Origin of the sequence: Methyloterricola oryzae (assembly GCF_000934725.1) — a bacterium.
GTDB classification, from domain to species: Bacteria; Pseudomonadota; Gammaproteobacteria; order Methylococcales; family Methylococcaceae; genus Methyloterricola; species Methyloterricola oryzae.
The window spans coordinates 171520-286862 of record NZ_JYNS01000002.1 but is presented as its reverse complement, the minus strand read 5'-3'; the positions used below and the strand labels follow the sequence as shown (position 1 = coordinate 286862).

The following is a 115343-nucleotide window of genomic DNA, read 5'->3' as shown; positions in this document are numbered from 1 at the left end:
CCGGTGAACAGACGTCGCATCATCACCCCTACTCCCTTGCACTGGCGCACCGCACGCGTGCGCCGCTGTCGTCTGGAATGGCGCCCGCCGGACGGCCGGCGCCTTGGCTCAGGCTTGCGCCTTGAGGGCGTCCTCCACCTTGCGGTGGATGCCGCCGAAACTGCCGTTGCTCATGAAGATCAGATGATCGCCGGGCCGGCATTCCCCGGTCAGCCACTGCACGATCTCGTCCAGGGAACGCATGATGCCCACGTTCGCGTAACCATCCACCGCAGCCTCCGCGTCCCAGCCCAGGTCGGGCGACTGGTAGATGATGGCCTGGTCGGCGGCATGCAGCGAGGCAGGCAGGGCCTCCGCGTGCACGCCCATGCGCATGGTGTTCGAGCGCGGTTCCAGCACCGCGATGATGCGCTGCTTCTCCACCTTGGCGCGCAGGCCGCCCAGTGTGGTGGCGATCGCCGTCGGATGATGGGCGAAATCGTCGTAGAGGGTGATGCCATTGACGCAGGCCCGCACTTCCAGGCGGCGTTTCACATTGCGGAAACTACCCAGTGCAGCCAGGGCTTGTGCCGCCTCCACGCCCGCGTGGCTTGCCGCCGCAATGGCCGCCAGGGCGTTGCGCACATTGTGCTGGCCGGTGAGTCCCCAGGCCACGGTGCCACAGGCGCTGCCCTCGTGCAGCACCTGGAATTCGCTGCCATCCGGCTTGATCAGGCGCGCCTGCCATTCCCCCTGCCCCTGTTCCGCCAGCGCAGTGCGCTCCACCTTGGTCCAGCAACCCATGCGCAGGGTCTCGGCGAGGTTCTCGTCATCCGCCGGCGCGATGATCAAGCCGTTGCCCGGAATCATGCGCACCAGGTGGTGAAACTGGCGCTGGATGGACAGCAGGTCGGGAAAGATGTCCGCGTGGTCGTACTCCAGATTGTTGAGGATGACTGTGCGCGGACGGTAGTGAAGAAACTTGGAGCGCTTGTCGAAGAAGGCGGTGTCGTATTCGTCCGCCTCGATGACGAAATACGGCGAGCGTCCCAAGCGCGCCGACACGCTGAAATTGATGGGAATGCCGCCAATCAGGTAGCCCGGCCGCAAGCCTGCCTGGTCGAGTATCCACGCCAGCATGCTGGCCGTCGTGGTCTTGCCGTGGGTGCCCGCCACCGCCAGGACCCACCGGTCCTTCAGGACTGCCTCGTAGAGCCAGCGCGCGCCGGAGGTGTAGGCCAGCCCCATGTTGAGCACTTCCTCCACTTCCGGATTGCCGCGCGAAAGCGCATTGCCGATGATCACGAGGTCGGGACGGGATTCCAGGTTTTCCGCGCGGTAGCCCTCGAACAACTGGATACCCTGCTCCTGCAGTTGAGTGCTCATGGGGGGATACACGTTCTGGTCGGACCCCGTAACCTTGTGGCCCAGTTCGCGGGCCATCAAGGCCAACCCACCCATGAAGGTCCCGCAAATGCCCTGTATGTGAATGTGCACGTCTGTCGTCACCTCGTGTAATTTATTGCTGTTGACTGTGTCTGGCATGGGCATTGACATCCTATTTGGCCTCTTCCTCTTTGGCAGCCTCTTCGCCTTCCGCGGGCTTGTCCGCTTCCGCTTCGCCTTCTTTCGCATCACCCGGTTCCTGAGCCGGTTTCTCGGCGGCCGCCCCTTTGGCCCCCGCCTGTTCGAGCAGGGAAGCAACCCGGCCATTGCGCGACTTGTTGGCCTTGTCCAGGGCCGTCGCGCCGCCCTTGTCGGCGGCGTTCAGGTTGACGCCGGCGGCGATGAGCGCCTTTACCACACCCTCGAATCCATTGCTCGCCGCATCCATCAGTGCCGTAACGCCACGCGCATCCGCGGCATTGGGGTCGGCGCCGAAAACCAGGAGTTTGCGCACGATGCGCACATTACCGGCGAAGGCGGCGGCCATCAGCGGCGTCCTTTCTGTCGCGTTCTTGGCGTTGACGTCCGCCCCCTGCGCCAGCAGGGCGTCCACCCGCTCCACTTGCCCGGCCGCCGCCGCCGCAAACAGCTCCGTGCCACCCGCCGCGGGAGCCGCCTCCTCCGCACCGGCCGGCCATGACAGGCCCAAGCAAGCCGCCAGGAAAATCCGCCTTAGCATATCATTTCCGTCCATACGCTCCCCGTGCGGCGCATAGCCAGCCGCGCGCGCTTGCGATTACACTATCCCCGTTCCACGCCATCTCCGTTGCTCCTGACCATGAACAAGAAATACTCCATCGAAGTCGACGCGACCACCAGCTTTCTGGAGGCCCAGTCCGAACCCGAGGCCGACCGGTACGTTTTCGCCTATACCATCACCATCCGCAACAACGGCCAGCAGCCGGCAAAGCTGCTCAACCGCCACTGGATCATCACCGACGCCAACGGCAAGGTCCAGGAAGTGCGGGGCGAGGGCGTGGTGGGCGAGCAGCCTTATCTATCCCCCGGCGAGTTTTTCCGCTACACCAGCGCAGCCATGATCGAGACGCCGGTGGGCACCATGCGCGGCGAGTACGACATGGTCTCCGACGAGGGCGAGCGATTCGAAGCCGCGATTCCCGCCTTCACCCTCGCGGTGCCCCGCACGCTGCACTGAATGGCCGATTACGCCATCGGCGACGTGCAAGGCTGCTTCGCTGAACTGCAATGCCTGCTGGAGCGCATCGCGTTCGACCCGGCCCGTGACCGCCTCTGGTTCACCGGCGATCTGGTCAACCGCGGGCCGCAATCCCTGGAGACCCTGCGTTTCATCAAGCAACTGGGCGAAGCCGCCGTCTCCGTGCTGGGCAACCACGACCTGCATCTGCTGGCGGTGGCCTGCGGCGTCTCGCGCACCAAGCGCAAGGACACCTTCGAAGCACTGCTGGCCGCGCCGGACCGGGACGAACTTCTGGAATGGCTCCGGCGGCTTCCCTTGATGCGGGCTGCAGACGGATTTTACCTGATTCACGCCGGCCTGCCGCCCCAGTGGGACACGGACAAGGCCCTCAGCCTGGCCCATGAAGTCGAAGCCGTGCTGCAGGGCGCGCATTGGCGGGATTTCCTGGCTCGGATGTACGGCAATGAACCCGACACCTGGTCCGAACACCTGAGCGGCTGGGATCGCCTGCGCTTCATCACCAACTGCTTCACCCGCATGCGCTACTGCGACGCCCACGGCGCCCTGAACTTCCATGAGAAAGGCCGCCCCAGCTCGCAAGCGGCCGGACTGATGCCCTGGTTCCAGGTGCCGGGACGCAAAAGCGAGGGTTCACGCGTCCTGTTCGGCCACTGGTCCACCCTGGGATTTTACGAGCAGAGCGCCTGCATCGGCCTGGACACCGGATGCCTGTGGGGCGGCGAACTTACCGCGCTGCGCCTGGAGCCGAATTCGACGCAGCGCATCTCCGTGAGTTGCCGCGGCCACGCCCGGCCAGGCGCCTAGCCCCCACCCTCGTCCGATCCTCCAGGCCGCGGGCCCCGCACAGAGACTTTCCCGGCCCCGGCACCTCTTGAAATTCGCCGCTTCACCCCCATAAGGATAAGTGGAATCGACCAGCAGCACGCTGAAGGAGGTGCATCATGTTAGGCAATCTAACAAATCTTGAAAGCAGCCTGTTCGATCAGTTCAGGCGCATGGAAGAGGAGATGGACGAGATCTTTGGCCGGCTCCCCGGCATCCGTTCCGCAGCACGGGGCAGTTTCCCTCCGGTCAACGTCGGAGTGACGCCGGAGAAAGTCGATGTCTATCTGTTCAGCCCCGGCTTGGAGACTGACTCACTGGATGTCTCCATCCAGCAGAACGTCCTCACCGTGGCGGGTCAACGCAAGGCAACAGCGGCGGAAAATGCCAAGTTCTACCGCCGTGAGCGCTTTGCCGGTGAGTTCCGGCGCGTCATTACCCTGCCGGACGATATCGATCCGGAGCAGGTGACGGCCCAATACACCGACGGCGTGCTCCATGTCGCCGTGCAGCGCCGCGAATCGTCCAAACCCAGACAAATCCAGATCCAGTAAGGACTGAGGAGGTGCGTCATGACCGAGAGCAAAGACATCGCCGAAACCCCCAAGAAGGCCGTGGCCGAAGCCCGCGAGAAACCCATGGTGCTGCAGCCTCCCGTGGACATCTGCGAGGATGCGGACGGCATTACCCTGGTGGCCGACATGCCGGGCGTGTCCCGCGAGCGGCTGAGCATTCAGGTGGACAAGGACACCCTCTCCATCGAGGGCGAAGCTAGGATCGACATGCCGGAAGGCATGAAGCCGCTCTACGCGGATATCCGCTCGACTCGCTACCGCCGCAGCTTCGCTCTCAGCAGCGAACTGGACGCGGACAACATCGAGGCCTCACTCAAGGACGGCGTGCTCAGCCTGCGCATCCATAAACGGCCCGAGTCGCGCCCGCGCAAGATCGAGGTCGCCGTCCACTGACGCCCGGCGCCTCTCAGGCTCTTCGACAGCCCCCCGCTGATCGCGGGGGGTTGCATTTCAGAATTCGCTACGCGAGCAATACATCCCCATCCCGACGAACCTGCCGAAGCAAGCCTCGCGGCGAGGAGACCGCTGAGCCCGTAGTCAGTTACCCGTCAGTACCATAATCCGCCGACGCGCCACCTGGGCGCGCGCCTGACTGGTCCGAGGCGTAGCGGCAGGAGGTCGACCAGATCGCGCAGGGAGAGCTCGGGCCGGTAGACTTCGACCATCGAGTGGATGCGCGCGATGCGTTCGGATGTCTCCGGGTGGGTGCGCAGCAGGGATGGCACGGGCACGCGCCGGCCGGGCAGAAAAATGCGTTCGAAGAAGCCCGCGCCCTGGTATTCGATTTTATTGAGTGCCGAGATATAAGCCCCCGGATCACCGGTCAGGCGCACCGCCTCCAGATCCGCATCGAACTCCCGCGTCCTGGACAACGCCATCTGCAGCAGACCGCTCAGGCTGGGCGCCGCCATCAAAATCAGGATCAACAGCCAGGGAACCGCCATGCCTTGCAGGAAAAACACCGGCAGGCTCACCAGCAGCAGGATCTGCCCCACCCAGGAAAACGCCTGGGTCAGACGGCTCACCACGTCCGCCAGCCCCATGACCGTCAGGTCGCGGTTACGGATATGCCCAATTTCATGGCCGAGCACGCCGGCCAATTCGCACCTGTTGAGGCTGCGCAGCAGTCCATCGGTCAAACCGATGACCGGGCGGCCGTCAACATTCAGGGCGAAGGCATTCAACATCGAACTGGGCACGTAGAACAGTCTCGGCAGCGCGGGCAATTCGGCGCGTTCAGCCAACTGGCGCACGGTGCCATAAAGTCCGGGGGCCTCGGCGGGCATCAGGGGCGTCGCGCGATACATGCGCAGGACGATCAAGGGCCCCAGACGCCGGCCAGCCAGGAAGGAGATCAGACCGAGCATCAGTGCCCAGACAATGCCGGCGAGACCTGCAATCACAAATCCCAGCAAAGCCAGGAATCCCAGCAGCCCGGCGGCGAGCAGCACGGTCTGGGTCAGGTTGGAAAGCCTGTGGCTGCGCAGGGCTTCAGGCTTGAGGCGCACGGATCTGAACATACTGGTCATCCCCGCTTATCTCCCGCCAAAGATGCGGCGAGTCCTCCTAAGCGCTCGGGAGTCGCGCGCGCAGGGCGCGCATCTCCGTCTCCAGCCCCTGAATCCGTTCCAGCAGTTGCAGCACCAGGGCCAGACCATGAGGCTCCAGTTCGAAATCCCGCCGCAGACGGCAGGCCCTTTGCAAAACGAACAAGCGATCGGCGCTGAAACGCCAGGGTGTGACCGCGAGGTTCACCGGCGCCACCAGGCCTTCGTCCACCCAGTCACGCAGTTCCCCGGCCGTCAAACCGGCCAGTTCTGCCAGTTCCTCCAGGGAAAACTCGTAATGCTCATGCAGCCAGAAGGCTTCGGAAAGTCCGCTCGGCATGATTCATCTCCGCTGAAAATGCTCCCTCGGATTGAACTTGGAATGCTCCGCCCAGTTCTGCAGGAGCGCCTTTTCCTTCTCGCTCACCGCAGCGGGCACGACGATCTGCGTGATCGCATAAAGACTCCCGGCACCGGAATGGGGCCGCGGAAGGCCGCGGTCGCCGATGCGCAACTGCTGCCCCGCGCGCGTGCCGGGGGGCACCTTGAGACGCACGGCGCCGCCCAGGGTCGGCACCTCCACGGTGGTTCCGAGGATCGCTTCCCAGGGAGCCAGGGGCAGATCGATGTAAAGGTCGTGGCCGCTCACCCGGAACAGGGGATGGGGCGCAAGACTGATGGTGATGTACAAATTTCCGTCAGGCCCACCGTTGCTGCCCTTGCCACCCTTGCCGGACAGGCGCAGCCGCTGGCCCTCGGTGGCCCCCTTGGGTATCCGCGCCTTCACGGTCTTCGGGCGATGGTGGACTGCGCCGCGCTCGTCTCGCTCCGACACGTTGAGGTTCAAGGTCAACTCTGTCCCGGCGTAGGCGTCCTCCAGGGAAATACGCGCGTTGAATTCGTAATCCTGACCGGGCATGGGCACCTTGCTTCTGGAGCGCGAATCGCGGGCATTGCGCCCGGTGAAAGAGGCGAACAGATCCGCCAGGTCCAGATCCTCGAAGGTGAAGGGCGCATCGGAGAAACGCTTTTCCCAATCCGGCGGCGGCTTGAAATCCTGACCGGGCTGATAGCTGCCCAACTGGTCGTAGGCAGCACGCTTCTCCGGATCCTTCAAGGTCTCGTAGGCTTCCGCGACCTCCTTGAAGCGCTCCTCGGCATTCCTTTCCTTCGAGACATCCGGGTGAAACTTGCGCGCAAGCCTGCGGTAGGCCTTCTTGATCTCCTCGGCCGAGGCCTTCCGGTCCACGCCCATGATCTTGTAATAGTCTTTGTACTTCATCGGCCGCCCACGAACCCCCACGCCAGACGAATCAGAGTTCCTGATCTGGATATAAGCGCTGACTGCGCGAATCTCAAGTGCGGGAAGCCCGGCCGCTGCGGGAATGATGCATATCAGCCCAGACGGCCGTCACCAGCGCGCCGCCCGGGCTATCATCGAGCGAATGCAAGGGTGTCGCCTGCCCAGGAGCCGCGGTAAGTCCCCGTCACTCCATGCTGGCTTTCAGGATCTTCTCGAAGGCTTCGGCGTAACCCTGAATGCGCTCCGCCTGATCCAGGCCGTTGATGATGCGGCGCGCATTGCGATAGTCACACTTGGCGTCGGTGATGTAATCGGACAGCTTCTTGCCGGTAAAGGCGCCGTTGCGCATGCCATAGGACATGATGCGGTAGGCGATGTCCGGGACCAAGGCGTTGTCGGGCTTGTCCACCAGATTGTCCTCCGGTGCCAGCCCCAATGCCTTGCTCAGCCGGGCATAGTTGGCGAGGCCCGTGATCTGGACATAGCCGCGCCCGCGGTATTTCCAGCCGTCCCCCGGCTGCTTGTTGCCGAGGCCGGCGCCCAATTTGGTATTGGCCTCGTACTTGTCGAAATAGGACCGATTGCCGCGCTCCACGATAGGTCGCCAGGTATCCGCACACTCGTGCTTCACTGTCGCCAGCATGTAAGCGGCCCACTGCAGGCTGGTGATCTGCGCGTCCGCCTCGAGTTGGCGGCCCAACAACTCGATCCCTGTCACCGTCTCCTGCTTCATGCGTCCAAAAGCCTGGCGGTAACCGTCAAAGAACTTGGCATGATTGACCGGCATAGCGAACCTCCACGTAATTGAATTCCATGTGTGCAGCCAGGAGGAACTCTAAAGGCGAGACCCGGGACTTGGCAAGACCTGGGTCACAGGTTTTCTGAGCGCATTGCGGCCCTGACGGAAGCCTTCGACCCGACTGGCGTAAACACGGCAGCAATGCCCTGCGCCCAAGCGGCGGATTCAGCTTGCCTTACTTGCATCCAGCGCGGCCTGCAGCTTGGCTTCGTCATCGTGGGACAAGGAAGTCTGGATCACTTTGCCCCCCGCACCCCGCAGTTCCTCCAGGACCTTGTCGACGGTGGCCTTCCTGACCAGCACGAACAGGGCGGACGAACCTGGCATCAGGGTTTTGGCAAGTTCCTTCATGAAGTTGTCGTTGATACCGACATCGCTCAAGGTTCCCGAAATAGCCCCGGCTCCTGCGCCTACGGCGGCACCCAGGAGGGGGTTCATGAAGATCAGACCGATCAGGGCGCCCCAGAAGCCACCGCCGATCGCGCCGGCCGAGGTAAGGTCGAAAACCTGATTCAGCTTGACCTTGCCGTCGGCCTGCCTGATGGCCACCACCGCATCCTCGAGGTCGACCAGGTACTCCCGCTGCATCTTCAGGAACTTGAGGCGCACTTCCTCGGCCTGGTAGGGTTGATCGTAGGCAATCACGATAAGCTCACTCATGTTTCCTTACCTCTCTCTGATTGATTTTGTTGCTTGCGTTTCAGACACCTGACTGAATCCGGCCCGCCTACTGGCTGCCGACTGGGGGCCAAGCCGCGGTTTGGCCCAAGCGATTATACGGACGGTCCATTGGCCCGCGCCAGCGCGCTCACAGGGCTTGCACTTCTGCAAGTTCGAAGATTCCGGCTATAGTAGGGCGTCCACACCGCCGCCTGCGCAGGGAATCGACACTGCATCCCGCTCATGGGCGGTAATCCCTATCCAACAACTTCAAAAATCGACGCCATGCGCGTATTGCACGCCGCCCTGATCCTATTGCTCACCGCGAGTCTCGCCGGGATTGCCCGCGCCGCCGATAGCTTCATCGTACTTTCCTATCACGAGGTCGAGGATGTGGTCCCCAAGGAAGAAACGCTGGGGCGCACCGTGGTCAGCCACGACAATCTCAAGGCTCAGTTCGCCTGGCTCAAACAGAATGGCTACCACGTCATAAGCGTGCAAAACCTGCTCGACGCCAAGGCGGGCAAGGGAAAATTGCCGGAGAAGGCGGTGCTGCTCACCTTCGACGATGGCGACGTCAGCTTCTATACCAAGGTTTTCCCCTTGCTCAAGCAGTACCGCTATCCGGCCATGATCGCCCTGGTCACCAGTTGGATGGACATTCCCCCGGGCCAGTCCTTCGTTTACGACGAGGGCGAGGAACCCTGGAAGCGAGAGCGCTTTTTGAGCTGGGCCCAGGTCAAGGAATTGGTGCAATCAGGCCTCGTCGAAGTGGCTTCCCACACCCATGCGATGCATAAGGGCCTGGTCGGCAATCCGCAGGGCAATACCCAGCCCGCCGCCGTGACCCGGCAGTACGACGCGACCCGCCACGCCTACGAGGACGAGAAAGCCTACCTGCAGCGCGTGCGCCAGGATCTGCACGACAGCGCCAAGGACATCCAGCAGCATCTCGGTGTCCGACCACGCGCCGTGGTCTGGCCCTATGGCGAGTTCAACCAGGCCCTGATGGAAAGCGCCAAGGGCGAAGGCATGGTGCTGGGCTTCCAGCTCGGGGACAGCCGCAACACGCTCAATGATCTGAGCGCCATCAAGCGCCTGCTGGTAGCGGAGAATCCGGATATCGAGCAATACGCCAATGTCGTGACGACAATGCGCGCCGGCCGGCCGGTGCGGGTGATGCACGTGGACCTGGATTATATCTACGATCCAGACCCCGCTCAGACCGAGAAGAATCTGGGCTTGCTGCTGGATCGCATGCACAAGATCCACCCCAACACGGTCTACCTGCAGGCCTTCGCCGACCCGGACGGTGACGGCAACGCCGATGCCCTGTACTTTCCCAACCGGCACCTGCCCATGCGCGCCGACTTGTTCAACCGCGCCGCCTGGCAGATCAAGACGCGCCTGAGGGTCCGGGTCTATGCCTGGATGCCGGTGCTGGCCTTTCAGGTCAAGGCCCCACCTGACTGGCGGGTGCAGGAGTGGAAGGACGGCAAGCCGCAGCCGGGCAGTCATATCTACCAGCGGCTCTCGCCATTTCATCCGCAAGCGCGCCGTGTGATTGGCGAGATATACGAAGACCTGGCCAAGCATGCCCATTTCGGCGGGTTGTTGTTCCACGATGACGCCATCCTGTCGGACTTCGAGGACGTGAGCCCCGCCGGCATGACGGCTTTGAAGCAAGCCGGGCTGCCACGGGATTTCGAGACCCTGCACGGTACCGCCGCCATGCGCATGCAATGGGCGCAGTTCAAGACCAAGGCCCTGGACGACTTCACGCTGGAGTTGGCCAACAAAGTGCGCTACTGGCGTCCGGACCTGCGCACGGCGCGCAACCTGTATGCCCTGCCCCTGCTCAAACCCTACTCCGAAGAATGGTACGCGCAGAACTTCGATTCAGCCCTCAAGACCTACGATTACGTGGCCATCGAGGCGATGCCGCTGATGGAGGAAGCAGCCAACCCGGACGCCTGGCTGACGGAGCTGGTGCTGAAGGCGGCGTTGCACCCGGAGGGCTTGGCCAAAACCGTGTTCGAGCTCCAGGGCGTGGACTGGCGGAATCACAGCGACATTCCCATGGACCTGTTTGCCGGACAATGGCGTCGAGTGGAGGAACTGGGGGGTCGGCACATCGGCTATTACCCGGACAACGTGTTCCGCGATCAACCCAAGGCCGGCGTGCTGAAAGACCTGTTTGCCCTACCGGTCATGCCGTAGCCGGCCCCCACCGGTTAGTGCGGCATGTGAGCTCGCCTGCAAGGAGCTGAAGTCTGCGTGGCATGCCAACCACCAGATTACCCCTGACCCAAGCGTCTGACCGCGCTGTCTGGGTCACGGTCATTCAGGCGTCAACCGGCCCAGAAGCGAGCGACGCCAGATAGCACCATCGCGCCCGCGCTCCTCTGGTGCCGTGAATTCATAGCGGTAGATGCTCAAGCGGAGATGGCGCGGCGGCGCGCCGGGAAACGGATTGTCCGCAAGCAGGCCGATCACCGGCGCGGAACCCGCCTTCAATCGCTGCAGGAAATTTGCGAGCCATTCACTGCGGCGGGGATCGCCCAGGGCGGCGAACCACATCTGCCAGTCCAGCCGCGGCTGGTGGGGGATATTCCAGGCCAGCGGCCGCGCCGGGTCGCCTGGCTTGTAGGGAAATGCGTAAGGCAGCCAGTCGATCCCGTCTCGGGAACCCTCCACGATGATCTCGCGGCGCTCCGTCGTCATGACGGCGAACGGCCCATAGCCGTTGACCATGCCCCAATTGGAGGCCAGGCGGGCGAGTGCGTAGAGGGGTTGAACCGGCGGGCGCCGGTTGATGTCCATCCATAGCCTGAGGGCGCAGACAGTCAGGATCAAGGCCGCCAGCGTGCCGATCAGATAAGTGGCGAGCCGTCCCGGAGCATCTGTTGAACCTGCGTGAGCTTCAGAAATCCTGGCTCCCAGAGGGCGGCGAAGATTGCCGTCATCGAGCAGGAATACGCACAGAGCGATGGTCAGCAGGTTGAAGAAGGTGTAATTGCCGGTGAGGATGATGGCCCCTTGCAGGGCCACGAAACACACCGCCGCCACCAGCCTCCCCCGGCGTCCGCAGAACACCAGGAATGGCACGGCCAGTTCGATGACGAACACGGCGACCGTAGCCGCCTGCAGCCAGGCTGCAGGCGCATGGTGGGCATACCAGGCCAGGGGGCTGGGCAGGGGCTGGGTTTCGAAGTGGTAGTTCAGGGCGGTCAGGTTGCGCCAGGTGGGGTCGCCACTGGCCAGCTTGACCACGCCTCCCATGAACATGAAGCGGAACAGCAGCCAGCGATACAGCCAGACCGCGATAGACGGCGCGAGGCGCAGGAACAGGGCAAGAAAGCCGGACTCCAGCAGCAGCATGTCCCATTGGAAGGACGTGAAGTCCTGCCCCACCGATACCAGCGAGAGATAGAGCCCGTAGCAGAGCAGCAGCGCCACGCGCTCGAACACATTCAGCAGCAGGGCCAGGGCCGCCGCCATGCCGACATAGCATGCATCCATCAGCAGGTCGTCGGATACGCCCAGCCAGAACAGCGTGGGCAATTCGAGCCAGGCCGCCCCGCCCCAGCGCGCCCTGGCGGCATCCAGGAACTCGGCCGCCGGCAGGATGCCTTCGGCGCCGATCAGGCCGTTAATCTGAGCAGAGAGGGATGCGAAAGCGGCGAAATAGATCAGCGCCAGCAGGCGCAGAAAGATCCACGCAGCGAGTGGCCCGGTCATGGCGATGCGCTTGCCCCAGGCATCGGGCCGTGTTTCAGGAAGGCACGTCCACGCAGAAGCGCTGGATCAGTCGGCTCAGCAGATCCACGGTCGGCGCGATGCGGTCCAGGCTGAGGAACTCGTCCGGCTGATGGGCCTGTTCGATGTCGCCCGGCCCCCACACCACGGTCTCCGTGCCCAGCAGCGACAGGAACGGGGCTTCGGTGCCAAAAGCCACGGAGCCCGCCGCCTGGCCGGTCAATTCCTCGAAGCTGCGCACCAGAGTCGCGTCAGCCGGCGTCTCGAAGGGCGGCAGCCCCTCGAAAAGCGGCGATACCTCCAGGCGCAACCCGGGATACTCCGCCACGACCCGCGCCAGGCGCTCGGCCATGGCATCGCGCAGTGCCTGCGGCTGCATGCCCGGCAGCGGGCGGATGTCGATCTGGGTCTCGCAATGGGCGCAAATCCGGTTGGGATTGTCGCCGCCGTGGATGGAGCCGAGGTTTAAGGTGGGCACCGGGATATGAAACTGTGGATTGCGGTAACGCGCCTGCAACTCCTGCCTCCAGGCAAGCAACTCCCGGAGAGCTGCCTGCATGCCTTCGATGGCATTGGCGCCCAGGGAAGGGTCGCTGGAATGGCCGGCGTGCCCGAAAATACGGATGCTCTCCATCATCACACCCTTGTGCATGCGCACCGGCCGCATCCCGGTGGGCTCGCCGATCACAGCGTAGCGACCGGGCCTGAGTTGGCTGGCCAGCAACGACCGGGCGCCGGACATGGAACTTTCCTCGTCGGCGGTGGCCAGTAGGGTCAACGGATGGCGCAACGCCTTGGCCTCGAAACGGCGCGCCGCCGCGATGGCCACGGCGAAAAAGGCCTTCATGTCGCAACTGCCAAGACCGTACAAGCGCCCATCGCGTTCCAGGCCGGCGAAGGGGTCCATGGACCAGGCGCCCTCGTCGAAGGGCACCGTGTCGCTGTGACCCGCGAGGACCAGGCCTTCTCCGGCTTCACCTGTTCCGCCCAACCGGGCCAGCAGGTTGGCCTTGTTCTGGGAAACCGGCAGCACCTCCACGGCAAATCCCAGGGACTCCAGCCATCCTGCCAGAAGGTGGATAACCTCAAGATTGCTCTGGTCCATCCGCGGGTCGGTGCAACTGACGGAGGGCCGTGCGATGAGGGCGCGGATCATGGGGATGACTTCAGGTACGAGCGGGGACATCAAGACTCCGTGACGAGCTGGGATAAGGTTTGATTTAGTCACCAGCGGGGGGCAGCGTCAACTCAGTATTCGAACTGATAGATCACACCCACACTGCTGCTGGCGCCGCCGGTGGAGCCGGTCGCCGATCCGGTGCCTACGCTGGCTTCCAGCTTAAGACCCCGGGTGACGTCGATCTGCACCGTGCCCTGGGTGGAATTGAGCGAGGCGCCCTGCTTGGCGCCCACGTAGACGCCAGGCGCCACGTAGCGCCCGCCCTCCAGGGTGGGACCCTTGCCGCCGCCCCCAAACGACAGACGGTCGAGCCCCAGCCGTTCGCGCACGCCCCCCAGGGCATCGCCGCCGATGGGGGTGAGGCCGGCGAGCGAGGCCAGGGCGGCGCCAATCTGCACCAATTCGAAGGGGCTCAGACTGGACGAGCCGCGCCCGAACAGCAATTGCGCCAGCACCTCATCCTGAGGCAGCGAAGGGCTGCTGCTCAGGCTGATCTTCGGTTTCTGCGCCGTGCCCGTCACCTCGAGTTTGGCGGTGACATTGCCATTGGCGGATTCCGCGAGGAAGTTGAGGCTGGGATCGGTGATGCGGCCGCCATCGAATCCGACCACCCCGCGGCTGAAGTTCAAGGTCTGCCCCGCCAGACTGAACTGTCCGCGGCGCATGAAGAACCCGCCCTCCGGTTGCAGGTTCTGCAAGCTACCGAGCAGCCGTACCCTGCCCCCGAGTTCCGCATCGAGGCCGCGTCCACGCACGAAGACAGCGGAAGGCGCTGCCACCTTGAGATCCAGCGCGAGGTCTAGCTCCTTTTCTGGGGTAGGCGGCTGTGGCTCGGTACCTGCTTCGCGCACATTGAGCACGGCGATGTTGGCAGGCATCCGCTCCGGGATGCGAATCTCGGCGCGGTTGATCTTCAGATTACCGCTGGCCGTCAGTTTCTCGTTCAAGCGTCCCTTGAGCTCGACATCCGCATCGAGATTGGCCTCCAGGCGTTCACTCGAGAGCAACGTGGCCTTGCGTGCCGCAATACGGATATCCAGCGGCATGCCGGCATCATTCCACCCCAGGGTTCCCTGCGCGGAAAGGCTGCCGGTGCCCGCCCTACCCTGCAGCCGAACCAGACGCAGATTGTCGCCCTCCGCCTGCGCCAGTCCGTTCAGTCCGAGCAGATGCATACCCTGAACATAATCCTGCCATTCGCCCTGCTCCAGGGCGATGCGCCCGTTGATGCGGGGTTCGGACAAGGAGCCTGCCACACTGCCATCCAGCGCGAGGCGGCCACGGGCGCGGCGGCCGCCAGCGGCCAGCAACGGCTCCAGCAGTTTGAGATCGGCCTGACCGCCTCCCTTCAGTGCAAACTGGCCCTGCGCGGACAGGGGCGCAATTCCCTCAACCTTCAGGTTCAGCCCGGAACCTGCCGTAAGGCCTGCGTCAAGGTCGGCATGAACCCCATCCAACCTGGCCGAGGCGCGCAATTTCGCGGCTGGCAATCCGCCCACGGTCCCGCTGCGCGCGCGCAATCCATCCGCATTCAACGCGATCTCGCCGCGAAGTGCGGAAACCGGCCCGACCAAGTGCACATTCCCCGCGATCGAGCCGTCCAGCAGCAGGCCCGGTTGCACCGCCGCAGCCAAGGAAGCCGGCAGCCCGCTCAGGTTCGCTGCCACGTCCAGGCTGGGCGCAAAACGCCCCCGCACATCCAGTTCACCGGTGCGCAAGCCCAGTCGCAGTTGGTCCACACCGAACGCTTCGCCAAAACGGAGACGCACCGGCTGTAGCAGCTTGAGCGTCTCCTTCTTCCAAGTCGTATTCATCTCATCGAGCGTCAGCACGGACCCCGGCAGGTCCAGTCGGCCCTTGCTGGCCAGGGTCAGGTCGCTCCCGGCCAGCCCCTGGGCGCCGCCCTGCAAGGTAAAGTCCAATGCGTCGAGCGCGCCGGAAGCCTTCAATTGGGCATGGCCCTGAGTTTCTTTCCACGTCCAGCCATCGAGGTTCACCGTGCCGTCCAGCAGCGGCCGCCGGCACAGGGGATCGAAGGCGCTCACGTCCGCCTGCAGGGCTTGGCCGGACAGCCCGTCCATCAGGCTCAAGCCAAAGCTTTCGACCACCATTCGCGCCTGCTGCCTGCCGCCTGTTTCCCGCGTCGACAGCGCGGCAGAGAGACTGCCGGCCAGCGGCTTTCCCACTAGCGGCGCGAGATCAGACAAGCGCTCGAAGGCGAGATCGAGGTTCCCGGTCGGAAATGCCGCGCCTTTGGCCAGGCTCATTGCACCGCCTGCGCGCAGGCTCCGCCAGCGGGCGCGCTCGACCGACAGACGCCAGCCAGCCGTGCCGTTCTGCAGTCGGGTCAATAGGTTCAGGTCCGATCCTGCGAGTGCGCCGTTCGCATTCAGCACGAATTCGGGCTGCGAAGGCAGGCCACTGGATTCAAGCTTGAGCGCAAGCGGCCCCTTGGGCAGGTTTCGCACCGCCAGTTCCCCGTTCGCGTCCAGCCTGGCGGCGAAGGACTTGAGCGGCCCGCTCAGCGCGCCCTTCGCCGTCATGTGCCCCGAAAGATCCGGCGCGAGCTGCTTTAAGTCGGACAGCGCGAGCGTCCAGGCGAAGTCCATCAGATCACGTGCAAGCCCTCCTGCCGCTTCGAATCGCAGTGACCGCCCGTCCATACGGAGACGCTCCAGCTTGATGTCGTCTCCCTTGAGCGTCATCGCTCCCTCCAGGCGGCCGGCCTCACCCACCAAACCCGGCAGAGGCCCTTGGCCTTCCGTGATGGCTACCGCCCCGTCCACCGACAGGCCAAACGTCTGGTCGCGCCAATCGAAGCGGCCGGACAGGTTTGAGCGCCCTTTCAGGCTCAGGCCGGTCAGTTCGGCCAGGGGAGCCAGCTCGGGCAGTTGCAGGCTCACCTCACCGGACAGCGGTCCGAATCCCGCGAGGCGGCCCCGCGCTTGGACCAACGGATGCCGCAGGCTGAAATTAACGGTTTGCGCACGGAAATCCGCGTCCCCCGCCAGCAGCCATGGCGATTCTGCGATGCGCTCAGGGCTGGCAATGGGCAGGCGCAGGCCCTCCGCGCGCCCGTCCACATGCAACTGGCCGGCATCGCCATGCCAGTCCAGATTGAGTTCGTGTAGGCTCGTTGCTCCTGCATCCAATCCCCGCAGCAGGAAATGGCCGTTGGCGGTCATGGCCTGAAATGGCCCAACGATGGAAGCCTGCAGCGAGGCGGCCTGCCAGGCGACGCCGTCCACGGGCTGCATGGCGGGCGTCGTGCCGCTGGCGCTGAGGTCGGCCGCCCCTGCAATCAGATTCACCGTGCCATCCAGTTTCAGCCGGGCCGGACCCGCCGTCAGGCTGGTGAAGACGGCTACTGCATCCCGCGGACCCTGGAGGCGCGCATTGAGGGCCAGAGGACCGATGGCTTCGAGACCGACTAGAGAGGCGATCATGCCTTCCGGCCGTTCCTGCGCCCGCACCGTCGCCCGAATTCCGTCCGCGTCCACCTGCGCCGCCAGCAAATACAGGTCCTGGCCTTCCAGTTCCTGGAGGCGCGCCTCACCCTGGCCCTGTTCCAGGCTATCAAGCCGCAAACCTGCGTGCAGGCTGAATGTCCTGCCGGCGCTGCCGGCAATCCCGGCGGCCAGTTCCAGCCGTCCCACGTCCAGTTTTTCCAATTCGACCCTCACAGGCAGGCCGCTCACCGGCTCATTCGTCTGCGGCGTCTCCTCCTGCGCCGGCAACCGCGCCAACACCAGGCGCTCGGCGGCCAGGCGGTCCACGCGGACGGTGCTCGACAGGAGGGCGAGCGGCGACCATTGTAGTGACAGGTTCTCCACGACCAGCCAAGACCCCTGCGCATCGCCGATGGTCAGCCTGTGTGCCCTCAAGGAAACCGGCAGGCGCCCCGACAATCCTTCAATGGCCACCGTTCCATCGGTTACGCTCGACACGGTAGCTATCAGCCATTGCCGCCCCGGTCCGGTGTTCGCCGCCAGTAGCAGCGTCGCTAGCAGGACCAAAGGCGCCGCCAGCAGCACCAGGAACCAGCGCCAGAGCCTCGGGCGAACGGCCATCAGAAGGCCTGCCCTACGCCGATGTACAGCTCGAACGCGCTGCCGCCGGGTAATTTGTTCAGCGGCATGGCCACATCCAGCCGGATAGGACCGAAGGATGTGTAATAGCGCGCGCCCAAACCGGCGCCAAAGCGCCAGGTGCCGCTGAAAGGCGAGCCGCCGGCATTCACCTGACCCGCATCGACGAACGCCACCGCGCCATAGTCATCCAGGATGCGCTGGCGGAACTCCACCGTGGCGGCGGCGATGTTGGTGCCACCCATGGGCCGGTCTTTGCGGAATTGCGGACCGATGGACTGGAACTTGAAGCCACGTACCGTGGCGCTGCCGCCGCCGTAGAAGCGCTTGTTGGGCGGCAGGTCGAACTGCCCCGCGCCCTCCACGTCGCCCACCAGGCCGCGCAAGGCGAGGACACTGCGGCCGGGGTCGGCCAGGTCCAGGTAGGCGGAGCCCGAGGCCTGCAGAATCACGAAGGGCGACGTGCTGCTGCCCGCCAGAGGCTGCATAGGCGTAATCGCAGCCGTCGCGCGCAGGCCCCGCGTCGGTTCCAGCAAGCTGTCGCTGCTGTCGTACTTGAGCGTGAGCGGCAGACCCAGCAACGTGTAATTCCGCGTCACGCCCTCCTGGGTGATACGGGCCTGCTCGCCGGAAAGGCCAAAACTGTAGCTCCAATAGTCGAAGAACTTGCGGCTAAGTTGCAGGCTGCTGGATATCGATTTTTCGTCGTAGGAAATCAGGCTCTGCTTGAGTGCGCCGAGGTCCGCCTGCAAAGACTGGTCGCGCAACAGGAAGTCAGGCTTGAGAAAGTTGGCGGCCAGACTGTAACCGATGCCGGTGGTGCTGGAGCCGCCCAACTGCGATACCCCGGCGATGAGGCTGAGCCGCTCTGCCTGCCCCAGCAGGTTGTAATGCCGCCAGGTGCCGGACAGGCTGCCGCCCAGGTCCGTGGAATAGGCCGCGTTGGCGCTGACGGAATGCGGTTTGCGCTCTTTGACCTCGAAAGTCAGCGGCAGTCGGCCCTGCGCATCGAGTTGCCCGGACGGTGCCGCCCGCACCGAGGCAAACACGCTAAGGGAGAACAGGTCCTCCCGCGCCTTTTCGATAGCGCGCGGGTCGAACAACTGGCCCGGATGAACCATCAGGCGGCGGCGCAGGAAGGGTTCCTCCACCTGTTCCAATCCCTTGAACCCGATCGTCCCCAGTTCGACCCGCGGCCCCGCGTCGACCTTGAAATACACGTCCAGGGCCTTGGCCGGACGGTCGAGCACGGCATCTGGCTCGGCGACCTTAGCCAAGGCATAGCCCGCGTCCTGCAGGGCCTGCAAGAGCTTTTCCTTAGCTGCCAGAACCTTGGGCGCCAAAGCCGGCTCGCCTGCGTGTATCCCCAATTCCTCACGCACCTGGCTTGGCACGCTGCCTTGAATATCGATGTCTCGCAAGCGGAACAATGGGCCCAGCCGCACGGATACGGCCACCTTGACCGGCTGGGCGGGGTGGCTGGCAAGGATGTCGGGCAGGTCGGGGTCATCCAGGGTATGGCCATCCATCAGCATCAGGATCGAGCCACCGTAATAGCCGAAGCTGCGCAGCGCCGTCTGGAAGCGCTGCAGGTCCTCCCGCGAGCGCGCCATCAGACCAAAAGGCCCTACCGGTGCCTTTTGTTGCAATTCCATCAAGACGGAGGAATCGCGCAGGGCTTGATCGAGTTCGGCCTGTCCCGTGGGAACAATCCCGACCTCGTATGGCTGCGGGTCCGAAGCCTTGGCGCCATACCCGAAACAGACCAGGAGAATGGGCAGAATGATCCGGTAAACTTTGCGAATCTGCCTAGCCAGAGACACGCCGCTGTTCCAGGTCATCGTTGGCCGCTCGAAGGGCTATGTCGGCTGGGCTTACATCCTCTGAACGAGCGCCCGATCGCAAGGGATCAGGCCAGCGCCTGACCCAGGGGCGCTCTTCAGAACATCGGAACCCCCAAGGCCAAAAGAGCAGCTCTAGTGGGGCATGCCGGAGGTGACGTAAACGGGTTTCTCCCGCAAGGCAGGGTCGAAGTGGCGGCGGCGGTCGCCATTGCGTATGCGCTTTTCAGCGCCACCGAATTCCCGGCTGGTGCGAGAGTAGTAGTCGCGCCGGTCCGTGTGACGCCGGTCGTCGAAGTGCTCGTACCAACACTGGCAATAGGTGCGGTCACAGTGCGGCAGCGGCACGATGGGCGCCAATCGGCATAGATAACGGGTGGAGGGCAACTGCCGGACAGCCGCGCATGCCAGCGATTCATCGTAATTGATGGTCACACAGCGAAAAGGCAAACGCCGCCGACTGCTTCTGGCCAAGCGCCTAGCCCTGGCTTCTCGGTAGAAATACCGCACAATCCACACCGACAACAGGAAGATAAGCGTCAGTATGATCGGACCGATCATGAAAAATCCCTCTTCGTTCTCTGAAGTCACTGGGATTCTACGCATTATGCGTCCGAAGACCAAGTCTTCGCCGTCAATTGGCGTCATCTCACCGCTAGGGACTTTCCCTACCTCACCTTACAACCCACTTCACTTTGCACTGGAAGCACATGCCGCCCCTGGCAGATGGTTGGTTTTCAAGTTGAGATCGCGTGACTAAACCGAGAATGCACTACTTCGAAACATGCTGCCCATTGCTGGACCCACAGTGATTCCCTCGCAAGGCCTGGTTTCTTTTATTTCAATAAGATATACCATGGCACAGATCTGGCTTAATTATATGAGCAAAACCTGAATGAGTTGCGGACGGCCGGCTAGGAACTCTACCCGACCCGGCGTTGGCAGGCCCGGACAAATTCCCATCCAGCGTTTGTCGGTAAAGGCAGGTGAGCTTGATAGCGCGAATCAAGCCGTGTCGGGGTATGGCGACACTATAACCTGCCGATGGTATTCGTCCTGGCAATTAGCGTCAAGCTGTGGTCCAATCAGGCTAGCAATAAACTCAACATAAATTGCGGACCAATAATAATGACAGGCAGTCAACATGTTCACACACACGGGGGTGTACGCCATGAGACGAAATTTTTCTTATTTTCCACTACCTTCCAGACACTTGTCGAAAAAACCAGCCAAGCGGAAGACGGCTTCTGCGGTAATTGATCTGGTGTCGCGGATTTTGAAGACTTCCATGAAGGATGCCATGGCGCACTGGCGCGCCTGACACAAAGCACCGCATCCATCGACGCGCGTATCCGCGCGCGGTGAAAACGACGGCAACTTAGCCAGCCCGTCCTCCGCGAGGACACCTTGGCGCTGGAGACTCGACCTCAGCGCAGACAGCCGGCGAGTTCGGTGAGCATGCGCTCAGCGACGTTCGGCTCCTCGCTTATGTAGTGCCGCGCCGTGGCTTGCCGGCGTAGCCAGGTGTACTGGCGTTTGGCAAATTGGCGCGTGGCGATGATGCCGCGTTGAATCATGGCTGGGTATTCGACCTGCCCGTTGAGGTAGGACCAGACCTGCCTGTAGCCCACCGCACGGATGGACGGCATGGATTCGTCCAGATCGCCACGCCGATACAAGCGCTCCACTTCCTCGACCAATCCACCCTCCAGCATGCCTTGAAACCGCTGCGCGATGCGCTGATGCAGCAGCTCGCGACTGGAAGGCGCCAGAACAAGACGAATGAAGTCAACGGGCGGAGGCACTTGTGCGGCCTGCTCACACAGGCTGGAGATCGGAACGCCGCTCACCCTGTAGACTTCCAAGGCCCTCTGAATGCGCTGCGGATCGTTGGGGTGAATGCGCGCCGCCGCTTTCGGATCCACCTCAGCCAAAATCTGGTGCATGCGCTGCCAGCCCATATGGCGGGCTTCCTCGTCGATCTGCCGGCGGATATCGGGATCGGCTTCCGGCAAGTCGGCGAGGCCGTTGAACAAGGCGTTGAAATAAAGCATGGTGCCGCCGGCGAGCACCGGCACTCTTCCCCGCCCCGCAATCTCGCCGATCAGTTCCAGGGCGCGCGCTCGGAACTGGCCGGTGGAGAAGGCTTCGGCGGGATCGAGGATGTCCAGTAAATGGTGGGGGACGCCCTGCCTCTCGTCCACACTGGGCTTGGCCGTGCCAATGTCCATGCCACGGTATACGAGGCCGGAATCCACGCTGATCACTTCCCCATCCAGTGCACGGCACAGCCGAATGGCGGCAGCGGTCTTGCCGGAAGCCGTCGGCCCCATGAGGGCCAGGGCTTTTGGAATGGAAGGGCTATTCATCGCCCGCGCAGGAAGAAACGATCCAGATCCTTGGTGGACAGCTCGACCCATGTAGGTCGGCCATGGTTGCACTGGCCGCTGTTCTCGGTTTGCTCCATTTCCCGCAGCAGCGCATTCATCTCTGGCACCGTCAGGCGCCGATGGGCTCGCACCGAGCCATGACAAGCCATGCTGGCCAGAACTGCTTGGGCAGCCTGCTCAAGTTGCAGGCTGTGCCCGTGGGTCGACAACTCCGCCAGGACATCCCGCAACAAGGCCTCGGCGTCACTGCTGCCGAGCAGTGCGGGTACTGCCCGCACCAATACCGCATCCACGCCCGAGCGCGTGACGCTCAGCCCAAGCCGGGCCAAATCGCCGCCGTGCTGTTCCGCCAGGTCTGCCTCAGCCTCGCTGAGTTTAACGTTCAGCGGCAACAACAAGGGCTGGCTGACCACATCGCCGCCGGCGTGCTGCCGCTTGAGCTTTTCGTAGGTCACGCGCTCATGGGCGGCATGGGCATCCACCAGGACCAGACCCGTACGGGTCTCGGCCAGGATGTAGATATTGTGCACATGGGCGATGGCGAAGCCCAGCGGGGGAAAGGACGCTTCCGTCTCGGCCGGCGCATTTCGCGGCATTTCCGCTGGACGGTAGAGATGCTCCAGAGCCACCTGGGGCTCCAGCACATGCAAGGGGAGCGAGGATTGCAGCGGCGGGCGGGAAGATCCCGCCGCGACGGGCCTCGATGCCAGTTCCTGAGGCTCGGGAAACGTGGGTTGCGGCACCGAGTCCGGTGATGCCGAAAGGCCAGCGCGACTCTCCGGCTTCACGCCGGCCAGTGCGCGCCCCAGGGCGCCAAACAGGAAGTCATGCACCAGGCGGCCGTCGCGGAAGCGCACCTCCAGCTTCGCAGGATGGGCGTTGACGTCCACCAGGGCCGGGTCCATATCCAGGTAGAGAACGTACACCGGTTGACGCCCGTGATACAACACATCGTGGTAGGCTTGGCGCACCGCATGAGTTACCAGGCGATCCCGCACCAGGCGGCGGTTGACATAAAAGAACTGCTGATCGGCCTGGGCCCTGGAAAACGTGGGTAGCCCCACCCAACCATGCAGGCGCAGCCCCGCCGATGCATAATCGACCGTCAAGGCGTTTTCCAGAAAGGCCTCCCCGCACACCAGGGCCAGGCGCTCGTTCTGCTCCGCAACTCCCTCGGCCGGGCGCAATTTCAGCACCTCCCGCTGATTGTGGCGCAATTGAAAGCCGATATCGAAACGGCTCAGGGCCATACGGCGCAACAGCGTGTCCACATGGCCGAACTCGGTCTTGTCGGTGCGCAGGAACTTGCGCCGCGCCGGGGTGTTATAGAACAGGTCGCGCACTTCAACGCTGGTGCCCTTAGGGTGGGCCGCGGGCTCGATCTGGAAGTCGCTCTCGCTGCCGTCGGCGAGGATGCGCCAGGCTGTCTCCGCCTCCGGCACCCGCGTCGTCAGGCTGAGCCGTGCGATGGAACTGATGCTAGGCAGGGCTTCGCCGCGAAATCCCATACTGGACACCCTTTCCAGGTCGTCCAGGCTGGCGATCTTGCTGGTGGCATGGCGCGACAGGGCCAGCGGCAGTTCATCCTTATGAATGCCGCAGCCATCATCCCGTATCCGGATCAAGCGCAGCCCGCCCATTTCCACATCCACCTCGACGGATCGGGCGCCGGCGTCAAAGGCGTTTTCCAACAACTCCTTGACGACAGAAGCTGGGCGCTCCACCACCTCGCCGGCGGCGATCTGGTTGACCAGTTGCGGGGGTAATAGGCGTATTGGCATGCGGCGCTCCGACAGGGCTGCATTCTACCAGACCCATGGCGGCTCGAAGGGAAAGGGCTGCGCTTGGATTTTGCCCCAGTCTCGGGGATGAAAGTTGCTGAAGCCGGCGACGCTCAGTCTTGCGCCACCAGTATGTCTGCGGATGTGGCGGCCTCCTGCTGCGTGCCCTGGGACGGGGCATGCGGGCCTCGATCGGCGAAATAGGCGCGTATCCCGCGAAATACCGCCCGCGCGACCCGCTCCTGGTATTTCGTGCTGAGCAGGTTTTTCTCTTCGTCCGGATTGGAGATGAAAGCCGTTTCCACCAGCAGCGATGGCACGTCCGGCGATTTCAGCACCACGAAGCCGGCTTTCTGGACTTCACGGTGATGAAGCTCGTGCCCCTTCCCGAGTTCGTCCAGAATGTGCGCGGCGGCATGATCGCTGTCCTCGATGGCCGCATTCTGGGACAGATCCAACAGCACGGACGCCAGTACCTTGCCCTTGTCGCGCAACTGCACGCCGCCCACCAGATCCGCGCTATTTTCCCGATCAGCCAGCCAGCGCGCCGCGACGCTGCTGGCGCCGTTGTTGGAAAGCGTGAAAACAGACGAGCCTTTGGCTTCGGCATTGATATAGGCATCGGCATGCAGGGACACGAACAGGTCGGCGTGTTCGCGGCGGCTGATGTCGGCGCGCTCTGCCAACTGCACGAACTGGTCGGATTGCCGCGTGAGCACGGCGCGCATGCCCGGCTCCGCGCGGACCATCGCCTCCAGCTTGCGGGCGATGGCCAGCACCACATCCTTCTCACGGGTCCCTGCCGGCCCGATGGCGCCCGTGTCCTTCCCGCCGTGACCGGCGTCGATGACGATGATGCGTTCCTGGGAACGGGACTTGCGCGCAGCCGCCGTGACCTTCTTGGCATCCGCCTTGGAATCCGTCTTTGGGGCAACCCGCTCGCTGGCTGCGGCGGCCCGCGATGGCCCGGTCTCTACCCGGGGCGAGCCTGTCGGCCTGGCCGCGGCCGCGTTACCATCTTCGGCCAACTGGATGACCCATTGCTGGCCCTGATGGGCCGGAAAACAATGCGCACTCACCTGCTTCTTGAGGTCAATCCGCAGGGTCATGCCGTGCCCATCCGCAGAGGCCTTTATGCCTTCAACCAGGGGATGGGACGCCGGGGGCTGTTTCAATGTGGCGGCCATCTGCGTGTCGCGCAAGCGGAACACCAGTCGGCGGTGGTTTGGATCCAGACTCAAGGATGATTCGGCGGGGGCGGAAAGATCCAGCAACAGGCGCGCGTGCCGGTCCGCAGTCGCGAGACTGATGGATTTAAGCTGACTGGCGGCTGCGGCATCTGCAACCAGCAGCGACAGCAGAAAAACAAGGCGACTTGCAATATTCAACATAACCGTCCGACGACCGCCTCGCGGGCCCATGACCTTAACGCAGCAAGCGGAATGGCCGCAAGCTTTTTCTTATTAAAATGTCGCGAAGCGACTTCATGTCCCCCGCGCATGTCCGCACAGGGAGCCGGCCTGAACGCCAACGCGGTCTGTGCTGCAGTGTCGCGTGGCGCCCCGGCCGCTTACGCGTCCATCATCGCCCTCAGTACAGCCTCGCCGCAGGGGGTTGAGGCCAGGGCCGAAAGCTGGCGTGATGTTCCGTGTACGAGCAAGGATAGATCAAGATCGGCAACTGGCAACAGGCCGGCGCCGCGCTCGGGCCACTCGACAAAGCAAATGGCATCGGGTCGGAAGAAATCCCGGATGCCCATCCACTCCAACTCCTCCGGATCGGCCAGCCGGTACAGGTCGAAATGAAAGAACGTCGCTTCCCCGATCCGGTATTCCTCCACCAGGGTATACGTGGGGCTTTTTACGGCGCCGGTGTATCCGCCGGCGCGCAGTGCGCCGCGCACCAGGGTAGTCTTGCCGGCTCCCAAATCGCCGTGCAGGAACACCACGCAGCCCGGGATCAGGGCGTCAAACAAGCGCCCGCCGAAAGCCAAGGTTTCCGCCTCGTCCGCCAGCAGCCGCTTCATGGATTGACCAGACGCCGCAGATGCGGAAAAAGATCCGAGGCCAGCAAACCGCGCTCGCCGCCCTCGGCGGCCGCCAGGTCTGCCGCCGCCGCATGCGCCACGACACCCATTTCTGCAGCCGTCTGCACACTCACTCCCTGGGCAATGAGGCCAGCGATGACGCCCGTCAGCACATCGCCCATGCCGCCCGAAGCCATGCCGGGGTTACCGAGCCGGCAGATGCGGGGCACGTCATCCCCACCGCGCACAAGGCTGCCGGCTCCCTTCAGCACCAGGACACCGCCGTATCGCTCCTGCAGACTCGCGGCGGCGGCGAAACGGTCGCGCTGAACCTCCCCCGAAGCGACTCCCAACAGGCGACCCGCCTCGCCCGGATGGGGCGTCAGCACCCAGTCATCCCGCCGGCGCGGATCGGCCGCCAGCAGATTGAGTCCGTCGGCATCCACCACCAGAGGCAGGGCAGAGTCGATTACGGCCCTGAATAGATCCCGTGCCCATGGGGATTGCCCGAGTCCCGGGCCGACCGCCACCACGCTGGCCGAGCGCAGCAGACCGTCCAGTTCCGCCGCCGATTCCACACCACGGCACATGAGTTCCGGGCGGGTCAGATTCAAGACCGAGGCATGCTGGGGCCGGGTGGCGATGGACACCAGTCCGGCGCCCACCCGCGCCGCTGCTTCCGCCGCCATGCGGGCCGCGCCAGCAAACCCGCAGTCGCCGCCCACCACCAGCACATGGCCGCAGTGGCCCTTGTGGGCGGTTCGGCTACGCGTAGGCAAATCCAGCGGCGGGCACGGAAGCAATTCCGCCGAAGCCTTCTGAGAATGCTGCACCGCCACCGGCGTATCCAGATCGGCGAAACGCAGCTCCCCGCAACAATCCGGGCCCTCGCCGGTGAACAGGCCCTGCTTGAGGCCGATGAAACTCACAGTGACCTGAGCGCGCACGGCCGCGCCCAGGATCGCGCCGGTGTCCGCATGGAGCCCCGAGGGAATATCCAGGGCCAGCACGCCGCCCGCAAAGCGGTTGATCGCACCGATCACCTGTTCGTAGACGCCGCTGACCGGGCGGTCCAGCCCGGTGCCCAGAAGCCCGTCCACCAGTACCTCGGCACCTTCGAAACCTTCCGGGATGAAATCCAGCACCGGACCATCCGCCTGGCGGTAATCCTGCCAGGCTTTCAGCGCATCGCCGCGCAAGTGTGCCGGGTCGGCGACCGGATAGACCCGCACGTCCATGCCCTCGGCCCTGGCCAGGCGCGCCAGCACATAGCCATCGCCGCCGTTGTTGCCGCTCCCGCACAGAACCGATACGGTGCGCGCGCCCGGCCAGCGCTGGCGGAGTACGTCCAGTGCCGCCGCGCCAGCCCGGCACATCAGCTCGTAACCTGGAATACCGATGGTTTCGATGGCGAAACGGTCCATCGCACGGACCTGCTCGGCCCGGAACAGATGCCGCGGCAAACTCGGATTGTCGTGGGTAGTCATTGGACGCTAAGCTAGTTTTACGCGGCGCGACTCGTGCGCCGGCCCTATCAGGTGCCCATTGTCGCCAAACCCCACACCGACGCCAAGCTCCGGATCTGAAGCGGAACCCGCATTGCCCGACACGGTCACCCTCGCCCGCCACATCAAGGCCTGGGGAAGGGAACTCGGCTTTCAGGCCCTGGGCATCACGGACATCGACCTCAGCGAGGCGGAGGGCCAACTGCAGGCTTGGCTGGACGACGGCTTCCACGGCGAGATGGACTATATGGCGCGTCATGGCAGCAAACGCAGCCGGCCGCAGGAACTGGTGCCAGGCACGCTGCGGGTCATCAGCGCGCGCATGGACTACCTGCCAGAACCTCGGGAAAGCCTGCGCGAGCGCCTGGAAGACCCCGCAGCGGCGTATATTTCGCGCTATGCCCTGGGCCGGGACTACCACAAGCTCATGCGAGCGCGCCTGCAGCAACTGGCCACGCGCATCGAAGCGGCGGTGGGGCCATTCGGCTATCGGGTCTTCACCGACAGTGCGCCGGTGTTGGAAAAGGCGCTCGCCGAAAAAGCCGGGCTGGGCTGGATCGGCAAGCATTCCAACCTGATCGACCGGAAGGCGGGCTCTTGGTTCTTCCTGGGCGAGATCTATACCGACCTGCCCCTGCCGGTGGACACGCCATTGCCCAATCATTGCGGCAGTTGCAAGGCCTGCATCGACGTCTGCCCCACCCGGGCCATCGTCGCACCTTACCGGGTCGACGCGCGCCTTTGCATCTCCTACCTGACCATCGAACTCAAGGGTCCCATCCCGCTGGAACTGCGACCGGCCATGGGCAACCGTATCTTTGGCTGCGACGATTGCCAAATGGTCTGCCCTTGGAACCGTTACGCGCACTTGACCGCTGAAGGCGATTTCGCGCCCCGCCATGGACTCGATACCGCCGCCTTGCTGGACCTGTTCGCCTGGGACGAAGACAGCTTCAACCGCCGGACGGAAGGCTCGGCCATCCGCCGCATCGGCTACGAGCGCTGGCTGCGCAATATCGCCGTGGCACTCGGCAACGCGCCAACGTCGGGCCTGGTCATAGCGGCCCTGCAGGCCCGAGCCAGCCATCCCTCCGAACTGGTGCGCGAGCACGTGTGCTGGGCGTTGACGCGCCATGGGAATTGATTGCGGAGCCGATTTTCGCCGGCGGCGCACCGCAACATTTCGGCTTTACGGGTATGACTATTTTACGTATCGCTGGTGAATTCCACCCAGACTGGCGGGTTCCGATTTCAGAGAATCTCTCCCGAGCGCACCGCAGCGCTCGCACAATGTCAGTCAAAAGGAGAATCCCATGCACCGTCTACACAAGAACAACCTAGCAAAATTTCTGATCGCTATCCTGGCAGCCACTGCACTCAGCAGCCCCGTGTCTGCACAAACTGCACCCGATATCGCCGTAGGATTTGAAGCAGAACCCAACCCGTTGTTTACCCCTTACGATGCCAAGACCTACCCCGGAATCAACTGCGAAGCCCAAGCTACCGCTCAGGATGCCGATTTTTCCAACGTCGGCTTCGACATGTTCAACATCGCCACCGCGAAACGCTCGGTTGTCTGCCCCATCGTTCGCGACAACACCTCCAACCTGGATGGCACCTTCTCGGTGCGCGTGCACGTCAATAACGCAGCCAACAAGACCTTGACCTGTACGCTGTACAGCAATAGCCAGTATGCCGTGCCCATAGATTCCAATCAGGCATCGACTTCAGCGACAGGCGATCAGACTCTCTTTCTGGACGTGGATCTCAGTGAGGAAGGCGGTTACTACGGCATCAATTGTTCGCTACCGAGCGGCACCGCGATCCGGAGCTACGAAGTACGGGAGTACCTGGATACGGACAATCGCAGTTAAGTTAAGTTATGTTAGGTACGGTTGGTAGCCGCATATTGACGCCAGGCCGACAGCAAGGAGTCCGGCTTCATGTCCGCAGGCTCGGGCATGCAGCCGGACTTGCACTGGTCCGGTTTCAATCACGCGCCGCGTCAATGGTCATGCCCGGCGTGGCAATCCACGCGCGTATGCCCGTTGGCCTTGGTGATATCGCAGTAGAGAAGATCCGGTTCGCAGCCCTCGCATTCCAATTGCAGGGTGGAATGGGCGATGCTGTAGCGCTCCCCCATGAAGTTGTTCACCCGCCGCTGGATGAGGACTCCCTGGCTTATCGGTATGTCGTCGGTGACGATATGCGCTGACAGCATGCGCAGGCTCTTGGAGATGCTCCACACGTGCAGGTCGTGGACTCCGCGCACCCCTTCGATCTGCATCAGGTCGCGCACCACCTGGCTCATGTCGATGTCGCGCGGCGTGCTTTCCAGCAGGATCTCCACGGTTTCCCGCAGGATGGTCCAGGCATTCCAGACGATCAGCAAGCCGATGAGGACGCTGGCCAAGGGATCGAACCAGTTGATGCCTGTCAGCCAGATGGCGACACCGGCAGCGACCGCGCCCACGCTGGAAAACAGATCCCCCATCAGATGCACGAAGGCGCTGCGCAGGTTGAGGTCATGCTCACTGCCATGACTCACCAGCCAGGCGGTCAAGCCATTTACCACGAAAGCGGCGGCACCCACCGTCATCAGGATATCCTCCGCCACCGGCGGCGGTTCCAGCAACCGCCGGTAGGATTCATAGAAGATGCCGATGGCGATCACCACCAGGGTGCTGGAATTGACCATCGCCGCCAGGATGCCAGCCCGGTGATAACCATAGGTCTTGCCCGCATGCGAGGGTTGGTCGGCGAGGCGCAACGCCCACCAGCTCAGCGCCAGCGCCAGCACGTCGGTCAGGTTGTGGGCGGCATCCGTCAGCAGCGCCAGACTGTTGGCATAGATGCCGGCGATCGCTTCAAAAACGACGAATGCCAGGGTGACCAGCAGCGACAGGGCGAGCCGCGCACGCGAATTACCGTTCCCGGCGGCATCATGTTGGTGTGAGTGGGACAAAGGGCCTCGTGTTCAAACCGGCAAGGTGCAATTGGGGCAGCGCTTGGCCTTCAGTGCAATGACGGAAGCGCAATGGGGACACTCGGTGGTGGTCGGGTCGGCCGGAGGGGCTTCCTTCTTGAGCTTGTTCAAGGCACGCACTAGGAGGAACACGGCAAAGGCGACGATCAGAAAACTGATCACGGAATTGGCGAATAGCCCGTAATTGATGGTGACCGCGCCCGCCTTCTTCGCCTCGGCCAGAGCAGCATAGGGGCCCGGCGTCGCGCCTTCCTTGAGGACGAGGTAAAGATTGGAAAAATCCACGTTGCCCAGCAGCATGCCGATGGGCGGCATCAGCACATCGTCTACCAGCGACTTGACGATGCCGCCGAAGGAAGCGCCGATGATGATACCGACGGCCATGTCCACCACATTGCCGCGCATCGCGAACTCTTTGAAGTCTTTCAGCATTTGCGTTGCCCTCTTTATTGTTATTACGCTGCGGCACCCGGGATCCAACAGCCGCGATTCACATGCTAAGGTCTACCGGGCCTCGGGGCAAGCCACCGTTCACGGCCTTTGCAAGCGGCCCGAATTGGCATACGCTAAAGGCCCTCATCCCTCGCCTCGCTCCCTGCTGGAGCATCATCATGAACACGCGTACGCTTTTATTCCCCATATTTCTGATTTCCTCTGCCTGGCAGCCTGCGGCACAGGCCGAGAGCATGCTGGAATTCCTCATGCAGGAATCCGCCGGCTCTAGCGGCACCACCCAGCCGGTGATGATCAAGAACGGCATGCTGCTGGTAAAGGGCGCCGGCGGCGACAAGCACCTTGACCTGCTTTACAGCCGCAGCCAGCAACGCTTGAGCATCATCGATCACCGGCGCAAGACCATCATGCCGGTAGACGAACAGCAGGTTAAAAAAATCTCGCGCCAAACGGAGGACTTCATGCCCTTGCTGCAGGGCCTTGGAGCACAGGCCGCTAAACTCAAGCCCGAACAGCGCGCCAAATGGGAACAGATGCTGGGCGGCAAGATCTCCCTGGATCACCTGGCCGATACGGCAAAGCCACCCAAACCGACCAATATCGTCCGCACCGGGATCGACAAGCAGGTTGCCGGCGTCCAGTGCGAGGAAATGAGCGTGGTGCAGGGCAAGAAAACAATGGCGGAAGTTTGTGTGGCGCCGCCGGAAAAACTCAATCTGACCAAGGACGATTACGCCACCATCCGTTCCCTGTTTGATTTCTCCGGCAATCTGGCCGCCAAGACCCACGGTTTCGCGGAGCACTTCGGCATCAAGATTCCCCATTTGAACGTCAAGGAAATCGGCGGTGTGCCCGTGGAAATGCGCGATCTCTCGGGCTCGCGGCAGGGCAGCCTGACTCTCAACCGCGTCGTCACCTCGTCCGTGTCAGACGACCTGATGAAAGAACCGACCGGCTATAAGACCGAATCGCTCTCCCTCTGGAAATAGGCGCCCGGTCCCGGGCGCCGCCATTCCCCTCAGGGGCGGATGCCAATATCCACGTAGTTGTGATGCCCCTCGCCGGTGTAGATCTGGCGGGGGCGGGCTATCTTCATGCCCGGGTCCTCGATCATCTCCTTCCAGTGGGCGATCCAGCCGGGCAGGCGCCCCAGCGCGAACATCACCGTGAACATGTTGGTGGGAATGCGCATGGCGCGGTAGATGATGCCCGAGTAGAAGTCCACGTTGGGGTAGAGCTTGCGCTCGATGAAATAGGGATCGGTGAGGGCGGCTTCCTCCAGACCCTTGGCGATTTCCAGGATAGGGTCGTTGATCCCCAGGTGGTCCAGCACCTTGTCGCAGTATTTCTTGATGATCTGCGCGCGCGGATCGTAGTTCTTGTAGACGCGGTGCCCGAAGCCCATGAGCTTGAAAGGGTCCGACTTGTCCTTGGCCTTGTCGATGAATTTCTTGTAGCTGCCGCCGTCCTTGTTGATGGCCTCCAGCATCTCAATCACCGCCTGGTTGGCGCCGCCATGCAAGGGTCCCCACAGGGCGCAGATGCCGGCGGAAATGGCGGCGAACAGATTGGCCTTGGAGGAACCCACCATGCGCACGGTGGAGGTCGAGCAATTCTGCTCGTGGTCCGCATGGAGGATGAACAGCACGTCCAGGGCCTTCCGAATCACCTCGTCCGCCACATAGGGCTGGATCGGGGTGGTGAACATCATGTGCATGAAGTTGGACAGGTAATCCAGTTCCGGCTTGGTGTAGACGAACGCTCGGCCTACTGAGCGCTTGTAGGCGAATGCCGCCAGGACCCGAACCTTGGACAGCAGGCGCGTGATGGTCTCGTCCCGCTCCTCGTCGGTCTGGTCGGGCTTCAGCAACTGCGGGTGATACACCGAGAGGGAGCACACCATGGCGGAGAGTATGGCCATGGGATGGGCATGGCCCGGGTACGAGGTGAAGAAGCTCTTCATGTCCTCGTGTATCAGGGAGTGATAGGTGATCTTGTCCTTGAAGCGCTGATATTCCTCCTGGCTCGGCAGATGGCCGTAGATCAGCAGATAGGACACTTCCATGAAGGTCGACTTCTCGCACAACTCGGCGATATCAATGCCCCGGTAGCGTAGGATGCCGGCATCGCCATCGATGTAGGTGATGGACGAGAGACAGGAGCCGGTGTTGGCGTAGCTGGGGTCTAGCGTGATGTAGCCTGTCTCGGCCCGAAGGCGCGTGACATCCATGGCCTTCTCGCCTTCGGTGCCCTCGATGAGGGGAACTTCATAGGTCTTGTTGTTGAGTTCGAGTTTGGCGGTACTCATGGCAATGTTTTCGCTGATCCTTGATGGGGTTCTGGTAAAGTAGGCGGCCGTTCGCCAGTTGTCTGGCACGCGGCTGAAGAGACTCCCAGGGCCCAGGAAGGTGCCGGCTTATGCTGTGCCGGTTCTATTCAGCATTTCCCCTGGACGACGTGTCCGATTATACCGAACTCGCCCCCGCTGTCCTGTACACAAGGCGCAGAATGCATAAACAATCTATTGTCCATGAGCAGGCAATCGCCAGCATGGCGGGCCGCATCGAGCGGCTTCCGGTGTGCGGCTTCCACCGCCGTTTCATTTCCCTCATCGCCCTGGGCGGCTGGTTCGACTTCTACGACATTTTCATGATGGCCTACATCGGCGCGGCCATGCAGAACTCCGGGTTCCTGACCCGCGACGAGTTCACCCTGACCATTTCCGCCGGTTTCCTGGGCATGTTCCTGGGCACCATCGTATTCGGCATGGGCAGCGACCGATTCGGCCGCCGCACCGCCTTCCTGTTCATGCTGCTGATCTATTCGCTGTTCACCCTGCTGGGCGCCTTTGCCGAAAACGCCTGGCAGCTGATCGTCCTGCGCGCCCTGGCCGGGCTCGGCATCGGCGCGGAACTGACGGTGATCGACACCTATGTCTCGGAAATGGTTCCCAGCCGCGTGCGCGGCCGCTATGTGGCCATCACCCAGGTGGTGGGGTTCACGGCGATTCCAGTGGTGGCCCTAGCGGCCAAGCTGCTGGTGCCCACCCACTGGCTGCTGGAGGGCTGGCGCTGGGTCATGCTCATGGGCGCTGGTGGCGCGCTGTTCGTCTGGTATCTTCGCCGCAAGCTCCCGGAGTCGCCACGCTGGCTGGAGATCGCCGGCCGCCACCCGCAAGCGGAGGCCGTGATGAGCGCCATCGAGGATCAGGTCCGCCACAGCACCCGCGCGGAGCTGCCAGCCGTGCCCGCGATTGCCGTCACGACCGGGGCCAAGGCCTCGCTGCGGGAACTCTGGCAACCGCAATACCGTGGCCGTACCCTGCTGCTGGCCGTCTTCCATCTGCTGCAGACCATAGGCATCTACGGTTTCGCCAACTGGGCGCCCACCTTTCTGCTGGCCCAGGGCAAGAGCCTGGGCGAGTCCCTGGAATACGGCTTCCTCATCGCCCTGGTCAGCCCCGTGGGCCCCTTGCTATGCGTCCTGAGCACCGAACTGTTCGAGCGCAAATGGGCCATCGTGGTCCTGGCCACGCTCATGGCCGCGAGCGGCATGCTCTTCCCCTTTGCCGACACCGCCTGGCAGATTGTCGCCACCGGCGCGGTGCTGACCCTGTTCACCTACTGGTTCTCGGCGGTGCTGCACGCCTACCAGGCGGAGCTCTTTCCCACCCGGGTGAGGGCGACTGGCGTCGGTTTCACTTACAGCATCAGCCGCCTCAGCGTGATCTTGTCGACCCCCATCATCGGCCTGCTGCTGGCCCACGGGGTGCTCCCGGTGTTCCTGTTCATGGGCGCGGCCATGCTTGGCGTCGCCCTGCTCATCGCCGCTTTCGGGCCCCGGACCAATGCGCTGTGCTTGGAAGAAGTTTCGCGCTGATGCCGTCCTTGAGCGTCTCCTCGCGGGCAAAGCCATGAAAGATTGGCGTTCTGCGGGTAGAATGTTGCGCTTTCCGATGCAGCCAACCCGGGCCACACGCCCCCGCAGCGAAAGCAACCCATGGTCGAAATCCTGATTCTCTACTACAGCCGCTACGGCTCCACCACCGAAATGGCCAATCTCGTGGCCCGCGGCGTCGAGGAAGTGCCGGGCGCGACGGCCAAGATCCGCACCGTGCCCGAAATCTCCACCGTGACCGAGGCGACGGCCGAACCCGTGCCGGAAACCGGCGCGCCCTACGCCACCCTGGACGATCTGAAAAACTGCGACGGCCTGGCCATGGGCAGCCCGACCCATTTCGGCAACATGGCCGCGCCCATGAAATACTTCCTGGACAACACCAGCGCCCTCTGGTTTTCCGGCGATCTGGCGGGCAAGCCGGCGGGTGTCTTTACCTCCACCTCATCCATGCACGGCGGCCAGGAAGCCACCCTGCTGACCATGCTGCTGCCCCTGCTGCATCACGGCATGATCCTGGTGGGCATTCCCAGCCAGGAATCGGCCCTGAGCAAGACCACCTCGGGCGGCACGCCCTACGGCCCCAGCCGGCACACCGGCGGCAAGGAAGGCATCACCGAGGACGAGAACAAACTGTGCCGCGCCTTCGGCGCCCGCTTGGCAAAGGTGGCCCTGGCGCTGAAGAACGCCAAGCTGTGACCTTCGCTGCACGCCACGCCGCGGCTGCAGCCCTGTGCGGCTATTTCGCCCTGCTGATCCTCTGGGTGGTCTGGGCCACGCTGCTGGCGCCGCTCCATCACGCCCCCACCGCCCTGGTGCTCAGCGTAGGCACCCTGCCCCTGCTGCCCTGGCTGCGCGGCTTGCTCTACGACCGGCGCAGCTCCTATGTGTGGCTGGGACTGTTCAGCCTCGGCTATTTCATACACGGCATAGGCGCCGCGACTGATGCCGGCAACCGCGCTCCGGCCCTGCTGGAAGTGGGCTTCAGCCTGCTCCTGTTCGGCGCCTGCCTGCTGCGTTTGAAACACTAGAGCCATGTCCCGGCAAGTTCCCCTGCCCTTCGCCTTCAACGCCGAACTGGGTTTCGAGCAGTTCCATTCCGGCGGCAACGAAGAAACCGTGGCCCATTTGCGCCGGCTCGCGGCCAGCCCCGATGAACCCTTACTCTACCTCTGGGGCGGCGAAAGTTCGGGCAAGTCGCATCTTTTACAAGCCTGCTGCCGGGAAGCCCATGCCGCCGGGCTGGCCGTGTCCTACTTGCCCCTGGCCCTGCTCATAGAATACGGCAGCGAGGTACTGGAAGGGCTGGAGCAACAGGATCTGGTCTGCCTGGACGACATCGACCTTCTGGCCGGCCAGCCGCCCTGGGAGCAGGCCTTGTTCCGCCTGTTCAATCGCCTGCGCGATGGCGGGCACCGGCTGATGGTTTCGGCCGGTGTGCCGCCCGCCGAGCTTTCCATCGCCCTGCCGGACCTGAAGACCCGCCTGAGTTGGGGGCTGACCTTGATGCTCAGACCTCTGGAGGACGAGGACCGGCTCGCGGCCCTGTCGCTACAGGCGCGCAGCCTGGGCCTGGACCTGCCGCCCTCGGTCGGACGTTTCCTGCTCGCCCATTACCGGCGCGACCTGGCGAGCCTTCGGCAGTTGCTGGAGCGCCTGGATCAGGCCAGCCTGGCCGCCAAGCGCAAGCTCACCATCCCGTTTCTGAAAACCTATCTGGAAGAATCCTCATGAAAGTACTCGTCATCGGCACCGGCGCCATCGGCAGCTTCTACGGCTCCCTCCTGGCCAAGCAAGGCGCGGAAGTCTCGGTGTTGGCGCGCAGCGATTATGAGCATGTGAAGGAACACGGCATTCACATCGAAAGCAAGCTGGGCAACTACGAGTTCCGGCCGCACCAGGTAGTGCGCTCCGCCCGGGAGTTGTTCGGCAAGCCCGACTACGTGCTGCTCTGCATCAAGGTGGTGGAAGGCGCCGACCGCACGGAGATCCTGCGCGACGCCATCGGCCCGGGCACCGCCATCGTACTCATCTCCAACGGCATCGACATCGAGGCGGAGGTCGCCTCAGCCTATCCCGACAACGAACTCATCAGCGGTCTGGCCTTCATCTGCGTCACCCGCACCGCTCCGGGCCGCATCTGGCACCAGGCTTACGGCAAGCTGGCGCTGGGCAGCTATCCGTCGGGCACCTCGGATAAAACCAAGCGGCTGGCCTCGCTGTTCGACACCAGCGGCATCAATTGCGTCGCCACCGAAGACATCGCCACCGCGCGTTGGCAGAAATGCGTGTGGAATGCCGCCTTCAGTCCGCTCTCGGTGTTGTCCGGCGGGCTGCCCACCAGCGACATCCTCACCACCCAGGAGCCATTCGTGCGCGCCATCATGGCGGAAATCTGCGCCATTGCGGCGGCAGCCGGCCACAAGCTGTCCGACGACATCATCGAGCTCAATGTGTCCAGCACCCACAAGATGCCGCCCTACAAGACCAGCATGCTGCTGGACTACGAGGCCGGCCGCCCCATGGAAACCGAGGCGATCCTGGGCAATGCGGTGCGCTACGGCCAGCGCCTGGGCGTCGCGATCCCGCACTTGGAATCGCTCTATGCGCTGATGAAACTGCGCGAACTGCAATTGCAGGCCGCCTGAACGAAGTCAGTGCCGGAGCTTCCCGAAAAACTAAGCTGATGGCGCAGCCAGCGATTTGCGCCTGAACACATACACCGCCGAGCCCAACTCCGGCGGCAGCACCAAGGCGCTGAGCGCCGTGTCCAGTTCCAGGCTGAATTCACGCTGAGCCCCGTAGGCTTTCCAGTCGCCCGCCGCGGTCCGGTAGCAACTGCCGATCATGATGTACAACTCCACGCTGGCGGTCTGGAAGATATGGCGTTCGAAGCGGTTGGCCGCCGGCGGCCATGAGCAAATCACCACCCGCGGCTTGAAGCGGCGCAGGGCCTCGCTGGCCTCCAGCTTCAGAACCGATGCCGGATAGTCGATGCGGTGTCCCCAACTGTGATCGTCGGTGGCGGTGACGCTGACGCCCGCATCCGAGAGAAACCGCGCCAAGGTGCCGTCTCCGGCGCCTATCTCCAGACATGTTCGCCCGCCGATCAGGCTCGCCAGCCGCTGGACCAGTTCGCGCGAATAGAAGCAGTAGATGCCCTTGCTTTCCACCAGCGGCATCAGCAGATCCCGCTGCCGGATGCAGGGCCACAGCAGGCGGAACCAGCGCAGGGACACCGGCTTGCGCTCAAAGGCACGCCGAAAGAGCAGCCACTGCGCCAGGGTCCCGCTGACCAGGCCGAAGCGCAGCCGCCGCCCCTGGCCACCTGCCGCAGCCGCCAGCGAGTAACTCTTGAAGAGCAGGCCGAACATGCGTTTTCGCACCAAAGCCCGGGAATCGCCGGCCCGCCCGCGCCGGTCTTTGGGCGGACTCCCGGCCATAAGTCCGGATTCCGAGGTAATCCGGGCATGCAACTGCTTGAAATCGCGCTTGGCGACGATCGCGGCGAATTCGGCTTCCACCGCATCCCATTCCGCGGGAAAGCGCGAACGCAGTTCGGCCAAGCTGGGCTTGGTCCCTAACCAGCTTTGCACGGAGGCGTCCTTGCGCCGGTTCATGGCGACAGTACCCTGAAAGGATTGCGCGCCGTCACAAGATGACGCAGGCCGTTCTGTACGACCTTGGCCAATCGTTTTGGAACGAACCGGCGACAGAAAGCGAGCCCCAATTGCCAACGGAAACGCCGCGTTGCAGCGTCCAGGGAGCGGTAGCCGCACCACACGCGACGCCAGTGCGCCTGCACGCTGACTTCGCCGCCCAGGTCACGGACCTGCTCCAGATGGATCTGCACCGCTTCCACCGCCAAGGCGGCGTGGCCGCCCGCCAGGCTGTCGATGGACTGGTGCAAGCTCACGATGAGGGGGTCAAGTCCCCAGTGCTCCAGTTCATCCGCCAGGAAGCGGTATTGCGCGCCGAGCCCGCTGAGTTCTATGGCCAGGTTCAGCCCCAGGGTTTCCGGCAGCCAGCGCTCGGGAAAGCAGGCGATGGCGAGCAAATAGGCCGGCAGGTCGAAAGCCGCATCCAGAAAGCCCGCGTCCTCAGCAAAGGCCGCCTCCCGCACCTCGGGCAACTCGATGCCACACTGCCGCAGCAGTCGGCGATAGACGTTGGGGTGGTTCCATTCAACCTGGCCCGCGCCCAGTTCATCGGCATAGATCCGCAGCAGCAGCCGTTGCAGACGCCGGTCCTGCTGGCCGGCGGCGCAGGCCCGCTGCAGCCAGGCGCCATCGACGAGGATGGCCGGGGCGAACTGGCGAATGCCGAATTCGTATTCCTCCCGCCGCAATCGGGCCTGGCCCCGAAAGGGCTTGTAGCGGGCGACTTCCTGGGCATGGACACGATTCACCCAGTCCTGCAGACCTTGCGGGCTGTAATCAAAGTAAGCTTCCCGCAGCCTGCCTCTGCGACCGATGCGTCGTTGCGCGCGGCGCAGGACGCCTTCGGCATAAATGCCAGCCGCCTCCGCCGCATCGGGAACGCGATGTGGGTTGAGCAGCCGATGAAACAGTTCCCGGGTTTCAAGAGCGGTGCACGCACCGCCTGGCGTCCTCGAGTCCGTGGTCTTCAGGCTCACCCTGCCGCCGACCACGGGTCGATCGCCGCGCGGCTTTCCCGTCTCCCGGTCTGCCCGCGGTTCATCCTGCCGCGGCTGCTCCAGCCAGGCACCGATGAGCGCCAGTTCCTCGCGGCTGAAGATGCCGAACATGGGACCTCCAAACCCTGTCAGGCGGTCGAAAGGACGCTCCCCGGCCGGACCCGACACATAGGTCGAAGCGGCAAAAGCGCGCAGGAAACCCTCCGCATCGAAAGGCTCCTCAGCAAACCAGGCATCCAGGGTCTTGCCGCCGACACTGGCCTGGCCGTGATAACCTCGGGCGTAGTTAGCCTTGGCTCTTAGCAAATCGGCCACCCGTTCCTGGAGCGAGACCGGATGCAGGGCCATGGCTTGCAAGGCCGCGAGATACGTCGCCTCCTGGCTTTGATAGCAGCGATATCCGGCGCTCACGCGCCGCCAAATCTGTCCTGCATGCGGTGAAGGTGCCAGACACGCGCGCAGTGCCTGATCGGCAGCCTCTGCCAGTGTCCCGAGCCTTCGGCTCCTTTCTTCCGGGGCCAGCCCTACCAGCCGCCAGGGCGAGACACTGCCGGTATAGGCCAGGGTAAAGCCCAGCACTTCCGGAAAACAGTCACCACTCAGCCAGCCCAGCTCCAGGCGCAGACTGGCCAAGGCCAGGGCTTGCTTACCCACGCGAGGGTCGTAGGCAAACTGACGGGACGCCACCGGCGGCAACAAACAGCCATGCCGTGCCAACATGCCGCGATAGGCAGCCGCAGGGCTGGCGGCCTCGTCCGCCCCCAGCAGTTCAAGATAGCCGCCGAACAATCGGACGACCTCCGGCCTGTGGGCATTGTCGGCACGCGCCAAACCTTGCAGCCAAGCCCCTTCCGTAAGTCCCAGTGGTGCGTGGAAAGCCAGCAGGGCCGGATCATCGGGCGGCTCAGCGCAGGCGAAGGCGCGGGCTGAAACGGCTTGCCATAACCTGTCGGGATCGGGCGGGAAACCAGCCAGTTCTGACTCGTCCGCCACAGGAATCCGCCACTCCCGCGCATGCGGCTGCCAGCCGCCCTGCACACACCGGAGGAAGCGATCCCGCTCATCCACGGGCGCGCCTGGATTGGCGATGGTCGCTCCGTTCACAGCACCCCCGGCTTGGCAATCAGATGATCTCCGATCACCAGCACATCCAGCCCGCTGGTCATGAAGACGCTCACCGCATCCTCAACCGAGTGGACGATGGGCTTGCCCATGACATTGAAGCTGGTGTTCAGCAGCAGGGGCACGCCGCTCTCGTGGTAAAAGGCTTCGGTCAGGCGATGGAACCGGGGATTGCGCGCCTGCGTCACCGATTGCAAGCGGCCCGTGCCGTCCACGTGCACCACCGCCGGCACCCGCCGCGCGGCCTCATCGCGGAAGCGCAGGGTGCGCTCCATGTAGGGCGACTCCTGGTAGTGCTCGAAATACTCCGGCCCGTGCTCGTGCAGAATGGAGGGCGCGAAGGGACGGTACTCCTCGCGGAACTTGACCAGGGCATTGATGCGATCCTTCATGCCAGGCTCGCGCGGGTCTGCGAGAATGGAGCGGTTCCCCAAAGCCCTGGGGCCGAATTCGGCCCGGCCCTGCACCCAGGCGACCAACCTGCCCTGAGCGAGCAGGCGCGCCGTTTCCTCGCATACGGTTTCGGGCAGGTGGCGGCAATCCAGGCCGGACCCAAACCGCGCCAGCCGCCGCAAAGCCTCTTCCGACAATTCCGAACCCAGGTAAGGCGACAAACTTTCACGCCCGGGTGGAATTTCGCCATGATCCTCGCGCCAGGCCAGCCAGGCCGCCCCCAAAGCCGTGCCATCATCAGCCGGCGCCGGCGGCACATAGACCTCGCGAAAGGGCGTGCTTTGCGCGATCTGTCCATTACAGGAGGAATTCAAGGCGCAGCCTCCGGCCAGGGCCAGGCGCTCCATGCCCGTCGATCGGGCCAGATTGCCCAGGAGTTGCATCATGATTTCCGTGAAGAAATATTGCCCGGTGAAGGCCAGGTCGGCCACGGCCTCGGCAGGCTCACCCGGCAACCGCCGATGGGCCTCGAGGGCGTTCAGCGCATCAAACAGGGTGGCATCCACATAATCGAGTTCCAATCCGCTGACCCTAAGCACGCTGCGGAGCAATGCCAAGACCTCTTCATCCAGCGCCCCGTAGGGCGCTAGCCCCATGACCTTCCATTCTTCGCCCTTGAGCCAGTCAAAGCCGCACAACTCCGTGAGCTTCATGTAGAGCAGGCCCAGGCTGGCCAATCCCCGCACCTTGGGTAGACGTTGCAGATGTCCGTCACGGTAGGTAAAGAAAGCCAGCGAGCCGCGCTCCCCGTAGGAATCCACCACCGCGCAAGCACAGGCTTCGAAAGGCGAGGCATACACCGCGCTGGCTGCGTGCGCCGCATGATGATCGTAGTCGCGATATTCGACCCGGCAGTCGGGAGCAACTTCCTTTACCATCCGCGCCAAGTTAAGCCCGGTGCGCCCGATGGCGCTGCGGTTGGCGGCCATCATGTGGTGCAGCTGATAATTGGCGAGGGGCGAACGCAATCGCTTGATGCCGGGGCGCAAAAGCCCCCGTGCCGAAAGTACCCCGAGCCGACTCACCAACCGCTCATAGAGCGGACGCCTGGCCAACCAATTGCTGGCGACCACCAGGCGCTGCGCGCCGGAACAATACGTCGCCAGCAATTCAGGCAGTCGGTACAGATTGTCGGGCTCGCAGTTGAGCGCGCGCTTGTATTGCAGATACCGTTCCGTCGCCTCGGCAAATAGAACCCTGCCGTCCTGGTCGACGATTGCCATAGCCGGATCATGATAGGTGACCCCCAGGCCGATATAAAAGGTTTTCGCCATGCCGAATCGTCGGATAATGCGCTAATGTCCGCTGTCTATTGCGGGTCCGGATCAATAAAAACTAAAACAGCCATGGCCAGCGTAATCACTTTACCTCTGCCCTCGGGCCTGCAAGACCAGTTGCGGCCGCTTCTGCCGATCGCCGTCAGCATGGCACTGCCCGCCGCCAACCTGGTCTTCCTCGCCACGGGACCGCACGCCTGGGACGTAGCCCTGATTTGGACGCTGCCGGTCTGGCTGCTCATCTACGCCGACCTTAAAGGCCCCGCGGCGAAAAGCGAGCCCATGGATAGCGCGGGCCGCTGGTTCGACCCCAGCCTGTATCTGCTGTTCTGCCTGCAACTGGCCAACATCCTGCTGATGCTATTGATGGCAAGCCGCCTCAGCTGGTCGAGTTGGACAGACTTCCTGACCTCCGCCTGCAACATCGCCGCGATGCGCATTATGACAGGGACCAATTCCTGTTGTTCCGGCATTGCCCTCGCCCACGAACTGATACACCGCCGCGCCGTTCATCGACGCTGGATGGGCAGGATACTGCTGTGGACGGTCTGCTACGACCATTTTATGGTGGAACACCTGCTCGGCCATCATCGCCGCGCCAGCACCCCGGATGACCCGGCCACAGCCCGCTTCGGCGAGAGCTACCGCGCGTTCTGGCGCCGCAGCCTCCCGCAACAGTTCAGCAGCGCCTGGCGGCTGGAGAGCCGCCGCATCAGATGCCTGGACGCAGGATTGTGGCACCACCGAGTCCTGCAGGGCCTGCTGATCCAAGCCGTGCTGCTGGTGACCATCGCCTATGGCTTCGGCTTGGTCGCCCTGCTGATGTTTCTCTACCAGGCGCTGGTGGCGGTACACCTGCTGGAGACGGTGAACTACTTCCAGCATTGGGGCCTGACCCGGGGCGGGCGGTATTTCTCGGGTGCCGACGCCTGGAGCACCGATGCCTGGATGACCACGCATGCCTTCGTCGGCCTGTCTCGCCATGCCGATCATCATGCCCATGCGACCAAGCCGTTCCAACAGTTGCGCTTCCACACGGACAGCCCCAGGCTGCCTCACGGCTACTTCGTCATGGCGGTCACGGTGAAGCTGTTCAACAAACACTACCGCCGCATGGCTGAACAGGAGTTGCGGCGGCGCGCGCTGGGCCCGCACCGTGTGGACGGGGCTTGCCTGATCGATGCGTCTTCGTCAAACTTCGCAGCTTAGGCGCCTTCTGGAGACCCGAGCCATGTCCCTGATCACCCGACTGCATCATGCTTCCGTCATCATCTCCGAGATGCAGCCGGCCCGGAATTTTTACGAGGGCGTACTGGGGCTCACGCCCAGCGACAAGCGGCCTGTGCTGCCCTACGGCGGGGTGTGGTATGAGATTGGCGCCAACCAGATCCACCTGCTTCAGGTTCCTAACCCCGATGCCGGATCCAAGCGCCCGGAGCACGGCGGCGTGGACCGCCATGTGGCATTGGTGGTGGACGATTTCGACCAGTTGATGGAGCGCCTCGACAAGGCGGGAGTGCCGTATTCGGTGAGCAAGTCCGGGCGCCGCGCCCTGTTCTGCCGTGATCCCGACGGCAATGCGGTGGAATTGATCGGCTTCGACATCTGAGCGGAAAACGCCAGTGGGACCCTACTCCACCCTGGAAACCATCGCCATCGCCGGCATCGCCGTGCTGATAGTGCTTTGGTTCCGGCCGGGCATCAAGGCCTCCCTGGCCCGCAGCCGCCAGAGCCAAGCGCGCTGGGGTGATGTCGTGCTCCCCTTGGGCCTGGTGGTCCTGTTCGTCATCTTTCTCATCGTCATCAGTTGACATGACCGTGCACGACCAAGAAGAAGAATTCGACGACTACGCCGAGCGTCCCAGCAAATCCCAGATCAAACGTGAATGCCACGCCCTGGAAGAGTTGGGCGAGGAACTCGCGGCCCTGTCGGCCGAGAAGCTCAGCCGCTTCGATCTGTCGCCGGAGCTGCGCGAGGCCATCCGCCAGGTGCAGACCATCACCAGCCACGGCGCGCTCAAGCGCCAGCGAAAATTCGTTGGGAAGCTCCTGCGCGAAACGGACGCCGAGCCCATCCGCCAGCAATTGGCCAGCCTGTCGGTGCAGAGCGCGCAAGCGGTGCATGCCTTGCACCGTGTCGAGCAGTGGCGCGACCGCTTGCTTGCAGGCGATGACCACGACGTCAATGCCTGCATGGAACTGCACCCGGAGGCCGACCGCCAGAAGCTTCGGCAACTGGTGCGGGACGCCCGGCGCGAACGAGCGGCCGAGGCGCCGCCGCGCTCCGCGCGCTTGCTGTTCAAATACCTGCGCGAACTCATGGTCGAGCAAGCCGAGGACGCGCAGGAGGAAGAAACGTGACGCCCCTGGGGCCTGCCCTCGCAGTGTCCTGCCTGACAATTTGCCTCGCTTCCTGCAGCACGGTCGTCCCTGGCGCCCCAGCCCGACTGCCCGATACCGGGGAACCGGCCCTGCATGCCGTGCACGAGCAAGAACTCCGCGCCGTGATGGCACAGATGAACAGCCTGATGTTCGACACCCTGCGCACGGAGTTGGAAATTGACAAGGAACGCCGGCAGCGGGCCCGGCAGATCGCGGATGCGGCCCGCGAACTGTCCAAGGCGGTGGACGGCATACCCGCCACCCTGCCTCGGCTAGGCCTGAGCGAAGCGGAGCAGGTGAGCTTCAGAGCCCTGGCCCATCGCCTGGACGACCAGGCACAAGGGCTCGAGCAACTTTCCCGCAGCAATCAAATCGATTCCATCGAACCGGCCTTGCAGCAGATGACCCTGACTTGCAACGCCTGTCATCAACTCTTCCGCAAGCTCGACCATCACGGCAAGAAGCCATGAATCTTCGGGCTGGAAGCCTCCTCACGTTTTTGCTGGCTTTGGCAACTTTCAAGCCGGCGGCTGCCGACGACGAAGAGCTCAAGGCGCTGGTCAAGGAACTGGCCGGTCAGGTCAAGCAATTGACCAGCCGGGTGAGCGAACTGGAGCAGAAGCTGTCCCAAGCGCAAGCCGCCAAAAGCCCCCCCTCCCCGCCTACGGTTCCGGCGCAACAGACAAATGCCGCTTCAGCGCTCGCGTCGAAGCCTGCATCTGCTTCGCCAAGTCCAATGCCCTTCGCCAAAGCGGCCGGCCCCTTACCGACCATGCCCCCGGGCATCACTGGCTCCGCCCTGGGCACCACCCAGGACAACGTGGACCTGCGCAGGGCGGTTACCGTCGGCGATGTCAAAGGCTCCTTCAAGATCCCAGGCACCGAAACCTCCCTGGCCATCGGCGGCTACGCCAAGCTGGATGCGATCTACAACAGCATCAGCAGCGGCATCAACAATTTCACCGACCTGCTGCTGGTGCCCAGCGCCATACCCGTGGGTGAGGCACGGCAAGGCGAACACAGCCAGGTCAACTTCACCGCCCGCGAAAGCCGCTTCTGGCTGAAAAGCTTCACGCCCACCGCCTGGGGCGAACTGAACACCTTCCTGGAGATGGATTTCTACGCCTTCCAGTCGCCCGGCGACGAGCGCGCCACCAACTCCCACGCGCCACGCCTGCGCCACGCCTATGGCTCCCTGGGACATTTGCTGGCCGGCCAGACCTGGTCCACCTTCATGAACGTCGCGGCCCTGCCGGAAACCAACGACCACGGCGGCCCGGTGGGACAGATATTCGTGCGCCAGGCCCTGATCCGCTGGAGTCAGCCCTTCGACGCGGGTGGCGTGCCGCTGGAATTCCAGGCGGCCTTGGAATCCCCCGAAACCACCTTGACCTTGCCGGACGGTAACCGCCTGACCACCGACGACGACCGCGCGCCGGACATCGTGGGCCGGGTGAACTACACACCCACCTGGGGATCGCTATCCGCCGCCGGCATGGCGCGTCTGATCCGTAATTCCCAGAACACCGCTGACAACGAGTCCTCGCGCTGGGGCGGCGCGGTTAGCCTGGCCGGACGCGTCAAGACCTTCGACCTGGACAATATCCGCTTCATGCTGAATTACGGCAATGTGCTGGGACGCTATACCACCTATGACATCTTCAACGACGGCGCGCTGGAACCCAACGGCACGGTGGCTCTGTTCGATGTGTTCGCCGCCTTTATCTCCTACCAGCATTGGTGGAACGCCAACTGGCGCTCCACCGTGGCCTACGGCTTCGCCCAAGCCGACAACCCGGCCTTCGTGGCGGGAACCGCCAATCGCCAGGCGCAAAGCGTGCATGTCAACCTGCTGTGGAGTCCTTTGCTGCAGACCACCATTGGGCTGGAATACATCTATGCCCGCCGCGAGCTGGAGAGCGGGGAATCCGGCGATTTGCAGCGCGTGCAATTTTCCACACGCTTTAATTTCTGACCCAGGTCAATCCCTTGTGATTCGCGGCTCCTAGGGTCCTGAAAGTCCCGGGCGCGCGGTCAGGCGGCTGTGCTAGCATTGCTCTTATAAGAACCATTGACCCACGGGAGGGGGTGAACCATGAAAGCCGCGAATGCTCGTGTGTTCCGCAACTACTACCGGCAGCGCACCGCTAACCAGTGGCACAAGATCGAAGCCGAGGTCGGCACCCCGGACGCCATCCGGCCGTTCATCGCCGGCAACTGGAAGATGAACATGATCCCCAAGTCGGGCATCGCCCTGGCCGCCCGCATCTTCGACCAGTGCCGGGGAATCAAGGATGTGGATATCGGCCTCGCGCCGCCTTTTACCGGCCTGTCCATCCTGGGCGAATACATTAAACCCGATTTCCTGCGCTCCGAGTATGGCTTGGGCCGCAACGTGTTCCTGCTGGCCCAGGACACCTTTTTTGAGTACAAGGGCGCCTTCACCGGAGAAATCTCACCGGAGATGCTGAGCGCCATCGGCGTCGACCGGGTGATCATCGGCCATTCCGACCGTCGCGCAAACCTGGGCAAGTATTTCGGTTTCGGCTCCAGCGTTGCCCGTCGCCTGACCACCAGTTTTCTCGCGCATGAACTGGAAGAACAGAAGGCCGCCAAAACTCGCGACGAGCAGGTCATCGCGGCGCTGGAGCATCTGGTCGGCGTCAAACCCGAAATTCTGGCGGGCATGGCGCGTTTCCTGGAGGATGAACTGAAGGAGCGCGCGGGCGAGAGCGACGAGGCGATCCACCGCAAAGTGAAAGCGGCGCTCGCTCAGGGACTGCAAGTGATCCTTTGTTGCGGGGAAAATTGGGAAGCGCGGGCTGCCCATGAAACCTTCCACTTGCTGGACCGGCAGATCCGCATCGCGCTTGAAGGCGTGTCCCCACGCACCATCAAGGAAGTGGTGATTGCTTATGAGCCGGTCTGGGCGGTGGGCGAAGGAGCCGAACCGGCAACGCCGGCACAGATCAGCGAAGTGCACGACTTCCTGCGCAACCTCATCATGGACCTGTATGGCGAACAGACCGCCGCCAGTATCCGGATCCTCTACGGCGGCAATGTCAAGCCCGACAATGTCATCGAGATCATGATGCTTTCCGGGGTCGACGGCGTGCTGGTGGGAGGAGCGAGCCTTCGGGCCAAGGACTTCTCGCAGATCATCCGCTTTGGCCTGGACTAAAAGAACAAAACCCGCCGCAACGCTTCAAGCGCGACGGCGGGTAACGACTATTTCCGAAATGGTGCGAAGGGCCGTCGTGCTCAGCGCCGGTAGTAATTGAGCACCTTGGCGACGTAATCCTGCGTTTCGGCAATCGGGGGAATCTGATAACCGAACTTCTTCACCGTGTTCTCGCCGGAGTTGTAGGCGGCCACCGCCAGGCGCACATCGGAGAACATGTCCAGCAGTTCGCTGAGGTAGCGCGCCCCACCTTCGATATTCTCAGCCGGATCAAAGCGATCCCTCACGCCAAAGCGTTCGGCCGTGGCTGGCATCAACTGCATCAATCCGGCGGCTCCCTTGTTGGAAACGGCCCCCGGATTGTAGGCGGATTCCGCCCGGATCACCGCATGCAGCAAGGCCGGATCCAGATCGTAGCGGTCGGCGGTTTCCTCGATCAGGGGCGAATACGCGAGCCGTCCCCGCTCGGAGGCGCGACTGAACGAGAAATTCCTCGATAGGGGAGCGGGTTGACTGCGACGAGCCAGCATGACCGAAACCGGAGTGCGTATGATGAGCTTGAAGCCACGGTGCTTGGGTTTGTCGGTGTAGACCACGTGCCCGCTGCCATCGACGAACTTGTAAACATCCGCCGACGCCAGTCCGCTCAGGCCCAAGGCCGTCACCAAAATAGAAATAGTCAGCAAGAATCGCATGTTATGCCTTTCTGATCACTTCATGATCCTTACGCGCAGGCTCACTGGAAGTGTTGCACGCTTCAGGAATTTTGCAAAATTCGGAACGGACTCAAACCTCGGACGTCAGAACACGGCTGGCGGCAAGTCGCGCTCGTTCCCTGGCTTCATGGGTATCGGCACCCAAGGCCAGGGCTACACCCATGCGGCGCTTGACGAAGGCTTCCGGCTTGCCGAACAGGCGCACCTCGGTTTCGGGGACCGACAACGCCTGCTCCAAATCGGTGTAAGCGATGCCTACCGCATCCAGACCGCCATAGATCACGGCGCTGGCGCCGGGACCGCGCAAAACGGTTGAAACCGGCAGCCCCAGAATGGCGCGGGCATGCAGCTCGAACTCGCTCTGGTTCTGGGTGATCATGGTGACCATGCCCGTGTCGTGGGGCCTGGGACTCACCTCGCTGAACCAGACCTGATCGCCCTGAACAAACAATTCCACGCCGAACAGGCCGCGCCCGCCCAAACTGGCCGTCACCGCGCCGGCTATGTGCTTTGCTTCTTCCCAGGCCTTGGCCGACATAGCCTGAGGCTGCCAGCTCTCCACGTAATCGCCGCTCTCCTGGCGGTGGCCCACCGGTTCGCAGAAGTTGGTTTCGATTTCGCCCGCCGCATTAAGGGTACGTACCGTCAGCAAGGTGATCTCAAACTCGAAATTCACTTTGCCTTCCACGATCACTTTGCCGTGCTTGACCCGTCCACCTTCCTGGGCGTGGTTCCAGGCGCGCTCCAGATCGGAGCTGGAGCGCAGCATGGATTGGCCCTTGCCGGAAGAGGACATTACAGGCTTGACGAAACACGGGTACCCGATGGATTCGGCAGCCGCCTCGAACGATTCAAAGGAATCGGCAAAGGCATAGGGCGAGGTCGGCAGCCCCAATTCCTCGGCGGCCAACCGGCGAATGCCCTCGCGGTTCATGGTCAGTTGCACCGCACGTGCCGTGGGGATGACTTCCGCCAGTCCTTCCTGCTCGATTGCGGCCAAAGCATCCGTGGCGATGGCTTCGATTTCCGGAACGATGAAATGGGGTCGCTCGCTTTCCACCAACCGCCGAATTGCCAGCGGGTCGGTCATGTCCAGAACATGGGCACGATGAGCCACCTGTTGGGCCGGGGCGTGGGCATACCGATCCGCCGCGATCACTTCCACGCCATAGCGTTGCAGGGCGATCACGACTTCCTTGCCTAGTTCGCCGCTGCCGAGCAGCAGCACGCGCGTCGCGCCGGCGCTCAAGGGGGTACCGATTTTCATCAAGTCTCCAGCAAATCAGCAATTGTATTGCACGGGGTGAGCCACGCTCGGACACCTAAAAGAGAACACTCGCCTTCATGCTCTGCGAAGGAACCAGAAAAAACCGCCTTCGCTCCCAGGCTCCGCTTGGGAGCGGCGAGCCCGGCGCTCCGCGCCAGCATTTGGACGCAGAGCGTCGAGCCAAGGGTTCCAACGCAGAGCATTGGAACCAGACAAAAGTACTCGCTCCCATGCTCTGCGTGGGAGCGGTAAGCCCGGCGCTCCGCGCCAACGGACGGACGCGGAGCGTTCCGTTTAAGGTTCCCACGCAGAGCGTGGGAACCAGAAGCACACCGAGCATGGAAACCCGAACGCAAGACTACTTTCCAGCACGCGCGGCCCAGGCATCCGCCAGGCGCTTGGCGGACACAGGATACGGCGTTTTCAAAGCCTGCGCGAACAGGGAAACACGTAGCTCCTCCAGCATCCAGCGGAAGGGGTCGCGTTCCGGCGCGATGCGCGCCCGTTTCTGCTCTACCTCCTGCCAATATTTCTGCCACAGGGGCGCGATTTCCGCCAACTGACGCTGGTCGCGGCCCGGGTCTTGCGCGGACTTTTCCAGCCGATATTGCAGAGCCTTGAGATAACGCGGCAGTTCTTTCAGGGCCGGATACGGCGTCACCGCCACAAAACCGGCAAAAACCAGCCGCGACAACTGCTGGCGCATGTCCTCCGCCGAAGGCCCCGGCCGGTTCTTCAGCTTGGCCGCCACATCGTGAGCGAGCGCGAGAATGTCACCCGCTAGTTTGCCCGCCGCATTTCCCACGGGTACCACCTCACTGCGTCCTTCCGCCAGGCGCTTCTCGAAGGCGGCGGAACTGCGGATATCCGGCTGCCCGTCCAGGTACAATGCCGCCATGATGCGGTCCAGCACATCCTCGCGCAGATCGCGTCCCGGCTTAAATTCGGGATAAATGTAAGGATGCGGCGGCAGTTGCCGGTACGCCAGCTCAGCCTGAGGATTCAGAGGCAGATTCTTGCGCAGGTACTTGAGTTCCTTGCTCATGGCCAGGCGGAACAGACGCACCAGTCCCCGCTCCTGGCTGGCGGCAGCCGCCTCCGGGGTGTCGAATACACGCAGTCCCACCGTCTCGCCTTCGTCCACCAGGGCCGGAAACCCGAACACCTGGCCCGACTGGAAGCGCTCCGGCATGTCCCCGAAGGCCCAGTCGCGGCATCCGGTAAACGACAGTTCCTCCTTCGCCAGCACTTGGAAGTTCTGCACGGCTTCCTGCCCGCGCTGTTTCTTCAGGGCCTCCAAATCTCGGGAGCGCGCCACCACCACCTTGCTCTCGTCCACCAGGGCGAAGTTCATGCGCAAATGCAGCGGGATGCCTTCCTCGCTCCACTCCTGCTGCGCCACGGTGAAACCGCCCAGTCGCCGCAAGGCCGCGCTGAGCTGTTCGGTCAGCTTGCCCCGACCAAAATCCAGTTGCGGCAGCGCGCGCTCGGCATAATCAGGGGCCGGGACGAAATGCCGCCGCGTTGCCTTGGGCAGGTTCTTGATCAAGGCCACCAGTTTTTCCTTGATGAGCCCCGGCACCAGCCATTGAAACGGCTCTGACGGCAACTGGTTCAACAGATGGATGGGAATGATGGCGGTGACGCCGTCGTCCTCGTGGCCCGGCTCGAAGCGGTATTCAAGGGTCAGGCGGATGTCACCAATGGCCAACTCGTCCGGGAAGTTCTGGTCATGCAGTGCCTCGTCGGACTTGCGGGTGATGTCCTCGCGGGTCATCTTCAGCAGGCTCGGATTGCCGCGCTCAGCCTTTTTGCGCCAGGCCTCGAAGGTGACGCCGCTCACCACCTCGGTCGGAATGCGCTCATCGTAGAACTGATAGATCCATTCCTCGTCCGCCACCAGGTCCACGCGCCGGCCCTTCTGCTGCAGGTAGTCGGCTTCGGCCAGCAATTCCCGGTTATGAATGAAAAACGGCGCCTTGCTGTCGTATTCCTGCTGCACCAGGGCGTGGCGAATGAACAGATCGCGCGCCATGACCGGGTCGATGTTCTCCAGCGGCACGCGCCGGCCTGCCAGCACCGTGAGGCTGAACAAGGTAAGCCGCTCCAAGATCGCGGCACGGCCCGCCTTCTTCTCCCAGTGAGGCTCGTAATAATGGCTCTTGACCATGTGGGCGCAGCAGCGCTCGATCCATTCCGGCTCGATCTTGGCGACGGTGCGGGCGAAGACCTTGGTGGTCTCCACCGTCTCCGCCGAGAGGATCCATTTCGGCCTGGGCTTGAACAGCGCCGAGCCGGGCCAGATCTGGCACTTGATCCCACGCGCGCCGAGGTACTCCGAGCCTTCCTGCTTGCAACTTACATTGGCCATCAACCCGGTCAGCAAGGGCCGGTGAATTTCGCCGTACTCGGATTCCGCCTGGTTGAAGCGCAGGGTAAGCTCGCCCTTGGCGGTCTGCAGGATTTGTTGGTGGATGTCCTCCCACTCGCGCATGCGCAGATAGGACAGGAAACTGGATTGGCACCATTGCCGCAGCTTGCTGTTGGACAGGTGCTTCTTCTGCTCCTGATAAGCGCGCCATAGCTTCAAATAGCTCAGGAAATCCGAATTCTCGTCCTTGAACGGCGCGTGCTTCTGATCCGCCACCTGGGCCTTGTCGGACGGGCGTTCGCGGGGGTCCTGAAGGCTCAGTGCCGACACGATGATGGCTACCTCGGTCAGGCTGTTTTCATCCGATGCCGCCAGCAGGATGCGGCCCAGCCTCGGGTCCACCGGCAGCTTGGCTAGGCGCTTGCCGATCTCGGTGAGCCGGCGCTTGTCGTCGATGGCGTTGAGTTCCTGCAGGGTGCGGACACCGTCGCGCACCATGCGCTCGTCCGGGCGCTCTAGGAAGGGGAAATCCGACAGATCGCCCAGGCCCAGGGCCTTCATCTGCAGGATGACGGCGGCCAGGTTGGTGCGCAGGATTTCCGGATCGGTGAACTCGGTACGCCGGTAGAAATCCGCCTCCGAATAAAGCCGGATGCAGATGCCGGGGCCGATACGGCCGCAACGCCCGGCCCGCTGGTTGGCGCTGGCCTGGGAAATATTCTCGATGGGCAGGCGCTGCAGCTTGCTGCGATGGCTGTAGCGGCTGATGCGCGCGTGGCCGGCATCGATCACCGCGCGGATGCCCGGCACCGTCAGCGAGGTTTCCGCCACGTTGGTGGCCAGCACGATGCGGCGCTTCTGGTGGGTGCGGAAGACCCGGTCCTGCTCCGCCACCGACAGGCGCGAATACAGGGGCAGGATCTCGCAATCCGCCGGATGGTGCTTGCGCAGAGATTCGGCGGTCTCGCGGATGTCGCGCTCACCGATGAGGAAGATCAGGATATCGCCCTTGGTGTCGCGATAAAGTTCGTCCACCGCCGCGAGAATGCCGCGCTGCAGTTCGTCCCCCGTCTCGTCCTCGGCATCGCCGTCCACCTGCATGGGACGGTAACGGACCTCCACCGGATAGGTGCGGCCCGAGACATTAATGATGGGCGCGTCGTTGAAGTGGCGCGAGAAGCGCTCCGGGTCGATGGTGGCCGAGGTGACGATGAGCTTGAAATCGGGCCGGCGCGGCAGCAGCCACTTCATGTAGCCCAGCAGGAAATCGATGTTGAGGCTGCGCTCGTGGGCCTCGTCGATGATCAGGGTGTCGTACTGGTCGAGAAAGCGGTCGTTCTGGGTTTCCGCCAGCAAAATGCCGTCGGTCATCAGCTTGATGAGGCTGTCGGGGCTGGTGTGGTCGTGGAAACGGACCTTGTAGCCCACCGCCTTGCCGATGGCCTGCCCCAATTCTTCCGCGATGCGCGTCGCCACGCTGCGGGCGGCGATGCGCCGCGGCTGGGTGTGACCGATGTAACCCGAAACGCCCCTGCCCGCCTCCAGGCAGATCTTCGGCAACTGGGTGGTTTTTCCGGAGCCGGTTTCCCCGCAAACGATCACCACCTGGTTATGCAGGATGGCTTCGAGGATATCGTCCTTCTTGCCGGAGACCGGCAGATCCATCGGATACTCCAGCTTCGGGATACTGGCTTGGCGCGTCATTCGCGCGGCGCTGGATTCCTCGATGCGGCTGACCAGTTCGGACAGGCCACCCGGTTGCTTGCCGGATTTCTGGTCGGCGCGCATGCGATCCAGGCTCCGCCTGAAGCGGTGCTGGTCCTTGCGCAGGCAATCGGCGAGGCGTTTTTCAAGGGATTGGAGATCGTGCATGATATGGATGAGAATGACGACGCAGAGCGTCACATTACAAGGTTCCCACGCGGAGCGTGGGAACCAGAAAGCTTATATCCTGGCTCCCATGCTCTGCGTGGGAGCCATAGGACAGTACTCGCTCCCATGCTCCGCGTGGGAGCGGCGAACTTGGCGCTCCGCGCCAGCGTAAGGACGCGGAGCGTCCAGTCCAGGGTTCCAACACGAGCAACGAACCCAGAAAGCTAATATCCTGGCTCCCATGCTCAGCGTGGGAGCCAAAAGTTGGCGCCCTGCGTCCTCAACGCACAAATCGAATCTCCACGCCCACATCGGCGCGCTCCCACGCCCTATCCGCCGTAACGACTGCCCGCCCCGATTGGAGTCCCAAAGCAAGACAAGCGCGGTCACCGAGCGAGAGCCCGAGCCCCTTGCACTTAAGCCATAAGGCTGCGGCCAGTTCGCCCTGTTCCTCGTCGAACGGCCGGAAGGATAGCCCTAAGGCTTCCACTTCCTGTCGCATGCCTTCGATCTCCACGCCATAAGCCAAGCATTTCTGAATTACCTCGGACCAGTTGACCGAAGACATCAAGGCGCCCGACAAAATCCCTTCAACAGCTTCTGCTCCAGGCTCGCCCTTGAGGAAGGCCAGCAAGGCAGAAGCGTCCAGAACATGGCTCACGTCGATGCATCCTCATCGACTTCGTCGCGCCTGTCCTTAATTAGTTCTTCTGCCAGGCTGAGTTCAGACGGTAGATGGGAAAATCGGGCTTTCAGGCGCCGCTTAACAGCATCCGCTTTTTCCAGCACCAGACTATCGTTTTCCACGCGGGCGATGAGTAGCTCGCCAGGCTGCAGATTCATCGCCTTGCGCATCTGCGCGGGAATGACCAAGCGGCCTTGTGGACCCACTTGCACTTCGGCTTGCAGAGTCATTTCGCTACCCATCGAGAAAGTGGCATCAATTCACAAGTATGCCACATCTTTCACGGCAATCCCTTTTGGACAAGGGATGCCTCAAGACACTTGGCGGACGCAGAGCATTGGAACCAGAAAGCCTAACTCCTGGCTCCCATGCTCCGCGTGGGAGCCATAACCCGGCGCTCTGCGCCAACAAAACCAAGATTAGACGTGGAGCGTCAATTCAAAGGTTCCAACGCAGAGCATTGGAACCAGAAAGCTCATGTCCTAGCTCCCATGCTCTGCGTGGGAGCCAAAAGTCGGCGCTCTGCGTGGGAACCAGATAATACCAACCCTCACTGCAACAAGCGCCGGCGCAGGCGGAACATGGCGAGGGCGGTGCAGATCACGGCGAATCCTGCCGGCACGCCAAGGTGCGGCAACAAGGACCATTCCCACTGCCCGGAAACCAAGGGGCGTATCACGGCGACCACATGGCTAAGCGGCAGGCAGGCACTGCCGATGCGAATGGGTTCCGGTAGTGCATTCACGGGGAAGAACACGCCGCTCAAGAGCACCATGGGCGTAACGACCAGGGTGATGTAATACACGAAGAAGTCGTAACTGCGGGCGAAGGATGTCACCAGCAGCGCCATGCTGCCGAAGCAGAACCCGCTCAGGCAGGCTACCGGGAGCACCCACAGCGCCTCCCAACCGGCGGCCAGACCGAAGGCCGAGGTGACGAGCAGGATCAGGCCTGCGCTGATCAGGCTCTTGGTGCTCATCCAGAGTATCTCGCCCATCACCACGTCCGAGATGCTCAGAGGCGCGGCGAGCATGCCGTCCCAGGTCTTCAGCACTTCCATCCGCGTATATGCCAGGTAGAGTCCCTCAAACGTAGCCGAGTTCATGGAACTGGTGGCGAGAATGCCAGCGGTGAGGAAGGCGATATAAGGCACGCCCTGCACCTCGCCGACAAAACTGCCCAAGCCGTAACCCAGTGCAAACAAATAGAACAGCGGCTCGGCAAAGCCCCCCAGCAAGGCGGTCCTGGCGGACTTGCGCCACACCAGGGCATTGCGCCGCCAAACGGCCAGCCAGCGCTTCAGCCAGTCAGGCATCACGCAGCTCGCGGCCAGTCATCTTGAGAAACACGTCTTCCAGATTGGCGGGCCGGTAGGAATAGCGCAAAGACGGCCAACCATCCAGGGATTGCACCAAGGCCTGGAGATCCGCTCCGTAATAAAAGCCCGTCTCCCCCACCTGTTCACAGCGAATAGGACCATTCAAGGGATTGGCGCGCTGCCAGGCTGTCAGGTCCGGCCCAAACACCTCCAGCACATGCGGCTCGATGCGCTCCCGCACCAGGGTTTCGGGGGGCTTATCCGCCAGAATCCGGCCATGGTCCATGAGGATAATGCGCCCACACAGCCGTTCCGCTTCGTCCATGTAGTGGGTGGTGAGGATGATGGTCAGGCCGTCCTTCTGCAACTGCCGCAGCAATTGCCAGATGTTCTGGCGAATCTGCGGGTCCAGCCCCGTGCTCGGTTCATCCAGAATCAGCAGCTCGGGCCGGTTTATCAATGCCCTGGCAATGGAAAGCCGCCGGCGCATGCCTCCCGAAAGCTGGCTGATACGGCAATCGGCCTTCTCTTCCAGCGCGGCGAAGGCCAGCAATTCCGGAATCCGCCCTTCCACGTCTCTGCGTCCAAGCCCGAAATAGCGGCCGTAGACACGCAGGTTCTCAACAACGCTGAAGTCCGGGTCCAGATTATCCGCTTGCGGCACCACGCCGATACGTGCGCGCATCGCGCGTGCCTGGGCAGGTATGGAATGGCCTAAGACGGTCAACGTGCCGGAAGAACAGGGCGTGCTACCCACCAACATGCGCAGCGTGGTCGTCTTGCCCGCGCCGTTGGGGCCGAGGATGCCGCAGAACTCACCCGGCTCGATCCGGAAGGAAATGTCGTCCACCACCCGCTGCTTGCCAAAGCTCTTGCACAGGCGTTCGGCATGGACGATGGCAGAGGGTGTGGTGCGCACAGCGAGAGGAAGGTCTACCGGTTGAGGGGATGCGGGCGATGAGCCCTTGCAGTTGCATCAGGTGATGGCTGGGCATTATACACAATGGCGAAAAGGCTGATCGCCTCCGCGCGCGCCATCCACCCCGTTCCTCGAAGCGGTGCCGGCAGCCCCCGGATTCAGAGCAAGGCGCGACCGCCCACCACCAACAGCCCAGCCATGGAAGAAACCCAAACCGTCAATGGCAAACGCCCGTCCCGCCTCAGGACGAACTCCACCGCGTAGAGCAGAATCACCGACTGCAGAACCACAAAATCCATATGCGTCTTGCGCACCACCGGCAGGTACGCCGACATCAGCAGCACGATCATGACCAAGAAGTCTGACGGGGTCAGCTTGAAGCTCTCGTTGCTGGAATTGTAAACGCCCACAGCTATGACTATGGCCAGGGCGATGAAGAAGAACTTGAATATCTGGCGAAAATTGCTGATGAAGTCCGGCGCATGCGAATTCAGGCTGTATACGATGAGAATGGCGCAGGTATAGATCGTCAGCCGCTGCATCATGGATGAATAGGGCAAGCGAAACGCGCGGAAGACCAAGCCCACCAGGATGATGAACAAGGCCATGGTGCCCATGTCCAGCGTCGGCTTGCGCATGATCATGCCTCCCGCCACAAACAGCGCCACGATCATCCCGGAAACCGTCCAATTGGCGGCCCGTTCCAGCCAACGCTGGCGGCGGATGCTTTCTATACCCCGCGTAATGAGGGAAATCCTGGCAGCATCGCCTTTATCTAGATGCCATCCCGCAAGCCCGGCCACGGGGAAAAAGAGCACCAAAACGACAAAATAGCCCGCGTACAACCCCAAAACAGCAGCGCCACTCTCGTAACGCATGAAATACGCCGAAATCACGAACAAGGTCTGCACGGCGTAGATCGCCAAGACCGCCTCGTGATGATCCAGGCCCAGATCCAGCAACTTGTGATGGAAGTGGCTGCGATCGGCCTTGAACGGAGACCTTCGCTTCAGAATGCGCGTCGTCATCACCGTGAGGGTATCCACCACCGGCAGGCCGACGATCAGCAAGGGCAATTCCGGAGCCAGCGCGGTGTTGGCTCTCTGGGTCAGCCATACCGTCAACACGCCAAGACTGAAGCCCAGAAACTGACTTCCCGTATCCCCCATGAAAACCTGAGCGGGATGGGTGTTATAACGCAGAAACCCCATGGTGCCGCCGACGATGGCCAGAGACACCAGCAAGAGGTCGGTAGAATCCGCGAGCGACGCCAAGGCCATGACGCACACCAGGCTCAGCAGGCTCACACCACTGGCCAGGCCATCCAAGCCGTCCGCCAGATTCATCGCATTGGTCATGCCCAAAAGGTAAAAAACCGTCAGCGTCGCTGCCGCCCATTCCGGCAGCGGGTCGCAACCTGCAAACGACAGGGTATGTACCATCACATCGCCGCCGAACACGACGATCGCAACCGCCAGAATCTGCCCAAAGAACTTGAGCCGGTAATCCAAATCGGCCCTGTCATCCCACAAGCCGAACCCAGCAATTACCACTAAAGCACCCAGGAACACACGCACTTCCTCGGTGACTTCCATCCACAACCAGACAGCGGCAAAACTGCCCAGCACCATACCGATACCGCCAACCCGCGGAATCGCCACAGAGTGCACCTTCCGCTCATCCGGCACATCCACAAAGTTGAACTTGTATGCCATGCGCATCAAGCCAGACACGAGCACCATGGCGAAGAACAGGGCCGTGAGAAAAACCGTATAAAACTTCATCAATGACCGACAGACTTAAAGTTCCGCGTGATAACCCTCCCTCATCACTCAGAAGGCGCCGCAATGAGGGCCAAAAACCTCCAAGGGCCAAGCCCCCTGCCCCTTATGGTTCCAATGCTCCGCCTCCCTTCTGGTTCCCATGCTCCGCGTGGGAACCCTACACCTAGCGCTCCGCGCCCTCCCTACCTCTTCTGGTCTCCATGCTCCGCCTCCCTTCTGGTTAACATGCTCCGCGTGGGAACCCTACACCTGGCGCTCCGCGCCCTCCCTACCTCTTCTGGTTCCCATGCTCCGCCTCCCTTCTGGTTCCCATGCTCCGCGTGGGAACCCATTCACTGGCGCTCCGCGCCCGTCCCTCTACCTCTTCTGGTTCCCATGCACTGCGTGGGAACCCTTCCCCTGGCGCTCCGCGCCCTTCCCTCTACCTCTTCTGGTTCCCATGCTCTGCATGGGAACCTCCCCTTGGAGCCCCGCGCCGATCCCGACGCCCTCTGGTTCCCATGCTCTGCGTGGGAACCCGCACTTGGCGCTCCGCGCCAATCCCATCCACTCCATCACACTCAACGCGGAATATACTTATCCAACTCCGGCAAACTCACCTTCAAGAAATCCTGCAAACGCGCATCCGCAGCCGCAATGTCCTCCCCCTTCGGCGCCAGCGTAGTCAAGCGCACAAGCGCGCCGTCAGTGCGGTTCATGGTCAACGCATCCCAGAACAAATACCACTTGATCACGTACTCGTTCGTCAGATCTCGCCCGCGCTGCTGGAACCAGTAATACACCAATTGCCGGTCTTCACCCTTCTGAATCAACAAACGATTAAGCTTCATCGGCTGCCCGTACAAGGAAACACCATCCACAGTCACGACCTCGTGCGAGGCGATCTGCCAACCACCGCCCGGGATGCAGGAGCGCGGAGAATGAATTGACTCGCCCTTACGCTGAGAGGAGTAATAGGCCGAATAGAAATTGACCGGCATCCTAGAACCAGAGATCAGAGGAATCGCCGAAAACTCGCTTCCGGCAATTGGGTTATAAACATAATCCGCAAGGACGTAGTCATCGAACTTCAATGCATCGATATACTGCTGTTCCATAGCCTCACGCCGCCCAATCCAATTGCCTAACCTCAACGGCAATTCGCTGAAACCAACGCGGGCTGGAGAAACCTCCTCTCGATGTTCAAGAGATAGAGAAAGGCAAAAAGACAGAATCAGCAACCCCCCGACAACCCAATACTGAATTGGTAGCGTCCGGTCACGATATGGAGTGTCAGCCGGGAGTGGCTCCGGAAATGTCAAACCAAACACTTCTTGTAAAGGGCGAGGATCGTTCCCAAAGCGCGCGAGTAGCCACATCTCAGCCACAAGAATCCCGGTACATGCCATAAAGACAATCCAGCCTTCAAAGTCATGAAGAAAGCCTTCCGCCGCTTCCTTGCCAAAGTACTCCACCGTAACACCTATCACGCCGATGCGAAAGCTATTCATCAGGACAGTAATTGGGATGCTAGAAACAAAAACCAGGGCCCTCTTCCACAGCGCCACCTTGTAGAAGTAGGCGCACATAAAAGCCAGGCTCATCAACGGAAATAGATAACGCAGCCCGCTGCAAGCTTCAACAACCTGCAACTGCATTGCCCCTAAGTCAATGACGTTTCCTTCCAGAAACACACTGATATCACATAGTCTTATAAAGGAAACCCCAATCTGAGAAGAGAGCAGCTGCAACGTCGATGAAAGGCTCCTATAGAGAAATTGCGGTAACGGTATTGCAAAAAACAGAAAGCACAGTGGAACGACTACTCGCGCGAAGAACTGTCGACCGAAAATACTTAAAGCCAACCCCAAAATAATCACTACGAGCGCATAGTGAACCAAAACATACAAGGAAGCGAGTTCCCCAATCAAGCCCAGAGTCACCCCCATTAACGTTAACAGACACCCAAACCACGACCCTGTAAACTGCAGCAAGGCAAGATCTCTTTTCTGCTGCCATATAAGGAAGCCAACAATAAATGGTAAAAGCAAAGCATGGCTATATTCTTCCCTGCCCCATTCATGCAGCAAAAAACCTACGCTGTCATAAAAACAAGCAAAAACCAATCCAGCAATCAGCAGCAAATACATCCAAATGCGTATTGACGTTTTCCAGAGCATTAGCAGCCTATATTTTATCTTCAGTAAGGGCTATGGAGACACGGTAACTTGTATTCATTAAAAAAACACCTGCCAGCATGTTCGCACAACGCGACCACATTTAGCTCAATAATTCAGATCCATAATCAGAAACTTGCATAGCCGGCTCTAAAGTGAGTTTCAGTTGCGCTCCGTTGAAACCTACATCCCTCTTAGGAAGGATTTCGTCACCTGCCACCACTCCGCTTTCTCATCCCACGTAAGCGCTGTACCTTTCGGGTTACAAACATCCCAGCCTCCCCAAATAACAATTCCATCGGCATACTGGCTAGCAGTCTCCAATTGGACACGCCAATAATCCGGAGAGACAAACTTACAACGCATCAAGAAATTGGAATCATGATATTGAGGCCACAAAAATACATAGACAGGTTTACCTTTCCCGATCCGTCTAGCCTCTGATATTTGCCTCCTTGCAAATTCCACCCAACCTTTTTGATCCGAATAGTATGTATAAAGCGATGGATAAAGTATGTCCACTGAATCCGTAAGCCTCTGAAGCTTATTGTTATCATCCATCAAGGACTTGAGCTCTTTACTCCCCTCGCCCTTAATCGACCTCCAATAATCCGTCAGTGGTGGCGACCCATAGTAACCGTACTTTGCTGAACCATCATGCTCTCTATACCAGGCAATAACTTGAATATACTTACTTATATTATCGGTGAGTGTTTGTTCGTCAATTCTACTTAACGGCCAATCCTCAATATCAACTACAACGTTGCTCTCAGATCCACGGTTCAATTCCCTAGACCTTCGAATCCGAGTACGATCTGGCAGTGCCGAACGATCAGTATCCTTACCAAAAATCGCCGATGCATAGATTACTTGGATCCTCTCAATACCGAAGACTGAAAGGACAGGCTTATCCTTAAACAATGTACCGTCAAAAATGCGAAAGCCAACGCGCGGCGTTACACCAATTTGCTTAGACGGGCTTTTGGCCCCGGCAAGATATGTGCGTGAACCATTAATCAAAAAATCAGACAAGGAGGACGAAGAAAACACGCATGCCCCCGATAAGAGAACTACGCACAAAAAAAAACACCTACCCCGCATGATTTCCTAGAACCTATCGCTCAATATTTGTAAATACAGATACGGCCAAATACGAATCTACCGCACCCGCCCCAATTTGGAAAAACAACAGAGCACTTCTTACATCCCCAACAACCTATCCAAATAAAAAAGCCCCCCAAACTAAACAAGCAACTTAGAGTAAACCTGTTGGATGACCGGACTAATATGCATAAAGGACCAAACTAGCAATCCAAAAGCCCAACAATGATATGTCCACCGCACCAAAATCAGGCGCACCCCAATTCCTCGACATCTATCAATATCTACGACTAACTGCGAATCCGCACCAAGCGATTCACGACTGAAATCTATTAAGCAGTTCTCTTGTACCCAAAGTCTGACCCGCGCAATTAAAATCAATGAATAGGTTGAAACTTAATAAATTCTTATCCCTCCCGCAAAAAGCTACATATAAAATACGAAAGGTCTCTGAAACGTATAAATGCACATCAAAAACCTACGTTACATCACCATGGATCCTAGAGTGCCCAAACCCGTTCACTCTGGACAGGTATAGTGCGCCCGCCCGACTGAATACTGACCGAAGATTCCCCAAGAATACTCTTACCCAGATCAATATCCACTTATCTCCGGCATCAATGATAGAAAATATTCTTCTGTAATTCGGACACACATTAAAACCCAGGAATATTGATTTGAAATTCACATTCAAAAACCCACAATATCCCACATGCCACGAAGGCGCCGTATAGCCAGCAAGCCCAAATCAATCACCCTTAAGTAACCTTACTGTAAGCTCGAAAAAACGGAAGATCCGAGCGCGACGACGGAAAAATCATTTTATAAAGACCCATTTTTTTTGAAGCAAGAATCGAAAGAAGCAAAGTAACCGCTACCGTAAATAACAGAGACCCAATACCAACAACAGCCTCCAATAACGGATCATCAAATGAAGCCAACGGATACACGAGCATGTAAAAGAAATAAAAGACAAATGAATGTGTCAGATATATCTGCAAGGAAAATTTCCCAAGACAACTTAAGTATGGAAGCTTTTTAAATGATCGAGACAGTGAAAGCACCGTCAAAAAAGAAATGACTACTATCCCATCATGCAACAACAACAAAATGACGTCCGATATGGCCATTAGATTCAACCAAGCTAAATTAGTCCTTAAGCCGAACTTAGATGAAAGGAAAAAAAGCATAAGTAACACTGGAACAGTAATCAAACTAAAGTAACGCGATCGAGTTGCGCTTAGAAGCGCATCACAACTTATGCTTTCTCCCAAAATATATATGTACGCTACAATGCCAATTCCAAATGGAATATTTAATTTCGCCCAATCCGGCAAACACCCGACGGTAATGTGCGCAACAAAAAGTAAAAGCAACACAGATTGACGAATTCCCGAAGCAAAACTATTTAGTAACGAACGAAATAAAGTCAATGTAAAGAATGTTGGCAAAAACCAGAAAAGCTGAAAGCCAGTTGTTTTCTTGACCCAATATGCATCATTGACTATTAAACCGAGAATAAAATCTCCAAACCACTCCCACAAAGAATGAGCACCGATATATATCGGAAAATACATGAGTGATGAGATAGAATAAAAAACAACGAATGGCACCAAATAACGAACCGACAAATTAATAACCAAATCACGACTTATTTTCTTGGCCGGGAAAACAAATGGCAATAGCAAGAACCCATACACGTGAAAGTTATAAAGAAAAACAAATAGACCTTGATATAAACTTGTCAGCAACAAGTTATGCCCGATAACAATAAGAAGGATATATATGCCTTTTATTGTGTCAATCTCATCCCGCGATAGATGACAAATCCGGCTTTCTTCCACTACTATCTCGGTAGATGACATAATTACCAATAGATCTAAAATAAATTACTTCAAGGCGAAAGTAAAAAGCTATACTCCTCACCGGCCTTTGAAACTGAAAAGAGAGAATAGCCCATCGCTTTAAGAAGCCCAACGGCCTGCTTAGTTCTTCTAACGCCGACACCAGGGAATCGATGGTGAAATTCGATCAATATCTGCTTCGGTCGAATAGCACATCGATTCATGTCTTCAATTACACAATATTCCGCACCCTCAATATCCATTTTCAATAAGTCTATAGATGTATGTCCAAGCTCAGACATAATAGAGCGAAGACATTTCACAGGTACCAAAATTCCGTTTTCACTTTTACCAGGCCTACTTAAGATAGTATGAGATACGTGATCCTCATTTTCAGGCGGATTAAACTGTACAACACCATCAAAATCCGCGACTCCATATGGGTAATGAATAAAATTATCCGGCAATGTCTGCGATTTTATCCACTCTATTGATTTAGGTGTTGGGTCAAATGCGTGAACTTTCATCTGAAACGACTTGATCAAGTCCAGATCGAAACTTATATCCTCACCTACTCCTACCGAATAAACAATTGACTCAGAACTCAAATGCTCTACGGAAAGATCCCAGCCACCATACTTTCCACCAAAATGTTCAATAGGGACATTACGAGCATCAATTACCGGGTAAAAATCTTTGCCGCGCAAAACATTTGCGATCCTTTTTAATTTAATGAAGCCGTCGTACATACCTATTCTCACTATTATAAAGAAATCCATCTTTATCAGAATTGCGCCCACGAGCTTCTTTCGCGACTGCTGGATTTGAGTCGTTATGAAAGTGCACTTTAGCTGATGAGCGTTTACTTTGAGACATGCCAAGAAAAACAGCAACCATAAACAAGAGCGACGTAGGGTTACCCGAATTTATTAGGAACCGCTCGAATATTGCGAGAAACAAGTACGAAACGGATATTCCTATTAGTATACTGTAATTATAAGAAAGTTTAGGGTCGCGACGACAGCAGCGCCAAAGTTTATAAACGCCGCTAATAACTAAAATGATTATCGACAGGAACCCAAATATTCCAATTTCAGCAAGTAATGCAAGATAACCATTATGTGCGGAAGTCCCAAGTTTTAGACGCGCCTCGTGGGCGCGAAACCCTACTCCAAAAATGGGGTTTTCCACAAAAAGTTGCCAAGTCTCTTGCCAAACCTCAAGACGACCAGATCCTCCCGAATCGATCCCTCGGTGTTTATCATGGAGCTCCAAAAAGCCTTCCACAACGTCAAGTACGTAATCCAAATTTATTGCGGCCAAGGTTATAGACGCAATGACCATAAGGAGCACAATAGCTTGTGAAGTTTTGGCCGCAATACGCGTACGTTCATAAACCACAACAAATAGTCCAATTAATACACTAAGGGCCGACGCGCGCGATCCAGTAAGATAAATGACATAGATCAAAGCTGAAATTAATAAAAAGCGCGTAATTAGGCTACGAAAACACATTGCGGAGATTGCAGCCGACATTGAAACCATTCCAATTGTTGCCGGTTCCAGCACGCGGTGACCTTCTCCAAGACGGGATCCTGGCTCATAATCCCAAATTGAAAACGCCACAACCAATAGAGCAACACATAGGGTATAGGTCCTTAAACCATTTCCGAGCTCTTGGGCATCTAATACTGAAGCAAACTTCAAGCATATCAACACGCTTAATAATGTTAGAACCATATAAGCGGTGGAAATAACCATCAACGAGCTAAAGAACACTGATAGAAAGCCAAACAAGAAAAATATGGTTAGCAAGATTAACGTTCCGTTACTAGTATTTCTTGGAATTATGCCTTCTTTCGAGAATAAGAAATAAAATGTTGGCCAAAGCACGGCCAATCCAACCGTCGCGACGGCGCCGACGTTAGTCGCGTCACCTTTGACACTTCCTATTAGCGCGAGAATCATTCCGGCAAATACACCGCACAACCATAAGCCGAGTAGTCTTCCGACCCATTTTGAAGAAATCTTTCTCGAAACAACAACAGAATCACCCTTAAGCATTACATGGACCACAAATTATCTAACCTTATATCGGAGCATTAATAACATAACTAAAGACTGTACAGAGATTGACAAGGACGAGGCGTATGCAAGACCAATAATGCCAAAATTTAATACAAATACGGGAGCTAAGAGCATAATTGATACCAAAGTAACGAACTGACTTGCACTAGAACCAATGTATCCTGACAAAGAATAAAGGCCATACCTTGCTACGCGTCCAAAGCTTGAGAACGGCAATGAGAAGATCAAAATACTTAATATTTCAGCCGTCTTTTCCGCGTCTACGGAGGAAAATTTCCCTCGCATATATACCATTTTTACTATCAGCAATGGATCGTACAACACGACGAGAACTATCGAAACGGCAAAGATAAAAAACATCAATCCGTATCGCTCTACAAGGTTATATCCCTGTCTAGCACTCTTTGCGAAGCTTTTCGCTAATTTTGGATAAACTACAGTGGATAATGGCATTACGACAAGACTAAGCGGCACCGAGACAAGGGTCCACGCATAATAAAATGCTGATATCGTGCCGGCCGGTAATGAAGAGGCTAGGCTCCGCTCAACTAAACTGAATCCCTGATAACATAATTCCCCTAGAAAAACGATGCCAGATGCTGCCCATAACCCATCATGCGTCGGTGTTTTCTTGATACTAAGACTTATCTGGTCCCAGCCAACTGTTCGAATAAAAATTGTCAACATGAAAAGAAAAGATAAGGCGTTACCAATAATGAAACCATAGATTAAAGCATTAATTCCAAATTCACTTCCGAAAAGCACAATTGATACGGCGGTAGAGAGGGATATTATTGCGCCGGACAACATTCCAGGGCTAAAAACTCTAAGAACGTTTAAGCTCGCCTTCAATATTCCACAACTGTTTGCCAAAACAATAGCGACGAGTATTAGACGCAGAAACCGGACTCCTAGTGCTGTCTGTGCGTCTGTGAAGCCAGGAAATAACATTACGAGCAACTGCTGACCGCCAATGTATAGAGCAAGCACAAATGCGGCATTGAATGCAAATAATACTTTGAGCGCTCTGAACAATTGGGTTGCTACAAGCCCTGGGGATTCAAAGTTTGCGCTCTTCGATATAAACACCATCTCCATAGTGTTTGCTATCTGGACGCCAAAAAAAAGATAAAATCCAGTTACCGCAATATATACATCGAGCTCCTTGCTGAGACCGAAATTGGAAGAAACGGCCAATTCCCGCACGAAGCCCAATATCATGGCGAAGAGGCTCAGTAATGAATATCGAGAAAGTTTGATTACTTCAAGAAGTTTCTGGGGGCCAGATTTTATCCGTGCAAGAACTTTCAATTGTGGAGTGGCAGTTACCACAGAAGTGCGCGACCTAGAACTTTCCGTCATGTACTTTTTTAGGGATTGTATTAGCAATGATGTTTATTTAAATGCGTTATTTCTAGTGTTACGCTCTAATGATGCCGCTTCCCGATATACTGAGTTATATTGACGCGCAACGCTGCGCGGATTCCAGGTAGTGGTGGCATGTTCGCGAAAAGCAGATCGCAATTCTGAAAGAGCATTTCGATCCCTTATAATGTTTTGACAACGTACAAGTAGCTGTTCATCATCATTGAGCGGTACTACTCCATTCCAGAATGTCGGCATTTGGTCGGCGATTCCACCTACCCCATAAGAAAGCACTGGTGTTCCACAAGCCATTGCTTCTATTATCACATTCGGATAATTGTCCGCTTGTGTGGTCATTACAAGGAGATCAGCGGCGCTATAATATAAAGATAAAGTAGCGGGATCACTTATTGAGCCAGTTTGAGTTATAAGTGGATTTGTTTGCCTCGATGGAATCCCTACAGCTATTCCATGGTAACCCGTACTTTCGATCAGTTTGCAAAATTTGGGATATCCTTTACGTGGATCGTTACAATCTGAGGCGACAAATAATATCAATGGTTCATTTTGACTATAACCTAGCGTTTGGCGCGCCTGCACTTGAGGCTGCGGACAATATTTTGTAATGTCAACCGGGTTTGGGATGACACGAATACGTTCGGATGAAAAGCCACGTTCGATTGCCATTTCAGCAAGCCAGTTAGCAGGCGTGACAATAGTAAGGTTTTCTAGGATTCTATATAGTTCGCTTTTTGATCTATAATCTCGCGCGGACCAATCTAACCATGCGGCTGGATATACGTCTGGATATGGACATTTCCCACAGCCATTTCGCCATCCTCCACAGTCAGGATTAGGTAGACAGCATCGTCCCGTCACGGCCCAGAAATCATGCCATGTCCACACGATTGGACGTTGCCTCCAGGTGTAAAGCAGGTTTGTGTAGTTAATGTAATAACCATGGAGATTATGAACATGCAGCAAATCGGCGGTTTCGATTTCATGGAGAAGATCTTTTGTGAGCCCCATGTCATACATAAACATCGACCCACCAACTCTTTCCATCAATGCATTTAGTGGTTTTGAGCCAACTCGTTGCATTCCATAAAACTTTTTCGTCTTCACTCGGTCGCCCGCATGGTACAGACATACATCCGTCTTCTCTGCGATGAGGGCATCCACGAGGGTTGAGGCCATACGGGCGGCACCGCCACGGCTGAATTCTGTGTTGACCATAGCTACGCGCATGGGTTTCTATTCCCCTCAGTGTTTACACCTATAACTTGTTCGCACATCCTTAGAAATCTCTCACTCATTACGCGAGTGTTATATTTATTCTTTGCTATTGCGCGTGCTTGCGCACTGAAATTCTCCAATTTTGCTGGATCAGAGAGTAAATCGGAAAGATTGTCCTGAAATGACCTCATATCAGCATAGCGGAATACCGAGCCGTTCGTCCCGGGCTCCAATACGCTGAATTCTGGCATATGATTATTGGCGTCGTCATGAGTGAACACAGGTAATCCATATCCAAAAGCATGAAGCAGACTTAACCCTATAGCGCCTGGGTGGATTAGAACCTTGCTGCTCAAAAACCAAGGGGCCAACTCTAATTCGTCATATATAGCGCCCAACCATCTTATTTTCTTATTAACTCCAAGCTGTTCAGCCCGTTGAATCAATGCTGTTTTCAATAAGCCGTCGCCGATGACACACCACATTAGTTTTGGGTATTTTGCTATCAGGAACGGAAGGGCGTTTATCATCCACTCAAAGTTATTTTTTGCCTCCAAGCGAGCACACGATAACACTAGCAAGTTTCCTTCAATTTCATTTTGAGCTTGCCATTGTTTTAGTTTGTCTTTGGTCCAAAGACTTGCAGCCGCATCTATCGAGTCTTGATCTAAGCCATTGTTCATTCCGATTATAAATTTATTTCCAAAACCATTTGTATGAGATAGGTGAAACGCTTCCCCGTCATTATATAAGAAGAAATATTTGAACTTCTTCCACCAATATAATCTTATTCTCTGAAATAGGCGGCGACTGCCAGCAGTATGGAGCTGGCCTTGCACTACAACTTGCTTGCCGCTAATTACTAGCAGCAAAGATAAGAATATATTTGATAGAATTCTTGGATTGCCCAGTATAAAATAGACGTCAAAGTTACGTATTAGCTCTAGAAGTGGTAAACATTGCCAGCCCAATTTCTCTCTTTTTGTTCCGACATATCGCACTTCGGTTATCTTATCGGCAAATTCTTGGTGTATTGAAGATAAGTTCATGCCAGGGATGTTTTTTTGACAGTATATTCTTATGTCTAGCAAGGGATTAGCAAGTATTCTTTGGTAATAATTTCTTCTATAGACAGGCATTATATTCGTTATAATTGCGACTCGTGGCTTTACATACGATTCGTCTGACTGCTGTTCCATAAGATTATGAATCAATATTATACGTGGCAAATATACTTATGCCGCCATTGCAGAGCACCAAGGGGTAATCTTATTTTTCTGTAACATTTATATTTCGGCGCCGAACCATGGTTTATTTCAATTAGTTTTTTGTTGAAATTGCGTACGAATGCCATATAACAATATCATTAATCTACGTTTTACTGTTCGAGCAGTAAGCTTTGCCACGCTTTGCGCGCGATCATTCTATTATATAGTCTATCAAGTTGGTCCCGAGCGTTTTTGCCCATACCCAATCTCAGCTTATGATTTTCTGCTATCTCGATAATTTGATTCTGGAACGTGCTCGAATCTCCTTCAGTCACCACATATCCGAGGCCACGACGTGTTATAGTTTGTGGCAAATCACCCGCGCGCGAACCGATATATAAGATTGGCCTTCCCGCTGCTGCGATTCCATAGAACTTGCTCGGTACAATTAGGCCTTCGAGTTCCGGCCTTAAAGTGATTAAGTGGACGTCCGCTGCAGATAGACTCTCCGACAAACGTTCGCGCGGCTGATAAGGCTTGAAGCGAATGTTACGTAGGCCACGCTGTTTTGTTTCGTGTTCTACCCAGCGCAGATTGGCCCCTCCTCCGACGAATAAAAAAATGATATCGTCCCTATAATTTAGAGCGGTTGCCGTATCGAGGATTGTTTTGAAATCATGGCTGCGACCCAAATTGCCGGAATACCCCACGACGAATTTGCCATCCAAGCCCCATTCCTTGCGCAGTGAATTTTCCTCCGGCGGCACCGGTCTTATATGGCCATCCGCCCAATTGTGAATCACACGGATATGGTCTTCGCTGATCCCGACATCGATGAGTTTCTGCTTCATCAATTCGCCTATCACAACATTGATCTTGGCAGACCTAAGGGAACTGTTTCTCAACGCTTTGAGCAGATCATACAAAGGTCCCCGGACAAACTTGACGCCCAAGGCCGCTGCCACTTCAGGAAACAAATCCTGTATCCAGTTAACGAGCTTTGCCGATTTGATCCTTGCGACCAGAGCCGCGACCACCGAAATTAAGGGAGGGTCGGTCTTTGCCACTATAAGGCTGAACTCGTCCGCCAACCTCATTAAGGCGACAAATGCCGTTACGTAAAAACTCGCATAGTCGATGGCTCTTCCTAAAAGGTTTTGTCGTCCGAACCGTGACGTCCAGACTCTATGTATGCTGACGCCTCGAATTTTCTCTTCTGTGGACAGTGCAGCCATCGCGTCGTCATAGCGTTGGCGACTGGTGACCACATGAATTTCAAATTCCTGATTTTCCGCAAGCGCGAATGCCAGGTCTGAAAGCATTTGGCTGGTGGCGGAGTGATCCGGATAAAAATAGCGGTTTACAAAAATGAGCTTAGTCACGATTAAGCACGGCTATCGAAATTGTCATGTCGAGTAATGTTCTCTTCTGTAACCCTCGCTTCTTGCCTCGCCCTGGCTAGGCCTTCCATCTGCATTTTGAAGCATCTCGTCGACGCGGCAATGCTGACATGGCGCCACCAGTCTCTGACACAAGCGACCTTGATCTCCATCGACGTTTCCTAAGCTTCCATGCAAGCAATTAGGTCATTTAACGCACGACCCAAGTGATTTGGCGCAAATTCGAAGCTTAGCAGTTCTCTGAAAGTTGTTCTCAACTCCGCCACTTCATGCCTTCTCGTATGGTGCGTGCTAATTCGGAACGATGATTCATGGGTTTACCGCCCGTATCGGAGGGAGCTAGCGTGCTCCTGGTTACAGCAATGTCACAGTCTCATTGGGTCCGTGATTGCATGCGAGGTTCGTGCCACTGGTAGTTATCCTGATATGTTCTAGCGCGATCGAGACCTTTTGGCCCTGTCCCCGCCCTATTGTGTTCGGAATTTGGCGCACGCAAGCTTCGATATGGGAGCTTCGCTTGCAGGGTTCATGGGCGTGTTGGGTCGAGTAAGGTTGGTGCCCCGCTCCATGTCGTTTTGCGGCCCGGCGGATGGGTTCGTGCTTTTTCATGGTGCCTGAGGTCCAGGCTTTAAGGATTCTTGGTCGATGTGAGAGCGCTTTATGCCTTTTCGATGCGGCTCGGCGGCATGGGAGTTCTTATTCTAGAACTGCGGTTATGACGGTTTTTCGCGCGGACACGGATAGCGTGATGCTAAGGTTCCCACGCGGAGCATGGGAACCATTGAACGCGCGGAGCATCCGGACCTGCTCTGCGTGGGAGCGGCAGACGCGGCGCTCCGCGCCAAGCAGCAGACGCAGAGCGTCAAAGCCAAAGGTTCCAACGCGGAGCATTGGAACCAGAGGATCAGTGGGTTTTCACGCAGAGCATGGGAATCAGATTTAAGGCAAATTTGATCGCCTCTCTCGCAATTCGTGAGAAACAGGGCACGCTTGCTGTCGTGCCCATAGTAAATTCGTGAGCCACGCCCGCTCCAACGTTGCTGTTTTGCTTATTTTTGGGTCAATTCACAGTTTTTCGCGGCAATTCGATTAGTTTTGCAGGTGTCTGAATTTCCATGCGGAGACTCAGGCAATTGCGGTAAACATCTTCCACCAATGAGTCACAGACCGGTTCGTCCGCTGGGGCACAAAAGTCCAAGTCGGCAGGCCGGATGCGAACGTAAGGGGTGGTGGTTGTCCGGTTTCCTTGGCTCTATTTTTGGGAGACTTCCATGAACACTAATCGTATCAACGCGACCTTAGCTCAGGAGAATGTCGATGCCATATTGGCTGCCGTTGCCAAGATTCAGGAATTGTTGCCGTTCCTGATTGATTTAACCCCAGACGAACGCAGAACCATGGCAAAGTTCGGCGAGAAGAACCGTTCCTTCGTGGTCAAGGCCGAGGCGCTTGCCAGCCAGCACCCGGAAATTCTGCCTCGCGGGTTTAGCCTCGATGAGATGAAATCCGATGTGAGGCTCGTCGAGCAGCTTTATCCGGTCCAGATGGCCCTGAACGATCTTTTGGGCCGTGTCGAGGATTCGTACTACGCTGCAGGCAGCGAGGCGTACTGTGCCGCCCTGCAGGTCTACAACTACGCCAAGGCCGCGCATGTGGCCACGGGCGCGCTTGAAGGAGCCTTGGGTGACTTGGGCAGGCGTTTTGCCCGCCGCAGCCATGCCTCCGAAAAAGCCGATGCCGAGAATGTAGCGGCTTGATCCGTTGCCGCTTCTTTCTGGATCGGGATGATCCAGCCCACATCACGTCTTGCCAGCGAATCATGTCCGTCGCGTCGATGAATTTCTGCGCAAACGAGTCGTCTGATCGTTGGCTCCGGGGCGAAAGGATTCGCCCCCCAATCCACACCAAGTCACAGTGTTCCGATTCCAGCCGCTTGCATCGTCGCTGCATTAATTCTGTCCATGGGGCAGCCTCGGAAGGCAAGCGGTGTACCATTTCGATTGACGGGTCATATTTCGCTACGGCCGGATTCATCGCGGCGATGGACGGTTCCATCGCAATGATGAATCAATCCAACTTTGAGATGGATCGGTTCATCAAAATCATTGAGCGATCCATCAGATTTATTGGTCGACCTATCGCCGGGATAGAACGTTCTATCTCAATCATTGATCGATGTATCCGAATCATGGAAGCGCCATCAAATTTTATTGATCGATGCATGCCGATGATGGATCCGTCTATCTAAAACATGGACGAGTCTATGCGGGCGATGGATCCGTCTATTAATTTTATGGAACGCCGCATGATGGCCATTGATCCCTGGTACCTTTTGTTGTTGTAACGCACCCGTGTACCGCATGGGAACCAGTGAACGCGCGGAGGATTTGAAGCGCAGGGGCTCGATCAGACGCAGAGCGTCAGGCCATGGGTTCCAACGCAGAGCATTGGAACCAGAGAATGCGCTCGTTCCCATGCTCTGCGTGAGAGCGGCACACCCGGCGCTCCGCGCCAAGCAAAGAACGCTGAGCGCGGGAACCAGTGATTGCGCAGAGTATGTGAAACGCAGGGATTCGGTCAGACGCAGATCGTCAGGCCATGGGTTCCAACGCGGAGCATTGGAACCAGAGAATGCGCTCGTTCCCATGCTCTGCGTGGGAACAGCAGACCCGGCGCTCCGCACCATGCAAAGGACGCTGAGCGCGGGAACCAGAGAATGCGCTCGCTCCCATGCTCTGCGTGGGAGCGGCAGACCCGGCGCTCCGCGCCAAACAATGGACGCTGAGCGCGGGAACCAGTGATCGCGGAGGATTTGAACCGCAGGGATTCGGTCAGACGCAGCGCGTCAGGCCATGGGTTCCAACGAAGTGCATTGGAACCAGAGAATGCGCTCGCTCCCATGCTCTGCGTGGGAGCGGCAAACCCGGCGCTCCGCGCCAAGTAATGGACGCTGATCACGGGAACCAGTGAACGCGCGGAGTATGTGAACCGCAGGGGATCGGTCAGACGCAGAGCGTCAGAGCCAAGGGTTCCAACGCGGAGCATTGGAACCAGAGAAAAAGCGGGTTTTCACGCAGGGCATGGGAGCCAGAAGGGACGGAAAGAGGCGCAGAGCGCCAGACGATGGGTTCCAACGCAGAGCATTGGAACCAGAGGAAAATGCCGAACCCTCGGCGAGCCCCTTCCCTTTTTAGCCCGTATTGCGCATACCAGCAGCGATGGCATTGATAGTGCGCAACAGCGTCACCCGCCATTCGCTGTCACGCACCTGTTCTTCCGGCAGGGAACGGATGCGCCGCAGCAGGGCGATCTGGATGTAGTTGAGCGGGTCCATATAGGGGTTGCGGTGCCTCAGAGACATGGCCAGCGCGGGCGACTCACCGAGTAGCACCTTGGAGTCGGAGAGGTTCAATACGTGCTGCACGGTCCTTCGATATTCCCCTTCGATCAGGCCATAGATGCGCGTACCGGTTTCCCGATCCCGGCACAGGTCGGCGTAGCCGCGGGCAATGTTCATCTCGGATTTGGACAAGGCCATTTCGGTCTTGCTCAGCAAGGTACGGAAGAAGGGCCAGTCGTTGTACATGCTCTGCAGCTTGGCCAGGCGCGCCAGATCCTTGCCGCGCCAGGTCTCCAGTGCCGTGCCGATACCGAACCAGGCCGGCAGCGTCTGACGGGACTGGGCCCAGGCAAACACCCAGGCGATGGCCCGCACCGAGGCCTTGGAACGGTCTTGCTTCTTGCGGTGGGAGGGGCGCGAGCCGATATTGAGGGCGCCGATTTCGTCCAGGGGCGTGGCTTCGTAGAAGTAGTCCAGAAATCCCGCTTCCCGCTCGGTGAGGCGACGGAAAGCGTCCTCGCCGATCCGCGCCAGCTCATCCATGATGCCCAGGTAATCGCGGCGCTCATCGGGGTCGGGCCGCAAAAGGCTCAGGCTGGCCTTCATCAGGCCGGTAGTACCCATGGTCAGCTCATAGATCGCTGTTTCCATGTTGTTGTACTTATAGAAGATCGTCTCGCCCTGCTCGGTGAACTTGATCTGTCCGCGCACGGTGCCAGGCGGCTGGGCCAGGATAGCCTCGTGGGTGGGTCCGCCGCCACGACCAACAGTGCCGCCGCGGCCGTGGAAGATGCGGCACTCCAGGCCCCGCGCCTGGGTGATGGCGATAATCTTTTTCTGCGCCTCGTAAAGCTTCCAGGCGCTGGCGAGGATGCCGCCGTCCTTGCAGGAATCGGAATACCCGACCATCACTTCCTGGCAATCGGGCGAAACCGCCAGCAGTTCCCGGTAAATCGGCACGTCTAGCAACCGGGTCAGAACCTCTTCGATGTTTTCCAGATCGCGGATGGTCTCGAACAGCGGGCTGACGCCGATGTGGCAATAGCGCTTCCCCGCCAGACGCCCCACCAGGCCGCACTGGGCCGCCAGGAACAGCACCTCGAGGACGTTGCTGGCGGAATGGGTCATGGAGATGACATAGCTGCCGAAGCAGTCGGCGCCCAGTTCGCGCCGCATCTGCGCCATCACCTCGAACACACGGATGGTTTCCTCGGTCGTCTCGCTCAGGTGCTCGCGCTCATAATCCAGCGCCGTCGGATTCTCGATGGCATCGGCCAGTAGTGCCAGGCGACCGTCCTCATCCAGTTGCAGATAGTCCACCTGCAAGGCCGCCTGGAGAATTTCCGCCACCGCCTCGGCGTGGCGGGTGGATTCCTGCCGGATATCCAGCTTCATCAAGTGGAAGCCGAAGGTTTCCGTCAGCCGGATCAGGTCCTGCAAGCCCGCCGCGGCAATTTCCTCATCGCCGTGGCTGATCAGCGATTCGCGAATCAGCAGCAAGTCCTTGAGGAAGGCCTGGGCGCTGCCGTAGCTGTATTCCTCGTTGCTGGGTTGCGTGCCTTCGATACGGGCGTCGACCGCCTTCAGATTGCTCTGCATGCGGTAATGCATGATGGCCAACTTGCGCCGGTAGGGCTCACTGGCAAACTGCTCCACGCGCCCGCCGAAGCAGGCCTCAGCGTAACGCTCGTCGCGCTGCAACGATTCCAGGAGCGCATCGTTGGGCCGGCACAGGCGAAGAGAGTGAGTCAACTGGTCGCGCAGCGCTTCGAGCCGATGCGTGTACTCTTCAAAGATGGTGACGGCCTGCATGCGCAGTGCCAGCACCGTGGTTTCCGGTTTGACAAAGGGGTTGCCATCGCGGTCGCCGCCGATCCAGGAGCCGAAGGTGAGAAAGCTCGGAACACGAATCTCCTCGCCGCCCGGATCATCACCAAACACGTCCCGTACCGTGGCATCCAGGTTATGGTAGACTTGGGTCACCGCCTCAAACAGGGAAATGGGGAAGTAGAACAGGCCATTGGCGATCTCGTCGCGCACCTCCAGCTTGTGCGGGCGCACCTCATCGGTTTTCCATAGCAGTTGGATCTGGTTCTGCAGGCGGCGAATCTCTTCGTCGCGGTAAAACCCGGTCAGCCGCGGATCGTCCAGGTTCTCCAGGCTGATGAAGATCTTGCGGGCGGCCTCCTTGATACAGCGCCGCTTAGCCTCGGTGGGATGAGCGGTGAGCACCGGGAAGTAATTCAGGCGATCGAGCAGGGTCTGCAATTGCCCGGCAGTCATGCCTTCCTCGCGGAAACCGTTGAGGGTATCGTGGAAGGACCCCGGCCACAAATGCCCGTAGCGCTTGGCGCCCTTGCGCCGCCGCCGCAATTGGTATGCCTCCTCCGCGCAGTTGATGAGGGCGAAATACAGGTGCGAGGCACGCACCGCCTGGCCCAGGGTTTCCGCATCCAGGCTGTGGATGAGTTCGCTGAGCCGATGCCGCAGCTCCGCATCATCCTCTCGCCGCAGGCCGATGTAGCCGCGCCGCAGTTCATCGATCACCGCGAAGGTCTCGGCCCCAATCTGGTTCTTCAGCACCCGCCCCAGCAGCATGCCCAGCAGGCGGACGTTGTCGCGCAGCTCTTTGTCTTCTCCGTACATCGAAACCCTTGCCATGAAGTGATGAAGCCGTAAATTCTGGTCCAGCAGGAGCTATGCCAGACTCTCAAGATCCTGAATTGAAACGTCGGGCGCCACTTTCTCGCGCTGCCCTGCCCTGCCCTGGTGCGCCGCGCGCCGGTTGTGGGGCAAAGTCGCAGAATCCGCAGCAAGGCTCAGAGCTGCCGACGGCGATGCGGCTTGCCCAAGCCGTCCGGTCGGGGTATGGTCGCCAGTCCTCAACCGACACAAGGAAACGCACATGAGTTCACCCGCCGCACGCCTGCGCGCCATCCTGGAACGTCCCGGCATCCTTACCATGCCCGGCTGTCACGACGCCATGTCGGCGCGCCTGATCGAGGAAGCTGGTTTCGACATCGGCTTCATGAGCGGGTTCGCGGTGTCCGCCGATCGTCTCGGCTTGCCGGACACGGGACTCATCTCCTACGGCGAACTGGTGGAACAGGGCCGCAATATCTGCCGCGCGGTATCCATCCCTCTGTTCGGCGATGGCGATACCGGCTTCGGCAACGCCATGAACATCAAGCGCACCGTGCAGGGTTATGCCGACGCCGGTTTCGCCTGCATCATGCTGGAAGACCAGGTGGCGCCCAAACGCTGTGGCCATACCCAGGGCAAGGCCGTGGTCAGTCGGGACGAAGCCGCCCTGCGCATCCGCGCCGCGGTGGATGCCCGCGCCGAAGGCGCCGACATCCTGATCATGGCGCGCACCGATGCCCGCGCGACCGAAGGCCTCGAAGAGGCCATCGCGCGCTGCCGGATGTTCCGGGAACTGGGGGCGGACATCACCTTCCTGGAAGCGCCGACCAGCGAGGATGAAATGCGGAGCTACTGCTCGGCGGTCGAGGGGCCCAAGATGGCGAACATGATCGAGCACGGCAAGACGCCGATCTTGCCTGCGGCGCAGTTAGAGAACATCGGCTACAAGATCGCCGTCTATCCCCTGACCTTGCTGAACGTCTCCATTGCCGCCATGCGCGAAGCCCTGTCCGCCCTGCGCGAGGGGCGCCAACCGGATCAGGTGATGGACTTCGAGTCGCTCAAGAGCGCCGTCGGCTTCCCCGGATATTATGCCGAGGAAGCCCGTTACTCAGGGCCTTCCAAATAGCCCGGGCAATCGGCCAGGCCGCGCAGGCGCGGCCACCCCGGATTCAGGCGAACCGCTCGACGCTATAACGCACGCCCATGTCGTGCTCGCCGCCGGGACCGATAGTCACCCGGTCGTCGGCGGCGTTGGCCGCCTCCACGCAGACCATGCGCAGATAATCGCGGTCGCCGATGTCTTCCATGGCGCCGGACTTGTCCCAGGGATTCCATACCACGGTGGAGCGGCTGCCCCACTTGGAGATGCGCAGGCAACGCCCCAGACCCGGATCTTCGATCAGGCAGTCCGCCGTGGCATCGAGGTAGATACGGTCGGTCTCTTCGGCGATGGTCATTTTGCCCGACTGGCGCTTGACGCTACCGCCGTCCACCTTGTCCAGGTAATAACAGTTTTCCAGCCCATGGATGCTGACGCGCCGGATATCGCTCACCTCGAAATAGGTATGCAAGGCCTTGCCGATCACCACCGGGGCATCGCCCTGGTTTCGGGTCTTAAGGCACATTTCCAGATGCTCGCCCACCACCACGGACATTTCCAGAGACGTATCGTGCGGCCATTGTTCCTGCAGTTCCTCGGTCTCTGGCATGCGAAAGACCAGGCGCGTATCACCGTTGTCGGTGATGCCGGTTTCAATCAGTTCCCATGGCGCGGTGCGCGCGAACCCGTGATTGGGTAGGTGCTCGCAACCTTCCGGACAACCGAACCAGGGCCAGCAGATGGGCACGCCGCCACGGATGGTCTTGTTCGGCGCGAACTCGGCGCAGGGCGAAAGCCAGATCACCGGCTTTTCCTCATGGGGCGTCCATTGCAGCACCTGCGCGCCCTGAAGGCTGATGGTGGCCTTGGCGTGTTCGTTGCTGATGTCCGCCAGCGTGAGTCCGCCGCGTCCCCGGCGGAAGACCAGCTCGCCCTTGCAGCCGAAGCGGTCGTTCAAGCAGGATAGGTCGTACTTGCTCATGACAGTGTTTCGCACCCCCGTAGTAAACCTGTCGACAGGCTTTGTTATTATTGGCCGTCGCCGCGCAGGACCGGAACGTTTGCGCCCGGCCCGGGTCTTCCTACCACAGAGATGGTTATCCTTTCCGCAGACTGCCCATGCACCGACTTCCCTTCCCGCGCACGCCACGGCTCGACTTTAATTCCCCCGCATCGGCCCGCGAAACCATCGGCGACTACTTCAAAGCCACCTTTGACCGTTACGAACGGCTGTTTCAGGTATTGCAGGGGAACGAGTCATTTTATCGAAAGCCAATAGCCTTGCGCCACCCTCTGATTTTTTATTTTGGCCACACGGCGACCTTTTTCATCAACAAGTTGCTATTGGCGGGCTTGATCGGCCAGCGCATCAACCCGCGATTCGAGTCGATGTTCGCCGTGGGCGTGGACGAAATGAGTTGGGACGACCTGAACGACGCCCACTACGACTGGCCGGCGGTCGCGGAGGTCGCCGCCTACCGACAAGCCGTGCGGGAAACAGTATCCTCCGTCATCCGCGACGCGCCGCTCGTCCTGCCCATTGACTGGAACCACCCCTGGTGGGCCATTCTCATGGGCATCGAGCATGAGCGCATCCACCTGGAAACTTCCTCGGTGCTCATCCGCCAGCAGCAGTTGGATCTGGTGCGGCCTCACACGGACTGGGAACCCTGCCGCGAAACCGGCGCTGCGCCCGATAACGAACTGATCGATATCCCCGAAGGTCCGGTCACGCTGGGCTTAAGGCGCGAAGTCCCATGGTATGGCTGGGACAACGAATATGGCCGGCATGAAGCCCAGGTTCCTGCCTTCGCCGCTGCCCGCAGCCTGGTCAGCAACCTGGAGTTCCTGGCCTTCGTCGAGGCCGGCGGATATGAAACCGACGCGTTTTGGGAAGAGGAAGGCGCAGCCTGGAAGCGCTTCGCCGATGCGCATCATCCCGGCTTCTGGCTCAGGAGTGACGGCGGATGGCGGCTGCGCCTGATGCTGGAGGAAGTGCCCATGCCTTGGGACTGGCCGGTGGAAGTGAACTATCACGAAGCCAAAGCCTTCTGCCATTGGAAAACGGCCAGCACCGGACAGCCTTACCGGCTTCCCACCGAAGATGAATGGTACCGGCTCTGCGCGGCCGCCGGCCTGAACGATGAAGCCGTGGCCGAAGCGGAGTCAGCCAATCTGCACCTGGATCACCGGGCCTCTGCGTGCCCGGTCAATCGCTTCCCTCAGGGCGATTTCTTCGACGTGGTCGGCAATGCCTGGCAATGGACGGAAACCTCAATCTATCCGTTCGATGGCTTCGAGGTCCACCCGCTGTATGACGACTTCACCACGCCTACCTTCGACGGACGCCACAACCTGATCAAGGGCGGGTCCTGGATTTCCTGCGGCAACGAGAGCCGCCTCAGCGCGCGCTATGCCTTCCGCCGCCACTTCTTCCAGCACGCAGGCTTCCGTTATGTCGTGGCCGAGTCCACGCCGGCGGTGCTGCCTGCCTCCCACTACGAAACTGACAAACTGCTCTCCGAGTACGCGGAGTTCCACTACGGCGAGGAGTACTTCGGCGTGCCCAACTTCAGCAAGGCCCTGGCTGATCTGGCTATTGCCGCCATGGGCAGCAGGCCCGCGCGCAAGGCCCTGGACCTCGGCTGCGCGACTGGACGCGCCAGCTTCGAGTTGGCGCGGCATTTCGAGCACGTCACCGGCATCGACTTTTCCGCTCGCTTCATCGGACTGGGGACAACCCTGGCGCGGGATGGCGTGTTGCGTTACACCCTGACCGACGAAGGGGAACTGGTGCTCTACCGCGAACGGCGGCTGAGCGATCTGGGCTTGGATGGACTGAGCGACAAACTGGAATTCCTGCAAGGCGATGCCTGCAACCTCAAGCCCATCCACGCCGGCTTCGACCTTATCCTGGCCGCCAACCTCATCGACCGCCTCTACAACCCGCGCAAGTTCCTGGAGAGCGTGCACGAGCGGCTCAATCCAGGGGGCCTGCTGCTCATCGCCTCGCCTTATACCTGGCTGGAGGAACACACGCCGCGCGAGGAATGGCTCGGCGGTTTCAAGCGTGACGGCGAGAGCCACACCACCTTCGATGGCCTCAAGGAATGCCTGGCCCCGCATTTCCGGCTGCTGCAAGGGCCGGTGCAGGTGCCCTTCGTGATCCGCGAAACCCGCCGAAAGTTCCAGCACACCCTGTCGGAAACCACTCTCTGGGAGCGAATCGCATGACCGAGTTCGACCGCATCATCCCGCGCGAGGAAACGGCCTCGGTAAAATACGACGGGCGTACGGGTTATTTCGGCAAGGCGGATGTCATTCCCCTTTGGGTGGCCGACATGGATTTCGCCGTGCCCGAAGCGGTCAGCACCGCTCTGGCGCGCCGGGCCGCACATCCGGTCTTTGGCTACACCTTGGCAACCGATGGCGTTTTGCAGTCCCTCATCGACTGGCAGGAACACCGCCACGGCTGGCGCATCGAGCGCGAGTGGATAATTCTCTGCCCCGGCGTGGTGCCGGCCCTGCACGCAGCGGTGCTGGCCCTTTCCGAGCCCGGCGCGGGCGTGTTGGTGCAGCCTCCGGTGTACTTCCCCTTCTTCTCCGCCGTGACCACTTGCGGCAGGCGTCTGCTGGAAAACCAACTGCTCCTGGATGATGGACGCTATGCCATGGACTACGCCGATCTGGAGCAGCATGCACAGGCCGGCGCTAGCCTGCTGATCCTGTGTTCGCCGCACAACCCGGTGGGCCGGGTGTGGGACGCCGACGAACTGGCGCGGGTACTGGAGATTGCCGATCGATACGGCATGACCGTGCTGTCCGACGAAATCCATGCCGACCTGGTTTACCCCGGGTATCGCAATCGATCCCTGGGGCATCTGGCAGGCAATGCGGACAATATCGTTACGGCCGTTGCCCCGAGCAAGACCTTCAACATACCGGGACTCGGTCTTTCCGCCCTGGTGGTGCCCTGCCCGCAGCGCCGCCAAAAGCTGCGCGAGGCTTTCGGCCAATTGCACATGACCGCAAGCAACCCCTTCAGTCTGGTAGCCTTCGAGGCCGCCTACCGGGAAGGCGGCCCCTGGTTGGACCGGCTCCTGGCCTACCTGGCGCAGACCCGGGACTTCGTTCGGGATTTTCTCCGGACACGCCTGCCCGCCATCCACCTGATCGAGCCGGAAGGCACTTACCTTTTGTGGATGGATTGCCGCAAGCTTGGATTAACGGATGCTGAACTGCAGCACTTTTTCGTGCACGAAGCCGGGGTGGGCATGAATCCCGGCACGGTGTTCGGCCGGGGCGGCAGTGGTTTCATGCGGATGAACATTGGCGCACCGAGATCCCTGATCGCCAAGGCCCTGGAACAGATTGACAGCGCGGCGAGGCGCCGGGGACTAAGCACTCAGGAAGGCGCCTACTGAGGCAGAGCCTCAATAGGCGTTCTTCCCCTTGATCACCAGCCAGATGGTTTTCGCGATGATCTTGAGGTCCAGCATCGGCGACCAGTGGCGTATGTATTCCAGGTCGTAGCGCACGCGCTGTTCCATCTTGTCCAGGGTGTCGGTCTCGCCCCGGTGTCCGTGCACCTGGGCCCAGCCGGTGATGCCGGGCAGCACCTTGTGCCTTAGCATGTAGCCATAGATGCGGCTGCGGTAGTACTCGTTGTGGCTCACCGCATGAGGCCTGGGACCCACGATGGACATGGTCCCCTGCAACACATTGATGAACTGCGGCAACTCGTCCAGGGAGGTCCGCCGCAGAAAGGCACCGAGCTTGGTGACGCGCTGGTCATCCCGCTGGGCCTGCTTCACCTCGGCCCCGTCCTCGCAAACCGTCATGGTACGGAACTTCCAGACCTGTATCTCGTCGCCCTTCACGCCATAGCGCCGCTGCTTGAAGATGATGGGGCCGGGCGAGGACATCTTCACCCCAACGGCGATCGCTGCCATGGGCAGGGCGATGAGAGCCAGGATGATGCTCGCCAGGACGATGTCCTCGGCGCGCTTCAGCAAGGAATCGAAGGAGCGGAACGGCGAGTCGTACACGCTGACGACGGGAATACCCTGGATCACGCTCCAGCGCGCGTGCAACAGATCGAAGACAAAGAAATCGGGCACCACGTAGACCGACACGGTGGTGTCGGCAAACTTGCGCAGCAGGTCCTTGATGCGGTCCTCCGCCTTCATCGGCAAGGTGATGTAGACGATGTCGATCTCGCCCTTGCGGGTCTGCTCGAACAGTCCCGCCAGGTTGTTCACCACCGACAGCTCGCTCTTGATGCGCCCGAACTGCTTGGTGCGGTCATCGTAGAAGCCCTTCACTTCATAGCCCAGCCAGGGCATTTCGACGAAGGCCTTGTGGATGCGCGCCCCGAGTTCGTTGGCCCCGACAATGGCGACGGCGCGGGTGTTGTGGCCCAGATGGCGGGCCGCTTTCAGCGCCTCCCGCCGCGCGCCGTGCAAGGTGATGATCACGGTCGGAGCCAGAAACATCCAGATGCCCAACTGCAGTCGCGAATACTGGTCTGCGACGTGCAGGAAGAACAGGGTAACGAACAGGCTGGCGGCCCCCATCACCCAGGAGGAGAAAATGCGTAGGGCCTCCCGCGCAAAGGGAGAGCCGCGCCAGGAATAATAGACTTCGTTGTATTCCGCGTAGAACTGGTAGAACAGGACGCCGCCGATGGCGACCCAGGAGTAGCGCTGATCCCAGTCATGGCCGAAGTACTCCGCAACCAGCCAAAGACTCAGGTAGATGATCACGCCGTCGATCACTCGATACAGGGCGTTGATCTTTGCATGATAAGGCCGTACCAAGCCTCTGGTACGCTTTTCAACGGTCGCCATAGACGTGGATGGATCCTTTAAGGAAATTCAGTACAGAAGGTGCTGGATATGGCGCCTATCGTAGCACACAAGGTTTCGACCCGGCTCCTGTCGCCGATTGCCGACAGCGGCAGCCCGGCTCGAAGCCGTAAGCAAAATACATCTTCAGGCATTTAGACCCCATCGCGGGATGACCCGGCTTTCCAGCCAGCCCAGAAGCAGTCGGCAACGCGTCCACAGCAGTGAGAGCCCCCCAGCCACGCCGATGCTGTTCGCCACCATGTCGAAGGGATCCATGGTACGCAGTCCCCCAACACCTTGAATCACCTCCATGAGCAAGCCCCAACCTAAAAGAAAGAGCGCCGCAGACCAAACCCTCTGATAGGTCATGCCGAACCAGTAGGTAAGCACCGCATAGGCCGCAAAGTGCTGGCCCTTGTCCCAGCCAATGTAGGTGGGCACCGAAGGTGGTTCCGGCGTCAACGAGAGCCACGTAACTATGGCCAGGGCAAACCACGCGAAAAAGCGCCATAAAGGCGCATGCCGAAGAAGGATTGGATCTGTTCTCATAAAACGTCAGGCAGGTAATTTGGATGGATAGGGTGGAAAGGACATTCGGCGCGCTTACGAACGCCCCCCAAGGGACAGCTCGACACGCACTCTCAATACGGAGTATCGGCGCGTGCGCAGAGATTTACACCCACACGTAGCAGCGCATTCGCAGAAAACGCATAGCCAATGCGCCACGGCCCAATTTCATATAAGAATCGTCCTTCAATTGTTAAGCCTGCTTTACAGCACTCGCGAACAGCGTATGGCCGGGCTTTAGAACCAGCGCATGCGGCACTTGTTGAATGAGTATGTGACGTTCGTGGTCGATTCCCAAATGCACGGTTTGTCTGGCAAGCGCCGCGACTCAAGGGCTAGACATCTCATGCAGGACATGATCGTAACAATTACGTGACAAACACTTTCTTAAATAATGTCAGTGGTTTAGGGCTTTCATAAGGACATTTACCCATATTTTGAAGTAAGCATTCTTTACACTTTGTCCAGTCACAGAAAAACACCACACCAACTTATTGAAATTATTCTGATTTAATTCTGGCACGGCGACTGCTTTGCGCAATGTACGTGAGCGCTTTCCCGAGCGGCTGGACATGCCAGTTCGAACGAGATCAGGAAAGCGCCAATGACAGCCAAGAGTAAGCAAAGTCGCTCTGTGCGTCGGCGCAATACTCGCTCGATCAATGAACGGACTTACGAGGCCAACGCCGATGAATAACCACCGCAGACGCAGAGAAATCGCCCGATCAGTTCAACTGATACTCACCGGATCAATCCTTGCGAGCAGCATGGCACATGCCGTCCTGAGAGACCACGGGCCCAATGATGCCACTGTGATATTTCCGCAATGGTATCGGGACTTCAATGATAACGTGCTGGGAATATGCAAATACGCAGACTCCAGCGCAAACGGGCCATTGTGCCTGACCACGCCGGCGGACACCGACCCGGCTGGCTTCGCAGGAAACCTGGGTGGAGAAGCGTTTTACAGCGCTTTCAATTTCAATGATATAGGCAACAACATCAACTTCAATTATGTCGCTGCCCTGGAAATGGCGTATCTGAGTGCGACCGGCGCGCCTCCGGCAATACGCGACCCTGCGAATCCGACAGAAGTGGTCTTCTCCCGGATTCGAATGCGTATGGATGTGCCAGACGGGTGCGGTGGGCATTACATCATCCGTCATCCGTTTGGGACCAATGAATTCGACCTGGAACCGGGAACCCGATCGCTGAACTACACCGACGATGTCACGCCAATCAATGGCGACTTCAGCGCGGCGCACAAAGGTCATCACGGGCCATTCCTGAGTTGGGATACCGATTTACCTATCATCGTGCCGCAACCCGTCGGTCCCGCCCACGAGTACATCGGCGATCCGAACGTCCTACACACCTACACCGGCAGCGCCGTGCCCAACACCGGCGCGGCTAAGACTCGCCACCCTGAACACGACTTCCAGAATTTCATCGAAATAGAGGGCCCCACTGGATGCGATCTCGGGCAAGGATCGAATGTATTCTTCAGTCCTCTGGGTTCACTTTCCGGCATCAAGTGGACTCAGCCTATTCCAACGGCCACACGAATTGAGAAGGCCACCTATGCGGCGAAAACCGGATCGACAAACGCCATGGACATCTGGGCAACTTCGTCACCCGGACAAAACCTGGTTGTCACCGCCGCTAATGACCAGTCACCCTCCGTCCCGGGAGTCAGGCTTAAAGAAAACGACACGCCGTCGGGCACCTACTTCGCACACCTGGAATTTGCCGGCGATCCCCCCCCGCTGGTGAAGGTGACGAACCTGTCCAGTACGCCCGCATCACAGGATACCGCCTCCGTGGTGGATGCCATCGACATCACCAAGGCGATTTATGATCCCAACTCCCATGTCCTTTGCGTGACGGCCCATTCGGAAAGCACCCTGGCGTCCACTCCGGCGAGCCTGGAGGCACCGCCGTATGGTGTATTCGGTGCGCCAAACTCCAACTGCCCGGCGGTCGATCCCAAGGACGTCGCGCTGGTCAAGGACCTCGACGACTTCCTGGAACGCGTGTCACCCCCGCAGAGCGTCAACGTAAGATCCAGCCTCGGCGGAAGCGATTCCAAGACCGTCATTTCCCTGACCGGCGTGTCCGACGCCACCATTACCACCATCGCACAGGATGATCTGTTTAGCGTAACCGGTACCGGACAATCGCCCCTCAACGTCGGACAAAACGACTCCGGCGCCCCGACGAACTACCGCGTTGTCGTGGTCAGTCAGCCCGAGACCGAAAAGAATGGCGAGGTCGTGCCTTCAGGCACAGTATCAGCGCCCGCCTCGGGTGGTACCGTGACCTATACGGCAGCGGAGGGCCTGCCGACCCACGACACGTCATTCTTCTATGCGATTCAGGATGTGGTTACCAACAAGATATCCAATGTGGCCAAGGTAAGCCTGCACGTCGATGCACAAGCCGCCCCTCCGGTCGGCGTCGCGGACAATTTTGGCATCCTGAATTCGACCGTGGCATCGTTTACCGCGAACGTGCTTACCAATGACAGCACCGGCGCTGGAAGCGTCGCTATCAATCCAGCCACTATAAAGGTTGAGTCCCAGGGAACCCGAGGCGTGGCTACGGTAAACACCGCAACCGGCGCGATCACCTACCGGCCTTGCAAGACTTCTGCGCCTGGAGTCTGCACCACGACCTTGAGCGCCCCGGGTGCCGGCACCGACACCTTTACCTACTCGGTGGCCAATATCGCCGGAGCACGGTCAACGCCGGTCACTGTAACCGTTGTGGTTGAGCCTTTGGCCGAAGCACTGACCGTCACCCGGGCGCGCTTCAACTCACCGAAGTGGGACATCCGGCTGACCGACACCTGGTTCGGCGCACCACTGACGCCGTCGGTGAGTTGTTACTTGATCAAAAACAACAACACTTCGCTGCCTACAGCCCAACTGATCGGCACTGGGCCTGTGGACCCCTTAGGCGCCGTGCAGATTCAAGCCAGCGCCGGCGGAAGCATTCCGTCAGCGTCTGGTACGTGGCAGATACGCTGCACCTCCAGCAACAACGGAACGGTCGTATCCGGTCCAGTCAAGTGACCTGATCCGGCACCTCTGACCGCAAGCCACCAAAGCCCGGCGCCCGCGCGCCGGGCTTTTTTGTTTGTCCGCTTTTCGCGTTGAAAATGTCTTGGCTCCTTCCCACTTGCAGGGGGATGAATGGAATGAGGGCAGAACGCTGCCGCGAAGAAGCAACGTCGCAGTTCGCGCAACCTGTAAGCACCCGCGCCCTACCCACAATCGGCGTTTGGGAGAGAAGCCGACACAGTTCTTCGCTTACCAAGACATAACCTTTTCCCTTCCCCGCCACACAGGCGCGCTTAGCGAACTGTACGCTGGGCGAGACGAACCGCCGATCGCTCCGCAGGCATCCCGTGACACTCTCTGATCGTCCATCAGGCTGGTCAGAAGGCATCCTGTCGCCTATTTGCCTCCTGCGATCCCTCTTCGGCCGCGTGTCAGTGGGGAATGGCATTGCACGGACGTTCCCAAATAAACCTTGCTGAATCGCCGTGATGGGACGTACACGGCTTCACTGACATAAAACCACCCGAACCATCAAGAAATCCCGCATAGGCCTCACTGAGCCAAGCACTTCGACAGCAGCGTGCCTTCGTCAACTTTCATCCCGCCAACAAAGACCAGATCATTCCGTCGTGAAATATCAAGATTAAATGAACCTTTTTGAGTCACACGGGAAACAATTAGCACCAGTCGCTCACTGACTATTTTCTGAGCTTTATATTGGGTTTTATAATTCACATAGAAAATTCAGTGTCGCAACGATAGTACTTGGCGCATGAAGTATATTCTCGCATTTTTATAAACCTAAGTACGCATCTTCCAGATGCGTATCAATTCTGCGACAAAAAATCCCTATTCCGCCAAAAAATAATCCTAAGTCATTGATCTTTAAATTTTCACCGCGTCAATCGGTCTTTCAAATGTCCAATTTTTGATACATGACGCCCAAATTAGAGCAAATGAAATTAACTATTGAGAGCAACTAAAAGATTTTCTGATATTTTTTTAAAGGCATGTGAACCTTTTTTAATACTTCCAGAATTAATGGATGACCAGGAAGTGTATGTGAGTGGTTTTGGATGAACCTGAAAGTCCGCATTGAGAATTGAGTGGCACTCCGATCCCGCGTACGTCAGCCTGGGATCCGAACGCCAAACGTATTTTTAGGGCATCAGAACTGTCTCTAAATTGTTACAACCTAGTAATTAGCGCAGACCATTAAAGCTTAAAACCAATAACAGGAAAGAGTATCTAGTCATTCATAAAGCAGAATTCGAAGGACGGCCAGTTATTTACTGACCGTTTTAGGGATGGTTTGCGCCAAAAATTTACAACTTCAGTCGGAGAGATCGTAATGCAAACAGATAATTCAGCGATGCACCGCGATAGAGGGTCGATCCTCATCGCAAAAGAATCACGCCTGGCGGCGGCTGTTGCAGCAGCCCTGTCCCTAGCGTGCACCGCCGCGCAGGCCGGGACCGTGCCCATTCCCACGGGCGCCGCACAGACCAGCATGACCGCCACAGAGTTCAAGGAGCGTGCCTTCAACCAGCGCGTCATCCTGTTCGAGGAGTTCGGCACGCAACCCTACAACGATCTCGACGACAGCAAGAAACTGCTGGCTCCGCCGGTCAGCAAGACGGGTGTTCTCGACTGCCAAGGCAATCCCGCCGATGTCGAATCGGAACTGGACAAGGTGATCAAGGCAGATCATTTGGGCCCGCTTCCGAAAGCGAACTCCGAAGAGGACGTCGATAGCAACGGTATACGCAATCAAAACCCCTGGAAAGAGCAGATCAAACAATGCAATCCGTATACTGCGGGGATGGATTCGATGCCTGCCTCTGGCCGGCCTGACGGTGATGATTTCGGCCATCAGCGCTGGGACGAACCGAATCAGCTCACAAAGGAAATGGAATTCCAGCCGAAGATCTTCTTCCAGACCATCATGGCCGGCGCCCGCACCGGCGGCGGTGCCCGTGACGAACTGCAGTCCCATGGCTACGGCACGAAGACCAACGGCAAGTTCAGCGAGTTTGCGCCGGGCGGGCTTTACCACAACACCTTGACCTCCCCCTACGCTCCCGGCGGACCGGCAACCCCCAATGATCCCGCTGCTTCCGTGGATGGAGGCTACCTGTCACAATTCGAAGGCACCACCAAAGGCATGCCAGTTCTGCCGCACCCCAAAATGCAGGTTCAGGATCGCAACGCGGTATGGACCTTCGACGGCACACTGCCGCCCAAGTTGCTGATGGCACGTTACGCGGACACCATCCTTTTCCGTCACCACAACGGCTTGCCTATCGACATTTCGGCCAATCGTGGTTTCGGCACCCACACCATCACCACCCACGAGCACAACGGCCATAACCCGGCCGAGAGCGACGGCTTCGCCGGCGCATTCTTCTATCCGGGCCAGTATTACGATTACCGGTGGCCCATGGTCCTGGCGGGTCACGACACCATCAACACGAAGGCATCCGACAAGCGCGCCGCCACACCTTGCTTCGATGGCGAAGACAATGTAAACGGCTGGAAATGCGTGCAGGATCCGAACAGTAAGGCTTGGTCCGCCAATATTCCCGGCGACTACCGCGAGATGATGAGCACCCACTGGTTCCACGACCACATGCTCGACTTCACCGCCCAGAACGTCTACAAGGGCAACGCGGCGATGATGAACTACTACAGCGCCATCGACCGGGGCAACGAGGCCGTTAACGATGGCGTCAATTTGCGACTCCCCAGCGGATCCGCGAAGGAGTGGGGCAACCGCGACTACGACGTCAACCTGGTGGTGGCGGACAAGGCTTTCGACGCCCAGGGCCAACTCTGGTTCAACCCTCTGCAATCCGATGGGTTCCTCGGTGACGCGGTGCTGGTCAACTGGATGTACAAGCCGTATCTGGACGTTCGCGCCCGCAAGTATCGCTTCCGTATCCTCAATGGCTCGGTCTCCCGCTACTTCAAGATCGCGGTGGTGGACGAAACCGGCGCACAGGTGCCTTTCTACCAGATCGGCAACGACGGCAACCTGCTCCAGCACGCCGTGGAATTCGGTACCGGTAATGCGCCGAAAGTCGCAGGCAAAACCATGGAAGGCATGGGCATTCAGTCCATCGCCGAGCGCTATGACATCATCATCGACTTCAATAACAGCCAGCTTTGCAAAACCAAGGTGCAGAACGTCTGCACGGCGTGGAAGAAGGTGTACTTCGTCAACCTGGCGGAATTCACCACCGGTACCGGGCCTTTGGTCACTCCCCAGACCCTGGCCAATGTGTTCAATCCGGCTGATCCGCGGGTGGTCAAGTCCACCTACAAAGGTGGCGATCCGGCCATCGGCACCTTCATGGAGTTCCGCATCCGGCCCATGGCGGCGAACCAGCTCGACCAGAGCATGAACCCTGCCGACTACACGGCGGCGGGCAACGGCGGTACCGGCAAGAACTGGGTCATGCAGGCTCTGCCCACTTACACCGCAGACGAGTTGAACAAGGCTCGCCACCGCAGCTTCGTATTCGGGCGCAAGGCGGCCGTTCCGGGCGTAGTGGACAACAACCCCTGGTCCATCGCCACCGACGGCGGCCCGGACAAGAACGCGGAGATCAATATGATCTCGGCGGCTCCGACCCTCAACTCCCTGGAAATCTGGCACCTGAAGAACCCGTCGGGCGGTTGGTCGCATCCGGCTCATATCCACTTCGAGGAAGGCCAGATCATCTGGCGCGACAAACTGGCTCCGCCGCCTTGGGAAGCCTTCGGCCGCAAGGACATGTACCGCGTAGGACCGGAGCAGAACTCCTCCGGCCAGGTGGACATCGCCATCAAGGTGCGTGACTTCACCGGTACCTTCGTGGAGCACTGCCACAACACCCAGCATGAAGACCACGCCATGCTGCTGCGTTGGGACAGCCAGGGCGATCACAACAAATGGGTACGCACACCCTATCCGGATTGGGATGGCTCTTACTACGCCGAAGCGGGCGAGAGCAGCGACGGCGCGAAAGAACGCCTGGGTCCAACCCAGACCGTGCCCACCTACGTCACCGGCAGCACCAAGACCGACGCCAAGACCGGCTTTACCTCCAGCACCGTTTTGGGCTTCACGCCGCCGGCCAAGTGGGGCACGGATCCGGGCACGTGGGGTGCGCAGGCCACTGACGTAGTCGCCAACAAGGTGGACACATCCAACGCCGCGTTGACCCGCGACGTCAAGACGCTGCCTCCTCAATAAGCCATGAACCAAGCGAGGTAATACACATGAAACCGCAGATCTCAGCCAGCACCCGGACCCTGATTCTGGCACTGCTGGCGGGTCTCGCGGCGATCCTGGAGGGCGGCCCGGCCTGGGCCGCCGACTCCGGCTCGTCATGGGGCGCCAATTTCTTTCCCAATGTGGAACTGATCGATCAGGACGGGCGCAAGCTCCGTTTCTATGATGACCTGTTAAAAGGCAAGGTGTTTGCCCTCAACTTCATCTTTACCCGCTGCAAGGATAGTTGCCCCGCGGAAACCGCGGCCTTGCGCAAGGTGCAGAAGGCCCTGGGGGACCGGGTCGGGCGTGAAGTCTTTTTCTACACCATCAGCATTGACGGCGAACGGGACAAACCCGAGGAGCTCAAAGCCTACGCTGACAAATTCCATGTGGGTCCGGGCTGGCTCTTCCTCAGCGGAGGCAAGGCCGACGTAGACCTGATACGCAAAAAACTGGGCATGTACCGCAACGACGGCAAGCAAGAGACTGCCCTCAACCAGCACAGCATCAATATCCTTTTGGGCAATGAGGCGGCCAGCCAATGGATCAAGCGTTCCCCCTTCGAGGATACTGCGGCGCTGGTTCGTGTGATAGGCCAGCGACTGGGATCGCCCGGCAGCGCATCGGGGATCGCCAATGCCCACATCAACGCGCCAATTCTGGACCCCACCAAGGAACTGCCGGGGGAAAAGCTGTTCTATCCTCGCTGCTCCAACTGCCACAGCGTCAGTACGGCGGAAGCGGACGATATCGGCCCGGGCCTGGCAGGAATCACCAAAAAGCGCGACCGCAACTGGCTTAAGCGCTGGCTCAAGGAACCGGACAAGCTGATCGCCAAAAAGGACAAGACCGCCCTGGCGATCTACAAGGCGTACAAGCAAATCCCCATGCCGAACTTCCGTCTCACGGATCAACAGGCCGAGGATCTGGTGCAATACCTCGAAGCCAACGATCGCCAAACCAAGCCACTTGCCGCGAACGACGCAAAAGCCCTGTCCATGCAATAGAAGACATCACATTGACGCGGGCCGCAGCAGGCGGCCCCGTTCACCGTTCTCCCCCGCCAAAGATCCCTCGCCCTACTTTCGCCGACAGAGCCGTTGGCTCCATCCAAGCTTGCCGTCCTCGACACCCTCGAAACCCAGCCGTCTCCATCAAGGTAGGCTATTTGCGAGAAAGGGGCTTCTCATTTAACCCTCCCACAGTACTAAGACCATCCCGACTCTTGGCATTGGCTCAAGCGCATTGACGCCGGCTTGATCGGCTTCGATCCCGCAGGACCACTATGCATGAGCTTCCTTACTTCAACTGTCAATATTTTTGACAGAAACCGCAAAATAGTTTTAGCACTCCTTCGAATTCAGACTGAATCAGAGCATTCTCTAAAATCCAGACAAGTCCCATGGGACATCGATAAGGCCGCAATTTCATCCTGAAATTATCCACTCGACGCCCCTTGGCGGAATTTGTCACAGGTTTGTTACAACAATTCTCGAATTGGACCATTAGCACTTTAACTTATTGTTATTAAAAGCATCCTTTGGCATCTGCAGCTCCTCGTTAATTGTCACAATTCTGTGACAATTAACCCATATACGGGCATACGAAATTAACTCTCAAACCCAACTAACAAATTTTCTGATTTATTGCGCAGCCCATGAACCTTTTCAAGGTCTCGCGGAATTAATGGGTCAAACGGAAGGGTAATTCTGCGTCGCCCAAGGGCGCGAAGAACCCATGAGGCCAGTCGCAAGGAAGCTTACAAAAGCACGAAATGTCCCGTTAATTGCTCGAAGTTGCAGGCGTGAAACCTGAATTTAATGCCACATAAATGTTACATATAACCCATTTCTGGGTAAGGCTAGTCCTGATTTCATAGGCTGAACCATACCCCATTGATTTTGAAGTGACGGCATTGCGCCGCAAGGTGGAAACCTGCTGGTTTTCCCGCCTCACGGATGCTTTGTGCCTGACGGTACACCTAAAGTTCGGAGATTCTGTTATGTCATACGATGAAACCACGCACGGCCGGTCGCGACCGCCAGCGACGCCAGGCCGCAACGCCGCTCTGGCGGCGGCCGTTGGCACCACCCTTGCCCTAACGGCGGGATCGGCCTACGGGGCAACAACCCTGAACGTCCCATCCGGCCTCGAGCAACGCAGCCCCTTGTTCGGCGCCAGCCCCTTCAAGGCGCGCATCGTGCTGTTCGAAGAGTTCGGCACCCAGCCCTACAAGGTCGAAAACTCGACCAATCCAGACGGCAGCGTTTCCTATCCGAAGCTGCCGAACCCGGTCGTCGGAAATACGGTTGATTGCTTGGGTAATCCGGACATCAACGGAGCGGGGCTCGACGAAATCATCAAGAAGAATTCGGTCTATCCGGCCTTGAGCCAATTCTCCGCCCAGAACGATCCCAGCAAGCCTGATGAGCCCCAGGTTGCCCAAAACCCCTGGAAAACCCAGATCGCCGACTGCGGCGAAGGCGCGGCAGACGGCAACATGCCCGAAGATGGCCGCCCCTGGGGCGAGGATTTTGCCCACCAGCGCTGGGACCAGAAGCACTCGAAAAATCTCAACGACTTCGAGTTCCAGCCCAAGCGCTTCTTCCAGACCATCATGGCCAACGCGCGCACCAGCGGCGGCGCCCGCGACCGCCTGCAGTCCCACGGCTATGGCGAGATCACCGACAAGAACAAGAGCACCACGGCCTTCACCGAATTCGGTCCCGGCGGTCTTTACTACAACACCGTGACCTCGCCGTATGCGCCAGGTTCCGAAAGCCCGGATTGGGCAACGCCGAAGGACGCGCAAGCCACGGTGGAAGGCCAATACATCAAGGGCTTCGAAGGCACTACCGCGGGCATCCCGGTCAACATCAACCCGCTGAATGGAAGTTTCCCCAACCAGGACCGCAGCGCCGTGTGGACCTTCGACGGCACCATCCCGCCCAAGCTGCTGATGGCCCGTTATGGCGAAACCCTGCACTTCCGCCACTACAATGCGCTGCCCATCACCAACAGCCTGGATAGCAACCGCGGCTTTGGCACCCACACCATTTCCACCCATGAGCACAACGGCCACAACCCGGCCGAGAGCGACGGCTTCGCCGGCGCCTTCTTCTATCCGGGCCAGTACTTCGACTACCGCTGGCCCATGACCCTGGCGGGGCATGATTCCATCAACCCGGACGCCAACGATGCCCGCGCCGCGACGCCCTGCGAGCCGGGCGAAACGTCCGTGGGCGTGTTCCCCTGCGAAGGGCCGGACGGCGCCAAGTTTGCCAAGGTGCCCGGCGACTACCGCGAGACCATGAGCACCCATTGGTTCCACGACCACATGCTCGACTTCACCGCCCAGAACGTATACAAGGGCAACGCCGCGATGATGAACTACTACAGCCGCATCGACCGCGGCAACGAGGCCATCAACGACGGCGTCAACCTGCGCTTCCCCAGCGGCAACGCCAAAAGCTGGGGCAACCGCGACTACGACGTGAACCTGGTGATCGGCGACAAGGCCTTCGACCAGAGCGGTCAGCTCTTCTTCAACCCGCTCATCACCGACGGCTACCTGGGCGACGTGATGACCGTGAACTGGGTGTACAAGCCCTTCATGGACGTGCGCGCCCGCAAGTACCGCTTCCGCATCCTCAACGGCTCCGTGTCGCGCTACCTCAAGGTCGCCATGGCCTACGAGGACCCGGCCAAGGCCGGCACCTACAAGCAGGTACCCATGTACATGGTGGGCAACGACGGCAACCTGATGGAGCACGCCGTGCTGTTCCCCCACGCCCAGTCCGGCAACGAGGGCCTGCCCACCCAGTCCATCGCCGAACGCGACGACGTCATCGTCGATTTCAGTCAGGTGCCCAAGGACAAGAACGGCAACTTCGTCAAGGTCTATCTGGTCAACCTGATGGAGCACACCACCGGCGCGGGTCCGATCAAGACCCCCGTGAAGTTGAACCTGGCCTGGAACGCCTTCAACGGCAACCCCAAGACCGGGTACAACGACCTGGACTTCGCCGTCGGCAAGTTCATGGAGTTCCGCATCCGGCCCTGCCAGTCCGGCACGCCCATCTATGATGCGGCCAAGGCCGCAACCGGCGGTTGCAAGGACACCAGCATGAACCCTGCGGATTACGTGGCAGGCAAGAAAGTGCTGCTGCCCAAGCCCACCTTCACCAAGGCGGAACTGGACAACGCCATCCACCGCACCTTCATATACGGCAAGAAGCCGGACACCATCACCGACGGGCTACCCTGGACAGTGGCAACCGATGGCGGGGCTGGCCTCAATGCCGACATCGACCGCATCTCAGCGGCCCCCACCGGCGTCAAGGATGCCAATGATCGCCGCAAGGGCGGTGCCGTGGAAATCTGGCACCTGAGCAACCCCTCCGGCGGCTGGTCGCATCCGGCGCACATCCACTTCGAGGAAGGCCAGATCATCCTCAAGAACAAACTTGCGCCGCCCCCCTGGGAACGGTTCGCCCGCAAGGACATGTACCGTCTCGGACCGGAGCAGGATTCCGGTAGCGATATCGACGTGGCCATCCGTGTGCGCGACTTCACTGGCAGCTACGTGGAGCACTGCCACAACACCCAACATGAGGACCACGCCATGCTGCTGCGTTGGGACAGCGAGGACGCGACCCACGCCAAGTGGGTGCGGACGCCCTACCCCACCTGGTACGGCGCCAACTATGACGGCGACGGCTTGACCAACAAGCTGGGCACCGCCGATACCGGCAGCACCCAGTACGACACCAAGCTCAAGACCAATGTGAGCACGGTGACCAACTTCACGCTGCCATCGGGCTGGGGCAGCAAGTCGGCGGACGTGCCTGCCGGCTCCGAGCCGACGCCGTAAGCGGCAGGGAGATCTCACCATGCAAGCGACGATCGCATCCATCAGCCGCGGCGCCAAAGCCTTGCTGCTGCTGGCCGGTCTCGCGGTGAACCTGGAGGGCGGCCCTGCGTGGGCCGCCCCTTCCGGCTCTCCCTGGGGCGCCAGCTACTTTCCCAATGTGGAACTCATCACCCAGGACGGGCAGAAGGTCCGTTTTTACGACGACCTGATCAAAGGCAAGGTGTTTGCCATCAATTTCATCTACACCCATTGCGTCTACGCCTGTCCGCTGGAAACCGCAGCCCTGCGCAAGGTCCAGCAGGCACTGGGAGATCGCATGGGTAAGGACGTGCATTTCTACACCATCAGCATCGACGCGGAGCGCGACAAGCCGGAAGTGCTGAAGGCTTACGCCGACAAATTTCACACGGGTCCGGGCTGGACCTTTCTCAGCGGCAGCAAGGCCGATGTCACCCTGATCCGGCAGAAGCTGGGCATGTACCGCGACGACGGTAAGCAGGAAAAGGATCTCAGCGAGCACAACATCAACGTGCTCATGGGCAGCGAGACCGGCGGCCAGTGGATCAAACGCTCGCCCTTTGAGGAACCCGCCGCTCTCGCCCGCATTCTCGGCGTGCGCCTGCAGGGTGGCCGCGGCCATGCCGTGCCCCCCATGGCTATCGCCATGCACGACCATCACGACGACACTCCGGGTCAGTCCCTGTTCCGGGATAAGTGCGAGGTGTGCCATAGTGAGGACAGCACGGAAAGCATTGGCCCCCCACTGGCGGGCGTGACCCAGCGCCGCGACCGGACCTGGCTCAAGCAATGGATCAAGGAACCGGATCGCATGATTGCGCGCAAGGACCCCACGGCCCTGGCCCTGTACCGGCAATACCGGGAAATCCCCATGTCAAATCTCAAATTGAACGATAGGGAGGTGGAATCCATCCTGCAATACCTGGAAGCCTCCGACCGGCGCGCCCAGGTTCCGGTCACCGCCGCAGCCGAACCCCCAACGGCGGCCAGATAAGCCTTATCCCTATCCCGCAGCGCGTTCGTAAACAGGGCGACGCCCGGTGGCGCTCGCCCCGCTCCTACCCCTTCCGAGCCGGCGCGACCGCCCCATGGCGCAGCCGGCTATTTTTCCGGATCAAATCCACGCCGCTTGCCGAGCCCAGCTCGCCCCCGGAAGGAGCAGGGACAGCGCCTGTTTCGACGCTGTCTTCGCTCCTTCTCCCATGCAAGCGGAAGCTTGGGATGGGGGGTTGAAGCGGAACCGGCACGTTTCATCGGTTACCTGAGGCACACCCAATGAAAACCTATTTCTAAGGTGCCAACTAAGTGTTTTTTTGATTATGTATGTCACAGATCTGTGACAGTTATAAACTGCGTTAAATAATTTAAATTGTATCGACTGCGATGAACCTTTTCAGGGAATGTATGGATATACGGATAACTGAAACAGAATCATCACCGGAGGCAGCCGTCATGTACGCAATCATCAAACACCTGATTATCTCCCACCGTGGCCATACCTTTGAGTCAGCAGGCGCTATCAACGGGTATTTCGACGATCCGCGCATGGCGCGAAACTGCGCCAACTCCCTATCCAGGCTCCTGGATAAACCGGTTCAAGTGTTTGGCTGCAGCCTGACCATCGCGATCTGAATGCGCCAAGCCCTCCGCATTTAATGTAGTCTGCTAGAAACGCCTCGCGGGGTGCAGTGCCTTGTCTCAAGGCCCTGCACCCTACTTGCATCGGCCACCTTGGCGTCCCATCCTCATGAAACACCTGTAAAACTTCCTGACAGGGAGGTTCGTTGCCCTCCGGCGACACTCTGGTCATGGCTACCCTTCAATCCGCTCTAAGCGCTTGATAAATGGTTATGCGGTTGGGGTTTATCTCACCAATGTTACATGTAACAAAAATGTTACATATTGCCTATCGCCTGTGTCAAATCACGATTTGGGAATTTTTTTTACTCGCCTTTGAACTTCGCCTCGAAAACGGGGGATTCATGGATGAATCGAAAAGCGCAAGCCTCGAGTGGGGGAGTAAAACCCCGGAAGGTCCAAGACTGAAAACTCTTCGATAGTAACTATCAAGAAAAGTGTTTTCAGATTGGATCTACCAGGGAAAGGAGTCAAACAGAAGACTCTCCCGAGGCTTAAGGAATCTCCTGGTGGCGCTGATTCTATCGAGCATAAGCCATCAGGAGCGAACAGTCTCGGTAACAAACCTCGGAAATCACGGTTCCCGAACTCATCCCGATTGATTGACCTCAAACAGAGGAATTAGCATGAACAACGTAAAAGTACCCGCGAAAGGAACGCACCGCGCCATCCGCCGTGCGGTCCAGATGGCCCTGGCCGGTTCCGTTCTGGCCTCCGGCATGTCCCACGCCATCCTGCGCGACCATGGTCCGGGTCTCACCGTCAACACCCCGGCCGGCGTCACCAACCTGGGCTTCCCGGCCTGGTACCGCGACTTCCTCGGCACCGCCCTGCAGCCCTGTTTGTCCACAGCCCTGTCGCCCGATGGCGCAGCCCTGGGCGGCACCATGTGCTTCCCCATCACGCCCTCTCCGGTTCCGCCGTCCTTCGCCGGCAACATCGGTGACGAAGCCTTCTATATGAACCTGAATGCCTTCGTGCAGCAGGGCGGCATTGACCTGCGCTACATCACTGCGCTGGAAATGGCCTACGGCACCCCCAATCCGGTGGGTGCAGCACGCTTGGGTCAGGAACTGGTCTTCGCCCGCACCCGCTTCACCATGCATGTGACCAGCCCTGACGGGGCGGCTTGCAGCGTGCAGGATGGCGTTGCCGGCTCCGGTGAATACCGCATCGTCCATCCCTATGGCGATGAGGTCTTCACCGACGTGCCCGAGGGCCGTCGCGCCCTGTTCGCAACCCTGGATACCCCGCTGGGCGCCATCGGTGATTTCGAAGGCGTACTGAACGGCCAGGTTGGACCATTCCTGCGCTGGAAGGATCCTGCAGGCGCCAACCCGGAGGCCGCGTTACCGACCACCGACCCGGCCCTGGCGGTGGGCACCGAGCAGTTCATCGGCGATCCCAACGTGGACCACAGCTTCACCGGCAGTACCCGCATCGAGTTCAAGCGCGCGCCGGACGGCAGCATCACCAATATCCCGGTCTACCTGAATGACGGTTCGCCCAACGGCGCGGTCGAAGGTACCGCCACATACGGCACGGCCGCTGACGGCGGTACAGAGTTCAACGGCCTCAACGAGTCCTTATTCGAACACCAGAACTACGTCAAGGTCTACGCTCCCGCGGGTTGCGACATCGGCGGCGCCGGCCTGGGTCTGCCTGCCAATATCTACAAGCAGACCACCGGCTTCCTGCTGGGCCAGGTCTACACCGCGCCCATCGCCACCCAGACCGCGATCGACAACGCCCAGCTCACCCGCCAGCCCAACGGCACCACCTCCCTGGATGTATGGGCCCACAGCAGCGCGGGCAACACCCTGGTCCTGTCGTCCGCCAACTTCCCCGGCGTGAAGATGACCGAGGAACTGGCTGCCGGCGCCCCGCCCGTCAAGCAAGGCACGTTCCACGCCCATGTGGATAATGTCGGCGCCGCTCCGAAGACCGTGACGGTGAGCAACATCACCAGCAATCCCAATGTGAGCGTCACCGCCCCGGTGACCGACGCCATCACCATCACCAGCGCGGTGTTCAACCCGACCAACAACATGATCTGCGTCGCCGCCCACAGCAGCGACCAGTTCTCGGATGCCAGCCTCGCGCTGCCCGGCGCGGGTGCTCCGACCTCCCCGAGCCTGACGGCCGCCAGCGGTCCGGTGAGCGGTTCTATGGGCAAGCAGGCCGATATCGCCACCGACGGCTGCCCCACCACCTTCAACAAAGCCACCAACGACCTGGTATTCGTGGGCTTCCTCCCCGAGGCTGGCGGCGCGTTGACGGAAGTCGCGGAAACGGTGACGGTCGCCAGCAACTCCGGCGGCAAGCATACCGAGTCCCTAGTCAGCCTCGATGGCGCCAAGGACAACCTGGTGACCCCGGCGGCGCTTGATGTGAACGTGACGGCCGATACCGCAGTTCCCAAGACCCTGGACCTGGGCCTGGCAGCCGGCCTGCGTCCGGTGATCACCCGCCAGCCCCTGTCCGGCACCCTGGCGCCGGAGATCGTTGCAGGCGCTCTCACCGGCAAGGTCATCTACACCCCGTCGGATCTGATCAACGACAGCTTTACCTACCGCATCTCCAACGCAGCAGGCGAAGGCCGCAGCAGCACCATCACCTTCAACGTGGCGGGCATATCGACTCAAACCTTCCCCATCACGGTCGTGGCGGGCGACACGGTGGACATCCTGGTTCCGCCTTCTCTGGGCGGCACCGTGACCTATGCCGCGGGTGTTCTGACCTACAGCGCACCGGCAGCAGAGTTGGCGGACAGCTTCCAGTTCACCGCCTATGACAATGCCAACGATGCGTCCTTCCAGGCCAATGCCTCGCTGGCGATCACCTACGCGCCGAAGGCGCCCACCGGTAGTCCTGACAACTTCGGCGTACTGTCCAGCGCGGCTACCCGCAATACCTATGTGGCGCGGGTGCTGCTGAACGACGCGGCGCCGGGTGGAACCACCCTGGATCCGACCACGGTAGCCATTGCGACCAACGGCACCCGCGGCACGGCCAGCGTCAATGCCGACGGCAGCATCAGCTATCAGGCCACCACCGGCAGCAACGTACTGCGTACCGACAGCTTCACCTACACGGTGAAGGCCAAGGCTACCAACGGCCAGCTTTCGGTGGCCAGCGCACCCATCACCGTCTCGGTGGTACTGGAGCCGTCGGCGGAAACGGTGAGCTCGTCTTCGGCCAAGTTCGCGGTGGGCACACAGCGTTGGGATGTGCGCTTCAACATCACCAATGCGGCCTGGTTCGGCACCCAGACCCCGACCGCCGGCAACGGCAACCCGGTGACCCTGACCCCGACCGCCTGGTGCTGGCAGACGCAGAATAATGGCGCCGCTATAACCCCGAGACTGATCGGCTCCGGCTCCGCCTCCAACGGCACGCCGCAGCTCCAGCTCCTGGCCGGCAGCTCCTTCGCCAGCATTGAAGGCAACACCCTGCTGACCCCGGCGGCAACCGGCAATGGCCAGTTCACGGTGAGATGCGGTACCTCCAATAACATTAGCGGTACCAACACCGTGGTGGGCGCACCGACCGTCACCATGACCGGCACTCCAAAGTAAGCGCGAGCTTGCTGTAAGGTTCCACGGCAATACCCCCGGCGCGCAAGCGCCGGGGTTTTAATGACCAGGCCTGGACGCCGCATGCGTTGCTATATTGACGAGGGCCTGGAAGGCAACAACGATTTCACACACCAGATAGCAAGGTCGGCGAATCGCGGCGGAACGTGCGTGTCGTGACCTTGACGAGGCCATATAAAATGAACCGCAAAACTTCCTTGATTTTCGCCCTGCTAGCGCTTGGGAGTGTAGGCTTCAACCCTGCCATGGGGCAGCCCAGGGTACTAACCAGTACCGCCGAGCTGCGCACCACGAAGACCACCTACGCCTTATTCACCATCGACCCGTCCAAGTTCTCCGGCGGCCAAACCACCGCCAGCGTCACGGCCGCACTGAGCACAGCCATCGCACCCGCTGGCCTTACCGCCTGCGTCGTGGCCGGTGACTTGAACGTGAACAACATGAACTGCGGCAACGGCGCCATCCGTTTCGGCAGCGAACTCTATACCCACAATTTCGACTCGGTCCTGCCGAGCCCGGAAAATCTGGTTGCCGACGCCATTGGCGACCCCAAATTCAAGCTGGCAACTATTTCTCGCTCCATTGGCATCACCGAGGGCGTCAACTTCTTCTCCCCGGGCCTCAACCTGCCGGCGCCTGGAGAAATCACACAGTTCCGCTTCGACCGGCGCATTGCCCAATTCGGCATGCTGATCGACCCGAAAGCCATGGACAGCTCGAACCTGGGCAGCTTCCAGATCATCGTCAACCGGCAGACGCTCACCATACCGACACCGGTCGCCACGCCGGCGGCGGCATTATTTATCGGAATCGAGGACCCGCACGGATTTACGGAGATGACCATCGTTCCAGGCGGCAGTAATCAGGCATGGATCTCCAACTACTACTCCATAGTTCCCCTGGCCAGCTTTTAAGCCAGACCACCGATTGAGACTGCCGCTATGAAACACATGAAAAATACCAAACGGGCGCTGCTTGCGACGGCGCCCCTAGCCTTCGGGCTATTCAACGGCTCCGCCACGGCTGCGCCCCAATACATCATCCACGACCTCGGCACGCTGAGCGGAACCTACAGCCAGGGCTTCAGCGTCAACGACGCTGGCCAGGTCTCCGGAATTTCCGCCAGCCCGAGCAAACTGAATATCGCCATTCGTGCGGCGCTGGGCCAGATCAATCCAGACAGCCTGTTCGATGCCGGGGGCTTGGGTGGCACCCATTCCGCTGCCTTTGACATTAACTCCGCCGGCCAGCAAGCCGGGCTCGCCATGCTGGCCGGCGATGCCCAAACCCGAGCGACACGCGTTTCCCAGGGCACGGTGCAGGATTTGGGCACCCTGGGTGGCGGCAGCAGCCGCGCCTATGGCATCAACGAGACCGGCGAGATAACCGGCAGCGCACAGACCACCGGCGATGTTGCGGAACATGCGTTTCTGACCCGCGCCGGCAGCCTGGTGGACCTCGGCACCCTGGGTGGCACCAGCAGCCAGGGCAACGACGTCAATTCGGCCTCGCAAGTAACCGGCTACGCCGAACTTGCCGGCGCGGCGGGCTTCCATGCCTTCCGCTGGCAAAACGGCAGCATGCAAGACCTGGCCCCGCTGAGTGGCGGCGCCTACGCCGAAGGTTTGCGCATTAACGAAAGCGGAACCGTCGCCGGCTATTCGACCGATGCCAACGGCGCCCAACGCGCGGTGATCTGGCCGGCCGGATCGAACCTGGCGAAAGATCTCGGGTTGTTGCAAACCAGCGGCCAGGCCGCCGCGCTGGGCATCAATACCACCGGCGATGCCGTGGGCTATGCCACCGGGGGCGGAGTCCAGCAAAACCGCCGCGCGGCCCTTTGGACCGCTGGCAAGGCACCGGTGGACTTGAACACTCTGGTCCTGCCCAACAGCGGATATCTGCTGACACAAGCGGATGGCATCAGCGACAGCGGCCTGATCGCAGGCATCGCCAGCATCGGCAAAGAAAAGCACGCCGTGCTGCTGGAGCCCGACAAGATCGCTCCGGTCATTACGTGTCCTGGCACCGTTACGACCACCGGGCCCCAGCCGGCCTCGATCGGCACGGCAACGGCGACCGATAATCTGGACCCGGCGCCGGTCATCACCAGCAACCGTCCGGCGACTTTCCCCAACGGGACCACCACCGTCGTCTGGACCGCGACCGATGGCGCTGGCAATGCCAGCAATTGCAGCCAGCTCGTGACCATCAACGCTGACAGCACGCCGCCGGTCATCAAGCCGGTCTGGTCCAACGGTGGCGCGGAGGTCCTGCCCAATACCCTGGGCTGGTACTCCAAGCTGCCGCTTGATCTGAGCTGGAGTGTTTCGGATGCGGAATCCGCCATCACCAGCCGCGTCGGTTGCGCGCCATTCCAGGTGACCGCGGACAGCAGCGCCACGGCCGTGCAGTCCTGCACCGCCACCAGCGCGGGCGGCAGCGTAAACCCGGCCATTACCACCTCCATCAAGGTGGATGCGACCGCACCCACGTTCGCCGCCGCGGCGCCCGTGGCCGCCGATATCACGACGACCTTCGAAGCGGCCACGGTCACCTATGTCACCCCGACCGCCACCGACGTGCTCTCCGGAGTCGATACCGCCAGCGTGAGCTGCTCGCCGACCTCCGGCAGCAGCTTCAAGCTGGGCGCCAACACCGTGACCTGTAACGCCAAGGACCTGGCAGGCAATGCCGCCGCCCCGGCCAGCTTCACCGTCACGGTGCGCGACCCTTCTGCCCCAGTGGTTACACCCACCATCACCGGCCCCGCCGGGAATGCGGGCTGGTTCAAGGGACCGACGACGGTGAGCTTCGCCGTCAGCGACGCGCAGTCCACCATCACTACGAAGTCCCCGGCTTGCGATACGACGACCACCCTGAGTGGCGATGGCGCCAATCAGCTGGTGTCCTGCTCAGCCACCAGCGCCGGCGGCACGACCAACTCGCCTCAGAGCGTGAAAGTTGACGCCACCCCGCCGAACCTGGGCATCTCTGCGACCACCCTGGTGGTCGAGGCCGACCGCTCGACGGGGGCTATGGTGATCTACCCGCGCACCATGTCCGACGCGACGTCCGGTCCCGCGACGCAATCTGCGACCTGCTCGCCTGCCTCGAACACGGTGATGCCATTCGGCAACACCACAGTCAACTGCAGCGGGGCCGACGTGGCCGGTAACACGGCAACGGGCAGCTTCGTCGTCACTGTGGCTGATACGACGGCACCGACGCTGACGGTCCCGACGGGCGCTTCTGCCTCCACCACGGACGGGGCCGGAACGGCGGTCAGCTATGTGGTGTCGGCCAGCGACTTGGTGGACGGCGCGGTAACGCCTTCCTGTTCGCCAGCCTCCGGTTCGGTGTTCCCGATCGGCACCACGACCGTCGCCTGCACCGCGACCGACGCTCACGGCAACAGCGCCAGCAAGTCGTTCCCGGTCACGGTCAGCTTGCTGACGGGGCCTGTCACCGACCAGGTTGCTCCGGTCCTGAGTCTCCCCGCTGGTCCAGTAACGGCCACGGCTGCAGATGCCAGCGGTGCAGTAGTCAACTACGTTGCGAGCGCCACGGATGCGGTAGACGGTTCAGTCCCGGTGAGCTGCAAGCCGGCATCCGGCAACCTGTTCCCGGTCGGCGATACGCTGGTCAGTTGCTCGGCTTCTGATCTGTCCGGCAACGTCACAACGGGGTCCTTCACCGTCAGGGTCAACCCCCCGGTGACCACGTTGCCCACGGCAGATCTGGCTGTGAGCGTGACCGAGAGTACTGGTAAGCGCGAGGCGCGACTGAACAGGAACTTCACCTATACCTTCACGGTGCGCAACGCAGGACCGGGTGTTTCACAGACCACGACGTTCACGGATACGCTGCCGAGCAGTCTGCGAATTGTCTCGGTCGCTCCGAGCGTTGGCACCTGCACCGCGCCCATCAACAGCAATGGCGGCACTGTGAACTGCAACCTGGGTAATCTGAACAGCGGTCAGGCCCCCACCGTGCGGATTACCGTTACGCCACTCGTGGGCAGCGGCACCATCCCCAACACGGGCAGCGCGGCAACCGGATCCAACGATCCCAATGCGGCAAACAACTCGGCGAGCATCACCATGAATGCCCGTACCTAAGGCAAGAGAATGCCGGCGAATCGCCCAGTACACCTGGCCCCGCCGGCCATTCCATACAGGATATAAGCCAGATAACATGGAGCAGAACGTCATAACTTTGCATAGGTATCGCCGCACGCTAAGTTAATGCGGTGATTTACCCGGCTGGAGCCCAAGTGGCTCCAGTTCTATCTCGAGCCCCCGGCCAAAGACCATGGACAGACCGACGAACTTCCGTTTTTTCTTACTGGCCTCAGCAGTCGCGGGTGGACTTGTCACCGTTTCGACACAAGCCGGGCCTCGTTACCTCATTACCGATCTTGGGGCCCTGAGCCCTGAGACACGCTTCAGCCAAGGCTGGGCAACCAACGATTCTTCCGATGTGGCGGGCATCCACACGCTCCCACTCAATGCCGCGGTTAAAGCTTTCCAGACAACCGCGAACGACCTGACACGAACCCAATTGCCAGACCTCGGAGGCACTCACTCCGAAGCCTTCGCCATCAATGCAAATGGAATGGCAACGGGTTTTTCATTCAGCAGCGGAACCCAAAACCATCACGCCGTGCTTTGGCAGGGCGGCCAAGTCTTCGACCTCCTCACCCTTGGGGGATCCGACAGCCGAGCGCTTGCGCTTGATAGCCTCGGGACGGTAGCCGGTGTATCCGACGTCAAGGGTGATACGACCGAACATGCCTTTGTCGGCAACGGCAATTCCCTCCAGGATCTTGGAACGCTTCCGGGCGGACGATTCAGCCAAGCCAACGGAATCAATGACGCCCATCAAGTGACGGGCTATTCCAGTCTCCCGAATGGCAAACAGCACGCCTTCATCTGGCAAAGCGGGGTCATGACAGACCTCGGCACGTTGCAGGCTGGCGGATTCAGCGAAGGTCACTCCATCAACGGCAATGGCGATGTAGTCGGTTATTCAACGCTCAACGGCGACGCCGGCCAGCACGCGGCGCTATGGCGCTACGGCCAAGCGCCACTGGACCTCGGCACGCTTGGCGGAACCTTCAGCGAGGCCTTCGCCATCAATGCGGCCGGTCAGGTTGTGGGCACTGCAACCACCCGGGGCGATCAACTCAAGCGCGCATTCCTGTGGGACGGAGGCGCGATGATCGATCTGAACACCTTGCTCGCACCGGGAAATGGCCTGACAGTAGAAGACGCCTTTTCAATCAGTGATACTGGGTTGATCGCGGGCGCGGCTCGACTTGGCAGGTTGCCGACACAATATCACGCCGTGGTGCTGACACCCGACCGCACTGCGCCCCAAATCGCCTGCCCGAGGGCCATCACCACCGCCGCGCAGCCCGCCAGCCTTGGAACCGCCGTGGCCACGGACAATCTGGACCCGGCACCGGTGGTGACCAACAACTCGCCCAAGCCGCTCGCGGTGGACGCCATCACCCTAGTCACCTGGACCGCCACCGACGGCGCCGGCAACCGGGCCCAGTGCACGCAGCTCGTCACCGTGGGCACGCCGCCACCGGGGTCGCCCACCATCCAACCGCCAAGCACGCCGCAAAACCCGACTCCGGAGACGCCGGTGCTGCCGCCAGCCAAAGACCCGGGTACGCCCGGCAGTCCAGGCAATCCGAGCAACCCAAGCAATCCCGGCACGCCCGCCTCGCCCGGAAATACCGGCGATTCCTCCGGCGCCAACCCCATCGCCGCCTCCGGGGCGCGCCTGGTGCTGGAAAGCCAACTGCTGAAACCCGCCGCGAAAAAGCTTAGATTGGGCGCCAAGCTGCTTTTACAACTGCGCATAGCCAACGAAGGCACGGGCACGGCTCAGAGCATCGCCTTTCAGAATGAACTGAGCTCCAGGCTGCGCTTCCGCAAAGCCCAGCCGAGCCAGGGTAGCTGCAGCCTGACGAACCAGCCGAAATCCAAGCTGGGGGGTACCCTGACCTGCGATCTGGGCGATCTGGCGGCAGGCGAGGCATTGCAGGTGGAGATCACCGCACAGGCACGCAAACGCGGCGCCGCCATCAACAGCGGTGTAGTGAGCATGGCCAGCGGCGCTTCCGGCACCACCGCGCTGCAATTGAAGGTACGCTGACGCTCGCGCCTCCTGCTCGCTCCCATGCCCCGCGGTGGGAACGCCAAACCCGGCGCTCCGCGCCTAGCTTGGACGCAGAGCACTCGCCCCTCTGCTCGCTCCCATGCTCCGCGTGGGAGCGTCAAAGCCTGGCGCTCCGCGCCTAGCGTGGACGCGGAGCGTCCAATACAGGGTTCCCACGCAGAGCGTGGGTACCAGAGAAAGAGGCCGCAGGGCACCCCGGCGCCTCGCTCCCATGCTCGGCGTGGGAACCAGAAAACCAGCAACGATTCCGTTCGAGCGTGGTTCCCGGCGACTCAGTGTGCCGGGAACCCCAGCCAGCCCCGCATGCGGCTCGCCGCCGAGACCACCAGCAGGGCCGCCGCCCCGGCGGCGAGCCCCACCAGCCCGTTCAACAGCAGGGGCATGATCGGCAGCACCCACTCGCCCGGCACCGGCAGGGCCTCCGACCATGCCGGCAGCTCCGGCAGCACGGCGTGCAGGACCGGCATGCCGTGCACCAGTATGCCGCCCCCCACCAGGAACATAGCGGCCGTTCCCGCCACCGACAGGGCCTTCATCAGCAAGGGAGCCAGGCCGAGGATGAAGCGGCCCAGCCCGCCCAGCAGGCCATTGCCGCTGCGCACCAGGTAAAGCCCGGCATCGTCCAGCTTGACGATGCCCGCCACCAGGCCGTACACACCCACCGTCATCAGCAGGGCGATGGCAGACAGCACGGCGATCTGCGTCGCAAGCGCCGTGCTTTGAACGGTGCCCAAGGCAATGACGATGATCTCCGCGGACAACACGAAGTCGGTGCGGATGGCGCCGCGGATTTTCGCCTTTTCCAGGTCGACGAGATCCAGGCCCGACAAGACCTCGAGCCGCATCTTCGCCCCATCGGGATCGGCCTGTGAGCTTTCGCCCCGCCCGACCAGAAACCCGTGGGCGATCTTTTCAAAGCCTTCGAAGCACAGATACAGCCCGCCCAGCATCAGCAGCGGCGACACTGCCCAGGGCGCAAAGGCGCTCAGGGCCAGCGCTGCCGGCACCAGGATGAGCTTGTTGCCAACGGAACCCTTGGCCACTGCCCAGACCACCGGCAGTTCGCGCTCGGCGCCTACGCCCGCCACCTGCTGCGCGTTTAGTGCCAGATCGTCGCCCAGCACGCCGGCGGTCTTCTTGGCTGCCACCTTGGTCATCAGCGAGATATCGTCCAGCAGCGATGCGATATCGTCGATCAGCGCGAACAAACTACTACCGGCCATCGAGCCCTCCCCCTCAGTGTCTATCCGAGGGTTTTAACGCGATATCGGCATTTCATCCAGTGGTACGCCAAATCCCGGCCATGTCATGTCCTCTTGTTCAGGAGCGCCCGGTCTTGGGATCCCCATCGCATGCGGTCGCCCCCGGCCAGGGTCGCATAGGCCACCGGCGCAAGGATCAGGCTCGCCGCCATGCCCACCAGCAGCCCGGCCGAAAGGGAGAGCGTCATGGGGATCAGGAAGCGCGCCTGCTCGCTGGTTTCCAGCAGGGTGGGCAGAAAACCCGCGAAGTTGGTGAGGAAGGCCAGCAAGATCGGGCGAAAGCGCGCGGTGCAGGCTTCCACGATCAGTTCGCACACGCCCGCTGCGTCGTCTCCTTGAATCTCCCGCTCCTTGATGTAATCCAGCAGCACCAGGCTGTCATTCACCACCACGCCGCTGGCGGCGATCATGCCCACCAGGGACTCCATGGACAAAGGCAGGCCGGCCAGCCAGTGGGCCAGCACCGCGCCGCTCCAGGCCACCGGCGCCGCCAGCAAGAAGATGAACGGCTTGCTGTAGGAGCGGAAAGGAATGGCGATGAGGGCATAGATCAGCAGCAGGGAGATGAGCGTGTTGAACCCCAGCGCCCGCAGGGAAGTCAGCTCGTCCTCCCGTTCCTCGCCTATGTCGGCGTTCAATCCGGGATAGCGCTGTTTCAAGCGAGGCAGTTCCGCCGTTTCCAGCCGCTCGTAGATTGCGTTCACATCGGCAAGCGCGGGATCGACGCGGGCCTGCACCTTGAGCACCCGCTGACGGTCCTGCCGGACCAGCTTGGAATAACCCGGCCGCAGTTCGATCCCTGCCAGGCTCTCCAGGGGGGCGAGTCCGCCGCCGGGCAGACTCACCGGAAGCCGTTTCAGGTCGTCCAGGGATCTCCTCTCGCCACGCGGCAAGCGCACCAGCACCTTGACCTCGCTGCGGCCACGCTGCAGCCGGTGCACTGCCTCGCCGAAATAGGCCTGGCGCACCTGCTCGGCGAGGCCTTCCAGGCGCAGTCCCAGGCGCTCGGCGGCCGGCTTCAGCTGCAGATGAATCTCGGGCTTGCCCGGCTCGGCGGAGTCGATCACGTCGTACACCCCGGGATAGGACGCCAGGCTGCGCTTGAGTTCCTCCGCCGCCTCATGCACCTTGGCCGGATCGGATGCGCCCAAGTCGAACTCGATGTCGTAAGGCACGTCGCCCTCCTTCACCAGGAAGTCGATCTTGGCGCGGCCGATGTCGCCGATGCGGCGGCGCCATTCGCGAACGAAGTCGTCCACCACGATGCGCTGACGCCCCTCCGGCGACAATTCGGTCCAGAACCCTCCGCCATGCTCCCAGAGGATGCTCTCCAGGCCGACGATCACGGAGCGCCCGCCACCGCCTTGCCTGTCCAGTTCATCCCGCAGTTCGAACAGCGCCTTTTCCACCTTCTCCGCCAAGCGGCGGGTCTCAGCATAGGGCACGTCCTGGGGCAGCTTGAGATTGACCCAGAAGCTGTCACGGGTGACATCGGCGCGCAGGGAGTGGCGCACATGCCCCCCCAGCACCAGGGCCAGGGACAGCATGAGCAGCACCGCGAACCCGCTCAGGCTGAGCCAGCGCCAGGCGAGCGCCCGCTCCAGCAGCCGCCGATAGAGGGCGTGAATGAAACGCCCCAAAGCCCGGTTGAGAGCTCCGCGCAGGCGCGACAGACGCGTTGAGCGGGGCCGCAACTCGGTCGGACTGGCGAGATGGGCAGGCAGGATGAGCAGGGCTTCCACCAGGGAAAACACCAGGGTGAGGATCATCACCAGGCAAATGGGCCGCATCATCTCGCCGGCCCAGCCCGGCACGAACAGGCCGGGCAGAAACGCCACCAGCACCACCAGCACCGCCAGCACCACGGGCAAGGCCACGTTCTGCGTACCGCGTATGGCCGCCGCCAGGCAGTGGGCGCGCAACTGAACCGCTCCGAATGGCGGGGTGTCCGCGCCGCCTTCTCCGGTCTGCTCCGTATGCACCGCCTCGCCGATGATGATGGCGTCGTCGACCAGGATGCCCATGGCCAGCAGGAAGCCGAACAGGGACAGCATGTTCATGGACAGGCCGAGCAACGGCATCAGGGCGAAGGCACCAAACACGGAAGTCAGGATGCCAAGGCCCGCCCATAAGGCCACCCGCAAGCTCAGGAACAGGGTCAGCACGAGACACACCAACAGGAACCCGCCCAGGCCATCCTCGATCAGGGTGCGGGTGCGCTCCTCATAGGCCTGGGAATCATCCCACCAGGTGGTGAGCGACATGCCCTCCGGCAACCTGGTCTGCAAATCCGCCGCATAGGCCTTCACGCGGCGCGCCACTTCTACCTCGTCGTGGCTGCCATGCACCTCCCAACCCTGGGCCGGCTCGCCATTGTGGCGCCAGTCAGCCATACGCTCCTGCAATCCGTCATTGACGGTGGCCACGTCACGCAGGAGCAGGCGACTGCCGTCCGGATGGGTCCGCAGGATCAGATTGCCCACCGCCAGGGCATCCCGCGCCCGTCCCTGTACGCGCAGCAGCAATTCGCCGGCCTCGCCCTTGACCAGTCCGCCCGGCAGGTCCAGGGATGCGCGACGCATGGCGTCCGCCACTTCTTGCAGGCTCAGATTGAATTGACGGAGCTTGTCCGCGGAAACCTCGACCGCAATTTCGTAGGGCGTGGGAAAATAGTTGTAGACCTGGGTGACGCCGGGAACCCGCCCCAATTCCACTTCCACGCGCTCGGCCAGGGCCTTGAGGTTCATCGGGTCGGTACGGCCGTGCAGGGCGACCCAGATGACGCCGTCATCGCCCTCGCGCACCAGTCGCTGCACGACGATAGGCTCCAGTGCCTTGGGCATCCGCGGAATTGCCTGCACCCGGCCGCGGAGCGAGTTGATCATCTCGTTGACGTTGTGGTCCGGCAATACGGCCACATTGACGTTGCAGTCGCCCTGATCGCTGATCTCCGAACGCAGGCGCTTGATACCTGGCAGGTCGTGGATGGCCTCCTCGATCCGTACACAGACGGCATCCTCCACCTCCAGCGCGCCGGCGCCCGGATAGTGAGCCAGGATTTCGATCTGGTTGGGCAGAAAGCGCGGGAACACCTCGCGGTCCATGAACAGCAGGCTGCCCGCGCCGGCACAGATGATGAGCGCCATCAAAAGGTTCGCCGCCACCGGGTTGGAGGCGAACCAGGCGATGAGACCGCCCGCGCGCACCTGAGACGAGGGGCCGCTCACCGGCCCTCGGCCATACGCGTGGATGAGCGCGCGTCTTCGACCTTGACCCTCATGCCATCCACCGGGACGCTCACGCCGTCCAGCACCACGCGGTCGCCCGGATTTAAGCCGCCGCGAACCAGCACGCGATCCGGCTCCTGGCGCAGCACCTCCAGCTTGCGGATGCGCAGGCGCTCGTCCTTGTCCACCAGCAAGGCTTCCTGAGCGGCATTCATGACGGCGACCGGCAGGGAATAAAGGCCGGATCGCGGGAGTCCCTCGATCTCCGCCTGCACGAACAGTCCGGGCAGCAGCGGCGCTCCATTCCGGGCCGCGTAGGGTTCTCGGACCTCGGCCACCAGGTGCAGCAGGCCGGTGTCCGGGTCGATACGGCCTTCACTGCGCACGATGCGCCCCTGCCAGTGCTGCGCCTGGCCGCCCACCCAGGCCGTGAGCCTCACGCCAGGACCCGGGGTCGGCGGCTGGCTGCGGCGCTCAAGATCCATGTCGAGATAGGCCAGTTGCTCCGTCGACACGGGCAAGCGCACCACCGCCACATCGGTGGAATACAGCCGTGCCAGTTTCTCGCCCGGCTGAACGTAATGGCCCAGTCCCGCCAGGCGCTCCAGCACGCGCCCGGCGAAGGGCGCTTTCAGATCGCAGCGGCTGCGCTGCAAGCGGGCCTTGGCCAGATCGGCTTCCGACGCCTTCAAGCGCGCTCGGGCCTCGGCCAGTTGCGGCTCGTGCAAGGTCAGGGGCGAAGGCCTGCCTTCCCCCAATGCCTGCCATTCGCTGCGTGCCTGCTCCGCCTGGGCTTCCTCTTGCGCCACCATTCGCCGCGCCTCGGCGATGCCGGCCTGGGCGGCGGCGATGGCGTGATCGTAGTCCCTGGGATCGATGGCGAGCAGTTCCTGCCCTGCCGTAAAAAAGCCGCCGGGCACGAAATCCGGGCTGACCCGGATCACCTTGCCGGCGACTTCCGCCACCCAGTCGATTTCCTCCCGCGGGCTGGCGACACCCTGGGATGGCACATCCAGGCGCAGGGTCTGGGGTTCCACCTGGAGCACGCGCACCAGGGGTACGTCCGGCTCCGCGAGCTTAGGCGCGACCATTGGCCGATTCACGACGATGGCCCACGCGGCCGCGGCCCCGGCCATCAGCAGCAGCGCGGGAAGGAGGGTTTTCAGGTTCAGGCGCATGAATGGTCGTTCAGGCCAAGGGGTTCCAGACAGCGGGTCGGATCAAGCCTCATACGCCGCCCCCCAGGGCCAGGTAGAGGCCGACGCGGTTGTTGAGCATTTGCCGGCGCACCGTCAGGTGGGCGCTCTGCGCGCTCAGGGTGCTGCGGTAGCTGTCCAGCAAGGTCAGAATCTCGATATCGCCATGACGGTAGGCATACACCGCCAGCTTGCGGCTGGCCTCGGTTTGTTCCACCGCCTCGCGCAGGGCCTGCTCCTGCCGACGGAGCCACTCCTCCGCGCCCAGGGCCTGCTCCACCTGCCGGAACGCGTCCAGCGCACTGCTCCTGTATAGGTTCAGGGCCTCGTCCGCTCGGGCCGAGGCGAGGTCGATCTCCCCTTTCAGGCGTCCACCGGTAAAGATGGGTTGCAGCAGCCCCATGCCCAGGTTCCAGGCGGCGGCGCGCGGGTCGATGAGTTCCGCCAGCGCGGCGCTGCGGGTGCCGCCATCGGCGGTCAGGGCGACGCGCGGCAGCAGCGCCTTTTCCGCGCTTTCCAGGCGCAGATCCTGAGCCTTGAGGCGCTGAAAGGCCGCGGCCAGGTCGGGGCGGCGCAGCAGCAGTTCCGAGGGCAGACCCGCCTGAATCTGCGCCGGCGGCTCGGGCAGATCCAGCTCAGCCGATCGGGAATTGCCGGGATAGCGCCCAAGCAGAGTCTCCAAGAGCCTCCCGGAAATCTGCTCCCGGTTACGCGCATCCGCCAACTGCGCCTCGGCATCGGCGAGGTCCGTCAGGGCCAGGCGCAAATCCAGGCCGCGGGTCAAACCGCGCGCGAAGCGCCCACGCACCAGGTCGACGATGACGCGGCGGTCGTGGATCGATTGCTCCGACACCTGCACTTGCAACCGGGCCTCGGCCAGGTCGAACCAGGCCTGGGCGGTGCGCGCCGCCAGGGACAGGCGCGCGCTACGAAAATCGCTGGCCGCGGCCTCGGCATCCTGTCCGGCGGCGTCGCGGGCCGCGCGGATGCGACCCCATACATCCAGTTCCCAGTCGAGGGTGAACATGGCCTGAAAGGCGCCGAATTCACTGGAGCCGAAACCGGAGTCGCGTACCTGCGAACGCTGGTAGCCGCCGGTAAAGCCCAGTTGCGGCCACAACGTGGATCCTTCGATCCGTGCCAATTGCCGAGCAGCTTCCACCCGCGCCGCCGCCGCGCGCAGATCGTAGTTGCGGCCCAGCGCCTCCTGAACGGCACGGGTCAGGGCCGGCTTGCCAAAGCCCTCCAGCCAACGCTCCGGCACGGGTTTCGATACCTGCTCCCTTCCGCTCCAGCGAGCGGGCACGGCATCGCCCGCGTCCAGGGGATCGCGCTGGGGAGCCTGCGTGCAGGCGGAGAAGACGAGGAGGAGCAGGCACACGGCTGAGCCACGCGGCCAGTACGCACGCCCCATGGCAGAATCAGCGTTGCAGGGTGACGAAGGACAGCTTGCCGATGCCGGAGCGCTGCGCGGCGGCCATGACCTTGGCGACGGCATCGAACACCGCGCCCTTGTCCGCCTGGAGTTGCACGCTCACCTCCGGGTCCTTCTCCTGCAACGCCTTGAGCTCGGTCTCCAGGGACTCCAGGGAAACCGGATGGTCGTCCAGCACCGGCTGTCCGTCGGCATTGACGCTGAGTATGGCCACATGCTGATCCGGCGAGGGCTCGGTCTGCTCGGTCTTGGGCAGCTTGACGCGCACCACCTGGGTCAGCAGCGGCGCGGTGACGATGAACACCACCAGCAGCACCAGCATCACGTCCACCAGAGGCGTGACGTTGATCTCGCTCATTTCGCTGTCGTTATCCTGCGTTTGCATGGCCATGTTCGGTCTCCGTGGCGGCGGTCAGATGGGCCTCGATGGTCGAGTGCAGGAAATCGCTGGCGAAATGGTCCA

General features: G+C 60.3%; 87 protein-coding genes (2 of these 87 only partly in view). 34 read left to right on the top strand and 53 right to left on the bottom strand.

Going from position 1 to position 115343, the window contains the following annotated elements; genetic code table 11:
- The 3 genes from EK23_RS05035 to EK23_RS05025 form a co-directional block, all read right to left on the bottom strand.
- Positions 1-23 carry the 5' portion of a hypothetical protein gene (locus tag EK23_RS05035; RefSeq protein ID WP_045224202.1) on the bottom strand. It extends 4069 nt beyond the left edge of the window, so only the first 23 of its 4092 coding nucleotides appear in the window; it begins with the start codon at positions 21-23; its stop codon lies off the left edge, out of view.
- A gap of 85 nt (positions 24-108) precedes the next feature.
- A complete protein-coding gene (gene mpl, locus EK23_RS05030; protein ID WP_438941135.1) occupies positions 109-1524 on the bottom strand; it encodes a UDP-N-acetylmuramate:L-alanyl-gamma-D-glutamyl-meso-diaminopimelate ligase in 1416 nt (471 codons plus the stop codon).
- 13 nt (positions 1525-1537) lie between these two features.
- Positions 1538-2119 carry an ankyrin repeat domain-containing protein gene (locus tag EK23_RS05025; RefSeq protein WP_200892091.1) on the bottom strand — a complete coding sequence of 194 codons (582 nt, stop codon included), beginning with the start codon at positions 2117-2119 and terminating at the stop codon, positions 1538-1540.
- 84 nt (positions 2120-2203) lie between these two features.
- Here EK23_RS05025 and apaG point away from each other — a divergent pair, with 84 nt between their 5' ends.
- From apaG to EK23_RS05005, 4 genes are all read left to right on the top strand, one after another.
- A complete protein-coding gene (apaG, locus tag EK23_RS05020) occupies positions 2204-2581 on the top strand; it encodes a Co2+/Mg2+ efflux facilitator ApaG/CorD (protein WP_045224435.1) in 378 nt (125 codons plus the stop codon).
- A complete protein-coding gene (locus tag EK23_RS05015; RefSeq protein ID WP_045224201.1) occupies positions 2582-3409 on the top strand; it encodes a symmetrical bis(5'-nucleosyl)-tetraphosphatase in 828 nt (275 codons plus the stop codon). It begins immediately after the preceding gene.
- Between the two features lie 137 nt (positions 3410-3546).
- Positions 3547-3981, top strand: a complete 435-nt coding sequence (locus EK23_RS05010; RefSeq protein ID WP_045224200.1) for an Hsp20/alpha crystallin family protein — start codon at positions 3547-3549, stop codon at positions 3979-3981.
- Positions 3982-3999: 18 nt separating this feature from the next.
- Positions 4000-4395: an Hsp20/alpha crystallin family protein gene (locus EK23_RS05005; protein WP_045224199.1), complete on the top strand. Its 396-nt coding sequence runs from the start codon at positions 4000-4002 to the stop codon at positions 4393-4395.
- Between the two features lie 155 nt (positions 4396-4550).
- Here the strand turns inward: EK23_RS05005 and EK23_RS05000 are convergent, their stop codons facing one another.
- From EK23_RS05000 to EK23_RS04980, 5 genes are all read right to left on the bottom strand, one after another.
- Entirely contained in the window at positions 4551-5522 is a 972-nt protein-coding gene (locus EK23_RS05000; protein WP_082053980.1) for a zinc metalloprotease HtpX, read from the bottom strand.
- A gap of 46 nt (positions 5523-5568) precedes the next feature.
- A complete protein-coding gene (locus EK23_RS04995; protein ID WP_045224198.1) occupies positions 5569-5889 on the bottom strand; it encodes a chaperone modulator CbpM in 321 nt (106 codons plus the stop codon).
- A 3-nt stretch (positions 5890-5892) separates the two neighbouring features.
- Positions 5893-6831, bottom strand: coding sequence for a DnaJ C-terminal domain-containing protein (locus EK23_RS04990; protein ID WP_045224197.1), 939 nt, complete (start codon positions 6829-6831; stop codon positions 5893-5895).
- Between the two features lie 205 nt (positions 6832-7036).
- Complete coding sequence (locus EK23_RS04985) at positions 7037-7639, bottom strand: hypothetical protein (protein WP_045224196.1); 603 nt, start codon at positions 7637-7639, stop codon at positions 7037-7039.
- Between the two features lie 177 nt (positions 7640-7816).
- Entirely contained in the window at positions 7817-8311 is a 495-nt protein-coding gene (locus EK23_RS04980) for a DUF1269 domain-containing protein (protein ID WP_045224195.1), read from the bottom strand.
- Between the two features lie 285 nt (positions 8312-8596).
- On the opposite strand from EK23_RS04980, the gene pgaB reads away from it, so the two are divergent.
- A complete protein-coding gene (pgaB, locus tag EK23_RS04975; protein WP_052807938.1) occupies positions 8597-10531 on the top strand; it encodes a poly-beta-1,6-N-acetyl-D-glucosamine N-deacetylase PgaB in 1935 nt (644 codons plus the stop codon).
- Between the two features lie 120 nt (positions 10532-10651).
- Here the strand turns inward: pgaB and EK23_RS04970 are convergent, their stop codons facing one another.
- The 10 genes from EK23_RS04970 to EK23_RS04925 form a co-directional block, all read right to left on the bottom strand.
- Positions 10652-12052: a lipase maturation factor family protein gene (locus EK23_RS04970; protein WP_045224193.1), complete on the bottom strand. Its 1401-nt coding sequence runs from the start codon at positions 12050-12052 to the stop codon at positions 10652-10654.
- Positions 12053-12086: 34 nt separating this feature from the next.
- Positions 12087-13256, bottom strand: coding sequence for an acetylornithine deacetylase (argE, locus tag EK23_RS04965; protein WP_045224192.1), 1170 nt, complete (start codon positions 13254-13256; stop codon positions 12087-12089).
- A 62-nt stretch (positions 13257-13318) separates the two neighbouring features.
- Positions 13319-17320 carry a translocation/assembly module TamB domain-containing protein gene (locus EK23_RS04960; protein WP_045224191.1) on the bottom strand — a complete coding sequence of 1334 codons (4002 nt, stop codon included), beginning with the start codon at positions 17318-17320 and terminating at the stop codon, positions 13319-13321.
- The gene (locus tag EK23_RS04955) at positions 17320-19179 is read right to left on the bottom strand and encodes an autotransporter assembly complex protein TamA (RefSeq protein ID WP_052807937.1); all 1860 of its coding nucleotides are present in this window, start codon (positions 19177-19179) and stop codon (positions 17320-17322) included. Before EK23_RS04955 ends, EK23_RS04960 begins: the two co-directional genes overlap by 1 nt.
- 135 nt (positions 19180-19314) lie before the next feature.
- Positions 19315-19740 carry a hypothetical protein gene (locus tag EK23_RS21500; RefSeq protein WP_052807936.1) on the bottom strand — a complete coding sequence of 142 codons (426 nt, stop codon included), beginning with the start codon at positions 19738-19740 and terminating at the stop codon, positions 19315-19317.
- Between the two features lie 866 nt (positions 19741-20606).
- Positions 20607-21548 (bottom strand): tRNA (adenosine(37)-N6)-dimethylallyltransferase MiaA, encoded by a 942-nt coding sequence (gene miaA / locus EK23_RS04945; protein WP_045224190.1) that lies wholly within the window; start codon positions 21546-21548, stop codon positions 20607-20609.
- Positions 21545-23350 (bottom strand): DNA mismatch repair endonuclease MutL, encoded by a 1806-nt coding sequence (gene mutL, locus EK23_RS04940; protein WP_045224189.1) that lies wholly within the window; start codon positions 23348-23350, stop codon positions 21545-21547. Before mutL ends, miaA begins: the two co-directional genes overlap by 4 nt.
- Before the next feature lie 113 nt (positions 23351-23463).
- Positions 23464-24741 (bottom strand): N-acetylmuramoyl-L-alanine amidase, encoded by a 1278-nt coding sequence (locus EK23_RS04935; protein ID WP_045224188.1) that lies wholly within the window; start codon positions 24739-24741, stop codon positions 23464-23466.
- 179 nt (positions 24742-24920) lie between these two features.
- A complete protein-coding gene (gene tsaE, locus EK23_RS04930) occupies positions 24921-25376 on the bottom strand; it encodes a tRNA (adenosine(37)-N6)-threonylcarbamoyltransferase complex ATPase subunit type 1 TsaE (RefSeq protein ID WP_045224187.1) in 456 nt (151 codons plus the stop codon).
- Positions 25373-26863, bottom strand: a complete 1491-nt coding sequence (locus EK23_RS04925) for a bifunctional ADP-dependent NAD(P)H-hydrate dehydratase/NAD(P)H-hydrate epimerase (RefSeq protein WP_045224186.1) — start codon at positions 26861-26863, stop codon at positions 25373-25375. Before EK23_RS04925 ends, tsaE begins: the two co-directional genes overlap by 4 nt.
- A gap of 112 nt (positions 26864-26975) precedes the next feature.
- On the opposite strand from EK23_RS04925, the gene queG reads away from it, so the two are divergent.
- Both queG and EK23_RS04915 read left to right on the top strand, forming a co-directional pair.
- Positions 26976-28025, top strand: a complete 1050-nt coding sequence (queG, locus tag EK23_RS04920; protein WP_045224185.1) for a tRNA epoxyqueuosine(34) reductase QueG — start codon at positions 26976-26978, stop codon at positions 28023-28025.
- A gap of 169 nt (positions 28026-28194) precedes the next feature.
- A complete protein-coding gene (locus tag EK23_RS04915) occupies positions 28195-28755 on the top strand; it encodes a hypothetical protein (protein ID WP_145998558.1) in 561 nt (186 codons plus the stop codon).
- Between the two features lie 131 nt (positions 28756-28886).
- Here the strand turns inward: EK23_RS04915 and EK23_RS04910 are convergent, their stop codons facing one another.
- Together EK23_RS04910 and mscL are read right to left on the bottom strand one after the other, a co-directional pair.
- The gene (locus EK23_RS04910) at positions 28887-29846 is read right to left on the bottom strand and encodes a cation diffusion facilitator family transporter (protein ID WP_045224183.1); all 960 of its coding nucleotides are present in this window, start codon (positions 29844-29846) and stop codon (positions 28887-28889) included.
- Between the two features lie 12 nt (positions 29847-29858).
- On the bottom strand, positions 29859-30299 hold the full coding sequence (gene mscL, locus EK23_RS04905) for a large-conductance mechanosensitive channel protein MscL (protein ID WP_045224182.1): 441 nt from the start codon (positions 30297-30299) through the stop codon (positions 29859-29861).
- Between the two features lie 179 nt (positions 30300-30478).
- On the opposite strand from mscL, the gene EK23_RS04900 reads away from it, so the two are divergent.
- A complete protein-coding gene (locus EK23_RS04900; RefSeq protein ID WP_045224181.1) occupies positions 30479-31309 on the top strand; it encodes a hypothetical protein in 831 nt (276 codons plus the stop codon).
- Positions 31310-31338: 29 nt separating this feature from the next.
- Here EK23_RS04900 and EK23_RS04895 read toward each other — a convergent pair whose 3' ends face one another.
- A complete protein-coding gene (locus EK23_RS04895; protein WP_045224180.1) occupies positions 31339-32628 on the bottom strand; it encodes a citrate synthase in 1290 nt (429 codons plus the stop codon).
- 200 nt (positions 32629-32828) lie between these two features.
- On the opposite strand from EK23_RS04895, the gene EK23_RS04890 reads away from it, so the two are divergent.
- The 5 genes from EK23_RS04890 to EK23_RS04870 all read left to right on the top strand — a co-directional run bounded on the left by EK23_RS04890 (position 32829) and on the right by EK23_RS04870 (position 36865).
- Positions 32829-34199: an MFS transporter gene (locus EK23_RS04890; RefSeq protein ID WP_045224431.1), complete on the top strand. Its 1371-nt coding sequence runs from the start codon at positions 32829-32831 to the stop codon at positions 34197-34199.
- A 120-nt stretch (positions 34200-34319) separates the two neighbouring features.
- Entirely contained in the window at positions 34320-34916 is a 597-nt protein-coding gene (wrbA, locus tag EK23_RS04885; RefSeq protein WP_045224179.1) for an NAD(P)H:quinone oxidoreductase, read from the top strand.
- Positions 34913-35248, top strand: coding sequence for a DUF2069 domain-containing protein (locus tag EK23_RS04880; protein WP_045224178.1), 336 nt, complete (start codon positions 34913-34915; stop codon positions 35246-35248). The genes wrbA and EK23_RS04880 overlap by 4 nt, the downstream gene beginning before the upstream one ends.
- A gap of 4 nt (positions 35249-35252) precedes the next feature.
- Entirely contained in the window at positions 35253-35951 is a 699-nt protein-coding gene (gene hda / locus EK23_RS04875) for a DnaA regulatory inactivator Hda (protein WP_045224177.1), read from the top strand.
- Complete coding sequence (locus EK23_RS04870; RefSeq protein ID WP_045224176.1) at positions 35948-36865, top strand: ketopantoate reductase family protein; 918 nt, start codon at positions 35948-35950, stop codon at positions 36863-36865. Before hda ends, EK23_RS04870 begins: the two co-directional genes overlap by 4 nt.
- A gap of 30 nt (positions 36866-36895) precedes the next feature.
- Here the strand turns inward: EK23_RS04870 and EK23_RS04865 are convergent, their stop codons facing one another.
- From EK23_RS04865 to EK23_RS04855, 3 genes are read right to left on the bottom strand one after another with little or no spacing between them, the layout of a single operon-like run.
- Positions 36896-37837 (bottom strand): class I SAM-dependent methyltransferase, encoded by a 942-nt coding sequence (locus EK23_RS04865; RefSeq protein WP_052807934.1) that lies wholly within the window; start codon positions 37835-37837, stop codon positions 36896-36898.
- Positions 37834-39978 carry an iron-containing redox enzyme family protein gene (locus tag EK23_RS04860; protein WP_045224175.1) on the bottom strand — a complete coding sequence of 715 codons (2145 nt, stop codon included), beginning with the start codon at positions 39976-39978 and terminating at the stop codon, positions 37834-37836. The genes EK23_RS04865 and EK23_RS04860 overlap by 4 nt, the downstream gene beginning before the upstream one ends.
- Positions 39975-41723 carry a carbamoyltransferase family protein gene (locus EK23_RS04855; RefSeq protein WP_045224174.1) on the bottom strand — a complete coding sequence of 583 codons (1749 nt, stop codon included), beginning with the start codon at positions 41721-41723 and terminating at the stop codon, positions 39975-39977. The genes EK23_RS04860 and EK23_RS04855 overlap by 4 nt, the downstream gene beginning before the upstream one ends.
- Positions 41724-41795: 72 nt before the next feature.
- Between EK23_RS04855 and EK23_RS04850 the strand changes: the two genes are divergently transcribed.
- From EK23_RS04850 to EK23_RS04820, 7 genes are all read left to right on the top strand, one after another.
- The gene (locus EK23_RS04850) at positions 41796-42935 is read left to right on the top strand and encodes an alkane 1-monooxygenase (protein ID WP_052807933.1); all 1140 of its coding nucleotides are present in this window, start codon (positions 41796-41798) and stop codon (positions 42933-42935) included.
- 22 nt (positions 42936-42957) lie between these two features.
- Positions 42958-43335 (top strand): VOC family protein, encoded by a 378-nt coding sequence (locus EK23_RS04845; protein ID WP_045224173.1) that lies wholly within the window; start codon positions 42958-42960, stop codon positions 43333-43335.
- 13 nt (positions 43336-43348) lie between these two features.
- Positions 43349-43537 (top strand): hypothetical protein, encoded by a 189-nt coding sequence (locus tag EK23_RS04840; protein ID WP_045224172.1) that lies wholly within the window; start codon positions 43349-43351, stop codon positions 43535-43537.
- A gap of 1 nt (position 43538) precedes the next feature.
- Positions 43539-44087, top strand: coding sequence for a ribosome biogenesis factor YjgA (gene yjgA / locus EK23_RS04835; RefSeq protein ID WP_045224171.1), 549 nt, complete (start codon positions 43539-43541; stop codon positions 44085-44087).
- Positions 44084-44578 (top strand): cytochrome c, encoded by a 495-nt coding sequence (locus tag EK23_RS04830; protein ID WP_045224170.1) that lies wholly within the window; start codon positions 44084-44086, stop codon positions 44576-44578. Before yjgA ends, EK23_RS04830 begins: the two co-directional genes overlap by 4 nt.
- Complete coding sequence (locus tag EK23_RS04825) at positions 44575-46083, top strand: DcaP family trimeric outer membrane transporter (protein ID WP_082053948.1); 1509 nt, start codon at positions 44575-44577, stop codon at positions 46081-46083. The genes EK23_RS04830 and EK23_RS04825 overlap by 4 nt, the downstream gene beginning before the upstream one ends.
- Positions 46084-46203: 120 nt before the next feature.
- A complete protein-coding gene (locus EK23_RS04820) occupies positions 46204-47289 on the top strand; it encodes a triose-phosphate isomerase family protein (RefSeq protein WP_082053947.1) in 1086 nt (361 codons plus the stop codon).
- Between the two features lie 80 nt (positions 47290-47369).
- On the opposite strand, the gene EK23_RS04815 is transcribed toward EK23_RS04820, so the two are convergent.
- The 17 genes from EK23_RS04815 to EK23_RS04750 form a co-directional block, all read right to left on the bottom strand.
- Positions 47370-47984 carry a lytic transglycosylase domain-containing protein gene (locus tag EK23_RS04815; protein WP_045224168.1) on the bottom strand — a complete coding sequence of 205 codons (615 nt, stop codon included), beginning with the start codon at positions 47982-47984 and terminating at the stop codon, positions 47370-47372.
- A gap of 91 nt (positions 47985-48075) precedes the next feature.
- Positions 48076-49272, bottom strand: a complete 1197-nt coding sequence (purT, locus tag EK23_RS04810) for a formate-dependent phosphoribosylglycinamide formyltransferase (RefSeq protein ID WP_045224167.1) — start codon at positions 49270-49272, stop codon at positions 48076-48078.
- A gap of 358 nt (positions 49273-49630) precedes the next feature.
- Complete coding sequence (hrpA, locus tag EK23_RS04805) at positions 49631-53515, bottom strand: ATP-dependent RNA helicase HrpA (RefSeq protein ID WP_045224427.1); 3885 nt, start codon at positions 53513-53515, stop codon at positions 49631-49633.
- 280 nt (positions 53516-53795) lie between these two features.
- Complete coding sequence (locus EK23_RS04800) at positions 53796-54176, bottom strand: type II toxin-antitoxin system VapC family toxin (RefSeq protein WP_045224166.1); 381 nt, start codon at positions 54174-54176, stop codon at positions 53796-53798.
- A complete protein-coding gene (locus EK23_RS04795) occupies positions 54173-54430 on the bottom strand; it encodes an AbrB/MazE/SpoVT family DNA-binding domain-containing protein (RefSeq protein WP_045224165.1) in 258 nt (85 codons plus the stop codon). Before EK23_RS04795 ends, EK23_RS04800 begins: the two co-directional genes overlap by 4 nt.
- A gap of 320 nt (positions 54431-54750) precedes the next feature.
- Positions 54751-55515 carry an ABC transporter permease gene (locus EK23_RS04790; RefSeq protein ID WP_045224426.1) on the bottom strand — a complete coding sequence of 255 codons (765 nt, stop codon included), beginning with the start codon at positions 55513-55515 and terminating at the stop codon, positions 54751-54753.
- On the bottom strand, positions 55508-56437 hold the full coding sequence (locus tag EK23_RS04785) for an ATP-binding cassette domain-containing protein (RefSeq protein ID WP_045224164.1): 930 nt from the start codon (positions 56435-56437) through the stop codon (positions 55508-55510). Before EK23_RS04785 ends, EK23_RS04790 begins: the two co-directional genes overlap by 8 nt.
- 158 nt (positions 56438-56595) lie before the next feature.
- Positions 56596-58221, bottom strand: a complete 1626-nt coding sequence (locus EK23_RS04780; RefSeq protein WP_045224163.1) for an MraY family glycosyltransferase — start codon at positions 58219-58221, stop codon at positions 56596-56598.
- A 560-nt stretch (positions 58222-58781) separates the two neighbouring features.
- Positions 58782-60350 carry a VPLPA-CTERM-specific exosortase XrtD gene (xrtD, locus tag EK23_RS04770; protein ID WP_235281912.1) on the bottom strand — a complete coding sequence of 523 codons (1569 nt, stop codon included), beginning with the start codon at positions 60348-60350 and terminating at the stop codon, positions 58782-58784.
- 210 nt (positions 60351-60560) lie between these two features.
- Entirely contained in the window at positions 60561-61427 is an 867-nt protein-coding gene (locus tag EK23_RS22375) for a hypothetical protein (protein WP_158002446.1), read from the bottom strand.
- 809 nt (positions 61428-62236) lie between these two features.
- Positions 62237-63322 (bottom strand): acyltransferase family protein, encoded by a 1086-nt coding sequence (locus tag EK23_RS22370; protein ID WP_158002445.1) that lies wholly within the window; start codon positions 63320-63322, stop codon positions 62237-62239.
- A gap of 50 nt (positions 63323-63372) precedes the next feature.
- On the bottom strand, positions 63373-64071 hold the full coding sequence (locus tag EK23_RS22365) for an FkbM family methyltransferase (RefSeq protein ID WP_158002444.1): 699 nt from the start codon (positions 64069-64071) through the stop codon (positions 63373-63375).
- Complete coding sequence (locus EK23_RS22360) at positions 64052-65386, bottom strand: O-antigen ligase family protein (RefSeq protein ID WP_082053943.1); 1335 nt, start codon at positions 65384-65386, stop codon at positions 64052-64054. The genes EK23_RS22365 and EK23_RS22360 overlap by 20 nt, the downstream gene beginning before the upstream one ends.
- Positions 65387-65401: 15 nt before the next feature.
- On the bottom strand, positions 65402-66742 hold the full coding sequence (locus EK23_RS04760) for a lipid II flippase MurJ (protein ID WP_158002443.1): 1341 nt from the start codon (positions 66740-66742) through the stop codon (positions 65402-65404).
- Between the two features lie 63 nt (positions 66743-66805).
- Positions 66806-68023 (bottom strand): glycosyltransferase, encoded by a 1218-nt coding sequence (locus tag EK23_RS22355; protein WP_082053941.1) that lies wholly within the window; start codon positions 68021-68023, stop codon positions 66806-66808.
- Positions 68014-69060, bottom strand: coding sequence for a glycosyltransferase family 4 protein (locus EK23_RS22350; RefSeq protein ID WP_158002442.1), 1047 nt, complete (start codon positions 69058-69060; stop codon positions 68014-68016). Before EK23_RS22350 ends, EK23_RS22355 begins: the two co-directional genes overlap by 10 nt.
- A gap of 329 nt (positions 69061-69389) precedes the next feature.
- Positions 69390-70601: a glycosyltransferase family 4 protein gene (locus EK23_RS04750; protein WP_235281911.1), complete on the bottom strand. Its 1212-nt coding sequence runs from the start codon at positions 70599-70601 to the stop codon at positions 69390-69392.
- A 1289-nt stretch (positions 70602-71890) separates the two neighbouring features.
- Here EK23_RS04750 and EK23_RS04745 point away from each other — a divergent pair.
- Positions 71891-72376, top strand: coding sequence for a hypothetical protein (locus EK23_RS04745; RefSeq protein ID WP_045224158.1), 486 nt, complete (start codon positions 71891-71893; stop codon positions 72374-72376).
- Between the two features lie 1433 nt (positions 72377-73809).
- Here the strand turns inward: EK23_RS04745 and ppc are convergent.
- A complete protein-coding gene (ppc, locus tag EK23_RS04735) occupies positions 73810-76605 on the bottom strand; it encodes a phosphoenolpyruvate carboxylase (RefSeq protein ID WP_235281910.1) in 2796 nt (931 codons plus the stop codon).
- Between the two features lie 259 nt (positions 76606-76864).
- Here ppc and EK23_RS04730 point away from each other — a divergent pair, with 259 nt between their 5' ends.
- Positions 76865-77731: an isocitrate lyase/PEP mutase family protein gene (locus EK23_RS04730; RefSeq protein WP_045224155.1), complete on the top strand. Its 867-nt coding sequence runs from the start codon at positions 76865-76867 to the stop codon at positions 77729-77731.
- Positions 77732-77774: 43 nt separating this feature from the next.
- Here EK23_RS04730 and EK23_RS04725 read toward each other — a convergent pair whose 3' ends face one another.
- Positions 77775-78686 (bottom strand): D-hexose-6-phosphate mutarotase, encoded by a 912-nt coding sequence (locus tag EK23_RS04725; protein ID WP_052807931.1) that lies wholly within the window; start codon positions 78684-78686, stop codon positions 77775-77777.
- A gap of 137 nt (positions 78687-78823) precedes the next feature.
- Here EK23_RS04725 and ovoA point away from each other — a divergent pair, with 137 nt between their 5' ends.
- Both ovoA and EK23_RS04715 read left to right on the top strand, forming a co-directional pair.
- Complete coding sequence (gene ovoA / locus EK23_RS04720; protein ID WP_045224154.1) at positions 78824-80938, top strand: 5-histidylcysteine sulfoxide synthase; 2115 nt, start codon at positions 78824-78826, stop codon at positions 80936-80938.
- On the top strand, positions 80935-82128 hold the full coding sequence (locus EK23_RS04715; RefSeq protein ID WP_045224153.1) for a MalY/PatB family protein: 1194 nt from the start codon (positions 80935-80937) through the stop codon (positions 82126-82128). The genes ovoA and EK23_RS04715 overlap by 4 nt, the downstream gene beginning before the upstream one ends.
- 9 nt (positions 82129-82137) lie before the next feature.
- Here EK23_RS04715 and EK23_RS04710 read toward each other — a convergent pair whose 3' ends face one another.
- On the bottom strand, positions 82138-83553 hold the full coding sequence (locus EK23_RS04710) for an undecaprenyl-phosphate glucose phosphotransferase (RefSeq protein ID WP_045224152.1): 1416 nt from the start codon (positions 83551-83553) through the stop codon (positions 82138-82140).
- Positions 83554-83697: 144 nt separating this feature from the next.
- Positions 83698-84102 (bottom strand): VanZ family protein, encoded by a 405-nt coding sequence (locus EK23_RS04705; RefSeq protein ID WP_235281909.1) that lies wholly within the window; start codon positions 84100-84102, stop codon positions 83698-83700.
- Positions 84103-84887: 785 nt separating this feature from the next.
- On the opposite strand from EK23_RS04705, the gene EK23_RS04700 reads away from it, so the two are divergent.
- Positions 84888-87194, top strand: coding sequence for an Ig-like domain-containing protein (locus tag EK23_RS04700; protein ID WP_145998556.1), 2307 nt, complete (start codon positions 84888-84890; stop codon positions 87192-87194).
- A gap of 540 nt (positions 87195-87734) precedes the next feature.
- On the opposite strand, the gene EK23_RS23235 is transcribed toward EK23_RS04700, so the two are convergent.
- On the bottom strand, positions 87735-87917 hold the full coding sequence (locus EK23_RS23235) for a hypothetical protein (protein WP_145998555.1): 183 nt from the start codon (positions 87915-87917) through the stop codon (positions 87735-87737).
- A gap of 616 nt (positions 87918-88533) precedes the next feature.
- On the opposite strand from EK23_RS23235, the gene EK23_RS04695 reads away from it, so the two are divergent.
- The 8 genes from EK23_RS04695 to EK23_RS04660 all read left to right on the top strand — a co-directional run bounded on the left by EK23_RS04695 (position 88534) and on the right by EK23_RS04660 (position 105686).
- On the top strand, positions 88534-91419 hold the full coding sequence (locus tag EK23_RS04695; protein ID WP_082053939.1) for a multicopper oxidase family protein: 2886 nt from the start codon (positions 88534-88536) through the stop codon (positions 91417-91419).
- Between the two features lie 26 nt (positions 91420-91445).
- Positions 91446-92447, top strand: coding sequence for an SCO family protein (locus EK23_RS04690; RefSeq protein ID WP_045224150.1), 1002 nt, complete (start codon positions 91446-91448; stop codon positions 92445-92447).
- A 995-nt stretch (positions 92448-93442) separates the two neighbouring features.
- Positions 93443-96313, top strand: coding sequence for a multicopper oxidase domain-containing protein (locus EK23_RS04685; RefSeq protein ID WP_145998554.1), 2871 nt, complete (start codon positions 93443-93445; stop codon positions 96311-96313).
- A gap of 19 nt (positions 96314-96332) precedes the next feature.
- Complete coding sequence (locus tag EK23_RS04680; RefSeq protein ID WP_045224149.1) at positions 96333-97325, top strand: SCO family protein; 993 nt, start codon at positions 96333-96335, stop codon at positions 97323-97325.
- Positions 97326-97783: 458 nt separating this feature from the next.
- Positions 97784-97963 carry a hypothetical protein gene (locus EK23_RS04675; RefSeq protein WP_045224148.1) on the top strand — a complete coding sequence of 60 codons (180 nt, stop codon included), beginning with the start codon at positions 97784-97786 and terminating at the stop codon, positions 97961-97963.
- A 632-nt stretch (positions 97964-98595) separates the two neighbouring features.
- Positions 98596-101547 carry an Ig-like domain-containing protein gene (locus tag EK23_RS04670; protein ID WP_145998553.1) on the top strand — a complete coding sequence of 984 codons (2952 nt, stop codon included), beginning with the start codon at positions 98596-98598 and terminating at the stop codon, positions 101545-101547.
- A gap of 197 nt (positions 101548-101744) precedes the next feature.
- On the top strand, positions 101745-102479 hold the full coding sequence (locus EK23_RS04665) for a hypothetical protein (RefSeq protein ID WP_145998552.1): 735 nt from the start codon (positions 101745-101747) through the stop codon (positions 102477-102479).
- Positions 102480-102515: 36 nt separating this feature from the next.
- On the top strand, positions 102516-105686 hold the full coding sequence (locus EK23_RS04660; RefSeq protein ID WP_158002441.1) for an HYR domain-containing protein: 3171 nt from the start codon (positions 102516-102518) through the stop codon (positions 105684-105686).
- Between the two features lie 511 nt (positions 105687-106197).
- On the opposite strand, the gene EK23_RS23605 is transcribed toward EK23_RS04660, so the two are convergent.
- A complete protein-coding gene (locus EK23_RS23605; protein ID WP_162196155.1) occupies positions 106198-106506 on the bottom strand; it encodes a hypothetical protein in 309 nt (102 codons plus the stop codon).
- On the opposite strand from EK23_RS23605, the gene EK23_RS21490 reads away from it, so the two are divergent.
- On the top strand, positions 106453-107736 hold the full coding sequence (locus EK23_RS21490) for an HYR domain-containing protein (RefSeq protein WP_052807926.1): 1284 nt from the start codon (positions 106453-106455) through the stop codon (positions 107734-107736). The genes EK23_RS23605 and EK23_RS21490 overlap by 54 nt on opposite strands.
- 296 nt (positions 107737-108032) lie before the next feature.
- Here the strand turns inward: EK23_RS21490 and EK23_RS04650 are convergent, their stop codons facing one another.
- From EK23_RS04650 to EK23_RS04625, 6 genes are all read right to left on the bottom strand, one after another.
- A complete protein-coding gene (locus tag EK23_RS04650; RefSeq protein WP_045224144.1) occupies positions 108033-108983 on the bottom strand; it encodes a DUF808 domain-containing protein in 951 nt (316 codons plus the stop codon).
- A gap of 83 nt (positions 108984-109066) precedes the next feature.
- Complete coding sequence (locus tag EK23_RS04645; protein ID WP_045224143.1) at positions 109067-112249, bottom strand: efflux RND transporter permease subunit; 3183 nt, start codon at positions 112247-112249, stop codon at positions 109067-109069.
- Positions 112246-113427, bottom strand: coding sequence for an efflux RND transporter periplasmic adaptor subunit (locus EK23_RS04640; RefSeq protein WP_045224142.1), 1182 nt, complete (start codon positions 113425-113427; stop codon positions 112246-112248). The genes EK23_RS04645 and EK23_RS04640 overlap by 4 nt, the downstream gene beginning before the upstream one ends.
- Positions 113428-113476: 49 nt before the next feature.
- Complete coding sequence (locus tag EK23_RS04635; protein WP_045224141.1) at positions 113477-114859, bottom strand: efflux transporter outer membrane subunit; 1383 nt, start codon at positions 114857-114859, stop codon at positions 113477-113479.
- 7 nt (positions 114860-114866) lie between these two features.
- Complete coding sequence (locus EK23_RS04630; protein WP_045224140.1) at positions 114867-115271, bottom strand: ExbD/TolR family protein; 405 nt, start codon at positions 115269-115271, stop codon at positions 114867-114869.
- A protein-coding gene (locus EK23_RS04625; protein ID WP_045224139.1) for a MotA/TolQ/ExbB proton channel family protein crosses the window boundary here: on the bottom strand, positions 115249-115343 show its 3' portion. The gene runs 586 nt beyond the window's last position; only the last 95 of its 681 coding nucleotides appear in the window; its start codon lies beyond the right edge, outside the window; the stop codon is at positions 115249-115251. Before EK23_RS04625 ends, EK23_RS04630 begins: the two co-directional genes overlap by 23 nt.

Excerpts from the sequence above, each read along its gene's own strand:
- mpl (WP_438941135.1), bottom strand. The coding sequence starts at position 1,524 with ATGCCAGACACAGTCAACAGCAATAAATTACACGAGGTGACGACAGAC.
- EK23_RS05025 (WP_200892091.1), bottom strand. The coding sequence starts at position 2,119 with ATGGACGGAAATGATATGCTAAGGCGGATTTTCCTGGCGGCTTGCTTG.
- apaG (WP_045224435.1), top strand. The coding sequence starts at position 2,204 with ATGAACAAGAAATACTCCATCGAAGTCGACGCGACCACCAGCTTTCTG.
- EK23_RS05015 (WP_045224201.1), top strand. The coding sequence starts at position 2,582 with ATGGCCGATTACGCCATCGGCGACGTGCAAGGCTGCTTCGCTGAACTG.
- EK23_RS05010 (WP_045224200.1), top strand. The coding sequence starts at position 3,547 with ATGTTAGGCAATCTAACAAATCTTGAAAGCAGCCTGTTCGATCAGTTC.
- EK23_RS05005 (WP_045224199.1), top strand. The coding sequence starts at position 4,000 with ATGACCGAGAGCAAAGACATCGCCGAAACCCCCAAGAAGGCCGTGGCC.
- EK23_RS05000 (WP_082053980.1), bottom strand. The coding sequence starts at position 5,522 with ATGTTCAGATCCGTGCGCCTCAAGCCTGAAGCCCTGCGCAGCCACAGG.
- EK23_RS04995 (WP_045224198.1), bottom strand. The coding sequence starts at position 5,889 with ATGCCGAGCGGACTTTCCGAAGCCTTCTGGCTGCATGAGCATTACGAG.
- EK23_RS04990 (WP_045224197.1), bottom strand. The coding sequence starts at position 6,831 with ATGAAGTACAAAGACTATTACAAGATCATGGGCGTGGACCGGAAGGCC.
- EK23_RS04985 (WP_045224196.1), bottom strand. The coding sequence starts at position 7,639 with ATGCCGGTCAATCATGCCAAGTTCTTTGACGGTTACCGCCAGGCTTTT.
- EK23_RS04980 (WP_045224195.1), bottom strand. The coding sequence starts at position 8,311 with ATGAGTGAGCTTATCGTGATTGCCTACGATCAACCCTACCAGGCCGAG.
- pgaB (WP_052807938.1), top strand. The coding sequence starts at position 8,597 with ATGCGCGTATTGCACGCCGCCCTGATCCTATTGCTCACCGCGAGTCTC.
- EK23_RS04970 (WP_045224193.1), bottom strand. The coding sequence starts at position 12,052 with ATGACCGGGCCACTCGCTGCGTGGATCTTTCTGCGCCTGCTGGCGCTG.
- argE (WP_045224192.1), bottom strand. The coding sequence starts at position 13,256 with ATGTCCCCGCTCGTACCTGAAGTCATCCCCATGATCCGCGCCCTCATC.
- EK23_RS04960 (WP_045224191.1), bottom strand. The coding sequence starts at position 17,320 with ATGGCCGTTCGCCCGAGGCTCTGGCGCTGGTTCCTGGTGCTGCTGGCG.
- EK23_RS04955 (WP_052807937.1), bottom strand. The coding sequence starts at position 19,179 with ATGACCTGGAACAGCGGCGTGTCTCTGGCTAGGCAGATTCGCAAAGTT.
- EK23_RS21500 (WP_052807936.1), bottom strand. The coding sequence starts at position 19,740 with ATGATCGGTCCGATCATACTGACGCTTATCTTCCTGTTGTCGGTGTGG.
- miaA (WP_045224190.1), bottom strand. The coding sequence starts at position 21,548 with ATGAATAGCCCTTCCATTCCAAAAGCCCTGGCCCTCATGGGGCCGACG.
- mutL (WP_045224189.1), bottom strand. The coding sequence starts at position 23,350 with ATGCCAATACGCCTATTACCCCCGCAACTGGTCAACCAGATCGCCGCC.
- EK23_RS04935 (WP_045224188.1), bottom strand. The coding sequence starts at position 24,741 with ATGTTGAATATTGCAAGTCGCCTTGTTTTTCTGCTGTCGCTGCTGGTT.
- tsaE (WP_045224187.1), bottom strand. The coding sequence starts at position 25,376 with ATGAAGCGGCTGCTGGCGGACGAGGCGGAAACCTTGGCTTTCGGCGGG.
- EK23_RS04925 (WP_045224186.1), bottom strand. The coding sequence starts at position 26,863 with ATGACTACCCACGACAATCCGAGTTTGCCGCGGCATCTGTTCCGGGCC.
- EK23_RS04915 (WP_145998558.1), top strand. The coding sequence starts at position 28,195 with ATGCACCGTCTACACAAGAACAACCTAGCAAAATTTCTGATCGCTATC.
- mscL (WP_045224182.1), bottom strand. The coding sequence starts at position 30,299 with ATGCTGAAAGACTTCAAAGAGTTCGCGATGCGCGGCAATGTGGTGGAC.
- EK23_RS04900 (WP_045224181.1), top strand. The coding sequence starts at position 30,479 with ATGAACACGCGTACGCTTTTATTCCCCATATTTCTGATTTCCTCTGCC.
- EK23_RS04895 (WP_045224180.1), bottom strand. The coding sequence starts at position 32,628 with ATGAGTACCGCCAAACTCGAACTCAACAACAAGACCTATGAAGTTCCC.
- EK23_RS04890 (WP_045224431.1), top strand. The coding sequence starts at position 32,829 with ATGCATAAACAATCTATTGTCCATGAGCAGGCAATCGCCAGCATGGCG.
- wrbA (WP_045224179.1), top strand. The coding sequence starts at position 34,320 with ATGGTCGAAATCCTGATTCTCTACTACAGCCGCTACGGCTCCACCACC.
- hda (WP_045224177.1), top strand. The coding sequence starts at position 35,253 with ATGTCCCGGCAAGTTCCCCTGCCCTTCGCCTTCAACGCCGAACTGGGT.
- EK23_RS04870 (WP_045224176.1), top strand. The coding sequence starts at position 35,948 with ATGAAAGTACTCGTCATCGGCACCGGCGCCATCGGCAGCTTCTACGGC.
- EK23_RS04865 (WP_052807934.1), bottom strand. The coding sequence starts at position 37,837 with ATGAACCGGCGCAAGGACGCCTCCGTGCAAAGCTGGTTAGGGACCAAG.
- EK23_RS04855 (WP_045224174.1), bottom strand. The coding sequence starts at position 41,723 with ATGGCGAAAACCTTTTATATCGGCCTGGGGGTCACCTATCATGATCCG.
- EK23_RS04850 (WP_052807933.1), top strand. The coding sequence starts at position 41,796 with ATGGCCAGCGTAATCACTTTACCTCTGCCCTCGGGCCTGCAAGACCAG.
- EK23_RS04845 (WP_045224173.1), top strand. The coding sequence starts at position 42,958 with ATGTCCCTGATCACCCGACTGCATCATGCTTCCGTCATCATCTCCGAG.
- yjgA (WP_045224171.1), top strand. The coding sequence starts at position 43,539 with ATGACCGTGCACGACCAAGAAGAAGAATTCGACGACTACGCCGAGCGT.
- EK23_RS04825 (WP_082053948.1), top strand. The coding sequence starts at position 44,575 with ATGAATCTTCGGGCTGGAAGCCTCCTCACGTTTTTGCTGGCTTTGGCA.
- EK23_RS04820 (WP_082053947.1), top strand. The coding sequence starts at position 46,204 with ATGAAAGCCGCGAATGCTCGTGTGTTCCGCAACTACTACCGGCAGCGC.
- EK23_RS04815 (WP_045224168.1), bottom strand. The coding sequence starts at position 47,984 with ATGCGATTCTTGCTGACTATTTCTATTTTGGTGACGGCCTTGGGCCTG.
- purT (WP_045224167.1), bottom strand. The coding sequence starts at position 49,272 with ATGAAAATCGGTACCCCCTTGAGCGCCGGCGCGACGCGCGTGCTGCTG.
- hrpA (WP_045224427.1), bottom strand. The coding sequence starts at position 53,515 with ATGCACGATCTCCAATCCCTTGAAAAACGCCTCGCCGATTGCCTGCGC.
- EK23_RS04795 (WP_045224165.1), bottom strand. The coding sequence starts at position 54,430 with ATGACTCTGCAAGCCGAAGTGCAAGTGGGTCCACAAGGCCGCTTGGTC.
- EK23_RS04790 (WP_045224426.1), bottom strand. The coding sequence starts at position 55,515 with ATGCCTGACTGGCTGAAGCGCTGGCTGGCCGTTTGGCGGCGCAATGCC.
- EK23_RS04780 (WP_045224163.1), bottom strand. The coding sequence starts at position 58,221 with ATGAAGTTTTATACGGTTTTTCTCACGGCCCTGTTCTTCGCCATGGTG.
- xrtD (WP_235281912.1), bottom strand. The coding sequence starts at position 60,350 with ATGTATTTGCTGCTGATTGCTGGATTGGTTTTTGCTTGTTTTTATGAC.
- EK23_RS22365 (WP_158002444.1), bottom strand. The coding sequence starts at position 64,071 with ATGTACGACGGCTTCATTAAATTAAAAAGGATCGCAAATGTTTTGCGC.
- EK23_RS22360 (WP_082053943.1), bottom strand. The coding sequence starts at position 65,386 with ATGCTTAAGGGTGATTCTGTTGTTGTTTCGAGAAAGATTTCTTCAAAA.
- EK23_RS22355 (WP_082053941.1), bottom strand. The coding sequence starts at position 68,023 with ATGCGCGTAGCTATGGTCAACACAGAATTCAGCCGTGGCGGTGCCGCC.
- EK23_RS22350 (WP_158002442.1), bottom strand. The coding sequence starts at position 69,060 with ATGAACTTATCTTCAATACACCAAGAATTTGCCGATAAGATAACCGAA.
- EK23_RS04745 (WP_045224158.1), top strand. The coding sequence starts at position 71,891 with ATGAACACTAATCGTATCAACGCGACCTTAGCTCAGGAGAATGTCGAT.
- ppc (WP_235281910.1), bottom strand. The coding sequence starts at position 76,605 with ATGTACGGAGAAGACAAAGAGCTGCGCGACAACGTCCGCCTGCTGGGC.
- EK23_RS04730 (WP_045224155.1), top strand. The coding sequence starts at position 76,865 with ATGAGTTCACCCGCCGCACGCCTGCGCGCCATCCTGGAACGTCCCGGC.
- EK23_RS04725 (WP_052807931.1), bottom strand. The coding sequence starts at position 78,686 with ATGAGCAAGTACGACCTATCCTGCTTGAACGACCGCTTCGGCTGCAAG.
- ovoA (WP_045224154.1), top strand. The coding sequence starts at position 78,824 with ATGCACCGACTTCCCTTCCCGCGCACGCCACGGCTCGACTTTAATTCC.
- EK23_RS04715 (WP_045224153.1), top strand. The coding sequence starts at position 80,935 with ATGACCGAGTTCGACCGCATCATCCCGCGCGAGGAAACGGCCTCGGTA.
- EK23_RS04710 (WP_045224152.1), bottom strand. The coding sequence starts at position 83,553 with ATGGCGACCGTTGAAAAGCGTACCAGAGGCTTGGTACGGCCTTATCAT.
- EK23_RS04705 (WP_235281909.1), bottom strand. The coding sequence starts at position 84,102 with ATGAGAACAGATCCAATCCTTCTTCGGCATGCGCCTTTATGGCGCTTT.
- EK23_RS04700 (WP_145998556.1), top strand. The coding sequence starts at position 84,888 with ATGGCACATGCCGTCCTGAGAGACCACGGGCCCAATGATGCCACTGTG.
- EK23_RS04695 (WP_082053939.1), top strand. The coding sequence starts at position 88,534 with ATGCAAACAGATAATTCAGCGATGCACCGCGATAGAGGGTCGATCCTC.
- EK23_RS04690 (WP_045224150.1), top strand. The coding sequence starts at position 91,446 with ATGAAACCGCAGATCTCAGCCAGCACCCGGACCCTGATTCTGGCACTG.
- EK23_RS04685 (WP_145998554.1), top strand. The coding sequence starts at position 93,443 with ATGTCATACGATGAAACCACGCACGGCCGGTCGCGACCGCCAGCGACG.
- EK23_RS04680 (WP_045224149.1), top strand. The coding sequence starts at position 96,333 with ATGCAAGCGACGATCGCATCCATCAGCCGCGGCGCCAAAGCCTTGCTG.
- EK23_RS04675 (WP_045224148.1), top strand. The coding sequence starts at position 97,784 with ATGTACGCAATCATCAAACACCTGATTATCTCCCACCGTGGCCATACC.
- EK23_RS04670 (WP_145998553.1), top strand. The coding sequence starts at position 98,596 with ATGAACAACGTAAAAGTACCCGCGAAAGGAACGCACCGCGCCATCCGC.
- EK23_RS04665 (WP_145998552.1), top strand. The coding sequence starts at position 101,745 with ATGAACCGCAAAACTTCCTTGATTTTCGCCCTGCTAGCGCTTGGGAGT.
- EK23_RS04660 (WP_158002441.1), top strand. The coding sequence starts at position 102,516 with ATGAAAAATACCAAACGGGCGCTGCTTGCGACGGCGCCCCTAGCCTTC.
- EK23_RS04650 (WP_045224144.1), bottom strand. The coding sequence starts at position 108,983 with ATGGCCGGTAGTAGTTTGTTCGCGCTGATCGACGATATCGCATCGCTG.
- EK23_RS04640 (WP_045224142.1), bottom strand. The coding sequence starts at position 113,427 with ATGCGCCTGAACCTGAAAACCCTCCTTCCCGCGCTGCTGCTGATGGCC.
- EK23_RS04635 (WP_045224141.1), bottom strand. The coding sequence starts at position 114,859 with ATGGGGCGTGCGTACTGGCCGCGTGGCTCAGCCGTGTGCCTGCTCCTC.
- EK23_RS04630 (WP_045224140.1), bottom strand. The coding sequence starts at position 115,271 with ATGGCCATGCAAACGCAGGATAACGACAGCGAAATGAGCGAGATCAAC.